The sequence below is a fragment of the Arthrobacter sp. S41 genome (assembly GCF_004320535.1).
GTDB lineage: Bacteria > Actinomycetota > Actinomycetes > Actinomycetales > Micrococcaceae > Glutamicibacter.
This window is the reverse complement of sequence record NZ_SIHY01000001.1, coordinates 1,206,122-1,321,464: the sequence shown is the minus strand read 5'-3', so window position 1 is coordinate 1,321,464 and position 115,343 is coordinate 1,206,122. Positions and strand designations below refer to the sequence as shown.

The 115,343-nt window shown below is 54.5% G+C and carries 97 protein-coding genes and 1 pseudogene (1 of these 98 cut by a window edge); 67 read left to right on the top strand and 31 right to left on the bottom strand.

Annotated elements, in window-relative coordinates; all coding sequences use genetic code 11:
* The 20 genes and pseudogenes from EYR88_RS06050 to rplQ all read left to right on the top strand — a co-directional run.
* A protein-coding gene (locus EYR88_RS06050; protein ID WP_131088782.1) for a VOC family protein crosses the window boundary here: on the top strand, positions 1-391 show its 3' portion. It extends 131 nt beyond the left edge of the window; 391 of the gene's 522 nt are visible here — the last part of the coding sequence; its start codon lies beyond the left edge, outside the window; it ends in the stop codon at positions 389-391.
* Positions 392-426: 35 nt separating this feature from the next.
* On the top strand, positions 427-1,386 hold the full coding sequence (locus EYR88_RS06045; protein WP_131088781.1) for an endonuclease/exonuclease/phosphatase family protein: 960 nt from the start codon (positions 427-429) through the stop codon (positions 1,384-1,386).
* A 479-nt stretch (positions 1,387-1,865) separates the two neighbouring features.
* Positions 1,866-2,234 (top strand): 50S ribosomal protein L14, encoded by a 369-nt coding sequence (gene rplN, locus EYR88_RS06040; protein ID WP_058254887.1) that lies wholly within the window; start codon positions 1,866-1,868, stop codon positions 2,232-2,234.
* A 2-nt stretch (positions 2,235-2,236) separates the two neighbouring features.
* Positions 2,237-2,581 (top strand): 50S ribosomal protein L24, encoded by a 345-nt coding sequence (rplX, locus tag EYR88_RS06035; RefSeq protein ID WP_131088780.1) that lies wholly within the window; start codon positions 2,237-2,239, stop codon positions 2,579-2,581.
* Positions 2,581-3,150 carry a 50S ribosomal protein L5 gene (gene rplE, locus EYR88_RS06030; protein WP_131088779.1) on the top strand — a complete coding sequence of 190 codons (570 nt, stop codon included), beginning with the start codon at positions 2,581-2,583 and terminating at the stop codon, positions 3,148-3,150. The genes rplX and rplE overlap by 1 nt, the downstream gene beginning before the upstream one ends.
* Positions 3,151-3,207: 57 nt before the next feature.
* Positions 3,208-3,606 carry a 30S ribosomal protein S8 gene (rpsH, locus tag EYR88_RS06025; RefSeq protein ID WP_013349671.1) on the top strand — a complete coding sequence of 133 codons (399 nt, stop codon included), beginning with the start codon at positions 3,208-3,210 and terminating at the stop codon, positions 3,604-3,606.
* A 20-nt stretch (positions 3,607-3,626) separates the two neighbouring features.
* Entirely contained in the window at positions 3,627-4,163 is a 537-nt protein-coding gene (gene rplF / locus EYR88_RS06020; RefSeq protein WP_131088778.1) for a 50S ribosomal protein L6, read from the top strand.
* A 2-nt stretch (positions 4,164-4,165) separates the two neighbouring features.
* A complete protein-coding gene (gene rplR, locus EYR88_RS06015) occupies positions 4,166-4,537 on the top strand; it encodes a 50S ribosomal protein L18 (RefSeq protein WP_131088777.1) in 372 nt (123 codons plus the stop codon).
* A 29-nt stretch (positions 4,538-4,566) separates the two neighbouring features.
* Positions 4,567-5,244, top strand: a complete 678-nt coding sequence (rpsE, locus tag EYR88_RS06010) for a 30S ribosomal protein S5 (RefSeq protein ID WP_207306507.1) — start codon at positions 4,567-4,569, stop codon at positions 5,242-5,244.
* A 3-nt stretch (positions 5,245-5,247) separates the two neighbouring features.
* Positions 5,248-5,454 carry a 50S ribosomal protein L30 gene (gene rpmD, locus EYR88_RS06005; protein WP_131088775.1) on the top strand — a complete coding sequence of 69 codons (207 nt, stop codon included), beginning with the start codon at positions 5,248-5,250 and terminating at the stop codon, positions 5,452-5,454.
* A gap of 2 nt (positions 5,455-5,456) precedes the next feature.
* Complete coding sequence (gene rplO, locus EYR88_RS06000) at positions 5,457-5,909, top strand: 50S ribosomal protein L15 (protein WP_131088774.1); 453 nt, start codon at positions 5,457-5,459, stop codon at positions 5,907-5,909.
* Between the two features lie 254 nt (positions 5,910-6,163).
* Complete coding sequence (gene secY, locus EYR88_RS05995) at positions 6,164-7,468, top strand: preprotein translocase subunit SecY (RefSeq protein ID WP_131088773.1); 1,305 nt, start codon at positions 6,164-6,166, stop codon at positions 7,466-7,468.
* Positions 7,465-8,037 carry an adenylate kinase gene (locus EYR88_RS05990; protein ID WP_131088772.1) on the top strand — a complete coding sequence of 191 codons (573 nt, stop codon included), beginning with the start codon at positions 7,465-7,467 and terminating at the stop codon, positions 8,035-8,037. The genes secY and EYR88_RS05990 overlap by 4 nt, the downstream gene beginning before the upstream one ends.
* Before the next feature lie 120 nt (positions 8,038-8,157).
* Positions 8,158-8,991 carry a type I methionyl aminopeptidase gene (gene map, locus EYR88_RS05985; RefSeq protein ID WP_131088771.1) on the top strand — a complete coding sequence of 278 codons (834 nt, stop codon included), beginning with the start codon at positions 8,158-8,160 and terminating at the stop codon, positions 8,989-8,991.
* Positions 8,992-9,230: 239 nt separating this feature from the next.
* Positions 9,231-9,452, top strand: coding sequence for a translation initiation factor IF-1 (infA, locus tag EYR88_RS05980; RefSeq protein ID WP_013349662.1), 222 nt, complete (start codon positions 9,231-9,233; stop codon positions 9,450-9,452).
* A 99-nt stretch (positions 9,453-9,551) separates the two neighbouring features.
* The gene (gene rpmJ / locus EYR88_RS05975) at positions 9,552-9,665 is read left to right on the top strand and encodes a 50S ribosomal protein L36 (RefSeq protein ID WP_013349661.1); all 114 of its coding nucleotides are present in this window, start codon (positions 9,552-9,554) and stop codon (positions 9,663-9,665) included.
* Positions 9,666-9,813: 148 nt separating this feature from the next.
* The gene (gene rpsM, locus EYR88_RS05970; RefSeq protein ID WP_022874115.1) at positions 9,814-10,188 is read left to right on the top strand and encodes a 30S ribosomal protein S13; all 375 of its coding nucleotides are present in this window, start codon (positions 9,814-9,816) and stop codon (positions 10,186-10,188) included.
* A gap of 43 nt (positions 10,189-10,231) precedes the next feature.
* Positions 10,232-10,633 carry a 30S ribosomal protein S11 gene (gene rpsK / locus EYR88_RS05965; RefSeq protein WP_131088770.1) on the top strand — a complete coding sequence of 134 codons (402 nt, stop codon included), beginning with the start codon at positions 10,232-10,234 and terminating at the stop codon, positions 10,631-10,633.
* A gap of 165 nt (positions 10,634-10,798) precedes the next feature.
* Positions 10,799-11,800, top strand: coding sequence for a DNA-directed RNA polymerase subunit alpha (locus EYR88_RS05960; protein WP_131088769.1), 1,002 nt, complete (start codon positions 10,799-10,801; stop codon positions 11,798-11,800).
* An 83-nt stretch (positions 11,801-11,883) separates the two neighbouring features.
* Positions 11,884-12,324 (top strand): annotated as a pseudogene (gene rplQ, locus EYR88_RS05955) (50S ribosomal protein L17); the annotation flags it as partial.
* A 122-nt stretch (positions 12,325-12,446) separates the two neighbouring features.
* Here the strand turns inward: rplQ and EYR88_RS05950 are convergent.
* Together EYR88_RS05950 and EYR88_RS05945 are read right to left on the bottom strand one after the other, a co-directional pair.
* The gene (locus tag EYR88_RS05950; protein WP_131088767.1) at positions 12,447-12,887 is read right to left on the bottom strand and encodes a hypothetical protein; all 441 of its coding nucleotides are present in this window, start codon (positions 12,885-12,887) and stop codon (positions 12,447-12,449) included.
* A gap of 175 nt (positions 12,888-13,062) precedes the next feature.
* Entirely contained in the window at positions 13,063-13,506 is a 444-nt protein-coding gene (locus EYR88_RS05945; protein ID WP_131088766.1) for a hypothetical protein, read from the bottom strand.
* Between the two features lie 182 nt (positions 13,507-13,688).
* On the opposite strand from EYR88_RS05945, the gene truA reads away from it, so the two are divergent.
* From truA to EYR88_RS05920, 5 genes are all read left to right on the top strand, one after another.
* Positions 13,689-14,624: a tRNA pseudouridine(38-40) synthase TruA gene (gene truA / locus EYR88_RS05940; protein WP_131088765.1), complete on the top strand. Its 936-nt coding sequence runs from the start codon at positions 13,689-13,691 to the stop codon at positions 14,622-14,624.
* 329 nt (positions 14,625-14,953) lie between these two features.
* On the top strand, positions 14,954-15,397 hold the full coding sequence (gene rplM, locus EYR88_RS05935) for a 50S ribosomal protein L13 (protein ID WP_131088764.1): 444 nt from the start codon (positions 14,954-14,956) through the stop codon (positions 15,395-15,397).
* Between the two features lie 38 nt (positions 15,398-15,435).
* On the top strand, positions 15,436-15,936 hold the full coding sequence (rpsI, locus tag EYR88_RS05930; protein WP_131088763.1) for a 30S ribosomal protein S9: 501 nt from the start codon (positions 15,436-15,438) through the stop codon (positions 15,934-15,936).
* 170 nt (positions 15,937-16,106) lie between these two features.
* Positions 16,107-17,453, top strand: coding sequence for a phosphoglucosamine mutase (glmM, locus tag EYR88_RS05925; RefSeq protein ID WP_131088762.1), 1,347 nt, complete (start codon positions 16,107-16,109; stop codon positions 17,451-17,453).
* Positions 17,454-17,599: 146 nt separating this feature from the next.
* Positions 17,600-18,946: a UDP-glucose/GDP-mannose dehydrogenase family protein gene (locus EYR88_RS05920; protein ID WP_131088761.1), complete on the top strand. Its 1,347-nt coding sequence runs from the start codon at positions 17,600-17,602 to the stop codon at positions 18,944-18,946.
* A gap of 358 nt (positions 18,947-19,304) precedes the next feature.
* On the opposite strand, the gene EYR88_RS05915 is transcribed toward EYR88_RS05920, so the two are convergent.
* The 6 genes from EYR88_RS05915 to EYR88_RS05890 form a co-directional block, all read right to left on the bottom strand.
* The gene (locus tag EYR88_RS05915; RefSeq protein ID WP_131088760.1) at positions 19,305-20,525 is read right to left on the bottom strand and encodes a CBS domain-containing protein; all 1,221 of its coding nucleotides are present in this window, start codon (positions 20,523-20,525) and stop codon (positions 19,305-19,307) included.
* 136 nt (positions 20,526-20,661) lie between these two features.
* Positions 20,662-22,188: an NAD(P)H-hydrate dehydratase gene (locus tag EYR88_RS05910; protein ID WP_131088759.1), complete on the bottom strand. Its 1,527-nt coding sequence runs from the start codon at positions 22,186-22,188 to the stop codon at positions 20,662-20,664.
* Positions 22,189-22,267: 79 nt separating this feature from the next.
* Complete coding sequence (locus EYR88_RS05905; protein ID WP_131088758.1) at positions 22,268-22,618, bottom strand: holo-ACP synthase; 351 nt, start codon at positions 22,616-22,618, stop codon at positions 22,268-22,270.
* A gap of 127 nt (positions 22,619-22,745) precedes the next feature.
* Positions 22,746-23,885 (bottom strand): mannitol-1-phosphate 5-dehydrogenase, encoded by a 1,140-nt coding sequence (locus tag EYR88_RS05900; protein WP_131088757.1) that lies wholly within the window; start codon positions 23,883-23,885, stop codon positions 22,746-22,748.
* Positions 23,882-25,861 (bottom strand): PTS mannitol transporter subunit IICBA, encoded by a 1,980-nt coding sequence (locus EYR88_RS05895; protein WP_131088756.1) that lies wholly within the window; start codon positions 25,859-25,861, stop codon positions 23,882-23,884. Before EYR88_RS05895 ends, EYR88_RS05900 begins: the two co-directional genes overlap by 4 nt.
* Positions 25,862-25,932: 71 nt before the next feature.
* A complete protein-coding gene (locus EYR88_RS05890) occupies positions 25,933-26,655 on the bottom strand; it encodes a TetR/AcrR family transcriptional regulator (RefSeq protein WP_131088755.1) in 723 nt (240 codons plus the stop codon).
* Between the two features lie 129 nt (positions 26,656-26,784).
* On the opposite strand from EYR88_RS05890, the gene EYR88_RS05885 reads away from it, so the two are divergent.
* Positions 26,785-27,063, top strand: coding sequence for an HPr family phosphocarrier protein (locus tag EYR88_RS05885; protein WP_131088754.1), 279 nt, complete (start codon positions 26,785-26,787; stop codon positions 27,061-27,063).
* 84 nt (positions 27,064-27,147) lie between these two features.
* Here the strand turns inward: EYR88_RS05885 and glmS are convergent, their stop codons facing one another.
* Complete coding sequence (gene glmS / locus EYR88_RS05880) at positions 27,148-29,019, bottom strand: glutamine--fructose-6-phosphate transaminase (isomerizing) (RefSeq protein WP_131088753.1); 1,872 nt, start codon at positions 29,017-29,019, stop codon at positions 27,148-27,150.
* Positions 29,020-29,186: 167 nt separating this feature from the next.
* Here glmS and coaA point away from each other — a divergent pair, with 167 nt between their 5' ends.
* The 7 genes from coaA (at position 29,187) to tsaD (ending at position 34,805) form a co-directional block, all read left to right on the top strand.
* Complete coding sequence (gene coaA / locus EYR88_RS05875) at positions 29,187-30,146, top strand: type I pantothenate kinase (protein WP_131089805.1); 960 nt, start codon at positions 29,187-29,189, stop codon at positions 30,144-30,146.
* Positions 30,147-30,268: 122 nt separating this feature from the next.
* Complete coding sequence (mscL, locus tag EYR88_RS05870) at positions 30,269-30,667, top strand: large conductance mechanosensitive channel protein MscL (protein ID WP_131088752.1); 399 nt, start codon at positions 30,269-30,271, stop codon at positions 30,665-30,667.
* A gap of 175 nt (positions 30,668-30,842) precedes the next feature.
* The gene (gene alr / locus EYR88_RS05865; RefSeq protein WP_242632470.1) at positions 30,843-32,012 is read left to right on the top strand and encodes an alanine racemase; all 1,170 of its coding nucleotides are present in this window, start codon (positions 30,843-30,845) and stop codon (positions 32,010-32,012) included.
* Positions 32,005-32,583 (top strand): tRNA (adenosine(37)-N6)-threonylcarbamoyltransferase complex ATPase subunit type 1 TsaE, encoded by a 579-nt coding sequence (tsaE, locus tag EYR88_RS05860; protein ID WP_242632469.1) that lies wholly within the window; start codon positions 32,005-32,007, stop codon positions 32,581-32,583. The genes alr and tsaE overlap by 8 nt, the downstream gene beginning before the upstream one ends.
* A complete protein-coding gene (gene tsaB, locus EYR88_RS05855) occupies positions 32,576-33,253 on the top strand; it encodes a tRNA (adenosine(37)-N6)-threonylcarbamoyltransferase complex dimerization subunit type 1 TsaB (protein WP_131088749.1) in 678 nt (225 codons plus the stop codon). The genes tsaE and tsaB overlap by 8 nt, the downstream gene beginning before the upstream one ends.
* Entirely contained in the window at positions 33,250-33,729 is a 480-nt protein-coding gene (gene rimI, locus EYR88_RS05850) for a ribosomal protein S18-alanine N-acetyltransferase (protein WP_131088748.1), read from the top strand. Before tsaB ends, rimI begins: the two co-directional genes overlap by 4 nt.
* On the top strand, positions 33,726-34,805 hold the full coding sequence (tsaD, locus tag EYR88_RS05845; RefSeq protein WP_131088747.1) for a tRNA (adenosine(37)-N6)-threonylcarbamoyltransferase complex transferase subunit TsaD: 1,080 nt from the start codon (positions 33,726-33,728) through the stop codon (positions 34,803-34,805). Before rimI ends, tsaD begins: the two co-directional genes overlap by 4 nt.
* Before the next feature lie 336 nt (positions 34,806-35,141).
* On the opposite strand, the gene EYR88_RS05840 is transcribed toward tsaD, so the two are convergent.
* The 7 genes from EYR88_RS05840 to EYR88_RS05810 all read right to left on the bottom strand — a co-directional run bounded on the left by EYR88_RS05840 (position 35,142) and on the right by EYR88_RS05810 (position 54,124).
* Positions 35,142-35,864: a hypothetical protein gene (locus EYR88_RS05840; protein ID WP_131088746.1), complete on the bottom strand. Its 723-nt coding sequence runs from the start codon at positions 35,862-35,864 to the stop codon at positions 35,142-35,144.
* A gap of 726 nt (positions 35,865-36,590) precedes the next feature.
* Positions 36,591-37,823 (bottom strand): restriction endonuclease, encoded by a 1,233-nt coding sequence (locus EYR88_RS05835; protein WP_131088745.1) that lies wholly within the window; start codon positions 37,821-37,823, stop codon positions 36,591-36,593.
* Positions 37,823-40,762, bottom strand: a complete 2,940-nt coding sequence (locus EYR88_RS05830) for an AAA family ATPase (protein ID WP_131088744.1) — start codon at positions 40,760-40,762, stop codon at positions 37,823-37,825. Before EYR88_RS05830 ends, EYR88_RS05835 begins: the two co-directional genes overlap by 1 nt.
* Positions 40,762-44,391 carry an N-6 DNA methylase gene (locus EYR88_RS05825; RefSeq protein WP_207306466.1) on the bottom strand — a complete coding sequence of 1,210 codons (3,630 nt, stop codon included), beginning with the start codon at positions 44,389-44,391 and terminating at the stop codon, positions 40,762-40,764. Before EYR88_RS05825 ends, EYR88_RS05830 begins: the two co-directional genes overlap by 1 nt.
* A 410-nt stretch (positions 44,392-44,801) precedes the next feature.
* On the bottom strand, positions 44,802-47,681 hold the full coding sequence (locus tag EYR88_RS05820; RefSeq protein ID WP_131088743.1) for a helicase-related protein: 2,880 nt from the start codon (positions 47,679-47,681) through the stop codon (positions 44,802-44,804).
* Positions 47,678-52,882, bottom strand: a complete 5,205-nt coding sequence (locus tag EYR88_RS05815; protein WP_131088742.1) for a DEAD/DEAH box helicase — start codon at positions 52,880-52,882, stop codon at positions 47,678-47,680. The genes EYR88_RS05820 and EYR88_RS05815 overlap by 4 nt, the downstream gene beginning before the upstream one ends.
* A 657-nt stretch (positions 52,883-53,539) precedes the next feature.
* Positions 53,540-54,124, bottom strand: a complete 585-nt coding sequence (locus EYR88_RS05810) for a hypothetical protein (RefSeq protein WP_131088741.1) — start codon at positions 54,122-54,124, stop codon at positions 53,540-53,542.
* A gap of 284 nt (positions 54,125-54,408) precedes the next feature.
* Here EYR88_RS05810 and EYR88_RS05805 point away from each other — a divergent pair, with 284 nt between their 5' ends.
* The 3 genes from EYR88_RS05805 to EYR88_RS05795 all read left to right on the top strand — a co-directional run bounded on the left by EYR88_RS05805 (position 54,409) and on the right by EYR88_RS05795 (position 57,946).
* Positions 54,409-55,248 carry a hypothetical protein gene (locus EYR88_RS05805; RefSeq protein ID WP_131088740.1) on the top strand — a complete coding sequence of 280 codons (840 nt, stop codon included), beginning with the start codon at positions 54,409-54,411 and terminating at the stop codon, positions 55,246-55,248.
* A gap of 881 nt (positions 55,249-56,129) precedes the next feature.
* Complete coding sequence (locus EYR88_RS05800) at positions 56,130-57,302, top strand: hypothetical protein (protein WP_131088739.1); 1,173 nt, start codon at positions 56,130-56,132, stop codon at positions 57,300-57,302.
* Positions 57,303-57,349: 47 nt separating this feature from the next.
* Positions 57,350-57,946: a hypothetical protein gene (locus EYR88_RS05795; RefSeq protein ID WP_131088738.1), complete on the top strand. Its 597-nt coding sequence runs from the start codon at positions 57,350-57,352 to the stop codon at positions 57,944-57,946.
* A 258-nt stretch (positions 57,947-58,204) separates the two neighbouring features.
* Here EYR88_RS05795 and EYR88_RS05790 read toward each other — a convergent pair whose 3' ends face one another.
* The 3 genes from EYR88_RS05790 to EYR88_RS05780 are packed head-to-tail and all read right to left on the bottom strand — an operon-like array spanning position 58,205 to position 61,913.
* On the bottom strand, positions 58,205-59,500 hold the full coding sequence (locus EYR88_RS05790) for an MFS transporter (protein ID WP_131088737.1): 1,296 nt from the start codon (positions 59,498-59,500) through the stop codon (positions 58,205-58,207).
* A 38-nt stretch (positions 59,501-59,538) separates the two neighbouring features.
* Complete coding sequence (locus tag EYR88_RS05785; RefSeq protein WP_131088736.1) at positions 59,539-60,444, bottom strand: carbohydrate kinase; 906 nt, start codon at positions 60,442-60,444, stop codon at positions 59,539-59,541.
* Positions 60,441-61,913 (bottom strand): glycoside hydrolase family 32 protein, encoded by a 1,473-nt coding sequence (locus EYR88_RS05780; RefSeq protein ID WP_242632467.1) that lies wholly within the window; start codon positions 61,911-61,913, stop codon positions 60,441-60,443. The genes EYR88_RS05785 and EYR88_RS05780 overlap by 4 nt, the downstream gene beginning before the upstream one ends.
* A gap of 122 nt (positions 61,914-62,035) precedes the next feature.
* Between EYR88_RS05780 and EYR88_RS05775 the strand changes: the two genes are divergently transcribed.
* From EYR88_RS05775 to EYR88_RS05740, 8 genes are all read left to right on the top strand, one after another.
* Positions 62,036-63,064, top strand: coding sequence for a LacI family DNA-binding transcriptional regulator (locus EYR88_RS05775; RefSeq protein WP_131088734.1), 1,029 nt, complete (start codon positions 62,036-62,038; stop codon positions 63,062-63,064).
* A gap of 392 nt (positions 63,065-63,456) precedes the next feature.
* On the top strand, positions 63,457-64,482 hold the full coding sequence (locus EYR88_RS05770; RefSeq protein WP_131088733.1) for a LacI family DNA-binding transcriptional regulator: 1,026 nt from the start codon (positions 63,457-63,459) through the stop codon (positions 64,480-64,482).
* A 44-nt stretch (positions 64,483-64,526) separates the two neighbouring features.
* Entirely contained in the window at positions 64,527-66,203 is a 1,677-nt protein-coding gene (locus EYR88_RS05765) for an ABC transporter substrate-binding protein (RefSeq protein WP_131088732.1), read from the top strand.
* Positions 66,204-66,276: 73 nt separating this feature from the next.
* The gene (locus EYR88_RS05760) at positions 66,277-67,254 is read left to right on the top strand and encodes an ABC transporter permease (protein ID WP_022874071.1); all 978 of its coding nucleotides are present in this window, start codon (positions 66,277-66,279) and stop codon (positions 67,252-67,254) included.
* A 5-nt stretch (positions 67,255-67,259) separates the two neighbouring features.
* Positions 67,260-68,234, top strand: coding sequence for an ABC transporter permease (locus tag EYR88_RS05755; RefSeq protein WP_131088731.1), 975 nt, complete (start codon positions 67,260-67,262; stop codon positions 68,232-68,234).
* Positions 68,231-69,148 carry an ABC transporter ATP-binding protein gene (locus EYR88_RS05750; RefSeq protein ID WP_131088730.1) on the top strand — a complete coding sequence of 306 codons (918 nt, stop codon included), beginning with the start codon at positions 68,231-68,233 and terminating at the stop codon, positions 69,146-69,148. Before EYR88_RS05755 ends, EYR88_RS05750 begins: the two co-directional genes overlap by 4 nt.
* Positions 69,145-70,095: an ATP-binding cassette domain-containing protein gene (locus EYR88_RS05745; RefSeq protein ID WP_131088729.1), complete on the top strand. Its 951-nt coding sequence runs from the start codon at positions 69,145-69,147 to the stop codon at positions 70,093-70,095. Before EYR88_RS05750 ends, EYR88_RS05745 begins: the two co-directional genes overlap by 4 nt.
* Entirely contained in the window at positions 70,092-71,690 is a 1,599-nt protein-coding gene (locus tag EYR88_RS05740) for a glycoside hydrolase family 32 protein (protein WP_242632466.1), read from the top strand. The genes EYR88_RS05745 and EYR88_RS05740 overlap by 4 nt, the downstream gene beginning before the upstream one ends.
* Positions 71,691-71,810: 120 nt before the next feature.
* Here the strand turns inward: EYR88_RS05740 and EYR88_RS05735 are convergent, their stop codons facing one another.
* Positions 71,811-72,641 carry a fumarylacetoacetate hydrolase family protein gene (locus tag EYR88_RS05735; protein ID WP_131088728.1) on the bottom strand — a complete coding sequence of 277 codons (831 nt, stop codon included), beginning with the start codon at positions 72,639-72,641 and terminating at the stop codon, positions 71,811-71,813.
* A gap of 419 nt (positions 72,642-73,060) precedes the next feature.
* Here EYR88_RS05735 and EYR88_RS05730 point away from each other — a divergent pair, with 419 nt between their 5' ends.
* Complete coding sequence (locus tag EYR88_RS05730; RefSeq protein ID WP_131088727.1) at positions 73,061-75,376, top strand: MFS transporter; 2,316 nt, start codon at positions 73,061-73,063, stop codon at positions 75,374-75,376.
* Between the two features lie 5 nt (positions 75,377-75,381).
* Positions 75,382-75,849, top strand: a complete 468-nt coding sequence (locus EYR88_RS05725) for a MarR family transcriptional regulator (RefSeq protein ID WP_242632543.1) — start codon at positions 75,382-75,384, stop codon at positions 75,847-75,849.
* Between the two features lie 89 nt (positions 75,850-75,938).
* On the opposite strand, the gene EYR88_RS05720 is transcribed toward EYR88_RS05725, so the two are convergent.
* The 3 genes from EYR88_RS05720 to EYR88_RS05710 all read right to left on the bottom strand — a co-directional run bounded on the left by EYR88_RS05720 (position 75,939) and on the right by EYR88_RS05710 (position 81,113).
* On the bottom strand, positions 75,939-78,356 hold the full coding sequence (locus tag EYR88_RS05720) for a DUF262 domain-containing protein (protein ID WP_131088725.1): 2,418 nt from the start codon (positions 78,354-78,356) through the stop codon (positions 75,939-75,941).
* 218 nt (positions 78,357-78,574) lie between these two features.
* Complete coding sequence (locus EYR88_RS05715) at positions 78,575-79,717, bottom strand: glutamate--cysteine ligase (RefSeq protein ID WP_131088724.1); 1,143 nt, start codon at positions 79,715-79,717, stop codon at positions 78,575-78,577.
* Positions 79,718-79,871: 154 nt separating this feature from the next.
* The gene (locus tag EYR88_RS05710) at positions 79,872-81,113 is read right to left on the bottom strand and encodes a class I SAM-dependent methyltransferase (protein WP_131088723.1); all 1,242 of its coding nucleotides are present in this window, start codon (positions 81,111-81,113) and stop codon (positions 79,872-79,874) included.
* Between the two features lie 548 nt (positions 81,114-81,661).
* Here EYR88_RS05710 and EYR88_RS05705 point away from each other — a divergent pair.
* The 3 genes from EYR88_RS05705 (at position 81,662) to groL (ending at position 85,248) form a co-directional block, all read left to right on the top strand.
* Entirely contained in the window at positions 81,662-83,119 is a 1,458-nt protein-coding gene (locus EYR88_RS05705; protein ID WP_242632542.1) for an amino acid permease, read from the top strand.
* A 194-nt stretch (positions 83,120-83,313) separates the two neighbouring features.
* Positions 83,314-83,610, top strand: a complete 297-nt coding sequence (gene groES / locus EYR88_RS05700) for a co-chaperone GroES (protein ID WP_022874060.1) — start codon at positions 83,314-83,316, stop codon at positions 83,608-83,610.
* Between the two features lie 33 nt (positions 83,611-83,643).
* Positions 83,644-85,248 carry a chaperonin GroEL gene (groL, locus tag EYR88_RS05695; RefSeq protein ID WP_131088722.1) on the top strand — a complete coding sequence of 535 codons (1,605 nt, stop codon included), beginning with the start codon at positions 83,644-83,646 and terminating at the stop codon, positions 85,246-85,248.
* Between the two features lie 235 nt (positions 85,249-85,483).
* Here groL and EYR88_RS05690 read toward each other — a convergent pair whose 3' ends face one another.
* Positions 85,484-85,933: a hypothetical protein gene (locus EYR88_RS05690; protein WP_131088721.1), complete on the bottom strand. Its 450-nt coding sequence runs from the start codon at positions 85,931-85,933 to the stop codon at positions 85,484-85,486.
* A gap of 268 nt (positions 85,934-86,201) precedes the next feature.
* On the opposite strand from EYR88_RS05690, the gene EYR88_RS05685 reads away from it, so the two are divergent.
* Positions 86,202-88,295: an acyltransferase family protein gene (locus tag EYR88_RS05685; protein WP_131088720.1), complete on the top strand. Its 2,094-nt coding sequence runs from the start codon at positions 86,202-86,204 to the stop codon at positions 88,293-88,295.
* 121 nt (positions 88,296-88,416) lie between these two features.
* On the top strand, positions 88,417-89,922 hold the full coding sequence (guaB, locus tag EYR88_RS05680) for an IMP dehydrogenase (RefSeq protein WP_131088719.1): 1,506 nt from the start codon (positions 88,417-88,419) through the stop codon (positions 89,920-89,922).
* 153 nt (positions 89,923-90,075) lie between these two features.
* Here guaB and EYR88_RS05675 read toward each other — a convergent pair whose 3' ends face one another.
* Both EYR88_RS05675 and EYR88_RS16355 read right to left on the bottom strand, forming a co-directional pair.
* Positions 90,076-90,636, bottom strand: coding sequence for a hypothetical protein (locus EYR88_RS05675; RefSeq protein ID WP_131088718.1), 561 nt, complete (start codon positions 90,634-90,636; stop codon positions 90,076-90,078).
* Between the two features lie 395 nt (positions 90,637-91,031).
* Positions 91,032-91,163 carry a hypothetical protein gene (locus EYR88_RS16355; protein ID WP_278184783.1) on the bottom strand — a complete coding sequence of 44 codons (132 nt, stop codon included), beginning with the start codon at positions 91,161-91,163 and terminating at the stop codon, positions 91,032-91,034.
* A gap of 321 nt (positions 91,164-91,484) precedes the next feature.
* On the opposite strand from EYR88_RS16355, the gene EYR88_RS05670 reads away from it, so the two are divergent.
* The 4 genes from EYR88_RS05670 to EYR88_RS05655 all read left to right on the top strand — a co-directional run bounded on the left by EYR88_RS05670 (position 91,485) and on the right by EYR88_RS05655 (position 95,701).
* Positions 91,485-92,528 carry a LacI family DNA-binding transcriptional regulator gene (locus tag EYR88_RS05670; protein ID WP_242632465.1) on the top strand — a complete coding sequence of 348 codons (1,044 nt, stop codon included), beginning with the start codon at positions 91,485-91,487 and terminating at the stop codon, positions 92,526-92,528.
* Between the two features lie 92 nt (positions 92,529-92,620).
* Positions 92,621-93,943 carry an MFS transporter gene (locus tag EYR88_RS05665; protein WP_242632464.1) on the top strand — a complete coding sequence of 441 codons (1,323 nt, stop codon included), beginning with the start codon at positions 92,621-92,623 and terminating at the stop codon, positions 93,941-93,943.
* 28 nt (positions 93,944-93,971) lie between these two features.
* A complete protein-coding gene (locus tag EYR88_RS05660) occupies positions 93,972-94,757 on the top strand; it encodes an SDR family oxidoreductase (RefSeq protein ID WP_131088716.1) in 786 nt (261 codons plus the stop codon).
* Positions 94,758-94,768: 11 nt separating this feature from the next.
* Positions 94,769-95,701, top strand: coding sequence for a 3-keto-5-aminohexanoate cleavage protein (locus tag EYR88_RS05655; RefSeq protein WP_207306465.1), 933 nt, complete (start codon positions 94,769-94,771; stop codon positions 95,699-95,701).
* A gap of 141 nt (positions 95,702-95,842) precedes the next feature.
* On the opposite strand, the gene EYR88_RS05650 is transcribed toward EYR88_RS05655, so the two are convergent.
* Complete coding sequence (locus EYR88_RS05650) at positions 95,843-96,280, bottom strand: VanZ family protein (RefSeq protein ID WP_131088714.1); 438 nt, start codon at positions 96,278-96,280, stop codon at positions 95,843-95,845.
* A gap of 110 nt (positions 96,281-96,390) precedes the next feature.
* The gene (locus EYR88_RS05645; protein ID WP_131088713.1) at positions 96,391-97,605 is read right to left on the bottom strand and encodes an MFS transporter; all 1,215 of its coding nucleotides are present in this window, start codon (positions 97,603-97,605) and stop codon (positions 96,391-96,393) included.
* Positions 97,606-97,716: 111 nt separating this feature from the next.
* On the opposite strand from EYR88_RS05645, the gene EYR88_RS05640 reads away from it, so the two are divergent.
* The 6 genes from EYR88_RS05640 to EYR88_RS05620 all read left to right on the top strand — a co-directional run bounded on the left by EYR88_RS05640 (position 97,717) and on the right by EYR88_RS05620 (position 104,374).
* On the top strand, positions 97,717-98,301 hold the full coding sequence (locus EYR88_RS05640; protein ID WP_131088712.1) for a sugar O-acetyltransferase: 585 nt from the start codon (positions 97,717-97,719) through the stop codon (positions 98,299-98,301).
* Positions 98,302-98,305: 4 nt separating this feature from the next.
* Positions 98,306-98,902, top strand: coding sequence for a TetR family transcriptional regulator (locus tag EYR88_RS05635; RefSeq protein WP_131088711.1), 597 nt, complete (start codon positions 98,306-98,308; stop codon positions 98,900-98,902).
* Positions 98,903-99,055: 153 nt separating this feature from the next.
* Positions 99,056-99,496, top strand: a complete 441-nt coding sequence (locus tag EYR88_RS16225) for a hypothetical protein (RefSeq protein ID WP_242632463.1) — start codon at positions 99,056-99,058, stop codon at positions 99,494-99,496.
* A 66-nt stretch (positions 99,497-99,562) separates the two neighbouring features.
* Positions 99,563-100,372: a DUF4872 domain-containing protein gene (locus tag EYR88_RS16220; protein ID WP_242632462.1), complete on the top strand. Its 810-nt coding sequence runs from the start codon at positions 99,563-99,565 to the stop codon at positions 100,370-100,372.
* A 155-nt stretch (positions 100,373-100,527) separates the two neighbouring features.
* The gene (locus EYR88_RS05625) at positions 100,528-101,679 is read left to right on the top strand and encodes a GuaB3 family IMP dehydrogenase-related protein (RefSeq protein WP_131088710.1); all 1,152 of its coding nucleotides are present in this window, start codon (positions 100,528-100,530) and stop codon (positions 101,677-101,679) included.
* Positions 101,680-102,424: 745 nt separating this feature from the next.
* A complete protein-coding gene (locus EYR88_RS05620) occupies positions 102,425-104,374 on the top strand; it encodes a hypothetical protein (RefSeq protein WP_131088709.1) in 1,950 nt (649 codons plus the stop codon).
* A 250-nt stretch (positions 104,375-104,624) separates the two neighbouring features.
* On the opposite strand, the gene EYR88_RS15995 is transcribed toward EYR88_RS05620, so the two are convergent.
* A complete protein-coding gene (locus EYR88_RS15995; protein WP_165477286.1) occupies positions 104,625-104,801 on the bottom strand; it encodes a hypothetical protein in 177 nt (58 codons plus the stop codon).
* Positions 104,802-105,360: 559 nt separating this feature from the next.
* Between EYR88_RS15995 and EYR88_RS05615 the strand changes: the two genes are divergently transcribed.
* From EYR88_RS05615 to EYR88_RS05595, 5 genes are all read left to right on the top strand, one after another.
* Positions 105,361-106,149: an SURF1 family cytochrome oxidase biogenesis protein gene (locus tag EYR88_RS05615; RefSeq protein WP_131088708.1), complete on the top strand. Its 789-nt coding sequence runs from the start codon at positions 105,361-105,363 to the stop codon at positions 106,147-106,149.
* A gap of 42 nt (positions 106,150-106,191) precedes the next feature.
* Positions 106,192-106,656 (top strand): DUF3817 domain-containing protein, encoded by a 465-nt coding sequence (locus tag EYR88_RS05610; RefSeq protein ID WP_131088707.1) that lies wholly within the window; start codon positions 106,192-106,194, stop codon positions 106,654-106,656.
* 148 nt (positions 106,657-106,804) lie between these two features.
* Entirely contained in the window at positions 106,805-108,391 is a 1,587-nt protein-coding gene (guaA, locus tag EYR88_RS05605) for a glutamine-hydrolyzing GMP synthase (protein ID WP_131088706.1), read from the top strand.
* A gap of 222 nt (positions 108,392-108,613) precedes the next feature.
* Positions 108,614-112,858: a DUF4011 domain-containing protein gene (locus tag EYR88_RS05600; RefSeq protein WP_242632541.1), complete on the top strand. Its 4,245-nt coding sequence runs from the start codon at positions 108,614-108,616 to the stop codon at positions 112,856-112,858.
* Complete coding sequence (locus tag EYR88_RS05595) at positions 112,858-113,175, top strand: hypothetical protein (RefSeq protein WP_131088705.1); 318 nt, start codon at positions 112,858-112,860, stop codon at positions 113,173-113,175. The genes EYR88_RS05600 and EYR88_RS05595 overlap by 1 nt, the downstream gene beginning before the upstream one ends.
* 7 nt (positions 113,176-113,182) lie before the next feature.
* Here EYR88_RS05595 and EYR88_RS05590 read toward each other — a convergent pair whose 3' ends face one another.
* Complete coding sequence (locus tag EYR88_RS05590; RefSeq protein ID WP_165477285.1) at positions 113,183-113,824, bottom strand: RcpC/CpaB family pilus assembly protein; 642 nt, start codon at positions 113,822-113,824, stop codon at positions 113,183-113,185.
* Positions 113,825-113,977: 153 nt separating this feature from the next.
* On the bottom strand, positions 113,978-114,592 hold the full coding sequence (locus tag EYR88_RS05585) for a 5-formyltetrahydrofolate cyclo-ligase (protein WP_131088703.1): 615 nt from the start codon (positions 114,590-114,592) through the stop codon (positions 113,978-113,980).
* Positions 114,593-114,678: 86 nt separating this feature from the next.
* On the opposite strand from EYR88_RS05585, the gene EYR88_RS05580 reads away from it, so the two are divergent.
* The gene (locus EYR88_RS05580; protein WP_131088702.1) at positions 114,679-115,299 is read left to right on the top strand and encodes a GNAT family protein; all 621 of its coding nucleotides are present in this window, start codon (positions 114,679-114,681) and stop codon (positions 115,297-115,299) included.
* Positions 115,300-115,343 lie beyond the last annotated feature (44 nt).

Below are 115,343 nucleotides of genomic sequence, written 5' to 3'. Positions count from 1 at the left end.
AGATGTTTTCGGAGCGCGGATCATCGATGCCACAAGCATGGGCGGTGTTGTCGTGCATGCTGAAATAGATTTTGGCCAGGGACACCTACAGATTGGTGAGCCCAATCCGGCATACGGTCTGGTGCCACCGCCGGAGGCTCCGAACGCCTCCTACTCCTTGGGTCTGTACTGCGAAGAAGTGGATGCCGTGCTGGCTAGAGCGATTGAAGCGGGAGCTACGGTGAGGGAACCGGTGACTAATTTTGTTTCCGGCGACAGATTCGCTTCCATCATCGATCCATTCGGTGTGCGGTGGTCGATCATGAGCCGGGTTGAAGATCTGAGCGAAGAGGAAAGCGCGCAACGCGTGGCGGAATGGGCTGCTCAGCAGTCGGGTAGCGCTTCGTCGTAAACGCTTTCGCGTTGGTGGTCAACTAAGCTGAGCACATGTCAAAATATCGCCCACATCCACGTTGGCCGTGGAAGTGGGCGATATTGCTGATGACCTGTTTCAGCACTGGAGCCCTGCCGTACGTTCCGTGGCTTGCCGGCGGTTGGTTACCCCGACTTCAAGCATTCCAACCATGGACGTTACTTGCAGTGGCGGTCATCGTCTTGTTCACGCTCATGAGGCGGCGTTGGCTAGTTGCTTCGCTCACTGTGGTGCTATTGGTGATGGGGATGGCTCCCAATGTAGTTTGGCCTAGCGATCAGGCAACGCTGGAGGGCGCTAGTGCCGATGTCACCGTGTTCTCTTTCAATGCGCTCAAAGCCGGTGCGGACGCAAAGCAACTCGCAACGAGTATCCAGCAGGTAGATCCTGATGTCGTGGTGCTTGTTGAAACGAGTGAAGCGCTGCACGACCGGCTGCGCGCGGAAGGCGCTTTAGGCTCGTTGAAATACCGCAGCGCACCGGTACCCACAGGAGGCGAACGGGATACCGTGATCTTTTCGCGGTATCCGCTAAAGGACCTCGGCGGTAGTCTGGGCCCGGGGGTCACCGGCTGGTATGGGATGCCCGTTGTGGAAGTCGAATTACCGGGTAGGACTCTCACCGTAGTGGGCGTTCACGTATATCCGCCTTTGGGCAGCGCGAAGCGGTGGGCCCAAGGCTTGTCCGCGTTACAACATTGGATAGGCGAGGAAGGCAACAAGCCGTTGATCCTAGCAGGGGACTTCAACTCGGCGAGGAGCCATCCGCAGTTTCGGAAACTGGCTTCGATTATGGACGACGAGTCAACGTTGTTTCCGCTGTCAACCTGGCCGGCTAATAGAAACGTGCCACCACTGCTGGGCATAGACCATGTTCTGTCGAGAGGATTCATTCCATTGGAACAAGAGACACTGCAGATTCATGGCTCGGATCATCTGGCGATCAAGGCTACGTTTGGCCTCATAGGCAGGTAGCGCCCTGTGCTTCATTTGAGCGGCATCGTCTATAGCAAATATTTTCTGAAAATCATTCAGGAAGCCATGGGCAGTCAGAAGAATTACCTGCAGTGTTGGTGTTAGTCGACCACATCAGAAAATTTGGCCGCGGTCATGAACGTTGATATGCCGGGGGAGTACGTGGTGTCTGATGTGACGAACGACGCCTATTTTCCGCATACCACACCATTTCGGTTTTGTGCCACTCTGCGCTAGACTTGTAACCCTGTGCGCATTGTGTTCGGGGACTATCCACCTTCGGCACGATGCAGTGCGGTCTAAATCAGTTTAGATGCACAAGTACAGCCTCGGTATTTTACGCCTCGGCCCTGCCGCCAATTGAGATCAGCATTCGGTGCGCTCGCGACGGTGGGGGTAAGCGATACGTGCCGTGGAGACCATATCCGTTCCGCAAGGCTCGATTTATAAGAGAACCAGCGAGACGACAGGAGTAAGAAGTGATTCAGCAGGAGTCGCGACTCAAGGTTGCCGACAACACCGGTGCTAAGGAAATCCTTACCATCCGTGTTCTTGGTGGCTCGAAGCGTCGCTACGCAAGCATTGGCGACACTATTGTCGCTACCGTCAAGGATGCAATTCCTGGCGGCAACGTAAAGAAGGGCGACGTCGTCAAGGCAGTCGTCGTTCGCACTAAGAAGGAAATCCGTCGTGCAGACGGTTCCTACATCAAGTTCGACGAGAACGCAGCTGTGATCTTGAAGAACGAAGGTGAACCACGCGGTACCCGTATTTTCGGCCCAGTGGGTCGTGAACTTCGTGACAAGAAGTTCATGAAGATCGTTTCGCTGGCTCCGGAGGTGCTGTAACCATGGGCGCAAAGATCAAAAAGGGTGACCTGGTTCAGATCATCTCAGGCAAGGATCGTGGCTTGCAGGGCAAAGTCCTGAAGGTCATCACCGATACCAACCGCGTACTTGTTGAAGGCGTTAACCGCGTCACCAAGCACACCAAGGCAGGTCAGACCGAATCAGGTTCGACCACCGGCGGCATCACGGTTGTTGAGGCTCCAGTGCACGTTTCTAACGTTGCAGTGGTTGACCCAGAAACCAAGAAGCCAACCCGCGTCGGTTTCCGCGAGGAAACCGTAGAAAAGAACGGCGTGTCCAAGACTGTACGCGTCCGTTTCGCCAAGGCTTCCGGAAAGGATCTGTAATGACTGAAGCAGCCACCAAGATCCAGCCACGTCTGAAGGCTAAGTACAACGCAGAGATCCGCCCTGCTTTGCAGGAGCAGTTCAACTACGTCAACACCATGCAGGTCCCAGGCCTGACCAAGGTTGTAGTGAACATGGGTGTCGGCGAAGCTGCCAAGGACTCGAAGCTCATTGAAGGTGCCGTCAAGGACCTGACCGCAATTACCGGTCAGAAGCCAGTGGTAACCAAGGCTCGCAAGTCCATCGCACAGTTCAAGCTGCGCGAAGGCATGCCAATTGGTACGCACACCACCCTGCGTAACGATCGCATGTGGGAATTCATTGATCGCTTGATCACCCTGGCACTGCCTCGTATCCGCGACTTCCGCGGTTTGAGCGACCGTCAGTTCGATGGCAATGGTAACTACACTTTCGGTCTGACCGAACAGTCGATGTTCCATGAAATCGATCAGGACAAGATCGATCGCGTGCGCGGTATGGACATCACTGTGGTGACCACCGCCAAGACTGATGACGAAGGCCGTGCCTTGCTAAAGGCTCTGGGCTTCCCATTCAAGACCAACAACTAATCTCACTACGTTACAGGTCCGCTAAGGAAACCGTAACGAGGAAGGGCTGAAGCCCACATGTCTATGACAGATCCAGTCGCAGATATGCTGACTCGTCTGCGTAACGCTAACTCGGCATACCACGACACTGTGTCGATGCCGTCGAGCAAGCTAAAAGTACGCATTGCTAACATCCTCAAGGAACAGGGCTACATTGCCTCGTTCGAGGAAGTTGCTGCAGAAGTCGGCAAGACTCTGACCATCACCTTGAAGTACGGCCCATCGCGTGAGCGTTCAATCGCTGGCGTACGTCGTATCTCCAAGCCAGGTCTTCGCGTATACGCAAAGTCCACCAACTTGCCTCACGTGCTCGGTGGTCTTGGTATCGCAATCCTGTCCACCTCCTCCGGTCTGCTTACTGACCGTCAGGCTGCAAAGAAGGGCGTGGGTGGGGAAGTCCTCGCCTACGTCTGGTAACGGAAAGGGAGAAACATACAATGTCACGTATTGGACGTCTTCCGATCACCGTTCCTGCAAACGTTGAGCTAAATGTCGATGGCCAGCAGGTCGCCGTCAAGGGCCCGAAGGGTGAACTTTCGATCACCGTCAAGGCTCCTATCACCGTTGCCAAGGACGAGAACACTGTTACCGTCAACCGCCCCAACGACGGCCGCGAGGCTCGTTCGTTGCACGGTCTGACTCGCACCCTGATCAACAACATGATCATCGGTGTCACCGAGGGTTACGAGAAGAAGCTCGAAATCCACGGAACCGGTTACCGCGTACTGGCCAAGGGCGCTGACCTGGAGCTTGCTCTGGGTTACTCGCACCCAGTAAAGGTTGCAGCCGTTGAGGGTGTCACCTACTCGGTAGAGGGCAACAACAAAATCACCGTCGCTGGTATTGATAAGCAGCACGTCGGTGAAGTTGCCGCCAACATCCGCAAGCTGCGTAAGACCGAGCCTTACAAGGGCAAGGGTATTCGTTACGCTGGCGAGATCATCCGCCGCAAGGTCGGAAAGGCTGGTAAGTAATTATGGCTATCGGAATCAAGGGCAAGAGCAAGTCCGCTCAGCGCGGTCGTCGTCACCAGCGTGTGCGCAAGCACATCGTTGGTACCACTGCTCGTCCACGCTTGGTTATCAACCGCTCGGCTCGTCACATGTTCGTTCAGATCGTGGACGACTCGCAGGGTCTGACCCTGGCCAGCGCTTCGACCATGGAAGCAGATCTTCGCAACAGCGATGCTGACAAGTCCGCAAAGTCCAAGCGCGTTGGTGAGCTCGTTGCAGAGCGCGCCAAGGCTGCTGGCATCGAAGCAGTTGTCTTCGACCGCGGTGGCAACAAGTACCACGGTCGCGTGGCTGCTGTTGCTGACGGCGCACGTGAAGGTGGGCTGGCACTGTGAGCGAAGCAACTAACAAGAAGGAAACTCAGGTGTCTGAAGCTACTGAAGCAGTCGAGACTGCATCGGCTCCCGCTACCGAGAACGCTGGATCCCGTCGTGGCGAAGGCCGCGGTCGTGGTGAAGGTCGTGGACGTGGCGAAGGCCGCGGCCGTGGCCGTGACCAGAAGGACAGCCGCAACGAAGACAAGGACAAGTTCCTTGAGCGCGTTGTAGCTATCAACCGCGTATCCAAGGTCGTCAAGGGTGGTCGTCGCTTTAGCTTCACCGCACTTGTCGTTGTTGGTGACGGTAACGGTATGGTCGGCGTTGGCTACGGTAAGGCCAAGGAAGTTCCTGCAGCTATCGCTAAGGGCGTTGAAGTGGCTAAGAAGTCATTCTTCCGCGTTCCACGTGTTGGCACCACCATTCCACACCTGGTCAAGGGTGAGGCCGCCGCTGGCGTTGTCTTGCTTCGTCCAGCTGCTCCTGGTACCGGTGTTATCGCCGGTGGTCCAGTGCGCGCCGTGTTGGAATGCGCAGGCATCCATGACGTTCTGTCGAAGTCGATGGGTTCAAGCAACCAGATCAACATCGTTCAGGGAACCATTGCTGCACTGAAGGCTCTTGAAGAGCCTGCAGCTGTTGCAGCTCGCCGCGGTCTTCCGCTGGACGAAGTTGCACCAGCAGCAATGCTGCGTCACATCCAGTCCCAGAAGGCAGGTGCTTAATCAATGGCTAAGAACATTGTTGTAAGCGACGCCAACCTGGAAATCACCCAGATCAAGTCCATCATCGGTGGTAGCCAGTCCCAGCGCGACGTTGTTCGCTCGTTGGGCCTGAAGCGCATCGGACACACCGTTGTCCGCTCCGCTGACCCTGTGACTGTTGGTATGGTCAACAAGGTCCCACACCTGTTGAAGGTTGAGGAGGCGAAGTAGAGATGGCTGAAGAAAAAGCACTAAAGATTCACCACCTGCGCCCAGCTGAGGGTGCAAAGACTGCCAAGACCCGCGTTGGTCGCGGTGAAGGTTCAAAGGGTAAGACCGCTGGTCGCGGTACCAAGGGTACCAAGGCTCGTTACCAGGTGAAGGCAGGATTCGCAGGTGGACAGCTTCCACTGCACATGCGTCTGCCTAAGCTGCGTGGCTTCAAGAACCCATTCCGCGTCGAGTTCCAGGTTGTAAACCTGGACAAGATCTCGGAATTGTTCCCAGAAGGCGGCGAAGTTACCGTAGAGGCACTTGTTGCCAAGGGCGCTGTTCGCAAGAACCAGCCTGTAAAGGTCCTGGGCACTGGCGATATCACGGTTAAGGTTGACGTGAAGGTTGACGCCTTCTCGACTTCTGCTTCCGAGAAGATCGCTGCTGCTGGCGGCTCGGCAGAAACCCTCTAAATCAGGGTTAGCCTTTGAGTGGTCCCGGTTCACGTTGAGTAATCAACGTGAACCGGGACCATTCTGCTATCGGCGAGAAAGTTTCAAAGATAACTATTAATGCTTGCCTGATCTGGTCTTTAACATTTCTATCGATTCACAGTTGCGACTCATTCGTGTGGCGTATTTGGCAGGATAGTACTGTTCACGGCTAGAATCGTTAGGTCATAGGAAGTATCTCTTCCTAGGCTCAAGCACTTACTTCAGGAGGACGCTTGTTCAGCGCCATAGCCCGAGTTTTTCGGACGCCTGATCTGCGCAACAAGTTGCTGTTCACGCTTGGGATCATCGCGATCTATCGTGTCGGTGTATTCATTCCCTCTCCGGGAATCGATTACAGCAACGTTCAGCAGTGTCTGGCAATGGGTGAAACCACCGGTGGACTTTATTCGTTCGTGAACCTGTTCAGTGGCGGCGCCCTGTTGCAGGTCTCCATTTTTGCAATGGGAATCATGCCGTACATTACGGCGTCCATCATTACCCAGTTGCTGCGTGTGGTGATCCCGCACTTCGAAACCTTGCATAAGGAAGGCCAAGCCGGGCAAGCCAAGCTAACGCAGTACACGCGTTACCTCACCATCGCCCTCGCCTTGTTGCAGGGAACCACTCTGGTGACCCTTGCCCGTACCGGTAGCCTGTTCCCAAGCTGCTCGCTACCGCTGGTTCCAGATGACTCACTGATCGTGATTCTTCTGATGATCATGACCCTCACTGCAGGCACCAGCCTGATCATGTGGATGGGTGAGCTGATCACCGAACGCGGTATCGGCAACGGCATGTCCATCCTGATCTTCATCTCTATTGCTTCGGGCTTCCCATCCTCGATGGGTTCGATCCTTCAGGCACAGGGCGTGATGGCATTTATTGGTGTGCTGCTTGTTGGTTTGCTCATCGTGGCCCTTGTGGTCTTCGTGGAGCAGTCCCAGCGTCGCATCCCGGTTCAGTACGCTAAACGCACCGTAGGCCGACGCACCGTGGGTGGCACCTCCACCTACATCCCGCTGAAGCTGAACATGGCCAACGTGATCCCAGTGATCTTCGCCAGCTCCATCTTGGCTCTGCCACAGATGCTGGTGCAGTTCAACCAGAACGATGACGGAACCTTGCCAGGCTGGGCAATGTGGCTGCAAGAGCACTCCTCAACCTCGTCACCTTGGTACATGCTGGTCTACACGCTGATGATCATCGGCTTTGCCTATTTCTACGTTGCGATTACCTTCAACCCGGTTGAGGTCTCCGACAACATGAAGCAGTACGGCGGATTCATTCCAGGCATTCGCGCCGGTAAGCCTACCGCCGAATACCTGCAGTACGTGATTTCTCGAATTACCTTGCCGGGCGCGCTGTACCTCGCGTTCGTCGCGTTGATCCCACTGATCGCCTTCGTGCTGTTCAACGCAGATCAGAGCTTCCCATTTGGCGGAACATCGATCCTCATTATGGTTGGTGTGGGATTGGAAACCGTCAAACAAATCAATGCTCAAATGCAGCAACGAAACTATGAAGGGCTACTGCGATGAGTCGACTGCTAATTATTGGACCTCCAGGTGCCGGTAAAGGTACCCAGGCCGTAAAGATTTCCGAGCGTTTGGATATTGTTGCCATCTCCACCGGCGACATCTTCCGTGCCAACGTCAAGGGCGGCACCCCGCTAGGGATCGAAGCCAGTAAGTACATTGACAACGGTGACTTTGTACCTGATTCGGTAACCAACAATATGGTTGACGATCGCCTGAACCAAGAGGACGTAGCCAAGGGCTTCCTGCTCGACGGTTACCCACGCACCAGCGCACAGGTCGACGCACTGGACGCCATGTTGGCAGCCAAGGGCATCGCACTGGACGCTGTACTGCAGCTAACTGCCGATGATGATGAACTGGTAGCTCGTCTGCTCAAGCGTGCAGAAATCGAAGGCCGCGCAGATGACACCGAAGAAGTCATCCGCCACCGCCTGAGCCTGTACAACGAAGAGACCCGCGTTGTTGTAGATCGCTATGAAGAGCGTGGCATCGTGCGCAAGGTCGATGGCCTCGGTGCGATCGAAGAAGTTACCGAGCGTGTACTGGCAGCGTTGAACGTCAACGCCTAAGGCAGCTCGAAATACACGGCGCAGGGATCGTGCAGCAACAATTGAACGTTGCAGCGCGGTCCCTGCGCAGTTTTTAGCAAGATCCACAAAGCAGCAACATATCCAGCTAGGGGAATGATATTGGCTTTCGGACAGCCTCGTATCGAGTACAAATCCAACTCTGAAATCCTGAAGATGCGTCAGGCCGGACTGGTTCTGGCAGAAGCGTTGGACGAAGCCGTTGCGATGGCTCGCCCCGGTGTCACCACCGAAGCGATCAACCAACTCTTCGGCAAGGTGCTGGAACGCAACAACGCCACCAGCAACTTCTTGGGCTACCACGGCTTCCCAGCGAACATCTGCGCCTCGGTCAACCACGAAGTGGTCCACGGCTTCCCATCAAACTATGAACTCAAAGATGGTGACGTGCTCAAGATTGATGGCGGCGCCATTGTTGATGGCTGGCATTCGGACTCGGCTCGCACCGTGCTCGTCGGCAAGAACATTGACCCAGCCGATCGGCGCCTGAGCGACATCACCGAGCAGGCCATGTGGGCCGGCATCGCGGCCGCTGCCAACGCACGCTTCATCGGACAGATCGGTGAAGCCATTGATGACTTTGTGACCAGCCAGCCAGGGGCCGAGCTAGGCATCCTGGAAGACTACTGCGGTCACGGCATCGGCTCAGCCATGCACATGGCCCCGGATGTGCTGAACTACAACTCCGGCCACCGTGGTTCACGCATCAAGCCAGGTATGGCACTGGCCATTGAACCAATGCTGGTTCGTGGCAAGATCGAAACCTCGATCCTAGAAGATGACTGGACCGTGGTCACCAACGACAAGTCCAACGCTTCGCAGTGGGAGCACACCGTAGCCTTCCACATGGGTGGCATCTGGGTGCTCTCGGCTCATGATGGGGGAGAAGCTGGACTGGCTCCCTTCGGTGTGACCCCATCGCCTATCAAGGGCTAATGAAGCACTAAGAACCATCAGCATTAATAGATCCAGCACGTGACCCAGCGGTCACGTGCTGGATCTAACATTTTTTAAGTCAGAGAACGATTGGCACTCATCGGCACAATAGCGTATCGTTGACTGTTGGTTCGTGATTTAAGTGTGCCCAAAATTCTTTGTTTGGGAATCACCGATCAGGAGCCAGAACCAATTACTTGTTGGCGAAAAATCACCAACAAAAAAAGTTAGCGGGGAAAATGGGCAAGAAGGAAGGCGTCATCCAGGTAGAGGGCACCGTCTCAGAGGCACTGCCGAACGCGATGTTCCGCGTGGAGCTGCCGAATGGACACGTAGTGCTCGCCACTATCTCGGGTAAGATGCGTCAGCACTACATTCGAATCCTCCCAGAGGACCGAGTGCAGGTTGAAATGAGCCCATACGATCTCAACCGAGGTCGTATCGTTTACCGCTACAAGTAAACCGCAGACCAAAAACTTTCTCAGTGAAAACTGAATGATTGTTCTTGGACAAGCTTTTTACTGCTCCACATTTAACTGCAACCGCAAAAGGACAAAGCCTTGAAGGTTAACCCTAGCGTGAAGCCGATCTGCGACAAGTGCAAGGTGATCCGTCGTAACGGCGTGGTCATGGTGATCTGCGAGAACCCACGCCACAAGCAGCGTCAGGGCTAATTCCGTTTTTACGGGATTCCCACGCGTAGTCAATTAGGCAGTATCAGCTAGGACTTATGTCCTGGTGTACCCCCGGGTTCGGAGGCCGGGGCCACGAGTAATCGTGGATGGTACTGCTCCAGACCTCCGTTCGTTGAAAGGTAGCCACTTGGCTCGTTTAGCAGGCGTGGACATTCCACGCGAGAAGCGCGTAATTATCGCGCTGACTTACATCTACGGCGTGGGCAAGACCCGTGCAGAAGAGACCATCGCGGCGACCGGGATCAACCCGGACACTCGCGTTAAGGATCTCACCGATGACCAGCTCGTGCAGCTGCGCGACTTCGTCGAAGGCACTTACAAGGTTGAAGGTGACCTGCGCCGTGAGGTTCAGGCTGACATTCGCCGTAAGGTTGAGATCGGATCCTACGAAGGTATTCGTCACCGTAAGGGCCTGCCGGTCCGCGGCCAGCGCACCAAGACCAACGCACGTACCCGTAAGGGCCCGAAGCGTACCGTCGCAGGTAAGAAGAAGACTCGCTAAATCTTAGCGATCTAACTCAAATACTTTTTTCGTAGGAGAAGAAATGCCCCCAAAGACTCGTGGAGCGGTACGTAAGCCGCGTCGCAAGGACAAAAAGAATATTGCGCAGGGACAGGCGCATATCAAGAGCACCTTCAACAACACCATCGTATCGATTACCGATCCGTCCGGTGCTGTTATCTCGTGGGCTTCGGCCGGCGAGGTAGGCATGAAGGGTTCGCGTAAGTCGACCCCATACGCTGCCCAGATGGCTGCTGAAGCTGCTGCAAAGCGCGCTCAGGAGCACGGCATGCGCAAGGTTGACGTTTTCGTCAAGGGCCCAGGCTCGGGACGCGAAACCGCGATCCGTTCGCTGCAGGCTGCTGGCCTTGAGGTTGGATCCATCCAGGATGTTTCCCCAAGCGCTCACAACGGTTGCCGCCCATCAAAGCGTCGCCGCGTCTAATTGATTCGCTAGGCTAGGCCTAAGAAGTCACCGAAGCATTTTCAAGTGCTCCGGTGACTATCTTGGACTCATATGCCTGCAAAAGACGAACGGCCACCTTTGGCTACCGTCGTTTCCACCCCCGTGAGGCGTCATATAGCGGACGCTCGCTGAAAGGAAATGTAAGTGCTCATTACGCAGCGCCCAACCCTGACCGAAGAAGTAGTTGCCGATAATCGCTCCCGGTTCGTCATTGAACCACTGGAGCCAGGCTTTGGTTACACCCTTGGTAACTCGCTTCGCCGTACCCTGCTCTCCTCGATCCCTGGTGCTTCTGTTACCAGTGTTCGTATTGACGGAGTACTGCACGAGTTCACCACCGTAGCCGGTGTCAAAGAAGATGTCACCGAACTGATCTTGAACATCAAGAACCTCTCGGTCTCTTCTGAGCACGACGAGCCAGTCGTTGCCTACCTGCGCAAGCAGGGCCCAGGCATCGTTACTGCAGCGGACATCACCCCACCAGCTGGTGTGGAGTTCCACAACCCTGATCTGCACATCGCAACCTTGAATGCCAATGGCAAGTTCGATATGGAACTGACCATTGAGCGTGGCCGTGGCTATGTGTCAGCAGCTCAGAACAAGAACATTGACGGCGAGATTGGCCGAATCCCTGTGGATTCGATCTACTCCCCAGTTCTAAAGGTAACTTTCCGCGTGGAAGCTACCCGTGTTGAGCAGCGCACCGACTTCGATCGTTTGATCGTTGACGTTGAGACCAAGGAATCGATCACCCCGCGCGATGCAGTTGCATCCGCAGGTACCACCCTGGTTGAACTGTTCGGTTTGTTCCGCGAACTGAACACTGCAGCTGAAGGTATCGAAATCGGCCCATCGCCTACGGACGCAGCTATGGCTGCTGACATGGCACTGCCGATCGAGGATCTGGAACTGACCGTTCGTTCGTACAACTGCTTGAAGCGTGAGGGCATCCACTCTGTGGGTGAACTCGTAACTCGCTCCGAGGCAGACTTGATGGACATCCGTAACTTCGGTGCGAAGTCCATTGACGAAGTCAAGGCCAAGCTGGTTGAACTGGGTCTGGCCCTGAAGGATTCCCCTCCAGGCTTTGATCTGGCCGCTCGTAGCGCCATCGAAGATGGCGACGATTACGACGAAGGTCTGTAAGACTTCCGTCTAGCGACACACTACTTCATCCGCTTACACGATAAGTTTCGTGCAGGACGGGTTATTCATCTAGGAGAACCACAATGCCTACCCCTACAAAGGGTCCGCGTCTCGGCGGCAGTGCAGCACATGAGCGATTGATTTTCGCTAACATGTCGGCACAGCTCTTCGAGAACAAGAAGATCACCACCACCCTTACCCGTGCCAAGCGTCTGCGTCCACACGCAGAGCGTTTGATCACCTTCGCAAAGCGCGGAGACCTGGCATCGCGTCGCCGCGTCCAGGGCGTCATCGCTTCGCGTTCGCGCACCAACAAGTCGATCGTTCACGAGCTTTTCGAGAACATCGCACCAGCAATGGCAAACCGCGAGGGTGGCTACACCCGCATCACCAAGATTGGTAACCGCAAGGGCGACAACGCTCCTATGGCAGTTATCGAGCTAGTGATGGAGCCAGTTTCGCCAAAGCAGGCCGTCGTCAAGGAAGCCACCAAGGCTACCGAGAAGGCTGCACCTGAGGCAGAGGCAACCGAAGAGGCATAAGTCTTCTTCGAGCTAAAGCTCATTCACCCCTAGGGATGATAAAGAAAATTCCCGTTGAATCCGCAAGGATCCAACGGGAATTTTCTAGTTTAACGAGAATTTGCTTAGCTGAAGGATTCAAGTTCAGGGCACTTGATGCCCAAGTATTCTGTTTCCTCGCTGGCGGCCTGATCTTCTAAGGCCGTGAGCTTTTGATCGGTCTGCGCCACATTGCTACTGGTGCCTTCAGCCATTACTGCCGAGACCTGATTGCTCTGTTCAGCTGTGGCGTGCAGTGCCTTAGCAAGCTTCTTGTCTTTGGTCTTTTCGGCCGCGTCATTGAGGATGCCTGAATACTCATCGATGACCAAGGAGTAGCCCTTCATATCACCAGCTATGAGATCTTCACTGACGTCCTCAGACTTTTGCAGCAGTTGCTTGATCGCAACCTGTTCATTGACGTAGTCACACGTATCTTGGGTATTCAGCTTTCCCGAAGCGCAACCAACCAAAACGGTGGCAGTCAGGCTTAGGACTGCGGTCGCTGCAGCAACCTTCTTGATCATGTATTTCCTTGTGTAGTGATGATGTGCCGGCCAGTGCTTTAAACAAGGACTACCGACAATGCTTTAAGCCTACACAAGCGAAGTATTCCAAGGTTTCTTTGGCTCGGGATTATGGCCTGGTGCGCAGTCTGGATTACGGCTCAAAGCCATAGGCAGTAAGTGGCTAGGGGACGAACTAGTCCGGATCCACAATCGATCCAGGGCAGGCACGGCGGATATATTCGACATGCCCGTCATCCATCTCGTCGGTCAATTCCCCAACTTCTGCATCAAATGTTGGTTCGTTGGGGGAGCGGTCCTTGATGATTTCAATGAACTTTTGATAGTTCTCAACGCTCGTATTTAGCGCAGTACGCAAACCCCTATCGCCAGTCTGCTCAGAAACCTCCCGATAGACGATACTGGCGGCTTCGAGGGCGTCCACTACAGGTTCTGTATTTTCTGCCAGTATGGCGATGTAGGCCATCTCCCACTTTTCTTTGATGGAATGTTCAACCGCCAATTCATCGATCAGTGCACAAGATTCGACGGTTGATAACTTTGTCGAACTGCACGCGGTCAGAACGAGCGTGGACGTTACGGCTAACGCGGTCATAGTAATAGCGGCTTTGTTGAACATGCTCAGTCCTTCGGTTGTGACGGTGCAATGGATATCTTGATGATGGATACTTCTATGTCCGGGCCGCGGAATGCACTCAGGCTACAACTGAAGAAAGATTTCGTTTTGCCAGCTGTGGATAACAGCGTGAAGCGGGGCACTTGATTCGCCGGTTGCACCGATCTTTACGCATAATGGAAATCATGAGCACGCAGTCTGACATCATTGATCCGCTGGGAACTACCGCACTAGGAACTACGCAAGCACCAGCATGGATTCGCATGCAGATGGAGCTCAGCTATGACGGTGCCGCCTATAACGGTTGGGCACGACAGCCCAACGTGACCGGTGTCCAGCAGCTGGTTGAAGAAGCGTTGGAAATGATGATTCGGCGTCGCATCCGTGTGGTTGTTGCCGGACGGACCGACGCCGGGGTCCATGCGCGACGTCAGGTAGTGCACTTCGACTTAACTCAAGAAGAGTATGACGGGTTGCCACGCGCTTCCGAACTGGCACCTGAGCCCGCGCTGCTGCGTCGGGTCAACGGTATTCTTGGCCGCCAAGACGGTGCCGTGTGGGTCCACAAAGCTACGCGAGCACCCGAGGGTTTTGACGCACGCTTCTCAGCTCTGGCTCGCCGCTACTCCTACCGGATTGCTGATGGGCAGGACCGCTGGGATCCACTGACCCGTCACCTGACCACCTGGCACCGCGAAAAGCTAGACATTGATTTGATGAACCGCGAAGCTCAATCGGTACTGGGCCGCCATGACTTCTTGACGTTCTGTAAGCCACGTCCGCATGCGACAACCATTCGTACATTGCAGGAGTTCACCTTTACCCGTGGTGAAGACGGATTGATCCTTGCCCACCTGAAGGCAGACGCTTTCTGCCACAACATGGTGCGCGCGCTGATTGGCGCAGCCATGATGGTGGGGGACGGTCGCGAGCAGCCAGGGTTCCTGGCCGCTAGGTTGGAGATGATGGTTCGCGACTCCAGAACCAGACTCTCCCACCCGCGCGCATTGGTCCTTGAAGAGGTCTACTACCCAGAAGCGGAAGAGCTGGCAGCGCGGGCATTACTAACGCGTGCTCGGCGCACCGCAGAAGAACTGGGCAACGCCGCTAAAGATGACTGAGCGGGCGCTAAACCCCGAGAACTTAAGGGTGTTGTTGCTCACGACCGAGATGCTTTTTTGGTCGAAGACACTTTAATCCGCTAAACTTTTATGAGTTGTGTATGTCCACGTTCGACACTACACGCCCAAGCGTGACGGCTTAGTTGCATAGTCGCTGGTCTGCTGGGTGTGCGAACACTATATGGACGGCCGGTTATCATCAGTCCTCACCTGGCGTACTGGTCTAAACACAAGAACAACACGACAGTGCCTGTCACTGGGGGGATCTCACCGCCTTCAGCCAACAAGCGACTGTTTGACCAGAAACGAATCAACGTAAGGCAATTACTGTGCGTACGTACACCCCAAAGCCGGCTGACCAGACTCGTCAGTGGTTTGTCATTGACGCCACCGATGTAGTACTTGGCCGTCTCGCCGTCCAGGCCGCAACCTTGCTGCGCGGCAAGCACAAGCCAACCTATGCTGCACACATGGACATGGGCGACCATGTCATCATCATCAATGCAGAAAAGGTTGCACTGACCGGTAAGAAGCTTGAGAACAAGCGCGCTTACCGCCACTCCGGTTTCCCAGGTGGCTTGAAGAGCATCAACTATGCAGATCTGCTGGAGAAGAACCCAGTTCTGGCTGTTGAGAAGGCCATCAAGGGCATGATCCCTAAGAACAAGCTTGCTGACGTTCAGATGTCCAAGCTCAAGGTCTACCGTGGCGCCGAGCACCCACACGCTGCTCAGTCGCCAAAGGCCCTGGAAATCACCCAGGTCGCTCAGTAGTCCTGGCCCCGAGAAGAAATACTTAATAGGAGATTATCGTGGCTCAGAACACTGAAGAAACCACTGAATTTGAAGGCGAAACCCCTTCGACCTACACCACTGAGACCTCTGCTTCCGCAGCAGTTGCTGACACCGAGCGTGCTCCATTGACCGTTCCAGGTGCAGCAGTTGGCCGTCGCAAGCAGGCTATTGCTCGCGTTCGCCTGGTACCAGGTTCCGGCAAGTGGACCGTAAACGGTCGCACCCTGGAGAACTTCTTCCCTAACAAGCTGCACCAGCAGGACGTCAACGAGCCTTTCAAGATCCTTGGTCTTGAGGGTGCTTACGACGTTATCGCTCGTATCAACGGTGGCGGAATTTCCGGCCAGGCCGGTGCACTGCGTTTGGGTATCGCTCGCTCGTTGAACGAGATCGATCGCGATGCAAACCGCGCAACCCTGAAGAAGGCTGGCTACTTGACTCGTGACGCACGCGTCATCGAGCGTAAGAAGGCTGGTCTTAAGAAGGCACGTAAGGCTTCGCAGTTCTCGAAGCGCTAAACCTTACTTCAAGGTCTTTTCCAAAGGCTCCAATATCCTGCAAAGGATGTTGGGGCCTTTGGCCTTTAACCGATGTAATCCACTAAGTGATCATAAATTTTCCTCACCGCTGCGTCTTGCCGTAGTGACAACAAGGTTAAATCGAAGTAGAGGGCTTATGATTAGAAACGATGGCAAGGTTATTTGGGACCGATGGGGTCCGAGGAAAAGCAAACGAACTGTTAACTCCCGAGTTAGCGCTGGAATTGGCGCAGGCAGCCTCCGTGGTGCTGGGCTTGAGTCAGTCAGAGGACGGGCGTAAGCCTGTTGCTGTGGTTGCCAAGGACCCACGTATCAGCGGTGACTTCCTGTCCGCAGCTATTGAGGCCGGCTTGGCCGCCTCAGGCGTGGACGTGATGGACGCAGGCACTCTGCCGACGCCAGCTGCGGCTTTCTTGGTGGGAGATCTAGACGCTGATTTTGGTGTCATGATTTCTGCCTCGCACAACGCGGCTCCGGATAACGGTATTAAGTTCTTGGCTCGTGGCGGCAAGAAGCTCGATGACTCTCTAGAAGATGCCATTGAAGCTTGCTTGAAGATGCCTAAGCCTCGCCCAACGGCTGGGGAAGTAGGACGTGTTGCACGTTTTGCTGACGCTGAAGATCGTTACATCATGCACCTGTTGCAGGCCCTGCCAAACCGCTTAGACGGCTTGAAGGTTGTCCTAGACTGCGCCCACGGTGCAGCATCAGGTTGCTCCCCAGAAGTCTTCAAGGCCGCTGGCGCTGAAGTTATTGTTATTGGTGCGGATCCAGATGGCATCAACATTAATGATGGTTACGGCTCCACTCACCTGGAGAAGCTACAGGCTGCTGTGCTGGAAAACGGTGCAGACCTCGGCATTGCCCATGATGGGGATGCTGACCGTTGCTTGGCCGTGGACCATGAAGGTACCGTCGTTGACGGGGATCAGATCATGGCAGTCATGGCACTGGACATGAAGGACCGCGGCGAGCTCAAGGACAACACCCTTGTAGCTACCGTGATGAGCAACCTCGGTTTGAAGTTGGCTATGGAAGCTGCGGGGATCACCCTGAAGCAGACCGGCGTCGGAGACCGTTACGTTCTTGAAGGAATGCACGAAGGAAACTACTCGCTTGGTGGCGAGCAGTCAGGCCACGTGATTTTCTCCAAGCACGCAACCACCGGTGACGGTGTGCTCACCGGCCTGATGATTGCAGCACGTGTGAAAGCTACCGGTAAGTCCCTGAAGGAACTTGCTTCGGTACTCACCGTTCTGCCACAGGTGCTGATCAACGTCCGTGGCGTGGATAAGGCTGCCGCTCCAGAATGCGAGCCGCTGCTACGAGACATCGCTGCTACCGAAGCTCGTCTGGGCTCCACCGGACGAGTGCTGCTTCGCCCGTCGGGTACCGAACCAGTGGTTCGCGTGATGGTTGAAGCTGCCACCCATGATCAGGCACAGGCTGAAGCCGAGACCCTGGCCTCCTCGGTGAAGGAACATCTTTCGCTTTAGGTAGTAGCCACTGGGCAACTTACCCGTAAATATCAAGAAAACTCACACCCCCGTACTGCGTTCCAAGTAAGAACACGCTACGGGGGTGTGGCATGCTAACTAGTAGAAACTGACATCGGTTTGTGTTCTCGGAGAGAAGGACTTTCGTGACTCTACGCATCAGCGTGATCGGCACCGGCTACCTCGGTGCAACCCATGCCGCCTGCATGGCTGAATTGGGCTATGAAGTCATTGGCGTCGATGTAGACAAAGCAAAGCTACAGGCCTTGGCCGCTGGCATCCTGCCGTTCCACGAACCTGGCCTGCCTGAGCTATTGCGCAAGCACGTAGCCTCCGGTCGCCTGCGCTTCACTGACGACTACGCTGACGTAGCCGCCAATGCAGATATTCATTTCATTACCGTGGGAACCCCACAGCGCAAAGACTCGCAGTCTGCCGATATGTCTTATGTTGACGGAGCTGTCGACTCCTTGCTCAAACACATCACCGGTGATGCATTGATTGTTGGCAAGTCCACCGTGCCTGTGGGCACGGCTCGCCGGTTGAGCGAAAAGATTGCACAGAACGCCAAGGCGGGTAGTTCCATTGCCCTTGCATGGAACCCAGAATTCTTGCGTGAAGGCTTTGCAGTTAATGACACTCTGCATCCAGACCGTTTGGTCTATGGCCTAGTAGAAGAACGCGGTTTTGAGCTACTGCGTGAAGTCTATGCACCGGTCTTGGCATTGGATGTTCCAGAGATTGTCACTGATCTTGAGACCGCTGAGCTGGTCAAGGTCGCGGCTAATGCTTTCTTGGCGACCAAGATTTCGTTTATCAATGCTTTCGCTGAGGTAACTGAAACTGTTGGCGGTGATATCATGACGCTGGCTGACGCTATTGGCCATGACAAGCGCATTGGGCGCCGTTTCCTGAACGCCGGAGTGGGCTTTGGCGGTGGATGTCTACCGAAGGACATTCGGGCCCTTCAGGCGCGCGTGAGCGAGCTGGGTCTGAATCAGACCATGGGATTCTTGTCTGAAGTTGATCAGATCAACTTACGCCGTAGAGATCGTGTTGTTTCGTTGGCTTCGCACATGCTGGGCAACAATGTGGCGGGCAAGCACATATGTGTGCTGGGCGTGACGTTCAAACCCAACAGTGATGACGTACGTGACTCACCAGCATTGGATATTGCCGTACGCCTGTACAACGCTGGCGCAGAAGTCTCAGTTTATGACCCAGAGGGCAATGCCAACGCAGCTGGTCGCTTCCCGCGTCTGAAATACGTTGACTCTCACCATGAAGCAGCACACAACGCTGATCTGACTCTGGTGCTGACCGAGTGGCAGGAATTCCGCGACTTGGATCCAAATGAGCTTGGGGAAGTAGTAGCTTCCAAGATGCTCATTGATGGGCGCAACGTCTTGGACCGGCAGGCCTGGCGTGAACAGGGCTGGGTTATGACCGGCCCTGGTGAGTACTTTGAGCTGGAGAGCGTTGCCACACAGTAACAAACCGTTGGACACAAGTCGTCATGAGATAGGCGAGAATGGGTGATTAGCGGAGAACGGCTAATCACCCATTCTCGAGTTGACTTGCAAGAAGTTCAACTCATCGGAATTAGAGCATTGGACTGGTGATTACTTGAAAACAGGATTTGCTTCAGACGAGCGGCTTAAGAATGAGGCTACTGAACATCATATTTTGTTCCGTAGATGGAACGCAGCATCTTGCGCTTAAACGTCGTACATGCACAACATTCCCAATTCTTTTGTTGTTGACTTGGGAGTTTGTTTTATGTTGCTTCCGAGTATCAAGAATTATTTTCGCAACGAATCGCAAAACCTCCTAGTTTGGCGGATTCTTGGGTTAGCGTGTAACGACTTTCCGGAGCCAAACAGCTAGCGCTTCGAACGAGGGAATTAGGTTCTCAAGTGCCTCGCTTCGAGTAAAATGCATAACTTTGTTGCGAGCAAGGCGGGCATCGTTTAGGCTGCGGATGCACTGCTCTTTCTCGAATCCTGCTTGTGACGCAATAGCGAACTCTTCTGACCAAATACCTGGATGCGCTACACATTTCATGTAATCGGCGAACGTCAGCTTGTCTAGGGAGGTTGAGTCGTCCTCGGTTGACCCGTTCGCGGAGATTTCTTCCCTAGTAAAGGTAACTGTTCCCGAGTGATCTAACGGGATGTCGGTTAGGCGTTTGTATGATCCCACTGCTTCATCAAGTGCTAAGTCTGTCACGGACGAAAGTGATTCGCGTAGCAGTTCTTCGATTTCGTTGGCTCGCAAGAACATCGCGGTGATGGTGTTCAAATGCATGGCGACGTCGAAAGTCGTATAAATCTGAACGATTTCACCTTTAGAATTCTTGCCGTAAACAAATCCGTGTGTGAGGATCGACGGGATCCAATCGAAGAGTTTTTCATTTGTGCCTACCACTGGAACGTGTGTATTGGCCTTCTCGATGAGCTTGGAATTTGAGTTCGTCTTTTCGAAAGTCAGATCGCTCAAGGTTACGGTCCCAATAAGCGTTGACTTATCAGATTTTGAAAAGAAGACTGGAAGTTTAGTCCTTTTCCTTTCATCCATTAGTTTCATGGCATCTTCAACAGAGTCCCCATACTGGAGGCTATCCAGTTCTTCGGCATCTTCCTTGAGTGCTGACAAGACCCATCCGGTCATGCCCGCGTTTGACTCTGGTTCTTCAGAAGGTCGGGAAGTGGACTGTTTCGAGTTCTCCGAATTATCGATCGAGTCGTGACGTCTTTGAATTCGTACATTTCCATAATAATCAGCGTCTGCAATTGGCGGAATCATTTCCAATTTCTTTTTATCGAGCCAATTAGCTATATGCGAATTTATAATGGCGCCCCTGCGCGCGCGACCGAATTTTTGCAAAACGCTGATTGTGCTCACTTCGGCAATCACACCATCAGTCGACACATCTTCGAGCAGACTTTCCCACGAATCCCAGTCACTCTTAGTTTCGTTGGAAGTCGAGCCGGTTTGCTCTGGAGCTCGTTCTGCGTCGGGAACGATTCCGTCGGTGCCGCCCCCATAGCATTGTTCGTTTGACTCGTCCACAATTTATCCTTTGTCAGAACTTACAGTATAGGCATCGTATCAGCCACGAATGACTTCGTGATCTGTTATGACGAGAAACTTTGTTTTCTGAACCAAAAAGATGGCCGATTCCGCGTTGATCCTCGGAATGGGTCCGTTAGAACCCGAAGCTCTTCATGACCTTTGGTAAGTTTTCAATCAGGCGAGAAGCGCTGACCGTTCCATCCTGAGCTGTGACTCGTCCAAGGTTTCCATGGATGACGGCTGCGCAGGCTGCCAGTTCCATGATGCGACGGTTAGGCACGGTGCGCGCGCCCTGTGTACCGGTCAGCGAGCTGTCCGAAAGCAGGTAGCCGAGGATGCCGGTAAGAACATCGCCGCTGCCCGCAGTGGCAAGCTCAGGTGCTGAATTGGAAACGACCAAGCTGGAACCGTTAGGAGCCACGATGTAGGTGGTTGGACCCTTGAGTAGCACCACAGCGTTGTAGGACAAAGCTGCCCAGCGCGTCCAGCGAACGGGATCTTGAGAAATCTCGTCCGGAGTCACCTTTACACCAGCGCGGCCAAGCAGCATCTGTAGTTCTTTAGCGTGCGGGGTCAGTACACGAGGCTGTTCACTTGGCCCGGTAGGAACAACTTCCAAACCGGATGCGTCAATGACGGCCGGCTGACGGCTCGCAAAGACTTCAGCAATCGCACCCGTTGGGGGAGTACGTCCATCTAGACCAGGGCCAATGGCCCAAGCAGAAATCTTGGCACCCTTGCCGTGAAGGTGACGGCGTGAAGAGGACAAAGCTTCTTTGATCTGATCATCATCCAGTGGCACAGATTCTGGGACAGAAACAGCAATCAATGACTGAACTGCTTCAGGTACGTGGGTGCGAAGCATGCCGACGCCACAGGAAACTGCAGCCTTGGCGGTGAGCTGGGCGGCGCCCGGGTAAAGCTCAGAACCAGCAATGAGGCCCAAGACTCCACGCTGGTACTTGTGCCGTCCAGCGTCTCGCCACGAGCGGTGCTGATCTAGCAGTTCACGGGCTGCTGCTTCATCAACCAAGCTCGTTGCCGGGGCGATGGAGGAAAAATCGAAGTCAAGGTCAGCCACGGAGATCTCTCCGGTGACCAATGGAGCGTCAAGGGTCAATAGACCCGACTTCAATCCACCAAAGGTTACGGTGCGTTCGGCACGTAGTACGTTGTCTTCTGCTTCACCGGTTTCTGGGTTCAGACCGGAAGGTACATCGCAGGCCAGTACGCGTGCGCGTGCTGGGAGCGTTGGCAGTGGGGAACCGGTGCGGTATCCCAGCCCGTAGATTGCATCGATGACTAGCGAGGCATTGGCCAGTTCGCTTTGTCCGTCAGCGAAGTCAGTCAGCGTTCCGCCAGCCTGAGTGTAGGCGGCAACGGCTTCAGCATGTACTTGCTCGCCGTACTGTAGCGCGAGTGTGGAGATGTTCTGCTGCTGTAGTTCAGCTAATGCGTAAAGGCCATCTCCACCGTTATTGCCAGGACCAATGAGTCCTACGACAAAGTCGGGTTCGGTACCCGGGGTTTCAGCCAACATTTTGGTGGCTGAAGAAGCCAATTCCGAGGCAGCTTGCTTCATTAAGGTAGCTTCACCGCGTTTGGAAATCTCTTGGGCCTCAACCCCACGAATTTGCGCAACACTGTAGACAGAGATCATAAGACAAACAATACTCAAATCAGCTGTGCGAAGCCTTATTTAGTGTCTAACGTGTCGTTATTCTTTGGGTAGAGAATACTCAGCGCTCAGCAACAACCATCGCGATAGCCATATCGCCATCGTGAGACATGGTCAGATGCCATGAAGTAATTCCTCGCAACTCGCTGGCCGCAGCCACGGAACCGGTGATGTGCACCTGGGGATCTCCGGCTTCATCCTTGCGGATCGTGCAGTCTTGCCAGTTCATTCCCACTGGTGCGCCCAGTGCCTTGGCAATGGCTTCCTTGGCAGCAAAACGGGCTGCAAGAGAACGCAGGGGAAGGACTCGTTCTTCCTCGGTAAACAGACGCTCCTTGAGGCGTGGAGTCTTTTCGAGCTGTCGGCCAAACCGTGGCACGTCAACAATGTCCACTCCGATACCTGCAATCATGCTTTCCAGTATATCGGCCGGCACTAGGGCAAATTCATTGTCATGCTGCCCCGCTTAACGACCGAGGAGTCTCGCGTTGCCCTATGGCAACGCGAGACCCCTCGGATCTGATCAATCCAGAGTGTTGTTAGGCGCTCTGGGCGATCAAAGAACTAACTTGTGCAAACAGCGGATGCTCTGGCTCCAGCCCCGTGATCGAGGAGGTGGCCTCATCCGGGCTCTGGGAAGCCAAGATCTCATGCAGGGTCACGGCCTCAGCATCATCTGGTGCGTTGAACTGCAGCGCCGCAACGATAGCTTCCGACAAGGCGGCAACCGGCATGCCACGCTCTGCTAGGTCAGCGGCTGGGCCGATGAACCGTTCGTGGCGGCTGAGCTTACGCATCGGTGCACGACCAACGCGACCCACGGTGTCCGGAAGGTGCGGGTTGGTGAAGCGGGTCAGGATCTTCTGTACATAAGCTTCCTGAACTTCCGGATCCAGACCATGCTTGGCGACCAGTAGCGCTTTGGTCTCCTGCAGTACCGCGTTGACCTTGGCAGCGATCTGTTCATTGGCCATGACGTCAGCGATTTTCTCAATGCCGGCCACGGAACCGAAGTACGCCGCACTGGCGTGTCCGGTGTTCACGGTGAACAGCTTGCGCTCAATGTACGGACCAAGATCATCAACAAAAGTGGCGCCGGGAATGACCGGCTCATTTCCATTGAATGGTGTGCGGTCAATAACCCACTCGTAGAAGGTTTCCACGGTGACATCCAGATGTGCACCGGCAGCCTGGGCCGGGACAATGCGGTCTACTGCGGTGTTGGCAAAGATCGCGCGGGTAACCAGATCTTCTTCCGAGCCTTCCCAAGCAGAAGTAATTTCCTGCTGCAGGATGTCGGTGGCGTTGATTGCGTTTTCGCAAGCCATCACGTGCAGTGGGCCAAGATCAGCCGAACGCTGAGCCAGTGCATGTGCGATGGTCGGGGCAACAAACTTCAAGATGTGGGGGCCAACCGCGGTGGTCACTAGGTCAGCGGTGGCGATTGCTTCGATGACCTCTGCTTGCTGCGAGCCAGAATTCAGGGCGCTAAAGCCGGTGACGACCTTGTCCTGTCCTTCTTGGCCTACTTCATGCACGGTGTAGCTGTCGGCAGCTGCGAGGCTGTCGATTAGTTCCGCTGCGACGTCGGCAAAAACGATCTCGTAGCCGGCTTCGTGCAGCAATAGCCCGACGAAGCCTCGACCGATGTTTCCGGCTCCAAAATGTACGGCTTTCACTTGGTGTTGACCTTTCCGAATAGATCAAGGATCTCCTGTACGGAGGTGGCCTGCTCCAACTGGGCGACCTGTTCCTTGTTGGTGAAAATCTTGGCAATAGACGAGAGGATCTTCAGGTGCTCGTTGTTGAGGCCTGCGATGCCCACAACAAACTTCACGTCCTTGCCACCCCAGTCGATACCCTGCGAGTAACGGATCACGGCGACGGCCGAGTGGTTGATGTGCTCCTTGGCCTCGTTGGTGCCGTGCGGGATGGCCAGGAAGTTACCCATGTAGGTGGAGACCGAGGTCTCGCGCTCATGCATGGCTGCAACGTAGTCTGCATCCACTGCACCACGGGCCAGCAGTAGCTGTCCTACCTCGTTGATGGCACCATCGCGTTCGGTGGCTGAACCTTCAAGAACCACACCATCGGAGTCAATGACGTTGTTGGCGCCTTGTGCCTCGGAGTCCTGAACTTCGGTAGCCTCCGGTTCGGTGTTTGCAGCAGCAACTGGAGCCGCCGCAGCCGCCGGAGCCGCCGAGGTAGCCGAATCATCCGGCGCGGTATTGCTGGTGCGAACCAGCTCTACAATCTCGTCATAGCGTGGGCTATTCATGAAGTTGTCCACCGATACGTGCGTGGCACTTTGCGTCTTGGGCTTAGCCCGGTCAGTCAGATCCTGGTGGGTCACCACAATGTCGTAGGTGTCGCTCAGGTTAGCGATGGCCGAGTTGGTGACCTTGACATCACCAAAGCCGGCTTCCTTGATCTTGTTACGCAATACCGAGGCGCCCATGGCACTTGAACCCATACCGGCGTCACAAGCGAAGACTACTGAACGGATTGGACCGGAGATTGCACCAGCGGTCACTAATGCAGAAGCAACAGAAGACTTCTTGCCCTTCATGGCTTCCATCTTGGAGGTTGCTTCGCCTAGCTCATCCCCTTCGGACTGCTTAGCAAACTTCAAGATCACGGCGGCAACAACGAAGGAAACGATCGCTGCAAACAGTACCGAAAGGGTGACCCCAAGGTAACTATCGGAGGCAGTGGCAGCGTAGATAGCCAAGATACTGCCAGGAGCAGCAGGGGAGCGTAGCCCCGCACCGGTGATGACCAAGGTGAAGACACCGGTCATGCCACCGAGGATTGGAGCCAATACGATGACTGGCTTCATCAGAACGTATGGGAAGTAAATTTCATGGATACCGCCGACAAACTGAATCAGCGCAGCACCTGGGGCTGAAGCGCGAGCCATGCCACGGCCAAAGATTGTGTAGGCAAGCAGCAGACCGAGGCCTGGGCCAGGGTTGGATTCAAGCATGAACAGCAGTGACTTGCCAGTCTGCAGTGATTCCTCGGTACCCAGCGGGGTCAAGATGCCGTGGTTGATGGCGTTGTTCAGGAACAGGATCTTGGCTGGTTCAATCAAGATGCTGGTCAGTGGCAAAAGACCATGCTGAACCAAGAAATCAACGGCAGCTGCCGCGCCCTGGCTGAAAGCCTTGACTGCTGGTCCAACCAACAGCATGCCGAAGATCGCCATGATGGCTGCGACAATACCGGCGGAGAAGTTGTTGACCAGCATCTCAAAGCCAGGCTTGATGCGGCCTTCCCAGAGTGTGTCCAACTTCTTCATGACCCAAGCGGCCAACGGGCCCATGATCATTGCGCCAATGAACATAGGGATATCGGTACCCACGATGACACCCATGGTTGCTGCGGCGCCAACAACGCCACCGCGCAAACCATGAATCGCATGTCCACCGGTGTAGCCGATGAGCAACGGCAACAAGAAGGTGATCATTGGACTTACCAGCAGCGCCAGTTTCTCGTTTGGCAGGAAGCCATCCGGGATGAACAGGGCCGTAATGAGGCCCCAAGCGATGAACGCACCGATGTTGGGCATGATCATGCCTGAGAGGAAGGTGCCAAACTTTTGGACACCGACTCTCAAGCCGGCGCGTGGTTTTTCAACCGTTTCTGTTTCCATGACTAATCCTAAGAATGTGCCCGTAGGCGGTAGTAGGTCTGGAGATGATGGGTGGTCGTGGGACTTCGAGGCTATCTGGAGGCCGAGATCCTGTGAAGCCATTCCAAGAACAGCTCAAGTTCTGAGCTGGATAACTCACTAGAGCTAGAGGACTGCAGCGCCGCATTCAAAGCAATGGCGGCAACCACGACGGAAGATTGATTGGTGGGTTCGGAGAACTGGGCGTGGGCTTCTTCATTGAACACTGCCTGAATCATGGAGTCCCGCGTCATCGTGGACAACTCCAAATTTCTTCGTTCGGCTGACTCGGCGATCAGCATTAAAGTCACACCAACGTTGGCGGCCATGATGCTGCGTGCGGCCTCTCGCGGTGGGACTTTCAACTCTCCTGCTATGGCTGCACGGTTCAACCGGTCTGCCACCAGCTGTTCAGCTTCCGCCACGATTGCCGGACGGCTCTCTGGGCGAATATTGCCAAACATCACTAAATAAAGATTTGTTTTATCAAGGCCAAACTGGACGTGGCCGTCCCAGAGGCGACGGATGTCTTCGATGGGATTGGAACCAATATCGAGGGCTCTCTCGCCTGCAAGGTACTCTTCGAATCCGGCGGTGACTACTGCATCAAATAGTCCTTCCTTGTCTTTGAAGTGGTGGTAAAGCGTTGGTGCGGTTACACCGGCGAGTTTGGTGATTTGCCGAGTCGACACCGGCTCGCTGCCTGCGTTGGCGAGCAACTCGGTAGCAGCTTGCAGCAGGCGAGTTTTTGGTGGCAACTGGTCATTGGAACCCATACGCGTTACCCTACCACTTATAGCGCTGTTATATGAAGTGAATCACATGAGCGCTCACGTGCTAAATAGCCACCGGTTGATTCAAGGCTGAGATGTCTTTGAAAATCAACTAACGATCAAAGGAAAAAGATGATTGAACGTACCGCCACCATCGGCAGTCGAGTCGGTTTGCACGCACGCCCTGCCGCGATCTTCGCAGAGGCCGCCAGCGACTATGATTTCGAAATCACCATTGCCCGCGAAGGCGAACCAGCTGAAGACGCCGGGGATGCCAGCAGCATTCTGACGCTGATGGGATTGGGCGCTGAGCACGGGGAAGTAGTGGTGCTACGCAGCGAAGATGCCGGTGCCGCAGAAGCTCTCGAAACGTTGGCCTCAGTTCTCGAAACTGACCACGACGCCAGCTAGAAGTATCGCTTCGAGAATTGTGAGTTAACAGCGAAAAGTCCACACCAAGATGGTGTGGACCTTTCGCGTGGGATGGTGCGTGGATTACTCCACGGTTACCGACTTAGCCAAGTTACGTGGCTGATCAACGTCGTAGCCCTTTGCCGAAGCTAGCTCGCAAGCGAACAGCTGCAGTGGAACGGTGGTCAACAGTGGCATCAGCAGGGTTGGGGTCTCCGGTACGTAGAAGACGAACTCTGCATATGCGCGTACGTCCTCATCGCCGGACTCCGCGATAACCAAGGTGTTAGCGCCACGGGCGCGAACTTCCTGGATGTTGGAGACAACCTTGGAGTGCAGGGAGTCGCGGCCACGTGGGGAAGGAACCACCACGAAGACCGGCTGGTCCTGCTCGATCAGGGCGATCGGTCCGTGCTTCAGCTCGCCGGCGGCGAAACCTTCAGCGTGGATGTAGGCGATTTCCTTGAGCTTCAAGGCGCCTTCCATTGCTACTGGGTAGCCAACGTGGCGACCCAGGAACAATACCGATGGAACCTGTGCCATCTTGCGTGCAACAGACTTGATCTCTTCGCCGCGGTCCAGGATGTCCTGGATCTTGGCAGGGATCTTGCCGAGGTCAGCAAGGATGTCCTTGATCTGACCCTGGAACAGGTTGCCGCGCAACTGTGCCAAGTACAGGCCCAGCAGGTAGGTTGCGGTGATCTGAGCCAAGAATGCCTTGGTGGAAGCCACTGCGATTTCCGGACCAGCGTGGGTGTACAGCGCTGCATCGGATTCACGTGGGATGGTGGACCCGTTGGTGTTACAGATGGACAGGGTCTTAGCGCCCTGTTCCTTGGCGTAACGAACAGCCATCAGAGTATCCATGGTCTCGCCGGACTGGGAGATGGAAACAATCAGGGTGTTCTCGTCAACGATTGGTTCGCGGTAGCGGAACTCGTGGGAGAGCTCTACCTCAACTGGGATTCGGCACCAAGACTCAATTGCGTACTTAGCTACAGAACCGGCGTAAGCGCTGGTACCGCAGGCAAGAACAACAATCTTGGAAATCTTAGCCAGTTCCTCTGGAGAGATACGCAACTCATCAAGGGTTAGACGGCCATTAGCGTCTGAACGTCCCAAGAGGGTATCTGCCACAGCGGCAGGCTGGTCATAGATTTCTTTTTCCATGAAAGAGGCGAAGCCGCCCTTTTCAGCGCTGGCTGCATCCCAGTCAACGGTGAATTCTTTACCTTCAGCAGGGTTGCCCTGGAAGTCTGTAATGGTGTGAGTATCTGGGGTAATGGTGACAATCTGGTCCTGGCCCAGTTCCACAGCACGACGGGTGAAGTCGATGAAGCCGGAAACGTCTGAACCGAGGAAGTTCTCCCCGTCGCCCAAGCCAAGAACCAATGGCGAGTTACGGCGCGCAGCCACAACAACACCTGGGTGGTCCTCGTGGACTGCCAACAAGGTGAAGGCACCTTCAAGGCGGGCTACTGCAAGCTGCATGGCAAGGGTCAAGTCGCCTGCTGCTTCAGTGGTGTAGAGCTTACCCAGCAGGGCAGCTGCTACTTCGGTGTCGGTTTCAGAAAGGAACGTGGCGCCTTCGGCAACCAGTTCAGCCTTGATTCCGGCGAAGTTCTCAATAATTCCGTTGTGGATCATGGCGAGCTTGCCACCATCGGCTAGGTGTGGGTGGGCGTTGCCATCACTCGGCCCACCGTGGGTTGCCCAACGCGTGTGTCCAATGCCAGTCATTGACTTAGGCAATGGAGCTTCAGCAATTTCATTTTCGAGGTTAGCCAGCTTGCCGGCCTTCTTCCGAGAATGAATAGCGCCATCGGCAACAACTGCGACACCAGCCGAGTCGTAACCGCGGTATTCCAATCGACGCAAACCTTCAATTAGAACGTCGAGGGCGTCGTGGTCGACAACTCGGCTCGAGGTTCCTGCATATCCAACAATTCCGCACATGAGCAAAATCTTACCGGGTCAAACCCTTTCGATGGGAATATTCGTGTTTGAGCACTCAATAATTGCTATGGGATCTGCCACTAGCAGTAAGAAATACAGGTCCAGCAAGTTGGTAGTGCGACCCCTTAATTGGGATGTAGAGCATATTCTTGGCAGAATTTGACCTCGTGGAACCACACGGAACACTTGAAACACCCATCTCGCCTTTTGTTGATCTTGAGCGCGAGACCTGGGCGCGGCTGTCTGACCAGATGGAACAGCCACTAAACATTGCTGACATTGAACGGCTTCGTGGCCTTGGTGATGAACTGGACCTCCAAGAGGTCCGGGACGTCTACCTGCCCCTGAGCCGCCTGTTGTATCTCTACGTCGAAGGCGCCGGAGCGACTCATCAGGCAACAACTACATTCCTTGGTGAACAGACCACGCGCACTCCATTTGTTATTGGTGTGGCTGGCTCTGTAGCTGTAGGTAAATCAACCACCGCTCGCGTGTTGCAGGAAATGCTGCGCCGCTGGCCACAGACTCCTGACGTTCAATTGATTACCACTGACGGATTCCTGTACCCCAACGCAGAGCTTGAACGCCGTGGGATCATGCACCGCAAGGGTTTCCCTGAGTCTTATGACCGTCGCGCGTTGCTGAGGTTTGTCTCAGCCGTGAAGTCGGGTGTGCCTGAAGTTAGTACGCCGGTGTATTCACACCTGACTTATGACATCATCCCGGGGGAGCGCAACGTAGTTCGCCGCCCGCAGGTTTTGATTGTTGAAGGCCTGAACGTGTTGCAGCCGGCACGTACCCGTTCCGATGGAACGGTGGGTCTAGCGCTGAGTGACTTCTTTGATTTCTCCGTTTACGTTGATGCCCGCACCAGCAACATTGAAGAGTGGTACATCAACCGCTTCATGCGTCTGCGTTCCGGTGCCTTCGCGGATCCGGCCAGCTACTTCCACAAGTACTCGCTGCTGACCGACGACGAGGCGCGTGAGACAGCTCATGGAATCTGGAAACGGATCAATGAGCCAAATTTGAAAGAAAATGTCTTGCCTACTCGCGGGCGCGCCCAGCTAGTTCTGCGCAAATCCGCGGATCACTCGGTGCGACGTATGCTTTTGCGCAAAATTTAGCCTGAAATTATTCGGATGGAGAATATACGCGCGGGAAGCGTAACCTGAGAGTTTGCCGAATTAATCGATTTCATCTGGAGATTTGCACTTGATCCTGTGCTACTCCTGTGTATGCTCTAAACATGCTTAAAGGTTTCCGCGATTTTATTATGAAGGGCAACGTTGTCGATCTGGCCGTTGCTGTTGTGATCGGCGCTGCCTTCGGCGCCGTAGTTACCGCCCTTGTTGACAACATTCTGATGCCGCTTATCGCTGCATTGGTGGGCTCCCCAAACTTCGACAGCTTCCTGCTGCTGAACATCAACGGTGTTGACATCAAGTTTGGTGTCTTCCTGACCGCACTTGTTAACTTCCTGCTGATCGCTGCTGCTGTTTACTTCGCATTGGTACTGCCAATGCAGAAGGTCAATGAAAAGCTCGCAGCTCGTCGAGGCCTGACCGAAGAAGAGGTCGAGGAAGAGCCAGACCCACAGCTGGCTATCCTGGAGCAGATTCGCGACGAACTGAAGAACCTGCGCTAAACGATCCACGCAACCGTTTCCTAAGGGACGGATTGAAGCATCAACAGATGCTTCAATCCGTCCCTTCTAGCTTTAACTCATCAATGTGCTGTACTGCGCAAGAGACATCACAGCAACCCAGAGGGAAAAGTGGGAAGATATATACGTGAACTCTGAAGCGCTTGAAGAAAGCAACGTGACAACTAGTACCGAGAATGCGCAGAGCAACGGATTTGAACGCCGAGCAATTATTGACTTGTCGGCTATCCGTAACAACGTCAAGCAAATCTCTGACGTAGTAGCTCCAGCAGCAGTGATGGCCGTTGTTAAAGCAGACGCCTACGGCCACGGCGCTATCCCAGTAGCCAAAGCAGCAGTCGACGGTGGGGCAAGCTGGCTTGGCTGTGCCCACGTCACTGAGGCCCTGGTTTTACGCGAAGCGGGACTCGAAGCGCCAATCCTTGCTTGGCTCCACACCGAAGACACACCATTTAAAGCCGCCATTGCTGCCGGTCTTGATCTTGGTGTCTCCGGCTGGGAACTAGAACGCGTCGCTGTCGCTGCACGCTGCGTACAAACCCCAGCACGTATTCATCTGAAGATTGACACCGGACTGGGACGTAACGGATCCACTATGGACGCGTTCCCGGATCTGCTCAATCGCGCCAACGCTTTCCAGGAAGAAGGATTGCTTCGCGTCGTTGGACTGTTCTCTCACCTCGCGGTGGCAGATGAACCAGAGCGCCCAGAAACCGATGAACAGCTAGCCCTGTTTAGCAAAGCTATTGAGATGGTCGAAGCAGCCGGATTTGATCTAGAAGTCCGCCACATTGCCAATACTCCTGCCATCCTCTCGCGCCCAGATGCACACCACGACATGGTGCGCTTAGGCCTTGGACTGTATGGCCTGAGTCCTTTTGAGAGTGATTCACCCGAGAGTTTGGGACTGCGACCAGCAATGAAGGTGGTCACCCGCGTAGCCAACGTGAAAAAGGTACACGCCGGTCAAGGAGTCTCCTACGGATTGAATTATAAGACCGAAGGTGAGACCTACCTCGGTCTAATTCCCATGGGCTATGCGGATGGCTTGCCACGCATTGCTACCGGAGCACCCGTCACCGTCAAAGGTCGTAGCTATCCAGTACGGGGGCGTATTGCCATGGATCAGTGCGTTATCGATCTCGGAGCAGACATTGATCCAGACGATTTCTTGGGGGCAGAAGCCATTATCTTCGGCGAGGGCGGACAATCGGTGAACACCTGGGCACACGCAGCTAACACCATTAATTATGAAGTTGTCACTCGGGTCTCCCCACGCGTACCTCGCTACTACGTTGAAGGTAGCTGGGGTGAAGCTGGTGAGTAAGGCCAATCAGGAATTTACCTGCCAGCTGACTGACCTGGCTCACACTGAAGCTCTGGGACAGGCACTGGGGGAGCAGCTGATCGCTGGTGACCTTGTGATCCTTACTGGCGCTTTAGGTGCAGGGAAGACCACACTCACCCAGTCGTTGGGTATCGGGCTAAATGTTCGCGAAGGAATCATCTCTCCGACTTTTGTCTTGGCTCGTCAGCACCCGTCGTTGGGTGAGGGACCGACGCTGATTCATGTTGATGCCTATCGACTGAAGGACCAGAATGACGTGGACACCCTAGACTTAGAATCCACCTTGGCTGAATCAGTCACCGTTGTTGAATGGGGTCTTGGCAAAGTGGAGCACCTAACTGACTCTCGGTTAGAAATCACCCTGGACCGTGAGGTCAATACCGCAGCCGTAGAGAATCCGTGGGAAGAATCCGAAGAAGAAGTGGATGAACCTAGAGAGTTCACGCTCAAAGCCATCGGCCCACGCTGGGACTCAGAAAACTTTGCTCAGCTGAAAGACAACCTGCGCTCTGCTATCAACGCGCAGCGCACCGGAGAGAAGCATGCCTAACTATCTGTCCATCGATACCTCTGCGCATACCTCGGTAGCACTGGTCGATTCCACTACTGGTTCAGTTATCGCCCAGAAAACGTCACCCAAGGGCAATGACCAAACTGAAACACTGGCTGTCTACGTGCGAGAACTACTGACTGACAACAATGACGAAGGCAAGAATCTCGCCGGAATCTTCGTTGGCGTTGGCCCCGGTCCATATACTGGACTTCGTGCGGGACTTGTTGCGGCGCGGACCTTCGGATTTGTATGGAACGTCCCGGTGCATGGCGTAATGTCCCTCCATGCGCTCGCCGAACACGTGAAGCAAGAGGCAAACGTACCTGAGGAATTTATCGTTGCTTCGGACGCGCGGCGCAAGGAAGTCTACTGGGCCCGGTACAAACAGAACGGTGACATCCTTGACGGACCACGTGTTGCTGCGGCCTCAACACTTCCCTCGCTGCCGGTCTACGGCGTAGGCGCGGGTCTGTACCAAGAGCAGCTTCAAGAAGCCGGCGCTAAAGCACAAGAGCAGTCCTTTGACTGGATTGCAGATGCCGCCAATCTGGCCCAGCGGGGAATCGCAGATCTGTCCGCGGGCAAAGACCTGTCCAATACTGCGCCGCAGTATTTGCGTGAGTCTGACGCGCAGGTCCCAGCATTCATGAAGCAGGCAAAAGCATGAGCCTGACCCTTCGCGAGATGACTGTCAGTGATATCCCTGAAGTCCACAAGCTAGAAACTGAACTGTTCCCAGAAGATGCATGGCCACTAGCTGCCTTTGAGTCAGAACTGGCACAAAGCGAAACTCGCAATTACTGGGTTTACGTGAGCGAAGGCAAAGTTGTTGGCTACGCCGGGCTGTGCACCGTCTTGCCTATCAGCGACGTCCAGACCATTGCCATTAGTCCGCAATTCCAAGGGCAGGGCCTTGGCCGTAAACTTCTAACGCTGCTGGTTGAGACGGCTAAGGAACGAAACGCATTAGATGTCATGCTGGAAGTACGTTTTGATAATCCAACAGCTATTGCACTGTATGAATCAATGGGATTCGTAACCATTCATCGACGTGTGGGCTACTACAAAGGTGGCGTTGACGCATTGATCATGAGACTGCAATTGGATGCCCTGCAGGGACAAGAGGAAGACAACAAAGCATGAGCACCACCGAACCAATTGTTTTAGGCATTGAATCTTCATGTGATGAAACCGGTGTGGGCATTGTGCGTGGTAATCGCCTCTTGGCCAATGCGGTATCTAGCTCCATGGATGAGCACGTACGTTTTGGCGGAGTGATTCCTGAGATTGCTGCCCGTGCACACCTTGAGGCCTTCGTTCCAACTCTGCAGTCTGCTCTTGATACCGCAGAGCTGACTCTTGATGACATTGACGCTATTGCCGTAACCAGTGGCCCAGGGCTAGCTGGAGCGCTGATGGTGGGTGTCTCGGCTGCCAAGGCCTTAGCACTGGCTACCGGCAAGCCACTGTATGGAATTAACCACTTGGTGGCGCATGTTGGTGTGGGTGTTCTTGAAGGGACCATTCTTCCGCCAACCTTCGGTGCCTTGCTGGTCTCGGGTGGGCATACTGAAATCTTGAAGGTCACCTCGTTGACCAATGATGTGCAGCTACTTGGCTCTACCATTGATGACGCTGCCGGCGAAGCTTACGACAAGACCGCACGACTGCTAGGTCTGGGCTACCCGGGTGGACCTGCCATCGATAAGGCAGCCAAGGATGGTGACCGCAAGGCATTCCGATTCCCGCGTGGATTGACCCTGCCCAAGTTTGTAGGCAGCGAAGAGAACCCAGGCAAGCACCGCCATAACTTCTCATTCTCTGGATTGAAGACTGCAGTGGCTCGCTGTGTAGAACACTTCGAAGCCAACGGTGAAGATATCCCTGTGGCTGACATTGCCGCTTCCTTCCAAGAAGCAGTTGTTGACGTAATTACGTCTAAGGCTGTCCGGGCAATGCAGGAGCACGGTTTGAAGACTGTACTTCTGGGCGGGGGAGTCGCAGCGAACACTCGACTGCGAGAATTACTTGCTGCTCGCTGCGCTTCTGCGGGCTTCACCTTGGTCGTGCCACCATTTAGCCTTTGCACTGACAACGGTGGAATGGTTGCTGCGCTCGGAGCTCAGCTGGTTGCTGACGGTGTTGCTCCTTCGGGACTGGACTTTGCTACCGATTCTTCGCAGCCGGTGACGCAGATTGTTCTGTCTGCCAATAAGTAGGTTCTTCCGGAGCTTAGGGCAGCGGTAGTTTCTGAGAGGGTGGCTAGCCGTGCGTTCGGAAGCAACCGCTGTCATGTACCTGCTGCGAGACTGTTGACTGTGTCCACCAATGCTTTCGCCCATAAACTGGCAATCGAATTGTCCCGGTGCAATGCGGTGAACTGTAGCCTATGGTGATGTCGCGAGCTGAGTCAGTCGGGTTGGGACGATAAGGAGCAATAATCGGAAAACTGCAAACAAAAGTTCGACGTGATGCAATTATCGAGATCACACCGAGTAAACGGACAAGAGTTACGACCTTGCTATATCTGACAAAGAGTCACCGTACGCTTCGACCTAACTCTGAGATTGTTTCCCCGGATCCGCTGCAAATTCAAAGGCCCAACGTTCAACTTCATCGAGTGCGATCGGACGATTAGGAGAAGACGCAGCCTCACTCATACGAGTCAATTCTTCGAGCACGGCGCTGTAGCGTTTTACACCGTATTTGAACGCACGGGGCTTCATTTGGAACCAGTCGTCTCCGGTCACCGCATATAACGTTGCCAATACTCGACTATCTACGATTGCAGCCGGATGTGCCGGGGCACCGCCACCAGCGGCATACAGGAATTTTGTGGTGAAATTAGGGCCAAGATATGGGATCGCGTTCCTATTCCGCGGATGGAGAATTTCAAAAGCTTTCAGCGGATCGGATTGAGCTAAAGCAGCGGCTTCGTTCAATACGCGCTTCGCATTCGGGAGATCAGCTTGCACACTCATGATTCGACGGCGGTTATTTCTATTGCTCGCGCCAGTTCCCCAAGCCAGAGTATGCCACAGCAATCTCAGTGCCGAATCACCTGTCGAATCTTCGCGTGCATCAGCTGCCAGTTCGAAGAGTGTTCCCCTCGTAATTGAAATACTGTTGCCGGTAACCGACTGTCCGATAAGTGGCATTCCTGGCAAATCGGAAAAACCTTCCCAAAAGCGCAAAGGCACGGAAACATTGTGATCGTGAATGATTTCTTTTCTGCTTCTAGTGCCAACCCAAGCAGTAATAAGCGACGTCGTATCCATGTTCACAGAGTAATGCACGGCTAGGACACTTTGGATTCGAATACCTCGAGTCCTTGCAAATAGGTAAAGTTTTCTCGACTATCGAGAAAGTTCATCGAGAGTCACTCGAAAATTGCGTATTCTTGTTTGGAAGGATTTGAGGAATTCTTGAACCGTTTGTAGTTCGTATTGCTGCTCTGAGGTCATTATCGATTCGTACTCGTCAGACCAATCGGCCTAATGGTACCAAGACTCGTCATTAATTATTTTGTCTCCCAAGCTAAGCATCTGATCCAGAAAATTTGCGGTCCAGCTAGCAATAGGATGTATGCCTTGCGCATCGAGAAGTCCTAAGCCTCCTACTATGGAGTCGGAAGATTCCGTGATGATATTCAGTCCCCACAGAGATTGCAAGCAGTCCCAGATGCGATTCCATTCACCGCGGCTGAGCAAAGTTTCGTCACCAATCTTGATCATGACACTCATATTATCGAGGTCAACCGACAGATAGTGCTGACATTTAGTCACTTTTCAAGTTCTAGCGTGATGCAGGATGCTCAGCACGGACGAAGCCTGCCGTGCATAACAATATCCTGGCCCGGTAATGGCCTAAATCCTTGAACTGTAAAGTGACTTTAGGGGTGCACTTAACTTGCAGTGACGACGTTGTACGGACCGTTTCCGCTGGCCGTGTGCCGGTGGTATGCGACCACTTTGAATTTTCTTCGTTTTCGGTGCGCCGCCAATCTATCTTGAGCTCGGAGCTTCACCGGACACTGATTCGAATGAAAGCTTCGAGATGGACTCAACCCGGGCGATTACGTCTGATGGAGTTCCGGAAAGATCAAGGGGGTATTCGTGCACAGAGACCTCAGAATTTCGAACACGACGCTGAGCGGGCATCCCCGAACCGGCATAGACAAGCCATGCGTCGGTTCTACCGATCGCCGTGGCGTAGGCCAGCATCTGATAGTGGTCCGCGTTCGGATATTGCCCGTTGGCCGATGCCGCCTTGTACTTGGCGTCAAATATCAAAGTTGGTTGCTTGTCGATGAAATGGACGATGTCCGGCTTTAGGATAATGCGCCGTTTACCGTCGGAACGGGACTCATCCATGTGCGTCTTGTACTGAGCAACCGTGTGCCCCGGGTATTTCCGCAATGCCTCGGTCAACGCCACCGTTACGAAGTCCTCGAAAACCTTCGCCATGTTCACAACGAACGAGGCCACGTGAAGCTTCCCAACAGCAGCCTCGGCCACCATATTCTGCAACACAACCTCGGCAATGCGTAATGCAGGAACGTAAGCAGCGTTCAATCGTGAGGGGGTCCATCGCGGGAGTCTGTCGCCCCGAACTAACTCAGATACGTCCGAGAGTTTCCTGTCAACGTGCAACAGCCTTCGGCGGACTTCCGCTTTTATTCTGGGAACGGCCAACATGCGGCGAACCGCAGCTCGCAGAATCCGATTCTCTGGAATGTCGATCGTGTATTCATCGTGGGTTACTTCGATCGGGAACATGAAACCGGGGCGGCGCGTTACCTGATCTGACAAGCGGATCCGGCCCCGAATGGTTCGCGAGGCTTCATCACGAGAAACGTAGCCCTGGAGAACTCCTCTAGCGGTCGCCCGCTCTCCAAGCCGCGCCAAGGTCTCGCCCAGCGCCGCCCACAGGTCGTCTGAGGCTTCCGCTTCGACGTTCTGCGGGCGGAATCCGGGGTCCTTCGCATAGCTGAGAAGGAACAGAATCTGGGAGATGCCTACTTTTTCCTTGGGCTTCACCTCGACGAGGAGATTATCGATCTGGACAGCCCCGACGAAACCGTTCGGCAAAAGCTTCCACTTACCGCGCCCAACGCCTCGGACGACGACGAGCTTGGTACTTTCGAGCGCCAAACGTATATCCTCATCAAGTACCAAGGGAACAGAATCAGAATCCAGCTCACCGAGAGTGATGTGTCGGGTCGAAGCCTTCAGCATTAGTCGGCGTCCACTTCATCCAGAAACTGCAGCTCGTCGAGGGAACGGTTCAGCCCGAGGAGCAGTGCATCTAGAGAGAAACGCTCGTGGACTTGTGCTCGGTCGAGTTCACCAAAGTGGTACTCCTCTAGCAAGGGCAGCAATTCATACTTCCACACGCGCCGCAAGCCTTCGGCGTCCAAGGCATCGTCTTTCATGAAGTACGACGGCCCAACGGCCAAATCACGTTTGTCTGAACCAAGTTCACCATTGAGAGCGTTAAGGAGATCAGCTGCGAGGGGCGATCGTTTCTTGAAAGTCAGGAAACTGCCGAGGACATCTTTGATAATCCCATCTTGGGGATGAAGCTCAATGAAGGCAAAACGACGGCGGATGGCCGCATCCACCATTGCGATAGAACGGTCCGCAGTATTCATCGTGCCGATAATGAACAGGTTTTGAGGCAGCGTGAAGTCCTCATCCGGGCTGTACTGAAGACGGATACTGTCCTTGCGGTACTCCAGCAGGAAATACAGCTCGCCGAACACCTTGGCCAAATTTCCACGGTTCATCTCATCGATAAGCAAGAAGAATGGCTTGTCTTCATTGCCTGGCTGGCTGGCCAGTTTGGCAATTCGACGCAGGGGACCAGGTTGTAGTTCAAACCCAACTTGCCCGTTAGTCGATGCACTTGGTCGGAAGCCTTCGAAAAAGTCCTCGTAGGAGTATGACGGATGAAACTGTACGATCTGGACGTGCTCAGCGTGCTCGGTTCCAGCCAAGTAGCGGGCCAGATGTTTTCCGATGAAAGTTTTGCCCGTCCCCGGAGGGCCGTACAGAACAATCTGCTGACGAGTACGGAGAAGATCAACTATTTCCTGCAGATCTTCTCGCTTGACATGCAGTTTAGCTGCCAATTCATCGCTGGCATTCTTCAATTGAGGAACAACGTCGATGCGTGGTTTAAGTGTTGCCCCTCCTGGAGCGCCCGGATCCTCTCCATTATTCGTGGTGGGACGTTTTCGCCACGACTCGATGGCAAGCACGGCCTCTGATACGTCAACGATTCCGCCAGGTTCACCGAGAAGGCGAGGCAGCGGATCCGGGAGATCGGCGTTGGGAACGGCATTTGGATGCCAATCAACGGTGCGGCACAGCTTGTTGCCGTGAAAATCTCCCACGTAGGCTTTGCTGTCGACCGTTCCGACAAGCAGCACTTCTTCCCAAGCGGCGATGACCAAATCACCCTCATTCATTTGGGTGGCGAAACGGTGCAGCTCCTTCGCCTTGTCCTTCTGGTCGGCAAAATTAATGTGGCCATATACGTCCTTGACTGAGGACAGCACGGACTCGAAGTCCTGTCCGATGATTTCCTCTCCCAGCGTCTGAGCCGGCAAGGTCACGATTCCTTCCGCTTGCCAAGTCTCAGCCATGGGATTACCCGCTTGAGCTTGTCGGACAAGCCACGCTTTTCGCTCTGTTCCTGTCGTCTTCTGCCACTGCGATTTGTAGGGTTCGGCATACCATTCAGCGTAAGTTTCCGATTCCCCATTTTGGATCTGGAGGATGTCATGCAAATCCTGCGCGATGTCGACCTCTGAGTTGCCACGGGCTCCTCCAAGAAGGTGCGCAAAAGTATCGCGAATCTTCTTGCGGTCTTCTTTGGAGACAACAGGCTGGAGGTAATTCGGCCATACTAGGTAATCAATGGTGTAGCGGATGGCGGGAACGTCGTCCGGTACGGCCGCTGTAAAGGCCATCCAGCCCCACGGGCTTGAGAGCGCAACGTCCAATTCCGTCTGTGAAACGCTTCGGAGGTGTTTCACAAACCGCAACAGCCACCCATGGTGCGCAGCAATATGCATGTTGAATCCCATGCCCCCATTGAAGGATCCGCGTGCTTTTAGTGCCTCTTCAAGTTCAGGTGGGAGATTTGATGGACCTTCCGGAGACCAACTTAACACCGTGTTGATCCGTTCGGACTTCGTCTCCGACCGGATGTTTGAAAGCGCAATGCACTGCAGATAAATCAATTCTGCGGCGAGAAGATAGACGTCGTTGGATGACTCTGTCAACTGGGGTTCAAGACGCTCTAGGAACTTTCCGCTTTCTATGTCCTGGCTCTTACGTGTCTCTAAGAGGCTGTTTGACGCGGATTGCGTCCATGTCTGCGTCTTGCCGTCGATGGGTGAGGGAGCGCCTAACAGACCTGGCTCTAAGATCTTCCAGGCGGCCTCTTCGGCAGTGGGCGACTTGCCCGAGCCTCTGACATAGGACGGAGATGAAGAAGTCTTATCTCCGCGCCAAGAACGGAAGGCATCGGCCTCGGCTCTGGGCCAGCTGGAATCGGGGTCCGTGTTAGACAACGTCCACATAAGCCCCTGAGCGTCGAGACGATCCCGTATGGGCAGTCCCGTTGACTGGGCATGTTCGACCAGCTCATCAATCGTTTCGAGGACCTGATCGTAACGGGCGGTAGGAGAAGCACTAGATTTGAGCGGCTCTCGTCCTACAAGTCGGATGAATTCGGCGGTCTGACGCGCGCGAAACGGAGGGTATTGGGTTGGTGATACCGCCATGAGTAGCAAGGCTCCGAAAGCAATGGCTCCGCCGGCCGCCAGTCGTTCTGGATTCAGAGCTCTGAGGTCTTGTTCCAGCTTGTCGAGCTTGTCCGGAGAAACGGGATCAACCCAGAATTCGAGAATTGCGGCACGCAATTCATCCGGTTTTTCAGCGAAAGCTTTGATGAGCGCCATCATGAAGTACTGATTGACTAGATTGGTTTTGGTGATTTCGCGACGCAGCGTTTCGAACCACTGCTGCTGGCCTTCCATCAGTTGTTGACGTGCAACCTTGGCACCTCGGGCAAATGCGATCTTGTAGTCGCGTTCCTCAGCATTCAGGTCTACTTGTTCGAGAAAGTTCTGCGAGAATTGAACGACAGAGTTCCAAACAGACATCAGATGAGCTCCTTTAAGCTATGGCGTTCTCCGTGGCCGGGCAGAGGCGAAATAGGCGATTCGTAGGATTTTCCACTATCGATCGCCCCCTGCATTGCATCGAACATCTCGAGCACGAGTCTTTTGGTCAAGTATTCCCCGTGCTTGGATTCATCATGTCGGCGGACGATAGGAAAAGTGTCCATGATGTAGCCCGCCGTTTCTTTGTCAATTCCGTAAATGATAAACATCAAGGCATCGATTTCGGCTCGGAGGAACTGACGGCGATCTGTCTTCCATATAAACGGCGGTCTGTCGTCGCCCATCTCGATTGCGAAGTCTCGCATATCGTTCGAAGTGAATGTAAGCTCAACAAATCGGGTTCTCAGCCATGAAGAAAGTACTTCTTGCCCCCAAGGCACTGATTGGTCGAACAAGTCTGGGTTTGGAACAGCAAATTGTCGCAAGAGATTATACGTGAGATTTACAGAAGGCACTTTCTGCCGTGCAACATAGTCCAGAACGAACGAGTTCAAGACTCCGAGTAGGAGTTCTTTTCTCTTAGCGAAAACGAGCGGGAATTTGTGATTCACTCCCACAATGGGCAATGCTGCTGAAATGGTCGTGCGTTCGTTGGTAGCACTGGTGATGTCTGAGAAACCGGCGAGCCACGTGGTCGGGAGAGTGGGAAGGTGACTTTCGCTAACCCAGTTTGATGGGATGGCACATCGGTTCGGATCTTTCTTTTCCTGTTCCGACAAATAGCTCGGCTGATTTTGACGTTGAAGTGCTGTCAAACTCTTAACGACGTCAGCTTTTCGATGATCGAACTGTCCCAGCATCTTGCCTTCATAGAGTGGAAGCATCTTTTCCGTCTCCCCGGTGCGGGTCCGCCGTACAAAGATGTTTCCTTGGAGCGCCCACCCATCTTGCTCAAGCTGCTCGCGGGTATGGAAAAGGTGTGAGTCGCTGGTCATATTGAAGAGGCCCTGCATAAACGAGACGCCCCAGGGATTGCCGTTATCTGGATCGTTTTCATCGACAAGTACAGGAATTCGCTTGTATATGCCGAGTGTAATTTCGGCATCGCGACGGGTGCGGAAGATAGGCAGCGTCCCTGTATTTGGGTTGAGCAGCTTGATTTCGGCTGGGGCCAAGTTAAACGAGGACAGGGCTATGAGCGCCGGATCATGGAGGAAGAAAGCGAACAGCGCCGCCTCAGAAATTTTCGAATGCCCACTCAAGGTCAGCAAACAGAACTTATAGCGGGAATCTACATCTTGAAAAAGTTTTGACCGGTTTTCAAAGTCGAAAAGAGCCGAGATCGTTTTAGTCTCAACAAGATCCTTGAAGAAGTACTGAGTAGTATGGTCGGTTGCGATTCCCGTAGGAACAATCACTCCGACGCGGCCCGTCGGAGCACAAAGACTACGGAAAAGCTCGGCGAAAACAGAATCTGTCTTGATCCGCCCGCGGCCAGTCAGAGGGTATCGCCCCGAGAGACTGTAGAAATGCCGTTGTCCATCGATGATTCGTTTGTCGCGTCCGAATTTCTCGGCAAGAAGAGGATCAGTTAGAGGTAGCTCCTTGATCAGTTTTTTGCGTTTTGCACCCGTTGAGTGAGCGATTTCTGGCGCATGCGATGCAAAGTACTCCTGTTCTTTAAGCTCGACATGCTCCCATGGTGGATTGCCCAGCATACAGCTGAAGCCACCAGGCCAGCCGTCGGATCCCTTTGCGTTGGAGACATCAGGATCACCGAAGATTTCTGGAAATTCCAGATGCCAGTGGAAGAAGCGGTACTCGTCGCGCAGACGTGCAACTTCGTCGATGGTTTCCATCAGAGATCCCGCTGTTTGCGCTGCGCCAATATTGCGGAATACCGAATTGGTTGGTGGTTTGGGATGCTGGCCATCTAATGGCCATACGAAGCTAGAGCACCACGTGTCGGCTTCAAGCCGGCGCAGACGAAGATCATCGGACTCGTCGAAGGTAGCAAATTCGCGTGCCAGACGACGTGCATCAGCCGCCGAAGTAACAGGCCGGTTCATGCGCTCTCGATCTGCGATTAGCTGTTCAAATGAGGTTTCTTGCCCACCTAGGTTGAAAGCGTCTTGCCCGAGATGCTGAATATATTGGCCACCCTTGGACTTCGCTTCTGCCTTATTGGCCTTTCGAACCTCGGACGCATAGGTCTTCACATCGCCATCTAGAGGCTTGAACGCGTCGTCAGGGATTCCGGCTGCCAAGAGTGCCGGCGTCGCCCCAATGAGACTGTTTCCAATCTTGATACGAGAATCCAAGAAGGTCAGTGGTTTGCCCGGTTCCATGGCTTCGAGCCAGAGAGAAACCTTCGCCAATTCTGCGGCAAGGTCGTTCATGTCAACGCCGTATATACAGCGGTCCACCACATCGTGCAGGGCGTGGCGAATTTCTATCGGCGTCGGCTCGTCCTCACCAGCGCGTACCTCCGCCAGTCTGCGTGCCATGCGACGGGCCGCGGCGACGAGGAAACCGCCTGATCCGGAGGCCGGGTCACAGACTGTCAGGGCTAGCAGGCGCCGTTCGGCGTCCTCGGGGTCAGAGGCTTCACGAACCGTTTCATCAAGTAGTGGATCAAGTGCAGTATTCAATAGCGCTGAAACTAAGCTGGGCGGGGTGTAGTAGGACCCGGTTACTTTGCGTTCATTCCCGGCGACGTTGTCTAGCTCAAACGTCTTTGATTCGAGGTCCAGACGCGGAACGAGTTCCAGCAAAGATTCGTAAACCGAACCAAGTTCCTCTGCACCCAGATGGCGGTAGTCCACGGGTTCGATACGACCCGCCGGGTTCTTCACCCATGCCAGAGACCTTACGGCCCGCAGCAAGTCGCGGTTTGCGAGCTCACATCCGAGTACCATGTCGGAGCACGGCTGTGTCGAGGGCACTGAAGCACGCGGATCCGGGTCGAAGAGTCCGCCCAAAGCAGGCAATCCCAGTGCTTCCAGACCGTCGCCGCCCAGCGCGCGCAGAACTAGCTTCTGCGTTTGCCATAGATCGGGGTGTGGACCACCGTCGTGTTTCCGGGAAAGATCACGCAAACGGCGCGTTGAGAAGAAGTCCGAGTACCTGCGCCGTGTCTGGGTTGAAGCCTCAGGAGTGTGCAAGGCATCGCGGTCCTCGACGACGAAACAGAATAGCAAACGGTAGGCCGTGCGCAGCAGGGCCTTATGGAAGTCGTGGCGGGACAGAGCATCTGTCCGAAGCGCATCAACCAGCCACGCATTGTCCGGGTGGCGCAGTAGCCCGGTGCCCAGCTGCTCTAGCGCATGCTGGACTCCGACGCCGAGGCGGTCAAGTGCGCGGCTGCCGGACTCCACGGCTTCCGAACGCCATGACTCAAGCCAGCAACTTTCCGGACCAGAATCTGTGTCGCGTGGGGCAAGGCGTGATTGGTGGCATAACTGCCACAGCAGTTGGAACTCGGGGTAGAGCTCCGAGGTAAAGATCGTTTCGAGGTCAAATTCAATGTACGCGGAACCTGCAAGGGCTGTTGAGTCGCGGAGAAGGCGTAGTTGCAGACCATTGCTCAGAACGCCCCACAGATAGTCTGAACTGTGGTTTAGAAGATCTTGCAGCATTTTCTGTGGAGCTTTGGCCGCGCCGTCCACGCCTGGGTTCCGCTTGTCCAGTTGGACGCGGGGGCCGAGCAAATGGATGGGCACACTGCCCCACAGATGGGATACGGGATACGTCGTTCGGTCTTCGATCTCGGATCCGGCAGTAGATACCTGGCCATATCCGAGTTCACGGAGCAAGATCAGTAGCCAGCGTTGCCTTGCGTCACCGGTGCCCGGTCCGGAAGCGCCCTTGCGGGTATCGATGTCCTGCCAGTCCTGCCACACACCCTTGAGGTAGGACCAAGAGCGTGACGCAGCATCGCCGATAGTTTCGCGTCCTGAGAGGAAATAGGATGCGGGGGCCAGCCCGGTTCGGTCTTGCAAATTGCCGGTCTGGATGCGACCGAGCATGGCGGGAGGCAACACGCCTCCGACAACTGTGATTGCCTGGAATGAGGTGCTCACTGCTGGCCTCCTGCGGGTGCGTAGATGTAGACGCCGAGGATGTCGGCGGGAAGATTTGGTTCAACTGCTAGACCTCGGATGCCGAGTCGGCCGGCAGACGAGTCACCGCGAGCAGCCAGGCGGACTTCGGTGTGGTCCCGCTGGATCTGTTCAGCGACGGCTGATGCCTTTTCAGTCAAATCCGATGCCAGTAATGGCACACCTCTGAGAATCGCGGCGGCCATGTTCCTGGTCGTTTGTTCACCGACATTGGCCGAAGGTTTGGAAGCGATAAGCCGATCAACCTCTTCATCTGTCAACCATTGGTGTTGTCCCGGCACGCCGCGGAAAGCGACAATTCGGGCTTCCTCAGCCAGATCCTGCTGGGCGTGGTTCTCCCGATTGATACGAGCCGGAAGCAAAAGTTTGGTACGGAACCGCACCAGTAGAGCTACCGTCACAGAATCGACTTCGGACGTAGCGACGTAGCCGCAGCGCGCGGCAGGTCGGTCTTTGCCCTTAAGTTCTTCGTCCAATGCGGTATTAAGTACGTACTGGGCGATCCTGGCAACGACCGGATCAGTTCTGGTCAGAACGTGGGCCCCAGGAGGAGCCGGATGGTCCAAGACAAACCGAGCATCGTTCTCTGAAACGAAAATATCCCGGATGCCCGGTGCCGCTGCGTTGATATTGGCTGTGAATCCGTCGCTGGCAACTTGGACATGCGCGCCGGTTTCTTCAAGGGCCTGACGGACAAAGCGCGACACATCTTCAGCTGTGCCGAGGCTATTGCGTGCGGCATCCAACGCTGCTTGTACGCGGTCCGGATGAACCGCGCCCTGGGCGAAACGGGTGCGACTGGACTTTTCCGATTCGGCGCTGGAACGCCATTCGTCATCCAACTTAACGGCTTCCGGGGTCAGACCGAGATCAAACTCAAGCTGGTCAGAATCCTGGCCACGCATCAATACGCCTTCGAGCAGAGCAGCCAAAACCTGGTCGCTCTGCGGAGGGACTGGAACGCTGATTCCGAGGTCCTTACGAATTCTCTCGTGTTTGCGGAGCAAGATATCCAGTACGATGCCGTCAATGCCGTTGTCCTCGCCGTACATCAGCAAGGCGCGAACTGTTTCGGCAGTCTGGCCGAAACGGTCCACGCGGCCCTCGCGTTGTTCGTGCCGGGTAGGGTTCCAGGCAAGGTCATAGTGGACTACAGCCTGGAAGTTGTCCTGCAGATTGACACCTTCGGACAGGCAGTCGGTAGCGACGAGTACCTTCTGCCCGCCGTCGGCTTGTTCCGCGAGTCCTTCTATGCGGGCTGCGCGTTCCTCGGCCGGCAGTTCGCCGGTGACAACCTCGATGGAAACCTTCTTGAGATTCTGGCGTAGGTAGTCAGCCACATATTGGGCAGTCGGGATATACCTGCAGAATACGATCGGATGGAAGCCGTCCTTCAACAGGGCCTTGACGTGCTTGGCGAGAGCCTGGACCTTCGCGTCGAGCGAAGGGTCTTCGTGGAGTTCCTTGGCCCGACGGGCGAGAGCCTGTAATTGACGGCCCGTCGATGGTGCACTTGCGTCCGCTTCAGTGGATCCGGCGGGAGCGATGTCGATGCCTTCGCCTCCATCATCCTCCATCTGGTCCATGACAGCGGCGATGCCGCGGCTGTCTGCCGTGGTCGGCGATTCACCTTCATTGTGTGCTGCACGTGTGGACAGAGTGGCTGACGCCGCGGCTGGCGAAGAGGCCATGGATCGAAGCAGAGACAGGGCGGACCACCAGCGGATGCGCTGCTCCAACTTAGTGCCGGACTTGTCCTGAACGCGGCCCCGAACGTAGGCGATCACGTCATCAAAAAACTCCCGGTGCTCTGAAGAGAGCTTGAACGGTTGCTCGCTGGTCTTTCGGTCCGAGGGGAATTTGGTGTCTTCTTCGAGGTACCGGCGGATGTCTGCTCGGCGGCGCTGGACCATGTGTTCGGCGAGCAAACGACGACCTGCTTCGTTTTCAAGGGGTACAGTCTTGAGCTCAGGATTTAGAAGTCCGATTAAGTTCCGGAAGGCTCCGTCATTGCCAGAATGCGGGGTGGCAGTGACGAGAATAAGGTGCCGTTCAGCATCGTCGGCAAGCGCACTCACCAGCTGAAAACGCTGTGTCCGTCCAGCGCCACCTCGTCCCGAGTCATCGGCAGCGACACCGTGCGCCTCATCGACGATCACCAGGTCTGGTGCATGCTGGAGAAAATTGTCCCGGCGCGAAGAATTCTTAATGAAGTCAGTCGAAACAATGGTTGCATCGAAATGCTCGAAGACCGACCGACCGTAGCCGGCTTCGGCCTCCAACCGACGGATGGTGCCCGGAAGCACCAGCGCGGCTTGGATGCCAAATTTTTCGTCGAGTTCGCGTCGCCATTGTTCGGCGAGGCTGGGAGGGCAGAGTACGGCAAGCTTTCGGGCGCTTCCCTGCGCGAGCAACTCGGCCGCGACCAGTCCTGCCTCTACCGTCTTACCGATACCAACGTCATCAGCGACAAGCAGACGGACAACATCTTGGCGCAAGGCCAAGAGAAGTGGCACCAGCTGATATGGGCGCGGGGTGACGTTCAATCCAGCGAGGGAACGGAAGGGGCCGCCACTGGAACGGAAACCGATACGAAGGGCATCTCGCAATAAGCGTGAGCTCCGGTCATCACCGAGATCGTCGGGTGAAGGCAGACCGAATGTTGCTGCTTCAATCTCTTCGATATCGCGTAAAACACCGGCGATTTCTTCGTCGGTACCGCCGAGCGGACGCAGGACCAGCATGGCATCGTTTGATTCGGGGAGCACCACCCACTCACGACCGCGGGCACGTACGAGTGATCCGACGGCGAAGGTCTCTTTGGTGGTTGAAGTCATTTCTTTTCTCCGAATGTTTCGCTGTTCTGTTGCACGAAGTCCTCGATGCTCTGTCCATCATCCAGTAACAGGACTTGCCAGTTCTGGAAGGCCAAGTCCATCGCGCTTAAGATCCCTTGTCCATCATCGTCGACAATGATGGCAGTTGGTTGGAAGCCGTGCTGCTCAATGGTGCCGTGTAGTAGGTGACCTGCAACCTCGATATTGATCCGGTCAAGTCCGCGCAGTCCATGGGTCTTTAAGAAGTTACCGAGCTCTGTAATCCTGCGGTGGGCGTCGACCGCGGCCCCGTCGATCTCGTCACCTATACCTCCCATGGCCGCAGAAGAATCTGGTTTCTTCTCTGGCTTATCCTGAGGTGTCGGTGGCGTGGTTACAGAACGGCATAGTCCCCATAACAGCTCACGGACTGTTCGCCTGTCGATCTTCTCGTGGACGCGTTGGTTTCCATAAGAAAGCAGGCAACGATAACAGCCACGGATACAGGCATCGTCGAGGTCCTGACCGGTGGCAGGATCGATGTGCAGAATATCCAGGGCTTTGGCAGCCACTTTCGCCAAGGCATCCGGCTCTGATTGAAGCCGGCGTAGGACTCCCGCTCCACCTTCGGCAGCTTCGACGAGCAAGATGCGTCCACGTTCATCTGCATCCGGCAACAATTCAGATGTCAGTTCTGAATCTTCAAGCTGGAAAACGGCCTCGATGCCGCGCTCGACGGCATACTGAGCAGTTGTCGACTGAGTCTCGTCTAGGTGATCAGCCCAACGGAGAATAGCAATGTTCCGATGATCCTCAACGTAGGGGATCACAATGTCTTTGCGCTTAGATTGGTCTAACGGAACTGCTTCTGGATCTACTTCTTCATCATCAGCCGCATTTGCCTTGGCTTCGCTTAACCATTGACCACTGACGAGATCCAACCAGAAGCCGTGCTCGCTTTTATTCTTGCGATTGGCGCGACCGACGTTGGTTACTCTCACGGTAGCTCCGTCGCCGTACACCACGTCGGCAACAACTGTGCCGTCTACTGAGACGGCTGCCTCCGCATTACGTGGCTGGCTGGTGGAACCGGCGAAACGATAGTTCGTCATGAGCTCGAATCCCTGCCGGTTGCGCTCCTCTTCATCGGCGCTGATGCGTTCGCGTCGAACGGTGATTACGGATTGGAGCTGCATCAAGTTCTTCCAACTCCCGCCGAGGTCCGCTCCGCAGTGTTCGCACACCTCCAACCCGACGTTCCGCTCATGCAGATAGCCACAGGCATCGCAGATTCGTGCCTCGGACATCGCGACATCACCGGCCTCGTCGCCTCCACGAGGGAGACTGACCTTGGTCACTTGGTAGCGCGATCCTTCGTGGTAGATAAACGACTGCGGACCAAACTCACTAATGGCTAAGAAGCGGGAACGCTGCAGCCAGGTACTGCTTTCGTCGCGGCGCGATGACTGGCCCGGAATGAACGCAGCGAGCGGCAAGCGGGGGAATGAATATCCTGGGAGGAAGCCCTCAGAAGCTAAGTACCGGTATGTATAGAAGTCCGATTGGCCGTATCCGTTGGTGTCATTGAGTAGGATTTGGATGCGCTGGTAGGCCTCGTTTGACCGTCGGTTAGCGGCATCACGGTCCTTCTTGGTCGCAGAAGCGTCGTTGGCTGCACGGAATGCTTGCTCGCGCTCCACCGTGGCGTTACGGTATAGATCGCGCCAGCGTGCGCATGCACGATCAAAGTTCGTAAAGGCATGATAGATGACACGGTCAACCCAGCTTTCGTCCCACCAGATTGTGGTCTTGAGTTCATCGGAGATCGCTGCAACCAGACTGGTCGCGCGGATCTTCGCGGCTTGGGCGGCAGATCCGTCACGAAGAACATCAGCCATCGCTTGCTTGACAGGATAGCCCGCAACTCCAAGATCGAGTACGTTAGACATTTTGGAACCTAGGCCAGCGCCAGAGAGCGAAAGTGCCTCCGCGAGCCAAACAGCGTGCACATGGGACTTAACCAAGTCTTCGTTTGCGAAGTCCAGCCGTGGAGGCTGAACTTGTCCTGACACCATTAGATTCGACCGATCAAAGTAGTACGAATCGTGGGCATTTCCGGATGCGCAGTAAGTTACCACCAGGGCAGGTTGTCCAGAGCGCCCAGCACGGCCACTGCGCTGAGCGTAGTTGGCGGGGGTTGGCGGAACATTGCGCATCGCGACGGCGTTCAGTGACTTAATATCGACGCCGAGCTCCATAGTCGGCGAACAGAAAAGGAGGGGGAGGTCCGCAGTTCCAAATTCCTTCTCCCGAGCTTCACGTACCGGACCGGGAACCTGGGCGGTATGTTCGGCTGCGTGCAGCCCAGCGAGTCCGGCCGCTTGTTCCCCGTAGAGGTCGCGGAAGAACTTGACGACGCGTGGTTTGCGGTCGGCATGGTAGCTACGTCGAATGGGATCGGCTGCACCAGCAGTTCCATCGCCAGCGCGCAGAACCATTGCTGAAAGCTTTAGCTGGTACCCCTGCTGTTTCTTACCAGGGATGTAGCTGATGAGTCCGTGCTTCGCGAGGAGATGAACGAGGTCTTCAATTACTTCGTTGGCCTCGCTTGGAGTCAAAGGGATTCCAAATCGTTCGGGGCGGCGAAGCCACCGACCAAATCCGCTCTTGCCGGTAATCATGAGAAGATTCCGGCCCTTCTGCCCTTCGCGTACCGATTCGGGCACCGCCAGACCCGTCTCCGGCGCACGCTCTCGATCGTTAACTGACCAGACACCTTTCAAATGCTCGGTACTTTGTGACCGCAACTTATCGAGCCACTCCTGCGTGAACTCCTCGGCCTCGACAGCGAGGACACGTCTAAACTCGTCAAGCAGTACGCGGATAATCTCTTCGCGCTGTGCTGGTTCTGCATCGCGAAGCAGGTAGTGGGAATCCGCCCAACGGTGTTCTTGTTCCGCGAGTAGTTTGGCATGAGGGTAGTCGACCACCATCAACCCGGTTTGTTCCAAGTTGGGCAGGGTAATCCGCCAGCCCCTCTGGAGATCTCGCAATGCACGATAGGTGAGCACCTGGTGCAGGGCGCGCTTGGAAGGTCGGGGATCCAACGGATCCTCTACCTTGCTGTATTCACTTAACGAAAGATTCAAACAAGTTAATAGCGCATCTCCGAGCTCGGTGGCGGGGAGTCCTTCATCAGGTGCCTGTTGAAGCGCTTGTACTAACGATGCCCTGAGCTGGGCAACCTGGACGAAGTCATTGAGGTGGCCGGATTGGAGTGCGGCATCCTGCCGGTTGTCCACGAAGGTCAACAATTTCTTGGCATCAGGATCCAGATCTTTGCCGGCGTCCGACTTGAGCAACTGGACTAGTCGCGTGGCGATCACGGTGATCGCACTGGAACGGCCCTCCTGATCCAGCGTCACGAGCTTGCTGTACTCGCCGCTGCGGATTGCCTCGTATGTTACGCGGCAGCCAAGGCAGAATCCGAGTGAACCCGGGATCCAAGCAGCTAGTTGTCCACTATCTGATGGCTGTGATTCTTCAGCGAAGGCAGTGCCGTCGGGATGAATTATGTACCGTTCGGGAACTCTATTCCTCTTCGTCTCGGCTACACGAGGGCCACTTGGAGATTCCGTCCTCCACGAACTGGGGAGACGATCCTCCGCCAGGGGGTCCCTCGGCCACTCGGCATCGGACGAGATGAACAGGTAGCCATCTTGCCCGTCTGGATTGTCCTTTTGGATACGCAGCTCATGTCTGGCAAGGAAGGTGGTACCCGATGCCGCTTCCGATTTCGTCGCCATGAGGTATTCTTGCCCGCATTCGCGACAGAACGCGAGGGGATAAAGCCGACGTTCGTTATCGAGCGTTACCTGGAAGTTTGTTTCGATAGCGCGTGATTTCTCAGCCTCGGCGGAGACGAAAACGGAACCGCCCTTGGAAACGAACTGGTGGAGCCGGAAAGCGAATAATGGTCGGTTTGTCTCTGGATGCCTCGATTGCGAGCCAGCGAGCAGTGTTGCGCGGATCGCACGTGAGCAGTCTGAAGAGTCCTGGTTAATCTGACTTGCAAGCTTCTCAGCAGCTTTGTCTACGGTCTGGGGCACAGCGCGGATGAGTCTGTCGGTTTCGTCTTCAACATGGAGGCCGAACTCATCCTCGATCCATGAAGCTAGGGGATCGTTTTGCAATCCCGAATAGTTTGCCGCGAGCGATACGATAGAGAATTCCGTATCTGACCGTTCACTCACCGCGGAGGCCAGAGCCGAGTCTATCGGGGCGCGGTCATTGGTGACACGCATCAGCGACTCCATGATTACGTTTTCACCCGGTACGGAAGTACCAAAAATGCGTGAGGCGACTCGACCGACGTCGTTCCTTTGGTCTTCGGATGTTCCTTCTGAAGACATTGTTGCGGATGTGCCAATGCACTGAAGCGTGTCTTGGGCGTCGCAGGCATCACGAAGCCGTCGAACCAGCATAGCGACGTCTGCGCCTTGTCGTCCGCGGTACGTGTGCAACTCGTCGAGGACAAGGAAACGAAGGCCTTTGGCTGCACTAATTAGGGAACTACGTTCATCCGGACGAGTCAGGACGTATTCAAGCATGACGTAGTTGGTCAATAAGATATCCGGAGGATTTTTGAGGATCTCCTGCCGAGTTTCTGCATCTTCCTGTCCCGTGTACCTCTGGAAGGTCACCGGGGGACGGCCGTCATAGCCATTAAGGAGGAATTTCTCGAGTTCTTCACGTTGGCTGTTTGCCAACGCATTCATCGGGTAAACGATGATCGCCTGTACACCTTTACCGCTGCCGTGGCGGAGTACATGATCAACGATAGGAAGAATGTATGCGAGTGACTTGCCTGAACCTGTGCCAGTGGTGAGGACATAAGACTGACGCGAACTGGCAATATTTACTGCGTCCGCCTGGTGCTGGTGCAGGGTAAGCTCGCGAGCCCCCTGATCATCAGGGGAGTTCTTTACCCGGAAGACACGGCGGCACTCCTCGTGGAGCAACCCTCGGCTGACGAGTTCGCTGATGGAACCGCCTGATTTAAACGAGGGATTGAGCGAGAGCCATGGGTCTGGCCACTGGCGGCCTTTGCTGCTTTGCTCCCCGACAACCTTTGCGATATTCGGATCTTGGATGTCAACGAAACCCTCGCTGAACGATCGGTAACCGTCGATCATTTTATTGCGGATGCCGAACGCGTCCATGGATCCCCCAAATCACGACATATGCGGTGATATATTCCGCATTCATTCCACTACATTAGTACAAAGTCCGCTGTGACCACCGGCGGATTACCGCAAGCTAATGCGATCATCTTAACGTCTATGGATGACCGACTGCTGAAATACACGAAAAAAGTGTTAGCGTGCGCAAGGAGTGACTTGCAGGGCCAGATGAGGCTGGTTTGGAACCTGAATGTCACGCGTGGAACAACGCCCGGGCACTGCCGGCGAGAAGTGAGCATTGTAGCTGCTGGCCGCGCTGAATCGTTTCGAGTAAACACACCATCTCCGAAGGCCCGTACCAGTTTGATTTGTTGGTGGCTGCTGGATCTGACAGCGAATCGTTCGGTAGTAATCCAAGTCTTCAGATCGCTTGTCCACGAAGCGAAGAGAATCGTTATGTACTTCCGGGCAGTGCTGAATACGGTTAGTAGATACCAGCAGCTCGTACAGTTGGAAAACTAATGAACCGAACCTGCTTATTGTCGCCATCTTACTGAACATCAATGCCTGAACGACCTATGACAACCAGTCAGGGAAACAGTCAATTCGAAACCTATAAAGCTTGATCGTTCATGGTTCAGATGTAGGCAAGTCGACGTCGAAATTAGATATCTCAAGAGGTCAAATGGGACTTTATCAAGATCTCAATTCAACTTTTTCGATTTCAGCGATCGTTAACTTGATGGACTCAATCATTGAATCAATCGCGTTGACGCACTCGTTCTTACTTCCACAACTACCATCTGTGAAAGTTTGTCCAACGCTTTCGACTTCCTCACCTAACGTGACAATGTTCGCTAAGTATTCCTTGATAGATGAAGGAGGTTCACCGATGTAGTCCGGGTGACTTGATTTCGTGAGTCCCTTAGTTGCGTGCGCAGTAATTGATCCTTGAGTCTTGAGGCTAAGAACGTGAAGGTGACAGACAATATCTTCTCGATACATGATTGAAATACCAGAGCATTCATTATCCTCCCACTCGGTCAATTGATCCTCTAGATCGTTCTTGACGCCTTGGAGCGCAATAGCAAAATCTTCGATTTGTTCTTCTTCTAAATCACTGCTCGGTGTCGTGGATATCGATGTTGAGGCAGTCGGTGCGGTGGGAGAAGTAAGAATTGGTGAGGTGTCCGTGCTTGCAGCGCATCCCGTAAGGAAAAAGGCCCCAAAAAGTAAAAGTAACGTCCGGCGCATTTCCATCCCCCAATGAAGTACAGCCACTCATCTTGTTGACTGATTTCATGAGAGTAAGGCCACGAATCGAGGTTGGCAACGTAGTAGTTCAGGGGATTAGTACGCAGGGCCTACTTTCGGTGAGCAAACCTAAAAGCGTCCATGTGACCAACTAGGCTTGGGGTATGGGGATTCTTGATAACGACACCAATTCAAAAGTACTTCAAAGAAGCCGGGCTCGGGATTTCATTGATGCAGGCTCCGGGTTACTTTCGACGAGAAATGCAGCCGATGCGATGACGCGTTCAGTGGTCGATTCTATGACTTCAACGATGTCGTCGATCACGAATGGTTCTGCTTCTCGGCTGATGAACCACGCGCGCGCTGCATCACGGCTAGACACCGTTGGTATCGTAGGCCTGATTGACGCTGCCAATCCCTTGAAGGACCAGCTCAACAACATGAAGTCACTTGTCGCCGATTCATTAAAGGTCGTCCACTGGTCGCCCTACGAGAATGTCCTAAACACGAGGCCCTCGTCGTTGCAAGTGCTTGGCCAAGGTCTGGGAATGGTTGCAGCTGAGGAAATCCTAAGCGAAACAATGAGCAGCCAGTCAATAATTGCTACTCCGAAGCTAAGAACCATCGGCACTGGCCTAAGCTCCTGGCAGTCAGTGCGATTATCCAGTGTTGTAGATGAAATCTCTGCCTTCGCCTCCCAAACTAACGCTGATCCGCTGGGACTCGGCAAATTGGTGAATGTTGAAACGAATGGTGCTAGCAGCGCGGTTCTCGCCGGACAGAGAGATGTCCTCAAAGACATCATCGAAAACGCTGAAGAGTTTGATCGGCAATGCCGTGGAACGGAAATTGAGGCGACGGCAAATGATTTTCTGGACAGTCACGCACATGTCGCTGTTCAGCTCGCCAATTCCTCATACCTAGTAACGCTCACCTTCAAACAAAGGCGACAAATTGCCCGATACCTCGCAGTCGTTGTGTACCTCTCGTTTGTGAGCATTGCCGTATATGGAGTGGTCGCATCTCCAATCCTTCTGCAGGTCCTTGCTCTTTTCGGAGTCACGCTTGGACACAAGACGGCGGCTACTACAACCTACAAGTACTCGATGAAAGTTCTGGACAGCTACTTGGCAGACCCCGAGGAGGGCTGAACCAGCGTCGTTGGCTACTGCCCAGGGACTTACGTATATAGTCACCAAGTCAGTCGCAGGCTGCTGCGGTCCGTCGCAAGTAGGTTGGTAGCATCTCGCATCCTTGATTATGCAACCTGATTTTAGGCGGAGGATGTTCTTCCTGCGCGCCGTAAGAACGGATCCAAATCAACTTGCTGTTCATCTCTCTTCAGCGCAAAGAATCCGTAACATCAGCGAACAGTACGACGGTCGAAATGGTGTTGAAGGTCTTCCGGGAATCCGTGCGGTCATGAACTGCATCTTAGGGGAGTGGATGGGAAGTCGTTGCCAATCTGTGCCGCTACCAGGAAGACAACCATGTACGGGGTTGCCGACAGCGCTGGGTTGAATTGAAGGGTGAAGTAACAGAACACCGAAAGGACGAACAGCCGCGTTTAACTGGCGCGAAGCATGGTGACTGCCGTGACTCAGATTGGATGATCTGCCGACATGCAGTCGAGGACACCGATGAGCATGGCTGGACTCGGAAAATCAGCCCTTGGGAACAGCATCTTCACGCGTGTCGGCCCTAGCTGGAGACTCTGTTTTCCGGACGCATCAGCGGAAAGCAATTGCGCAGCCGATCGCTGAGAAAGAACGATTCCAAACCACGAAACGAATCGCCGGTGTCATCGTACGGTGCGTTTAGGCGATCGACGGCTATCTTGTCCGCCCGCGCGCTTAAGCTGTCATCAATGAAGCGCACGGTCACTACGGTGAGTGAAGTAGTCGTTCGGAGAAAACGGCTCCAACGGTCGTAGCGTGTTCTTCCTGTTGCACTGACCGAAGCAAACAGAGCTTTAGCGTCGCCACCGGATTGTGACGAAATGCTTGAGGGTCACTAGGTAGAAGGAGATTCGATGCTTGAAAGAACAAGGCGGTTGCATGGATACGACCCCGTGCTGGATCGAATGGACCGCAAACAGATCATTGGCCACTATCTGAGTCTTTTGCCGAACACGAGTCAGAGTTCTTTGGAATTCAAGACCCGAAGTGAATTGATCGAGGACTTGCTTGATCTTCAGGATCTGCAACAGCAATCGCAATCTGCCTCACGGAAGGACTATCCGCTTCGCCGGCCGTTCGCGTCGTCCTCGCCTAATGACTTCAACAGACATGCGGGCAAGCCAATCCTTTGGTGTTGGGAGAAGGACGTTTGTGCGACAGCGAATTCATTGGCAACTGCCGAGCAAACCTACGAATTGGACCTTCCCCAAACTTTGGAACCGGATACCCTCGTTCTGACCGCTGCTAATTCCGCTCCACCGTTAATCTTGGGCCTGGAAGTGGTCAGTGGAGTGGTCGACGGAGCTGCCGAGATAGAACTCTTAGAAATGTTCTCGAATCCGATCTCTGTGCTGGAAGTCGAACAAAGATTGGGCGCGAAACTTCCTCGACGCACTCAAAACCTCAGGCCATCCATCGTGGACCAAGTTATGGGCGTTATTTCGGAACTTGTGGTCTCACCGGCCCCAATTATTCTGGCCGCAGGCGATTGCGATGCAGGAGTATCGAATGCCGCAGATGACGCGATCTTGGCTATTTCAATGCTTCAGGCTGACTTTTGTGAAGAAGCAGAATGCCAATCTTGTGGACGCCGGGGGATCTCCAATTTGGAGGCTCACATATCGCGGCCAGGGTCCGATAATCTTGTGCTGGAGATTCAAGATCATGTTGATGATACGAAGCTAGTCTGCGTCGATTGCCACGTATTGATACACCAAACTGATTTTGTCAAGGTCAGCGCCTTTTCTAAACCGGCGTGCCCTGAATGCGGGGAACGTAACCCTCGAACTATGTTGTGGGGCGAACCTGCCGGCCTTCCCAGTGATGACGTCGTTATCGCCGGATGTGTTTTACCGTCGGAACCGTTGCCTGAATGGCAATGCCGTTCTTGCGAGACTGAATATTTTGTTCAGAAATATGAATACGAACCTTACAAGTTAGAGATTGATGCATTGGCAAGGCTCACATCTTGGCAGCTGGCTAACCTCATAATGAGAAAGCACAAGGAAGAAAACAACATCACCTAGTCGCACTCTGGTGATCGAATTATTTGTCGAAAGGCGAGGGTGGGGAGATGAAATCTTCGAAGCAGCCGGTCTGGGCTTTGGTTATGGGAGTACTCGTAATTCTGTTAGCTGTGGGCGTAGTGGTCCTGCTCCTGCTTTGGCTTGCGGATGTGGTCAAGACATTGGATGCCCCCAAAGCGGCTATCTTTGTCTCTCTTGTCGGAGTCTTGGGTATTTTTTTAACCCAATCCTTGACCGGGTACTGGAACCGGAAGCTAGAAAAGGAACGCGCTCAGCTTGCCCGCCGTACGGAAGTGTATGAAAGCCTCGTTCGCTCACTCACCGGCATGCTGACGGCTAAGGGTGACGCAGGGAAGAGGGACGAACACTTTCAAAAGATGCTCGATTTTAGCCCGCAGGTGATCGTGTGGGGATCGGGCCCTGTCCTGAACGCTTGGAACCATTTCCGATACAGGCTTATGAGCGTTAGCGAGAAACCGTTTCGGGAAAATGAGTTCCTCAAAATCACAGCCGATCTGCTCAAAGCAATTAGAGAAGACTTAGGCCATAAGGACAGAAACAAAGTTTTCGACTCAGATCTTCTGCGCCCGTTTATCAACGATGCAGAGGCGGGCCAGAACTACTCCATAGCGCCCTCGGAGTGAATCAGGCGTGAGGGGTCGCGGGTGCAATTCATCTTGTATCGCGGTGATGGGTTGGAGAAGTCCATTGGGTACCTCTACGTTTAGAACGTTTCGGATGGTGCCGCAAAAGGGGAACAGACGTTGCGCGGGGATTTCCACCCTGGCTTGACCTGCTCCTCAGGCCGATCCTTTGTAGCAAACGGTCGCGTTGTACAAACGAAGCGGGGTGGGTTGTTGTCGAATCCGACAACAACCCACCCCGCATGGAGTTACTTTCAGTTACGCATCAACCGCAGTCTTTGAGTGACGCAGGAACGGGTCACCATCAACTTGTTGATCATCCTTCTTTAGTGCAAAGAATCCGTAGACGCCGGCTAGCAGCACCACAATGGCAATGGTGATGAAAGTCTGCTCGTTGCCTACGCGGTCGTGCAGTGCGCCCAGTGGGGTGGACAGAACGACGTTACCAATCTGTGCCGAGACCTGGAAGCCAACCATGTACAGGGTGGCTGACAGTGCTGGGTTGAAGTGCAAGGTGAAGTAACGGAACACCGGCAGGATGAACAGCGGAGTTTCGATTGCGTGCAACATCTTGATGGCCGAGACCAACAGCGGATCATCCACCAGGGCACAGCCCAAGATACGAACGAACATAATGGCGACACCCATGAGCAGGGAAGCACGTACACCTACGCGGCGCATGATGATTGGGACGATACCCAGCATGGCAGCTTCAAAGAAGACCTGCACTGAGTTCAAGATTCCGTAAACGCGCTGACCGGTAGCAGGATCATCAAAGAGTCCGGTGTAGAACTCTGGGAACATCTGCTGATCAAAGACGGTGTAGAAAGTCCATGAGAGCATCACGAAGATGATGATCAGCCACAAGCTAGGCAAACGGAACAGGCCAAGCATTTCACGGAATGAAGGCGTGGAAGCAGGGGACATGATTCCCTCAACCGGACGCTTAGGTACCGGCTCACCCTTGGCACGCGAAAACAGCAACAATGCTAGGTGTACCAGTCCAAGTACGGAACCAATCCAGAAGTTCAGCATTGGGTTGATGGTGAACAGGAAGCCGGCGGCCAAGGCAACTACGGCGTAACCGAAGGAACCCCACATACGCGCCTGTCCGTATTCAAAACCGAAACGACGGCTGTAGCGTTCGGTCAAAGCTTCAAACAGACCCACACCAGCAAGGAAGCCAATGGAGAGCACAATGGCGCCGAGGATGACACCGGTCATGAAGTTGCTCTGCAACAGTGGCTGGTAGACCCATGTAACGAATGGGCCAACCAGCGCGGTCACTGCAGCCAGCACGACGGCCAGATGTTTCTTAACACCCAGGCGGTCTTGGATAGCTCCATAAGCAAACATGAGGACCAAAGTGGCCAGCGAGTTCACCGAGTAGACGGTACCGACCTGTGCACCGGTCAGTGCTAGGCCGGTCGTTTCACTGGTGAGCCAGATTTGGAAGAAGGACCACCAGATACCCCAGGATGCAAAGAACAACAGCATCGAGAAGGAACTTTGGAGGTATGTCGGATTTCGTAGAGAAGTTGTAAAGCCAGCCATCTTTGCCCTGGTTTCTTTCGTGTGCATGTAAAGCGAAATTAGTGAGTGAGTGCGTTAGTGAAGTCTTCAAGCCATGGAGGATTTGCTCCGGCCTGTGCCACTGTCAGTGCAGCAGAAGTAAGTGCACCACGCAAAGCTTGTTCAATGTCTTCGGATTTCAGTTCGGTTCCGTCACGAAGTGCCGTGACAGGATCTGGAAGTGAAAGGACTCCATAGAGTAGTCCGGACATAAAAGCATCTCCGGCACCGATGGTGTCCTTGAGATTGGTGGGGCAGGCCTCCACGTCGTAACGCTTGCCAGCAGCAAGTGCCAGGCACCCGTCGCCACCCTGCGTCATGACAGCTAGTGCTGGACCAAGGCTAGCTACGTGTTCTAGTACTTCCCACGCTTCTAAGTCTGGGTAAAGCCACTGGCCATCCACGTCACTGAGCTTCACTACGTGGCTGAGGCTGATGAGCAGCTCAATACGCTCTAGTGCAGCTTCGCGGTCTTCTACAAGATCCGGACGTAGGTTCGGGTCATAGCTGCGCAAGGAATCTGCAGATGCATTTTCAAATGCGTCCACAATGCACTGCCCGGATGGTTCAATCCATGCGGCGATGGAGCCGGTGTGCAGCAAGGTGGTCTGTGTATCCGCGTCCACCGCAGGAATCTGCTGGTGGATATCAAAAGTGTAATGAGCGTTGGAGTGCTCATCCATCTCTACCTGAGCTACCGAGGTGGAACGTTCCGTGACTGAACCCGGTGCAACCTGGACACCTGAATTGCTCAGATGTTCAGCAATTTGCTCACCATAGGTGTCCTGACCAAATTCGGTGTGGAACTGAACCTTGCGCCCAAGACGGGACAGGCCAACAGCAACGTTGAGTGGAGATCCACCTGGATGTGCAGTTTCGCCAACAACATCAACAAGTGATTCACCAAGAACGGTAATCAGGCTCATGCGTTGGTACCTGCTTCAATTTCTTCCAGCGGCAGTACGGCAACCGAGGCATTGGTTCCGCCGGCTAATTTCAGTACGCCATAGGCTGGTGCAGCTTCACCGGTGAGCTGATCGGTCAGCGAGCGAAGTCCATCTGCAGCAAGGATTTCAATGGAACCGTGATCTAGCAGAACCTGGACCGTGATTTCAGCCAGCCCTGCTGGCAGTGGCATGCGCTGCGTTGATGCGTAGAGTTCATGATCAACTAGGCCCGCGGTACGATCATGGGTCAGCACGGCAGACTCGACAGTAATTTCACTGATCAGGCTCTCGTCAGTCCGGTAGAGCGACAACTTTGCTGATTCACTGACGTTGCCTGCAAGGTGCAGTTCAAGCAGAGCCGGGGAACCCAACTCAATGCGAGTCTCTGCGCCGGTTACTGACTGAGAAACAACATCGGTGACTGGCAGTCCAAGGATCTGCTGACGGATCTCGAAGTTACCTTCAGCGTCCTTGACCAAGTCCAGGGTGCGAGCGGTACTCATCGAACCGCGCCATCCATCATTAGGAAGATCACGGGCATAATCCCAGTTGCTCATCCAAGCAATCAGAGTCTGCTGATCAACTGGCAGTCCGTGGAAGCTGACGCCGGCGTAGAAGTCACGGCCGAAGTCCAACCATTTGGCGGCGCTTAGTGCTTCAAAGTCCAGTCCCTCTACAGCGGCTACGTCTTGATCCGGGGTGAAGGTAGTGCCGTCAAATTCGCCAACAAAGTATTGGGTACCTGAACCGCCAGCAATGCCGCCTGGGTTCAGTGAAACAATAAGGACCCACTTGAGCTGGTCAGTTCCCGAAACTGGAAGCTGGAACAAATCCGGGCATTCCCAGATACCAGTGACTGCTGCCTTTGGCCCGAAGCTGGAGAGCTCAGTCCAATCAATCAGATTCTCGGAACGGTAGATCACTACGCGACGTTCAATCGCTTCTACAGCAACTAAGACCCAGTAGGAGCCTTCAGCGGATTCGTAGCGGGAGACCTTAGGGTCGCGGAAGTCTTTGGAACCGCGGTCAATGACTGGGTTCTGTGCGTACTTGGTGAAAGTCGCGCCACCATCCAGCGAGTAGGCAATGGCTTGAGACTGATTGGTCTCGTCCTTGGCTGCTGCGGTGTAGATGGCAATAACCGGCGGAATGGTTCCGTCGCCGAAGCCACTGGTGTTGTCATGGTCCACCACGATGGAGCCGGAGAAGATGTCAGCAACGTCGCCATGCAGGATGGCAATGGGGAGTTCTTCCCAGTTCACTAGGTCAGTGCTTACGGCATGTCCCCAGGACATGTAGCCGTGGCCAACACCATTGGGGTTGTGCTGGAAGTACAGGTGATATTGCTTTCCATCAAAGAACAAACCGTTGGGATCATTGATCCAGTTTTTCTTTGCTGTGAAGTGTAGCTGTGGTCGCTTCACCGCGACCTGCTGGGTTTCGGGCAACGCTGCCATCCTTCAATAAGAGAGTGCTAAATGCATTTAGCACAAAACTCTAGCAGTGTGATGTGATCCCTGCAATAGGCTAGGCTCGAATAATTGCATGTCAACGGTGGCAAGAAGGAAACGTGGAAACGCACAAAGTAAAGCGGGTAACACTAGCTGACGTGGCAGAAGCCTCGGGAATGTCCAAGGCAGCGGTCAGCATGATCCTGAATAAAAAACCAGGAACACGACTGTCAGCCGAAGCCACCGAACGGGTCCGCGCTGTCGCAACAGAGTTGGGTTACCGCCCTAACGCTGCCGCTCAATCCCTGCGAAGCGGCAAGACACGCACGCTGGGATTCATTTCTGATCAAGTTACCGTCACCCGCTTCGCCTCAGAAATGATCACGGGCATCCTGCGTGAAGCCGAAAGCCGCGACCACACAGTGCTCATCGCTGAGACCTTTGGCAAGCCCGAGCAAATGGCTGAGGCTATAACGCAGATGACTCACCGAGATGTTGACGGACTGATTCTTGGATTCATGGATTCTCGTCAACGTGATCTGAAGATTCCTCGGACTGAACTTCCCACCGTTCTGGTAAACGGAATAGACGAGAGTCCATGTACCTCGGTGCTTCCCAATGAGAGAGAGTCCGGGGCCAAGGCCGTGCAACGAGTCATTGAATCCGGAGCTCAAAGCGTCGCCGTGATCGGTGAACTGAAAAATGCCGAAAAAAATCCACGGATCTATCCCAGCATCACTCGGCGTTTCGGGTCCATGCGTCAGGCCTTGGTGGAATCAGAACTAGAGGTTCTAGGCCACTGGGTGCTGGAAGACTGGAACCCCACGGATGGGTACGAAGCCACCACGCGAATGCTGGCCGAGGGCTATAAGCCAGACGCCATTATCTGCGCCAACGACCGTGTGGCCATGGGCGTCTTTCAAGCGCTCGCCGAAAAGGGCCTGGCACCGGGAACGGACCTCTCTGTACTTTCCTTTGATGATGAGATCATCGCTACCTATCTGCGCCCGCAGCTGAGCTCAATCCGTCTTCCGTATGAAGAAATGGGAGCGATGGCTGTTGGACTGCTTCTCGACGGGAAGCTGGAACCCGTTGAGCATGAAATTGATATGCCGCTCATCGAGCGCGACTCAATGAAGAGCAACTGACGCAAGTATCTCAACGCCACTTGCGAGTGAATCAAGAAATTTTCTTACGATTCCGCAATTTCTGACTAGTGCCTTTGGCGCCTTCGCGCGACGCTCAGTCCGTGCAGCGACGTACCTTCAGGTCCTAGGCCAGCTGCCCCTAGCTGTCACTAGTTGGCTTTGACCTGCGCTGGCTTCACAAAGCGGCGCATTTTCCAGCAGTGATGTCCTGACTTTGTGCGCCCAAATCCGCAGGAATCAAGGAAAAGCCGACCATTCGAACTTTCCGCCTTGACACTCATAAGTGATGTGGGTTACCTTATTTCTCAGCGTAGTAACGCGCGTTACTGAATCGTGTTAGCAAATCGTTTACATGGCAGAAAACGCACTGATCTCAAAGGGGAGGAGGGGACATGTCTCAGCAATCCGTCACCATGGCCGATGTCGCCAAAGCGGCCGGAGTCAGCCGAACAACGGTGTCATTTGTACTCAATGGTCGGATGGAATCGAGCATCCCCGAATCCACAAGAGAAAGAATCAACCAGGCGGCACGCGACCTGGGCTACCGCCCCAACGCAGCCGCACGGACCCTGGCCAGCAAACGCAGCTCATGGTTCGGTCTGGTTACCGAAATCGCCACCTCTCCCTTTGCTACTGACGTGATCAAAGGAGCACAGCAGGCAGCATGGGAAGACGGCAATTTTCTCCTCGTTGCACCAAGCGACGCGGAACCGGGAATGGATCACCGTGCGGTGGAGAAGCTACTTGAACAACAAGTCGGCGGACTGATCATTGCAACCACCTGGCACCGAGAAATAACAGTGCCGGCCAACGCAAGAGCAGTTCCGTGTGTTCTGGTTAATTGCTTTGACGCTGATGGAGAATTTCCGTCAGTTGTCCCGGATGAAATCGGAGGCGGTTATGTCGCCGCTGAAATTCTCGCTAACGCCGGACACACCAACATTGGGCACATCACCGTTGCCACAGGAATCCCTGCACAAATCGGGCGCCAAACCGGTATGAAGCAGGCTCTGCGTGAACATGGGATAGAACAAGACGATTCAAAAATCGTCCCCGGTGACGGTACGGCAGACAGCGGATATCACGGGACACAAACGTTACTAAGCCAACCTGATCCGCCCTCCGCTATTTTCTGCGGAAATGACCGGATCGCCATGGGCGCCTATGACGCAATCAAAGAACTCGGTTTGCGTGTGGGAGAAGACATTTCAATCGTCGGCTTTGATGATCAAGAAATTCTGGCTCCGCATATGCGACCAAAACTGACAACCATCGCTTTGCCCTTTGAAGAAATGGGCTTGGCTGGAGTATCACTACTAAACCAAATGGTAGAGGGCTCACCGATTGAGAATCGCCAAATTACCATCGGCTGCCCTCCACGCATTCGTTCATCTGTGGCCTTGCACGGCCAAAGATGAGCTTCCCCTCCGCTACACATCACATGAATGGATGAGGAACTTCAATGATAATCAAATACCTACGCCGGGCGCACCTCGCCGCGGCAGCGACCGCCGTAGTCGGTGCACTCGCCTTGAGCGGATGCGTCGCATCTAATCCTGGCGGGACTGAAGGAAGCAACGGATCAGCAAGCGCTGCGTTCCTCACCATTCCGCGTGAAGATATGGGAACTTTCTCCCGAAACTTCAACCCATTCTCACCAAATGCTGCGCCAATGACCGGTCAGTCCATCTATGAATCCATGCTGGTTTACAACCCAGCAGGCGGCGACACTGTGCCTTGGCTAGCCACAGATTGGGTAGTTGGTAAAGACGGAAAGTCACTGACCTTCAACCTTCGAGATGACGTTAAGTTCTCTGATGGCACCAAGCTGACTTCTAAGGACGTCAAGCTTTCGGTAGAACTGCAGAAGAAGATTCTTGGCGGATATGACTACCTGAAGTCAATCAAGACTCCGGATGATTCCACCGTAGAATTCATCTTCAGCAAGGCGTACACCCCGGCCCTCTATGAACTGGGCCAGCAGGTTATTGTCCCGGCCCATATCTGGTCCAAGTTTAAGAAGCCAGGCAATGAAGAGAACCCGAAGCCTGTAGGCACCGGTCCTTACACCGAGGTGGCCAACTTCCAGGCACAGTCCTTCGAGTTGGGCAAGAACCCGAACTACTGGCAAGCAGACAAGCAGAAGCTTGGTGGCATCCGCATGCTGGCCTTCGCCGGAAACGATGGTGCCAACTTGGCCGCTATCTCCGGTGACGTTGACTGGACCCAGACCTACATGCCAGATATCCAGTCCACTTACGTGGATAAGGATCCTGAGCACCGTCACTTCTGGTTCCCAACCACCGGTTCAGAAATCAACTGGCAGCTGAACACCACCAAGGAAGATTTCTCGGATGTTCGTGTGCGTAAAGCACTGAGCATGGCTGTTGACCGCGACCAGGTTACCAAGGTCGGTATGTCCGGCTACGCCAAGCCTGCCGACTGCACCGGTCTGTCCGGCAACTACGACAAGTGGCGTGATGCCTCGGTAGTGGAGAAGTGCGACTGGACCAAGCGCGATGTTGAAGGTGCCAAGAAGCTTCTTGATGAAGCTGGCTACAAGGAAAACGCTAAGGGTCAGCGCACCACCCCAGATGGCAAGCCATTCGCTTTTGATATCTCGGTGGGCTCAAGCTCAACCGACTGGCTGTCAGTAGCAAACATCATTGCGCAGAACCTCCAGGACGTGGGCGTCAAGGCCACCGTTGATTCTCCTGACTGGGCTTCGGTCACGGCAGGATATGAGACCGGTGAATTTGATACCGGCATCGTGTGGACCGCCAACGCACCGACCCCGTACCAGTACTACCTGAACCTCATGGGTAGCCAGAACGTGAAGCCTGTAGGCAAGCAGACCTTTGATAACTACCACCGCTTCAGCGACAAGAAGGCAGATGAGCTGCTGAACAACTTTGTTGCTACCAGCGATGAAGGTGAACAGAAGCAGATTGTTAATGACCTGCAGGCACGCTACAGCGAACTGGCACCAGTAGTACCGCTATTTGCCGGCCCAGAGTGGGGCGCCTACACCACCGAGAACTTCGTTGGTTGGCCAACCGAAGAAAACCCTTACGCAACCCTGAGCAATCGCGCACCAACCACTGTTTTGGTGCTCACCAGCCTAGAGCCAGCGAACTAGCAACAATTCCCTTCCGTAGTGGGCGGATTCTATCCGCCCACTACGTTGCGATCCTTAGTCAAGGACACACACCATGAGTTTCCTCTTACGACGCCTAGGCTTTTATCTTTTAGCCTTCTGGGCGTCAATCACCCTAAACTTTCTGCTGCCACGACTGATGCCAGGTGACCCCGTCACCCGCATGCTTTCTCGTTCGCAGCAACGACTCGAACCTCAACAGGTCGAAGCACTACGCACCTTGATGGGCGTAGATGGCGGACCAATCATCCCTGAATACTTTGCCTACCTTGGCCGTATCCTCACCGGTGATTTTGGGATGTCGATTTCCCGTTTCCCCACTCCGGTCTCTGAGGTTATCGCCTCGCAGCTGCCATGGACCTTGTTGCTTGGGTTGACGTCTTTGATTATCGCGGTGATCCTTGGCAACCTGCTGGGCATCCTTGCAGCCTGGCGTCGTGGCGGATTCTTGGACTCGGTGGCTCCACCGCTGTTGGTTTTCATCGGCTCATTCCCGTACTTCTGGCTAGCCATGGGTGCGCTGTACATCTTTGGCATCAATATGGGCGTAGCTCCGATGCGCCACGCCTTCTCCGTAGGATTGGTCCCCGGCTTCAACCTTGTATTCATCTTGGACGTGGCAGCCCACCTGATCTTGCCAGCGCTGACCATCGTGTTGGTTTCGCTAGGCGGTTGGATGTTGGGAATGCGCAACACCATGATTGCCACCAACTCTGAAGATTACATTTTGATGGCTGAGGCTAAGGGCCTTCGTCCACACCGCATCATGCTGAACTACGCAGCACGCAACGCGATGCTGCCTTCGGTGACCAGCATGGGCATGAGTATTGGATTTATTGTCGGTGGCGCACTGCTCACGGAAGTGGTGTTTGCCTACCCAGGTGTTGGCTACCAGCTACTTGGTGCAGTTCAAGGCCTTGACTACCCACTGATGCAGGGCATGTTCTTGACCATTACCGCCGCAGTGCTGATTGCAAACTTCCTCGTAGACCTGGTCTACGTCCGACTAGACCCTCGCGTGCGGAAGGGCTGAACATCATGAGTCAGAATGTCACAGATCCCCAAACCCTGATAGCTGAAGAGCCCACGGACGAAAGCGCAGCCAACAGAGCGCGTGTGAGCGCTACCCGCCTGTTGCGCACCTTGCTACGCAACGGCAAAGCAGTCGCCGGGCTGAGCATCATCGTTGTCTTCATCGTCTTGGCGCTGCTAGCCCCGGTGCTATTCCCGGGTGACCCAGCACGTATTACCTCTGCCGGTGCAAGCACCCCAAGTCTGCAGCACTGGTTGGGTACCACCACCAAGGGACAGGATGTTTTGGGGCTGACGCTGTGGGGCGCACGTTCCTCACTCTTTGTCGGTTTTGCCGCAGGCATCTTCTCTACCGTGGTTGGCGTCCTAGTTGGTTTGAGCGGTGCCTACTTTGGGCGCGGCCTAGACGAAGTACTGTCCTTGGTTACCAACGTGTTCCTGTTGGTTCCTGGCCTTCCTTTGCTAGTGATCCTGGCAGCCTTCATGCCGCCAGGTCTTGGAACGGTCATTGTTGTATTGGTGATTACCGGCTGGGCAGGCAGTGCACGTGTGATGCGCTCACAAGCCATGTCCATCCGAGGCAAAGACTACGTCGCCGCAGCGCTGGTCTCGGGCGAACGCCCACTGCGCATTATGGTGCGCGAAATTCTTCCGAATATGGCATCGGTGGTTATGACCACCTTGCTGGGCTGCATCATCGGTTCCATCGGTGCCCAGGCTGGCCTTGAATTCCTGGGTCTAGGGGACGTGAACACAATTTCGTGGGGTACCAACCTGTTCTGGGCCACCAGTGATGGCTCGCTGATGCTGGGTCAATGGTGGATCTTTGTACCGTCGGGTCTGGCCATCGCATTGGTTGCCTTCGCCTTGGCCCTGTGCAACTACGCAGTTGATGAAATCACCAACCCACGCCTGCGCCGACCAAAGCATGCAACAAAGAGCACCGCGGCAACCACCGTGGTGCGAAAGGAAGAAAAATGAGCGTCCCGGTATTGGAAGTCCAGGACCTGACCGTTGAATACGTGAGTGATGAACGCGCTGTACGTGGAGCGGACCGAGTCAGCTTCACCATCAACTCAGGTGAAATCTTTGGTTTGGCTGGCGAGTCCGGCTGTGGCAAGTCCACTATCGCCAACTCGATCATGAGACTACTCAAGGATCCGGCACGCATCACCAACGGCAAGATTCTCTTTGATGGCAAAGACGTGCTGGGCATGGACGAAGCATCCTTGCGAGCATGGCGTTGGAACAACGTAGCTATGGTGTTCCAATCCGCCATGAACTCGCTCAACCCGGTCACTCGCATTGGTGAGCAGTTTGTTGACGTGATTCGTACACATCGCGGTGGCAGTCGTGCCGAGGCACTGAGTCGCGCCAAAGAACTGTTGCAGATGGTGCGCATTGATCCGGCACGTTTGCGTGCTTACCCACATCAGCTTTCTGGCGGACAACGTCAACGCATTGTCATTGCTATGGCTTGTGCGTTGAACCCACGGTTGTTAATCCTTGATGAACCAACCACGGCACTAGATGTGGTGGTTCAGCAGGAAATCTTGGAGCAGATTCGTGAACTGCAAACCGAGCTCGGATTTGCCATTCTCTTCATCACCCATGACATGTCATTGATGCTTGAGCTCTCCAACCGTATCGGCATCATGTATGGCGGTCGCATTGTTGAAATGGCTCCATCAGAAGTTCTGCGCGACGACTCAAGCCACCCCTACACCCAAGCGTTGCTCGGAGCATTCCCTCCACTTCATGGGCCACGGGTGAAACTTACCGGCCTGGCAGAGGGAACAAAATTTACTGACATTCAGGACCTTGAAGAAATCAGTCAGGGACATTGGGTGGCTCCGACTAATCAGCCAGCGCTGTCGCAAGGAGAACTGTCATGACTTCAACTGCAACGCCTCAGACCTCCACCACAGGTCCGGCCGTTTTTATTCGCTCAATGAGCAAGTCCTACAGCAGCTCTTCACTGCTCAAGCGCAAGAGGATTCCTGCGCTCAGGGATATTGATCTTGAGATTCAGCGCGGAGAAATTGTTGCGCTGGTAGGGGAGTCTGGCTCAGGAAAATCCACGCTAGCCCGTTGCTTGGCGCTACTTGAGACTCCTGATTCCGGTGAGGTCCTGGTTAACGGCAAAGAAATTGCCGGCCTGAAAGGAGCTGCAGCACGTAAGTACCGCAGCGATGTCCAGATGGTCTTCCAAGATCCCTTTGGGTCGCTGAACCCAACCTTCCGAGTTGAGCACATCCTTGAACGCGCGTTGGCTTTGCACCAACCCGAGATCAGATCCAAGCGCAATGAAATGGCCAGGTTGGTGAGCACTGTGGGTTTGAACCCTGAGGTGCTTTCTTCCTTCCCCCATGAGCTGTCCGGTGGGCAACGTCAGCGTATTGCCATCGCACGTGTGTTGGCAGCTAAGCCAAGTGTCATCTTGGCTGATGAGCCAACATCGATGTTGGACGTTTCGGTACGCATTGGTGTTCTGAACCTGCTCCATAAGCTGCGCGATGAGCATGGAATCAGCATCCTCTACGTCACCCACGACCTGGCGTCTGCACGTTATCTTTCGGACCGTATCGCGGTACTGAATGAAGGACGCATTGTTGAGTCGGGGGAGTCAGTGCAACTGCTCGATAACCCACGACATCCGTACACTCAGCTACTCGTTGGTGCCGTGCCGAACCCAGACCGTAACAGCACCCAGGACGCAACTAAGCGTGCTGCCCTGCGTGAAAAAATTCAGCGCTGGTCAACCGGTGCCAACCTCAAAAAACACATGATCGATGAAGCTAACCAGCACTGGGTGCTGGCCGAGGAAAGCGAGATGAATTGACCTCTAAAACCACAGACGCGAGCAATGATGGTCCGTCCCGGCGAAGTATTGTCGCCACACTTGCCTCGGCCACCGCATTGGGCCTGACCGGACTCGGCACAGGCGTAGCCAACGCTGCACCGGCAGCACCACGGGCAGAAACTAAAGCGAAAGCCACCACAGCCATGAGCTACCGCCCCAGCTTCCACTTCAGCGTTCCTGATAACTGGAAGAACGATCCGCAACGTCCCATCTATTTGGACGGTGAGTATCTCTATTACTACCTGTACAACGAGGATTACATCCTTGGTGGAACGGGTACCAGCTGGCGATTGACGACTACCAAAGACCACGTAAATTTCGCTGACCAAGGTGTCGCAATCAGCAAGCACGCCAGCAAGAACGGTGACTGCTGGTCAGGCTCAATCGTCATTGATAAGAACAACACTGCTGGTTATGGGAAGAATGCGCTCATTGCCTTGGTTACTCAGGCACCTAATAGCAAGCAAGCACAATACCTCTGGTACTCCACCGATAAAGGCCGAACCTTCCAGCCGAGTGGAACCGAACCAGTACTAGCAAATCCGGGCAAGGAAGCTTTCCGCGATCCCAAGGTTATTTGGCATGAAGAGTCTTCCCGGTGGGTCATGCTCAATGCTGAAGGTGACCGACTGGGAATCTATGTGTCTGAAAATCTGAAGCAGTGGAAACGCACCAGCGAATTTGTGCGCACAACTTTGGGCATCCTTGAATGCCCAGACTTGTTCCAAATCCAGGCCTCTGATGGAACCAAGCATTGGGTGCTAGGTACCAGCGCCAATGGAAAGCCGCGAGACTTGCCTGCTACCTATGCCTACTGGCTCGGTAAGTTTGATGGAACAAGCTTCACCACAACAGAAGATGACCCGCAATGGTTGGACTGGGGCTTCGACTTCTATGGAGCGGTGACCTATCCAGATCACCACGCTGGCGGCAGCGAGAACCCTGAACTGCGTCGTGCTATTGGCTGGAACAACTTCTGGGATTACCCGCACAACGCACCAAGCATGGCCACCGATGGTTACAACGGGGACGACATGATTGTCCGCGAGCTAAGGATGATCGCAGGCACGAGCGGGTATTACCTCGCGTCGGTTCCGGTGGCAGAACTGGATCAGTTGGCGGGCCCTACGGTCAGCCTCGGTAGCCCAAAAGTATCTGGCGAAAAGGTTCTGGAATTCTCCAGCAGCGCCTACGAACTGACCTGTGAATTGAACTGGGACCCAGCCAATCCACCGGAAAACGTTGGCTTTGAATTGTGTCGGGCAAAGACCGGGACTCGTCACGTTGCCACTGGGCTCTACTTGGCTGGTGGATTCGCTTATGTGAATCGCAAGCCGAGCTTCCACCCAGGGGATAGGAGCGAAACCAAGAGTCCGCTCAAGGTGTCCAACGGACGCGTAAAGGTACGAATCTTGGTAGACCGTTCCAGCGTTGAAGTCTTCCTCGGTGATGGACGGATTGTTCATTCACACCGGGTGTTCCCGCTAGCGTCAGATTCAGGGATCAAACTCTTTGTTTCTGGCGGCAAGGCAACCTACAAGAACCTCAAAGTGCGCAACCTGAGCTTCGCGTAGCCAATGATCTTTGAATTCATCTCGTGGGAAGTATGACGAGACGAAGACTGGGAACAGAAAGGGATGCCTCCAAGAATCTTTTGATTCTTGGAGGCATCCCTTCTCAGTGTTCAAAGACAATTAGACCGCAATGACCGGATTGGTCAGTTCGCCAATTCCCTGAATCTTGCAGGTGACTTCATCGCCAGCCGCGATCCGTCGGCTCGTGGCAGGGAAGCCCGTCAAGATGACATCACCAGGCTGTAGGGTCAAGAATTCACTGTGATAAACCAAGATCTCTTCGACGCCCCAACCGAGGTTCTGCGTAGTCGAGGTTTCTAGTGCTTCGCCGTTGTGTACGATTCCTATTTCTAGGTCTTGGTCCTCTAGACCAACAACAATCCATGGACCCAGTGGTGTGAACGTATCTGGGCTCTTGGCACTGATCCATAGTTCATCAGCTTTCTGAGCATCACGGTCCGTGACGTCATTGCCGATAGTTACACCAAGAACAACCTCGCGAGCATTGTCCAGTGTTAGATTCTTTGCTGGTTTGCCAATGACAATCGTCAGTTCGGCTTCAGGCTCGACGCGAGCGTCGGAGCTCATTAGCTCAATTGCTTGGTTCGGTCCGATGACTGAACTGGCAGCCTTGTGGAATGACTGCGGTGGAATGGCGCGGCCTGGTGCACCGGTGTTATGGGCCATGCCAAAGATGTTGGTCGGGGCGCAGGGTGCAAGTAGATCAAACTGGTCTTGTGAGACGACATCGTTGATTTCCCAACCTTCGCGTGAAGCGCTGTTTTGGTTTGCTCGTGATGTCGGGAATGGCGAATCGATGATCGTCCACTTTTGACCCTCGGGGGAGTCGTAGTCCTCCGCGTCATTTCGTACAAAGAATTGCTCTGGAATTGGTGAGTCTTTTGCGTCCTTGGGATGGACGCGGGCAATGCGATATGAAGCTTCAGGCATGAGGACATCGTATCTTCCAGAGCAGGCCCATTTAGCTTTGGGTCGCATTGCTACGAGAACTGATGAAGGAGTCATCAACAACCTGATCGCTCGCTCATCCGTGGCGCAAAGACCACTACTGTGCTGTTCAACGAAAGTATCGAAGCGTGGACTCACATCATGCTTGAAGCGAAGAGCCGTGTGTCCTAGGGGTGTGCGGCACCCACGATCCTGATTCCAGCAAGCTGTTGAATCGGGACAGCTGGAATCGCTGTGATCTTGCCAACAAAGCCAACATACTTACTGGTCAGTAACGAGGTTGGTTGTGAGGCGTAACCCCGGAATCACGCTGAAGTATAGTCTTGCAATGTAAATTTCGAGCCGTGAACGGGTCAAGTAAATAGGTTGACAGTTCTCAACCTTTTTTAGATAGTTGAGTAATGTCAACTTCTGCACCACCTATAGAACCGAGCGTGAAATCATCGGCACCGATGAAGCCCGCTCAGGTCATGCTTTCCATCTCCGGCCTCATGGCCGCCATCTTTACCGTTCTGGTTTCGTCCACCGTGGTGGCAACACCAATGCCAGAAATCGTTGCGGATCTTCGCGGTACTAACACCGAGTACACCTGGGTACTGGTTGCGGCCTTCCTGTCCATGACAGTGACCACCCCAATCTGGGGCAAACTCTCCGATATCTTCAACCGCAAGCTGCTGCTACAAATCGGCTTGATCATCTTCGTTGTTGGTACCGTTGCAGCCGGCTTCTCCAGCCAAATCGGTGGCGACTCGCACGAAGGCGCTATGAAGTGGCTTATCGGCTGGCGTCTGATTCAGTCCATCGGTACCGGTGGCCTGATGGCGCTGGTTCAGGTGGTTATGGCTGACATCATCTCGCCTCGCGAGCGCGGTAAGTACATGGGCATCATGGGTGCCGTCATGGCCGTCGGACAGATTGGTGGTCCACTGCTTGGTGGCGTTATCGCCGATAGCTGGGGCTGGGAATGGTGCTTCTACGTTTGTGTGCCATTTGCTGTTGTTGCATTCTTGCTGATCCAGGGAACCCTGCACATCAACCAGGTCAAGCGCGAGACCAAATTCGACTTCCTCGGTGCTGCACTGATCATTAGCGGCATCAGCCTCTTGCTGATCTGGATCAGCTTGGGCGGTAAGACTGCAGACTCAGGTGGATTCGCTTGGGATTCCTCGGAGAGCATCATCATGGTCTCCGCCGCAGCAATACTAATTGCTGCCACCGTTTTCTGGGAACTGCGCATCAAGGAACCAATCATCCCGTTGCGTCTGTTTGCACAGCGCACCTTTGCACTGTCCTCCGTTGCATCGATTGCCGTTGGTGTGACCATGTTTGGTACCGCCGTGTTCCTCAGTCAGTACCTGCAGCTCTCACGCGGCTTCACCCCAACCCACTCCGGTCTGCAGACTTTGCCAATGGTTCTTGGCTCCATGTTTGGTGCCATTGTTGTAGGTCAGTTGATCTCCCGTACCGGTTACTGGAAGAAGTACGTAGTAGGCGGCGGCGTAGTACTGACCGTTGGTCTTTACCTGATGTCGCGTATCGACTACGACACTCCATTGTGGTTTGTGGATCTTGGCATGTTCTTGCTTGGTCTTGGTTCCGGTGTGCTCATGCAGAACCTAGTTCTGGTTACACAGAACTCACTGCCTCCACGAATGATCGGTTCCGGTTCCGGCGCCATTGCCTTCTTCCGTAGCCTCGGCGGCACCATCGGTGTTTCCGTTCTTGGAACCGTGCTTGGTACCCAGGTATCCGACAAAATGAAGTCCGGTATGGACAAGATTCTTGAAGAAATCAACAAGGCTGCCGGTGCTCCGCAGATGTTTGTTGATCACCCTGACTGTGCAGATAGCTTGAAGTCCCTGACCAGCGGCACCGTTCCAGCCGTCAACGACCTATGTGAACCAGTGCGTACCGTCGTGGAAAGCGCCTATGGCCAGTCCATTGCCTTCTTGTTCCTGCTGGTTGTCCCATTGGCAATCGTCACCCTGATCTGTGCAATTTTCCTGCCTAATAAGCCACTGTCCAAGAAGACTGCTTCCGAGCAGATTGAGGAAGAGCTTGGCGGAGAACTTGCTGCCCTTGAGCCAGCCGAACGTGGCGGCCGCGGATACGAAGAACTCATCGCTACCGGTGCGATAACGCTGCCAACTGAAGAAGAGCTGGCCGAAGCGCGTAAGCAGTTGCACGTGGCCCGTCGGATGGATGAGCGCGACCTAGTTGATCAGGTCATGCGTAACCGAAACGCACTTCCTGGTGAAGGCGTTGGGACCACGGGGTCTGAGCAAAACGTCGAACCAAGCGTTGCCCAGAAGCTTCAGAACGCAGAGAGCGAAGTGCACCATGAAGCTGCCCGCGCAGAATTCATGGTTGAGGAACTGCAGGGAGCGCTAGAGCGTGCCCGCGCAGCTCACGCACAAATCGAAGAGCAGGTAGGTAATGCTGTTCACACTCTGAAGTCCTATGATCAGAAGCTAAATGCTCTAGGCGAGCGTGTGGATGACACTGAACGTGCACAGCACGAACTGCGTCTCCAAGCGCAGGCCGAACGCCGTGCGGTTAGCCGGATGCAAGGACGCCACGCAGCACAGAGCGAAGCTACCGCTCCTGCTGAACCACAGCCGGTCGCTGATGCTGGTACTCAGCCTTCGGCACCTGCAAAGCCAGCTGGCGAGCAGCCAAGCGGTACCGATGAAGATTCTCGGAGCGCAGGGTTGTGAGCCGAATGAATGGCCCGGCGCTTGATGACATTGAGGCTGCCTTTGCAAGGCTCGCTCCAATAGTCAAAGGACGCATGGCTAATGCGGCCACGCAGTTTCATCCTGAACTGCGTGGCGCCGGGTTCGCCGTACTTCGCATGGTCTTACTGCGCACGCTGCGTGGGCCCAAGGGAGACGTGACAGTCTCTGAAGTCGTCTCAGACTGCCACATGGACAAGTCCGTTGTTTCTCGTCAGCTCAAGGACTTGAAACAGTGGGGTCTGATTCAGGTGGAACGCTCAGAGCAAGATGCACGCGTGTATCTAGTCAGTCCTACTGACTTTGCGATGAAGCGTTTTGCGGAAATTAAACAGGCTACGCGTTCTGAGTATTCAGACATGTTTAGTGAATGGGATCCTCGGGACTTGTCCGATCTAGCGAAACTGTTGTCGCGCTATTCGGAACAAATGGAACTAAGCAGCCACGTCTCCTAGGCGACGGCGCAGAAGACATAACCCGTGGGTGGTAACTGATCATTGATCAGTTACCACCCACGGGTTTCCTTTTGGCTCAATTCGCCGGTTTACAACGTCTTGAGTCGCTGGAACCATCGCATCAGAGAGCCATCCAAGATGATATCGTGAAGGGCTTCACCGTCGAATTCTGCTTCCTCGAAGAGCTTTGCGCTGCAAAGCGCAAAAATCTGATCGGCGCTTGCCGCGCCGATATTCTCGTCGTTTTTGGCGAACGTGGCTGGCTTGGTCCCGAGCAATTTGTTCCACTCGCTGACACGGAACTTCTCGAGAGCCTCACGAATTTCATGACGGAGGTCAGCGGTATCTTCAATTGAAGACTCAGTGTCAGTCAGAGGCTCAAGCTGATCAATGAATTTTGTGATTTCCGAAAATTCGCTCTCAAGCTCGACTTCCTCTTGGGCATGAGCAGCATCGTTTTTCGTTGACCGTAGGGTAATGAAGAGCTCTTCAGGATCTAAGTCCATGAAGTCGAAAATCTTCCGTAGCAAGGCTACCTTGACGCCTGTTGAGGAGTGAGTACTAACTTTTAGCCCAGGTACAATTTCGCGGAGGCTAGTTGGATCCGTTGGGCTAGCCGCCGCCTCTACGAATGCGTCATTCGTCCTAGCGAACGAAAACATCTTTTCGCGATCTTTTTCGACTAGTGCCTTCAGAACGTATAGAAGTAAGTCACGCCAGTTTGCGACAGTCGCTTTTGTACCTTCAAACTCAAATCCGATGACATTCTGGTTGGTGAAGTCTGTGTCGGTGCCCATGGGCTCCACCGGTACCGGGACATGCGGTGGCTCGAATTTAGAGAATGGGTAGCTCCAATATTCCAACGCTGTCTTCGTCAAAATCTCACTGCGGGCATTGAGCTGATCCAAGCCCCAAGTATCGCTCTCCTTGAGCAACGAGTTCAGGCGATACGGTGAAAAGTTAAATCCGTTAGGTCGGGTTTTCTTGACGGCGAAATTGCTGTTCGAGTACTCAGAGTTGTAGCCAGTAACCGTTAGGTTGGCGATTCGATGGGCCCATTCGTCGTGGATAGCATCGGCTTCTTCACCTAGGTCCGATCGCCAGTCTTCAGTCAACGTTTGGGGCATGATGTGTTCAATACTCAGTTTGCCGCTCTCGATCCCGGCAGCTATGTCACGCGTATCATTTGAGTCTTGGTTCTCCAGACATTCAAAGATGTACTTTCTGCGTTCAGATTGTACTCGGTACATGTCTCGAGTCCGGAAATCGGCCTGAAAATCTTCATCAGTGGGGAACCAACCACTACCCGATCGGCGTGTAAGTAAATAGGCAAGGACGTCTGAGAACTTATCGTTTGGCTTCCTCAATTTACGGACGTCTTTGTAGAGAAGAGCAAAAATCTTATTTAGCGCGTTCGTTGCCAGTCCGTAAACCCAACGGCGGAAAAGGTAAGACTCAACGATTCTGACCGAGTCTGCGAAGTCAGCTTCTGTGACAGTTCCGTTCTGGTACTCGGCCATCAGTGGCATGAAGAAGGGCAAGGTAACGTCTTGGCGCAGTAAAGCGAGGCGGCGCAGTCGTTCGTCAACCATTGCCGAGCCGGTTTTTGCGCTGAGTATCCGCTTATAGTAGTCAGAATAATCGCGGATCTCCGACATGATTGCTTGGATGTCGCGTTCATCATTGACTATGAACTTTTTGAAACTGTCGAAGACTTGGTCCAGTTTGGGTGTCTTGGAAGTCTTGGTGATTAGATACCAACGAAGGAAAGCGTCGGTATCGTAATTCACGTTCTTTTCCATGCGGTTCCAGTAATCTTCGTACAGCAAGTTTTGTGTTGCTGAAGGAAGCCCCATCAACACGAGATTCCTAATCTTGTCGGCTTCCGAAAGTTCCAAGCCGGTGGAATTGAGGCTCTCGAAAATTCTCTGAGGGTCATCATGCTCTTCCAAATCGAGATGCATGACTTCGAGCTTGTTGATTGATGCCCAGACTTGATCAGCCGTCAATCCGAGTTGAGGTATCCGGGATAAAAAGTACCTGTAATTGGCGGTCACATTTGAGGACTCGATGTATTCGGACGCTGGACCGAAAAGCCTGCGATATGCGTCAGCGTCGTCTTTGACCGGCTTTAGCTTCACCCTTGGTTGCTGAGAAGCCGCGTCGTTCAAGAGATAGCTGTTTCTGATCTTTGTACCCAGTGACGGATCGGACGATTCGATGGATCCAGCGGTGATGAGGTCTGCAAGTGCCAACATTAGCAAGCTAACCGTCGTAAGACGCTGCTGTCCATCGATAACCACCCATCGCCAAGAACCTTCAGTCTTCCCGACGACTGCGCCGAAGAAGTGCTTTGGTCTACCTGACTGCGCGAGATCGATCAGATCTCGAAGTAATTGCTCACAGTGTTTAGATTTCCAATCGTAATTTCGCTGGTAGACCGGAATTAGCAGTTCTTTATTCTGCGCATCGTAAATTCTGAAAACTTCAGTAACTTGACCTCTCATGCCTGAATCTTAGCAATATTGTGGTTCCGGCCGAACCAGCGCATAAAATCGCTTGAAATTCCACAGGGCTAATGTTTTAGAGATGGTAGAGGAGGCCAATTCTGCATTAGCTACCGGATGTCGGCGCCGCTTCGGATAGAAACAAACAGTGCCTCATGAAATCTCGAAATTTCGAAATCTCATGAGGCACCGTTCTAGATGTTTTCTATCGAAGGTTCTTAGACCGACTTCATTCGTGCAACGTTGTCGCGCACAACAGCCTTGAAATCCCCACCGGAAGCGGCAAAGACTTTACGCTGACGCTGGTACTCGGCACCAGCCTCGATGAGACGAATGATGCCTTGAAGTTCCTCTGAACAGCCCAGCTGTTCGGCCACGGGAGCAAGGCGCTTGACTTCTGCACGCAAGTGGTCAGTCACCAACATTTCATCACCCTGAGCATTCAGGATGATGATGGCGTCCAAACCATAGCGGGCTGCGCGCCACTTGTTCTCAACGCGGAACCACGCAGGCATGATTGGGATCTTGTAGCCAGCTTCAATTGACATTGACATGTCGTGAACCAGGCACTGGGTCAAAGCGGTAATTGCCGCAATGTCATCTAGTGAGCTCAAGCCGTCGCAGATGCGCATTTCAACGGTGCCAAAGCGAGGCACTGGGCGTACGTCCCAGCGGATTTCTGAGACATCATCAATCACGCCGGTATGCAGCATGTCTGCGATATGTGCTTCGTATTCAGACCATGAATTGAAGTGGAAAGGGATGCCGGCGGCCGGAAGCTGCTGGAACATTAGTGAACGCTGGGAGGCGTAGCCGGTGTCTTCTCCACCCCAGTATGGGCTGGAAGCACTCAGCGCCTGGAAATGTGGCTGGTAATTGATCAAGCCATCGGTGATAGGCAAGGCCTTATCTCGGCTATCCAAACCAACGTGAACGTGTACACCGTAGATCACCATTTGGCGGCCCCACCACTGGGTGCGGTCAATCAGCTTGGCGTAGCGGTCTTTGTCGGTGACCGGCTGCAACGTTGGTGCTGCGAACGGGTGGGAGCCTGCGCAGTACAGATCTACTCCGTGGTCTCCGGCAACGTCATTGAGCATTCGCACGTTGGTGCGAAGTTCCTCAGCAGCACTGGCCACTGTCTTGTGCACACCGGTGACTACCTCAACGGTATTCATCAGCAACTCTGGCTTGACCGTTGGGTGCTCATCTTCATGGCTCAGACCAGCATCTTTCTTGAGCTGGTCAAGGACATCTTCAGCTACCGAGCACAAGTCCGCGTCTTCGCGATCGACTAGAGCAATTTCCCATTCAACACCAATGGTGGATTGGGCGGATTTGGCGAACTCGATTTTCTGCACGGTGCTCCTTGTGATGACTACTCGGGCGGATCACTCCGGAGCCGAACAAACAGGACAGGAGATTCACCGAAAATCGTTGTTTCTCCATACCCATTCTATATATTGCAACTCGTCGGTTGGGATAGCGAACCGATGGGAGGTGCATCACCTCAGATTAGTGAGGTGATACTTCGAAAGCTACACGCTTATCTCCAATACGTGCCAGCATCAGCGTTGCTCGGTTCTTCGCGCCCTTGGGTGCGCCGGCCAGAAGAATCTTGCGTAGCTCTTCTGGCGTTGCATCAACTCCGCGCTTTTTGATGTCCAAGGTGCCAATGCCATTGGCCTTGACCCAGCTACGCAGTTTCTTCACGTTGTAGTCGTGAACTGCTAGCACTTCATAACCACGAGCAAAGGGAGTGGAGATCTTATCTTCATGCGTGAAGTAGGCAATGTGCTCATCAAGCAGATGCCCTCCGGTGCTTTCCAAAAGCTTTGAAATCAGATGAGAACGGATCACCGCACCATCGGGTTCATAGATGTGCGCAGCCAGTTCACCAACTTCAGCTAACTTGTCATCTTTGTCCGCCACAGGGCTCGTCAATTCATGAGCGCCATCTTTGTCGATGACCAGAGCAGCGCGAGCCACGTTCTCACGCTTGAGTTTGCCAAACCAGAGGCACGCTTCAATGACTGATCCGTGATCAGAAATCCACACAGATTCTGCATTCGCAGGAATGGCATCGTGGGGCAGGCCTGGGCCAAGCTTCACGCCAACATCTAGTCCGGAATCAACCAGTTTCTCAACAAAAGACAGGGGAGGGGAGAAGGCCTCTGGGTCAAAGAGTCTGCGGGTACTACCGGCGACATCGGTTCGGCGTGCCGGATCAAGCCAGACTCCGTCAATTCCAGTCAGGTCTGTTTCCTCAGCTCCACCGTGCACAACCTTGGCATTCTCAAATGGCATCAGGTTCAACGTGGTTGCTGCCGCGGTGGTTTCATCTTTTTCTACCGCGGTGACCTGCAGTCCGGCACTTGCCAGTGCAATCGAGTCAGTACCAATACCGCAGCCGAGGTCAGCCACGTGGGTTGCGCCAGCCTTGGTGAAGCGTTGGGCATGTAGCCCGGCGATGGTCAGCCGGGTGGCCTGTTCCAGACCGGCCGGAGTGAAAATCAACGAGTCAGCAAAAGGGCCAAACTTGACGCGGGCTTTGTAACGAAGCTCGGACTGGGCAATGACCGCACGAACCACTTCTGGTGCGTGCCCGTCCTTGCGCAGTTTTTCATTCAGGGTCCACGCTGCATCCTTGGAAGAGACCATGGATGGATCAATGGTGGAAAGCAATTGCCAGCCTTCTGCAGAAAGCAGAGCGGCGAATTGTTCGTTGAGCGTTGAGTCGTTAGAAGCCTGAGCCATGTCTCAAGCCTAGCGTTGATAGTTTGCTTGTTTTGTCTAGAAGCCTGTTGCCTCCAGTTGGGCGATGTGACCTATGTGACACTACGGCGTCATATTCAGATTCTCTTGATGGTCTTGAAGGTCGGTGCAATCGGGTGCTGCCCACGCCTCGGGAGAGATCGGAGTCAGGGCATTTGGGTTCAAACTGTGAAGCGTGATTCTTGGCTGGCTAAGCGAAGCTGTTTCATGGAGTGCCATTTGTTTAGAAAGCGTAATGCTTTGTTGCATCCTTCAAATGTTTCTGGCGGGTAGAGCTTTGGCTGATTTAGAGTCAGTCGTTCGAGTTAGCGAGCTGCGAAGCCAGATTGCTCGTGTTGCGCGATAAAGGCGAAGTGCATAGAGGAAAACTGAAGTGACTCAGGTCGCATTCGGTCATGGTTTGGTGTTCCATGGCACCTGTGAAGAAATCTATGCAGCGAACGACAACGACGTCGAGCAATCAATTGCCAACAAGTGTCGGGGACCTGAACGACCCTGCGCCACTGGCTCAAAACCAACTCAAGCGCGGCATGAGTAGTCGCCACCTACAGATGATTGCCATCGGTGGGTCTATCGGTACCGGCTTGTTTGTCGCCTCGGGTGGAACCATCGCGGAGGCTGGACCTGGCGGCGCTTTGGTGGCCTATGCGGCAGTCGGCCTGATGGTCTACCTGTTGATGCAATCACTGGGGGAGATGACTGCCAAGCTCCCGGTGGCTGGTTCCTTTCAAACCTTCGCTACCCGATTTGTTTCACCCTCGTTCGGCTTCGCCATTGGCTGGAACTACTGGTTCAACTGGGCCATCACCGTTGCTGCTGAACTTGTAGCCGCCGGCATCGTCATGAGCTTCTGGTTGCCCGATGTTCCGGGCTGGATTTGGGCTGCAGTATTCCTCGTGGCGCTAACGGCACTAAACGCGCTCTCGGCCAAAGCTTTCGGCGAAGGTGAGTTCTGGTTGGCCATGATCAAAGTTGCCACCGTGGTAGCTTTCTTGGCTGCTGGCGTGTTGATGATCTTCGGAGTGCTCGGAACGCAAAGTGACCCACTGGCCAACTGGAGGGAAGGCAAAGAAGTCTTCCATGGTGGTTGGCTGTCCATTCTTTCAGTATTCATGATTGCCGGTTTCTCTTTCCAAGGCACCGAGCTGGTGGGTGTTGCTGCCGGTGAAGCTAAGGACCCCCGCCGAGAAGTTCCCAAAGCAATCCGCCGAGTCTTCTGGCGCATCATGCTCTTCTACATCGGTGCCATCTTCATCATCGGTTGCCTCATTCCTTTTGCTGACCCCAGCCTGTTGGCCAGCGGTGAAGCGGATGTTGCTTCCTCACCTTTTACTTTGGTCTTTGAACGCGCAGGCATTGCCTTTGCTGCGGCAGCAATGAACGCAGTGATTCTTACAGCGATTCTCTCTGCCGGGAACTCCGGTCTTTATGCCTCTACCCGCATGCTCTACTCCATGGCCCATGACGGAAAGGCTCCCAAGATTTTTGGACGCACCAATTCCCGCGGTGTTCCGATTATCGCTCTGATGGCTACGGCAGCGGTGGGTCTGTTTGGGTTCCTGACCGCACTGGTAGGGCAGGGTGCCGCCTACACCTGGTTGCTCAACGTCTCCGGACTATGCGGATTTATTGTCTGGGTAGGCATCGCCGCATCACACTACCGCTTCCGGCGCGGCTATTTGGCGCAGGGCTATAGCGTCAAAGATCTTCCGTACCGTGCACCATTGTTCCCCTTGGGTCCTATCGTGGCGTTCATAATGCTTATTGCCGTGATTGTTGGACAGAACTATCAGGCGGTATTAGCCGGTCATGGCCTGGAAGTACTGTCCGCCTACATTGGTCTGCCACTATTCCTCGGGCTGTGGTTGGGGCACCGGTTGGTCACTAAGTCAAAGATGGTCACCCTTGAACAGATCGATCTTTCGGCTCCGGAGGACATCGAAGAGTCGGCTGCTGTGCGCTCTGCGCGAACCGGTGTGACGAACTAAGGGCATTCGTTAGCACTCGCCTTGACCGAGTGCTAAAGCACGTCCTAAAGTCAGTGTTGGAAGTTCTGCACACTTTATTGGGTGTGGAACCACCGCCTGACTGGATACCACCAACTGGCACCGCGACGACGGTTGGTCCAATGCCATAGGGCGCACCCCTACCACCATTGGTTCGTACACGAAAAGGAGAGACCATGTCTGTCTCCATCAAGCCGCTCGAAGACCGCATTGTCATCAAGCAGGTCGAAGCCGTAACCACCACCGCTTCGGGCCTTGTTATCCCTGATTCCGCTAAGGAAAAGCCACAGGAAGGCACCGTTGTTGCAGTAGGCCCCGGCCGCATTGACGACAAGGGTAACCGCGTTCCTGTAGACGTTGCTGAAGGCGACGTAGTTCTGTACTCGAAGTACGGCGGAACCGAGGTCAAGGTCGGCAACGAAGAGTACCTCGTACTCTCGGCTCGCGACGTACTGGCAGTTGTCGTAAAGTAACGCCACCCTCTCTAAAGTTTCAGGAGAAAATGCATGGCTAAGCAGCTAGCATTCAACGAGGAAGCGCGACGCGCACTCGAAGCGGGCATTGATAAGCTCGCGAACACGGTGAAGGTTACCCTCGGCCCACGCGGTCGTAACGTGGTGCTTGCCAAGACCTGGGGCGCCCCGACCATCACCAATGACGGTGTCACCATTGCGCGTGAGATCGATCTTGAAGATCCATATGAAAACCTTGGCGCACAGCTGGCCAAGGAAGTAGCCACCAAGACCAATGACGTAGCAGGCGACGGTACCACCACCGCCACCGTGCTCGCTCAGGCACTGGTTAAGGAAGGCCTGAAGAACGTAGCTGCAGGTGCTGCACCAGGTGATGTCCGTAAGGGCATCGAGCTGGCCACCGAGGTTGTTTCGCAGGCACTGGCTGCTAACGCAGTAGAGGTAGCGGATAAGGTTGCCAACGTTGCTTCCATCTCCGCTCAGTCCGATGAAATCGGCGAACTGCTTGCTGAGGCTTTTAAGACTGTTGGCACCGATGGTGTCATCACCATTGAAGAGTCCTCCACCACCGCTACCGAATTGGTAGTGACCGAGGGTATGCAGTTCGACAAGGGCTACCTCTCGCCACAGTTCATCACCGACCAGGAGCGCCAGGAAGTTGTTCTGGAAGACGCCCTGATCTTGATCAACCCTGCCAAGATCTCCACCGTGGCTGAATTCCTGCCACTGCTGGAAAAGGTTCTGGAAACCAAGAAGCCACTGCTGATCATCGCCGAGGACGTTGAGGGCGAAGCCCTTTCCACCCTGGTGGTCAACAAGCTGCGTGGCCTGCTGAACGTGGTAGCCGTCAAGGCTCCAGGCTTCGGCGACCGCCGCAAGGCAATGATGCAGGACCTGGCTATCCTTACCGGTTCCCAGGTTGTCTCCCCAGAACTGGGCTTGTCCCTGGATCAGGTAGGCACCGAGGTTCTTGGTTCCGCACGCCGCGTGACCATCACCAAGGATTCCACCACCATCGTTGATGGTGCCGGAACCGATGAAGATGTTGCTGAGCGTGTAGCCCAGCTGAAGGCTGAGCTGAACCGCACCGATTCGGAGTGGGACCGCGAAAAGCTTTCCGAGCGTCTGGCCAAGTTGGCTGGCGGCATCGGCGTCATCAAGGTGGGCGCATCCACCGAGGTTGAGCTCAAGGAACGCAAGCACCGCATCGAGGACGCAGTGTCCTCTACCCGTGCCGCCCTTGAAGAAGGCATCGTTGCCGGTGGCGGTACCGCCCTGGTTGACGCTCTGACTGCTCTTGATACCGATAGCTCCATTGTTGGCCTTGAAGGTGACGTTGCAGCTGGTGTGGCCATCGTGCGCCGTGCACTGGTTCAGCCAATGTTCTGGATCGCTACCAATGCCGGCTTCGACGGTTCAGTAGTTGTTTCCAAGGTGGCAGAGTCTCCAGCTAATGAGGGCTTCAACGCCAAGACCGGTGTTTATGAGAACCTGATCAACGCAGGTGTCATTGACCCAGTCAAGGTCACCCGTTCGGCACTGCGCAACGCAGCATCGATCGCAGCACTCGTGCTGACCACCGAAACCCTGGTAGCCGAGAAGGCCACTGAGGTTGCGGAAGACGCACACAGCCACTAAGTCATTGACTAGGCTTTGAAGCCGCCGTCGGATCAAGTTCTTACTTGAGCCGGCGGCGGCTTCTTTTCATTAGTAGTTCGATATTCAACTACGAGGATTGGCTGTTAGCATCAGGTTTTGGAGTTGCATAATGAATTCGCGTCGGTTGTCTGGTGCAAGGTGACTTCGGCGGGATGCTCGATCAAGTCATTCTCGTGGTCGTTCCGCAAACTCGGCAAACCGCCAATCGGAAAATCTATTTCTTCAGTATGTGCGTTTTCTCGTGCTTGGTAAACAGCACGATAATGAGTATGGCTATTCCTAGCTCGCTACAGATCAGGCCAAAGCCATAGGCAATTTCCGCCAGATTTCTGGAAGTTTCATCCATGTCCTCCGGGTTATCGAATCCCGCCGTGATGACCCATTGCGAGGTGAACAACAGAAACGCCAAAGTCAACAAGATCTTCGCGAACATGCTAAGCCAATCTAAAAGGCGACGTGGTCGTGACTGGCGTTCGATCTTGTCAGCCAAAATTGCTAACGTCGAATCTATTGATCTTTGTGTGCTGCTGCCCTCGGGCAGGTTTGTTCGCGCTTCCGCCAAAGTTGAAAATTTCTTGCTCAGCGACCGTTCATCAAATCCCTGGTAGACGACAAACAAAACTGCAATTGTCGTCGATATCGGTCCCATCCACTGAAGGCTCATTAGGCAATCATAAAATGACGATTCTTTGGCATGGGGGTGACGCACGTCAAATCCTCAAGTTCACAGGGAATTTGTCGGTTCCAAGGCTCAGTTAATCTTGCGCAAGTCAGCTCAATACAAGCTCTGCATTTATTGCTTGAGGAGCGCTGTAGGGCGTGCCAACCTGTGTGGGGATCACAGTGTCGATTGATAGGCTCAATAGTTGTCTGACGTGTCAAGAAGATTAAACACCGAAGTCATGCCCGAGTCCCCGACGGAAGCATAGCTTGTGACTACCGCCCTCAAACAGCCCCGGAAAAGCACCAAAGGTGCTGACTTTCGGGTCGACTTACAGGGTCTTCGAGCCTTAGCCGTATTGCTGGTGATGTGCTATCACATATGGTTCTCCAAGGTCTCCGGGGGAGTCGACATCTTCTTGATGCTCTCCGCTTTTTTCCTCACCTCATCCACCGCTCGCAGAATTTCTCGCGGTGAACGCACGCCACTCATTACTGGATGGCTGCACCGGTTCTCCAGACTAATCCCGCAAGCTGCGACGGTGATCATCAGCGTTATCGTTGCCGCCTGGATCATCTTGCCCAGTAGCCGCTGGGTGGAGCTCATCGATCAGTCCAGAGCATCAATGCTCTACAAACAGAACTGGTATCTGGCTAATCATCAGGTCGATTACTACGCGTTCAACACAGACTCAGCCTCACCGCTACAGCACTTCTGGTCCTTATCCGTTCAGGGACAAATCTTCATTCTCTGGCCCATAGTCTTGGCCTTCAGTGCACTGATCTGGAAGCTGTTCTCCAAGCGTTTCAACTTCGCGTGGGTTGCCGGAACGCTCTTCGGATTGATCTTCATTGGATCTCTCGCGTTTTCCATCAACATCACTGCCACTAACCAGCAGGTTGCCTACTTCCACACCGGCGCACGCCTTTGGGAATTTGCTCTCGGTTCCTTGTTCGCCCTGACCTTGCCCTGGCTGAACACCCTGCCAGAGAAGATCCGCCGAGTTGCCGGCTGGGTAGGAATGCTCACCATCATTGGCAGCGGAGCCGTGCTGGATGTCCAAGGTCAGTTCCCGGGCTTCATGGCTTTGGTCCCAACGCTAGGCGCCGCGATGATTATCGCTGCCCCTGCACCTCGCAACTGGGCCAACCCATCAGGGTTCTTGTCCATGAAGCCATTGGTGAAGCTCGGCGACCTGTCCTACGGCATGTACCTGTGGCACTGGCCAATGCTGGTCTTCTACCTAGAAGCCTCCGGCAAGGAGCACGCTTCCTTCCTTGACGGAACGGTACTGATCATTTCTGCCATCGCGGCTTCATGGGTCACCACCAACTTTGTTGAGAAGCCGGCGGTCAATTGGCAAAACAACTTCAGCTTCCCGCACTGGGTACCGCAGACAGGTATCAGGGTCCTCGGCCAGGTGGCAGTGGTGGCCATTGGCCTGGGCATCGTCAACCTCTCGGTGACCGCGTGGACCAACAATGTGGCTCACCGAAGTGCCGTCGCCGCCACCCAAAGCGTTGCCGATAACCCCGGAGCCACCGCAACCGAGGACTGGGATCCTTCACCTGCCGCATTGACGTTGCCTTTGGCCACCGAGTTGGAAGATGAATGGCAGTCTCCAGGGAGCTCCTGCGCCGGGTCCAACAGCCCTAACGACGAGCGCATCATGTTCTGCGAACAGGGTGGAAACTTTGATGGTTCTCCAGATGTGGTGTTGCTGGGGGATTCGCACATGCAGCACTGGTCCGAGGCCGCCGCTTCCGCAATTGAAGAATCCGGCGGAAGCTGGGTACTGGTCTTCCACCCCGGATGCCGCTACGGCTCCGATGCTGACCGCTCAGAACCTGAATGCGCTGACTTCCAAGATGCAGCCAAAAAGTATGTCGCTGATCTGAAACCCAAAATGGTGATGACCACGGCCACCAAGACCGTGGCCGACACAGCCGATGATGGCCGCACGCCGGGGCAGCAGGAAACCATGGTGGACCACTACGCCGAAGCTATCCAGCCATTCCTCAATGTAGGCAGCAAGGTCATCGCCATGCGCGATACCCCGCGCTACACCTACTCCATAGCCGAATGCGTTGATAATCATGCCAAGCACCCTGAAGCCTGTGACGGATCAGCCGCAGAGACATTAGCCCAAGACAATCCGGTTCAAGATTTCTTGGCGAAGCATGATTATGGCGAGCAAGTTGTCTCATTAGATATGACCGGCTTGCTCTGCCCTGATGGGGTCTGCAAAGCTGTGATCGGTAATGTTTCAACGTACTTAGATGATTCACACCTATCCAAGACTTTTGTGGTTAGTGCCAAGCGCCAATTTGCTGATGCCTTCACCAAGGCCACCGGCTGGCAATAAGTCCTATCGGAGACCTGTTAACGCATGAGCTTGGACACAGAGTCCCGTACGGGAATAACGCTAGCGCCAAAAGGGCTCTACCATTTAACCAACCTCCGCATCCGCTCCGAAAGGTTCCTACGTGACTGAGTTCAACCCCTTTGCCTTTGAAGGACTCACCTACGACGACGTATTGCTGTTGCCTGGCCCGACGGATGTAATCCCTTCGGACGCTGACACCACCACTCGCTTCACCAAGCGCATCAACATTGCAGTGCCAATCAGCTCCGCTGCAATGGACACCGTCACCGAAGCCCCAATGGCTATCGCACTGGCACGCCAGGGCGGCATCGGCGTGATCCACCGCAACCTCTCCATTGAGGCCCAGGCCAAGCAGGTTGACCAGGTAAAGCGTAGCGAGTCGGGCATGATCACCGACCCAGTCACCGTGCACCCGGGCGCCACCTTGGCTGAATGGGATGAGCTGTGCGCACAGTACCGCGTCTCCGGTCTGCCAGTAGTTGATGAGAACCGTAGGCTGCTGGGCATCATCACCAACCGCGACACCCGCTTTGTTCCTCGCGAACAGTTCATGACCACCAAGGTCTACGAAGTCATGACCGGCATGCCACTGGTGACCGCTCAGGAAGGCGTAGCCCCTGAAAAGGTTATCGAGCTGCTTTCCAAGAACCGTATCGAGAAGCTTCCGCTGATTGATGATGATGGCAAGCTGACCGGTTTGATCACCGTCAAGGACTTCGACAAGGCCGAGCAGTACCCACTGGCCACCAAGGACGACGAAGGTCGTTTGCGCGTAGCAGCAGCCGTTGGCTTCTTCGGTGAAGGCTACGAGCGCGCCATGACCTTGATTGACGCTGGCGTTGACGCCCTGGTGGTTGACACCGCTAATGGTCACTCCCAGGGTGTGCTGGAAATGATTGCTCGCCTGAAGAAGGATCCTGCTGCTGCCCACGTAGATGTGATCGGTGGACAGGCCGCAACCCGCGAGGGTGCTCAGGCAATTATCGATGCCGGCGCTGACGCCATCAAGGTTGGCGTGGGCCCAGGCTCGATCTGCACCACCCGTATTGTTGCCGGTGTTGGCGTACCGCAGGTTACCGCGATCTACGAAGCAGCTAAGGCTGCTATCCCAGCTGGTGTGCCACTGATCGCTGATGGCGGTTTGCAGCACTCGGGCGATATCGGCAAGGCACTGGTTGCCGGCGCTGACTCGGTGATGCTCGGCTCGCTGCTGGCAGGTACCGCAGAGTCGCCTGGTGACCTCGTCTTCATGAGCGGCAAGCAGTTCAAGGCTTACCGTGGCATGGGCTCGCTGGGCGCCATGGAAACCCGAGGCAAGAACACCTCGTACTCCAAGGACCGTTACTTCCAGGCCGATGCACCTTCCAACGAGAAGCTGATCCCTGAGGGCATTGAAGGTCAGGTTCCTTACCGCGGCCCACTGTCCGCAGTGGTTCACCAGCTCACCGGTGGCCTGCGCCAGACCATGTTCTACGTCGGTGGCCGAACCATTCCAGCACTGAAGGAGCGCGGCAAGTTTGTTCGCATCACCTCCGCTGGTCTGAAGGAGTCGCACCCGCACGACATCATGATGACCGTTGAAGCCCCGAACTACCGTTCACGCTAAACTCATCTGAAAATTTCCCGTCCGGGATGACGCTCAAGCGTTGTTCTGGGCGGGATTTTTCGTTTCAGGATTGAGGGATTTCCACAGAGGACTTGTTGCATTGTCCGTACCGCGGCTCTCCTAATTCCTTGGATGATTAGCCTTGTTCACTGGTCAGTTCCAGCTGTCTCCTCGTTCCTTCTTTTCAAAGTATTTCTTCTTTGTGTTCTCACGAGCTTGCGACGTGATTCGGTCTATGTCGTCAGAGAAATGTTCTTTGGGCATCGTCTTGAAATCATCAAACATCCTCTGTTCTTCTTCTGGAGACAAACCAGGAATCCAACTCTTTGTGAGGAGAATTTCTGCTGCATTGAGAACTGCAACAAGCGCCAGGAGTAGTGTTGCGGCTGCTATGTCATTGGTGATTCCGAAGGTCGCAACAAAAGTAATGAGCAAGGCGGCTGAGAACGGCAAGAGAACATACGCGAGTCCTCCCGGTTGGGTCCGGTTTCGCTGTTTGACTATCGGCCGTTCAATGACAGCGCTCATGAATTCTGCGATGAGGTAGGAGCAGAATAGGGCAACTGCCAATTGCCCGAGCGCGGTATCAAGTTTGAAAACTAGAGTGCATAACCAGGCGAGCAAGAATGCCAGCACGGCTTTGACGGCCCCTGTCATGAGATGGCCACTGATTGATTGGCTGAGTGAGGGGAATCTAGTCTGTTCTGTTGGCACACTTCACCTTATCTTTTCGCATGGTTTCCTAGAAGCAGGCCGCGACAACTCCATTGAGTCCAAGGGCCGCCTTTACCAGTTCCGCAGCTGCTGGACCCATCTGTGCCGCGAACTGTCCGCTTCGAATGGCCGACCATATGCCGGATACGCTCTTGAAGATTGCTTTGGCCTCTTTGAACCAGCCGATGATTTTTCCAATTGAAATGCCGTCCTTCGCACCCTGGAATATGATCCACAATTCCCTAGCGCGCTAAATACTTAAGTGGGAGAATAAAAGAGCACTCCAGAAATGGGGCGTCGTGGGATTAGGTGGCACCAAGTCCCTCGTAGCCACCTCTCAGAGGTGCGGAGCCCAGTGCGGTTACACCGAGCTCAGCGGCCGTATGGCGAACCACTTAGAGGACCTCAATAATGAGCCTCAAGAGGGCCACGATAAGTCTTGAAACACTGGTGAGCGTTGGACTTTCGTGGCCTTCAGCTTGCAATGGCAAGGCCTGAGGCACTTCTTCTGCTTCTTCATGGGTCATCACTCAAATCAATGGATCCTTTTCAGAACCACCAGTCGGGTACGCGAGCTGAACTTACCCGCGTTTGAAATTGAGCTGATTAGTTACCGGACCACCCCAACGACGTGCTGAATTAGTCTTCTACTAGCGCTCACTAGCTTAAGTAGTCTTAAGTGCCTCACGCTTGGTTGCAATCAACGGTGAACAATGCGCGCGCAACAGCGTCTTAGGCCGGCGGAAGGCGTTTAGAACTACTTAAGGTTGCTTAACGCATTTTCATGAATTGTAATGGTGATCACAGGAAGTATTGAGAACCACTTAATTCACCAATGGAGGTGCGCGTTGACTATTCAGTCGCAGTTGTCGCTTCGGCCTTCGCGCGTCTCCGCTGCCGCCGTCGCTCGTACCGCTGGCGTTTCTGCTGCCACGGTCAGTTACATCATGAATGGACGGCCCGGTGCTTCTGCAGAAACGCGAAGGCACGTACTGAAGGTGGCCGGTGAATTGGGCTACCGCCCACACAACACCGGCGAAGGCCACGATCCGTTGCTTACCAGGGTTGTCGGGTTGGTTCTGCCCAACATCGTGAACCAGATGTATACGTACTGGTCTCAGCACATCATCAATGCGACCACGGCTGCGGGCTTTGATGTCTTTGTTGCAACAACTGGTGATGATCCGGAAGCGCTTGCGCAAGTTGCAGAGACACTGGCCGCTCGAAACGTGGACGGCGTGATCATTGCGGCGGCAATACGGGAAGACTCTCGCTCGTTGAGAACTTTTCGCCAGAAAAGGATTCCATACGTTTGCCTGTCCCGCAGTTCTGAGCATCTACCCGGCGATTTTGTCGGCATAGATGATGACAGTGCTGCGGAGGAGCTGATGACTCACGTGCTAGATCATGGCTACACCGAAGTAGCTACGATCATTGGTCCGCGAACTTCGACCGCTTCGCAAACCCGCGAGCACGCCTTCGTTAGAGTCGCTGGTTCTCGGGGAGTCCGAATAACGGGGGAGCGCCGAATTAGCACCAAACTTAGTTCGGAAGGCGGGCAGGTCGCCGCGAAACGATTATTCGATTCAGGCAACCCGCCACGCGCTATCGTTTGCGGCTCAGATGAAATTGCCCTGGGCGTCATGGAACATGCGCTTTCTCGCGGATTGAAAATACCGCAGGACGTCGCTGTTGTGGGCTCGGATGGGCTTAAGCGAAGCCGATCAAAACTCATCGGACTGACAACGATTGTTCAACCAGTTCAAGAGATGGCGGAAAAGTCCTTCGAGCTCCTGTTGGAGCAGATCGTCGAACCTCGAAAGACCTATAAACAAATCATTTGTGGTCACGGCCTGCACATTGGCGTGACTTGTGGCTGTACCAGCGAATAGCATCCGCCAGCCAGATCCATTCATCGCGTCAAATTCATTGAATAGGCCCACGGGCCATTAATTGTCATGCTCTCATGCAGAAGGAATGTCTCATGCAGACTACAAAATCCACTTCGAACATGCGCTCACCAGAGGTGCTCAACAAGGTAATTTTCCGGCGCATCATGCCGTTGCTCATCGCCGCGTATGTCATCGCATTCATCGATCGAACCAACATTGGTATGGCTAAAGATCGCATGGAAATTGACCTTGGAATATCCGCTACCGCCTATGGAATCGGTGCCGGTCTGTTCTTCCTGACCTACGCACTTTCCGAGATCCCTTCAAACCTGATCATGCATAAGGTCGGCGCCCGTTTTTGGATCATGAGAATCATGATCACCTGGGGCATACTCTCCGCATGCATGTCGCTTGTCCAAGGCGAATGGACCTTCTACATCTTGCGCATGCTACTTGGCATCGCTGAGGCAGGACTTTTCCCGGGCGTCATTTACTTCATCACCCAGTGGTTCATGGTCAAGGACCGTGCTCGCGCTAATGGGCTGTTCTTGCTTGGCGTGGCACTTGCAAATGTTATCGGTGCTCCGCTGGGCGGGCTGCTGCTGACTCTAGATGGCCTTGGCGGTCTGCACGGTTGGCAGTGGATGTTTATTATCGAGGGAATCCCTGCTTGCTTCTTGGCTATCGCGGTCTGGAAACTTCTTCCAAACAAACCAACCGAGGCAAAATTCCTGAGCAGGGCTGAGGCCGAAGATCTTGAAGCCCGTATTGCGGCTGAAGAGACCGCAGGCGCGAAGGCAGCCGGTAATTCCAAACTGATTCACGTACTCAAGGACAAGCAGATCCTCCTAGTCGTAGCGATCTACTTTGCCCATCAAATCGCGGTCTATGCCTTGAGCTTCTTCCTGCCTTCAATCATTGGCACCTACGGCGAACTATCTTCTATTCAGATCGGTCTGCTGACTGCCATCCCTTGGTTCTTCTCAGCAATCGGCGCACTACTGATACCTCGTCTAGCAACCAATGGATCACGCTCACGAGCCATAGCCGGTGCAAGCATGGTCGGCATCGTTGCAGGTTTCACCCTCGGTGCACTAGGTGGTCCTGTTCTGGGATTGATCGGATTCTCCCTGGCAGCGTTCAACTTCTTTGCACTTCAGCCGATCCTCTTCACGTACCCCGCTACGCGACTGACTGGTGCGGCTCTTGCGGGAGGCATTGCATTTGTGAACACCATCGGTCTCTTCGGCGGATTCCTCGGCCCTTACGTCATGGGACTCCTAGAGGAAATCACAGGCAACAAGATGTCCGGGCTGTGGTTCATTGTCGCCATGTGCGTCATGGGAGCGTTGCTGACTTTGAAATTACGCAGAGGCACAGAAGACCCTTCCGCAGCCAACGGTTCCGGCCACTAAAACGACAATTTTCAGGAGCAACGGAATTATGAGTAATTCAAGCAACAAATTAGACCTTGATGGTTTACGAGTCCTTGTCACCGCAGGCGCCGCCGGCATCGGTCTGGCAATTGCGACAGAATTCAAGAACCTCGGCGCAACCGTCTTCGTTACGGACATTAGCGCCGATGCGGTTCGCGCCGCTCAAGCTTCTGGATTTGAAGCTGCCGTGAGCGACGTATCGGACGAGAAACAAGTCCGCAGTTTGGCCACGCAGGTAAAGGATTCCCTCGGCGGACTTGATGTCTTAGTTAATAACGCCGGAATTGCCGGACCGACTGGTCCCATCGAGACGATTGACTCTCAAGGATGGACAAGCACTTTTGATGTGAATGTCCACGGACAGTTCTTCTGCATCAAGCACTTGCTGACGCTTCTACGAGAATCTGACCGAGCATCGATTATTAACCTGTCGTCTGCCGCAGGCCGTCTCGGTATGGCCGGACGCAGCCCATACTCCGCTTCAAAATGGGCTGTTATCGGCTTGACCAAAACACTGGCGATCGAGCTTGGGGCAGAAGGAATTCGCGTGAACGCTATTTGTCCAGGCGCGGTCAACGGTCCACGGATTCAGTCCGTGATCGAGGCCAAGGCAACGATGCTGCAACGCCCTGTCGACGAAGTCTCCAATCTTTACCACGCACAGTCTTCACTGAACGAGCTGGTCGAAGCATCAGACATTGCAAACATGGCGGTGTTCCTTGCTAGCCCCATGGCACTACGCATCAACGGCCAGGCCATGGCTGTAGACGGAAACACCGAGAAGCTTTACTAGAAAGGGACATCGTGAAAAACAAACGCAAAGTAATCATCACCAGTGCTGTAACCGGGGCAATCCATACTCCCTCGATGTCCGAGCATCTGCCCGTCACCGCAGATGAAATTGCTGAGGCCGCTATTGGCGCGGCAAAGGCCGGTGCTGCAATAGTTCATATGCATGCGCGAGACCCGAAGGACGGGCGTCCATCCCAAGACCCCAAGCACTTCGAACCCATCTTAGAAAAACTGAAAAACGGCACTGACGCGGTCATCAATATTACGACTGGCGGATCTCCACATATGAGCGTTGAAGAACGCATGATTCCAGTGGCGACCTTTGAGCCGGAGCTTGCTTCACTCAATATGGGATCAATGAATTTTGGGCTCTTCCCGATGCTCGATCGGTTCAAAGAATTTGAGCATGAATGGGAACGTGAAGCCCTAGAAAAGTCACGCGATCTTGTCTTCAAGAATACTTTCGCTGACATTGAGAAGATCCTCGAAATTGGCAATGCCAACGACACGAGGTTTGAGTTCGAATGTTACGACATTTCCCACTTGAATAACCTGAGCCACTTCCACCAACGTGGATTGGCACGCGGGCCACTGTTTGTACAGTCAGTCTTTGGCCTGTTGGGCGGAATTGGCGGACACCCAGAGGACCTGATGCATATGCGTCGTACCGCGGACCGGCTCTTGGGCGATAACTACAAATGGTCGATTCTCGGTGCTGGCAAGAACCAGATGCCTCTGGCAACCATTGGTGCAGCTATGGGGTCTCACGTACGTGTTGGTCTCGAAGACTCTTTGTGGATCGGTCCGGGTCAGCTTGCCGCATCTAATGCTGAGCAAGTTACCCGAATCCGCACGATTCTCGAAGCTTTGAACTTTGAAGTTGCCAGCCCGGATGAAGCGCGCGAGATGCTTTCGTTGAAGGGCCGGGACAAGGTCGGTTTCTAGACACACATCTCGGCAAAAAATGATGGAAGTCCGCGAAGATCACGGACTTCCATCTTTCTTAGCTCCGAAAGCCTGATAAAAAGTAGCCAAATCGGTTCCAACCGCCGCGCAAATTGGCGAGGGCTGGTAGGTTTCATTTCTTCAGTTGGAAGGCTTGCTTGCCTTCTGATTCCAATAACCTTTAGAAACAGCAAGCCAAATTGCCGCGCCAAGTACGCACCCTAAAGAGTTAGCCACGACATCAGTAAGTGTGGCGAAGCGGTTGGGGAGGAACAGTAGCTGGCCTAGTTCTATCAAGCCGGAGACAACGAAGCCTGCGAGGGCTGCCGTCCAGAACCGGCGAAGTCCTACGCCTAGAATGATGCCCAGCGGAACGAAGAAGATCACGTTGGCTGAAAATTCGACGAACTCGTAGTTCACAAAAGCTGGAGCGCCGTGAGCATGCAACCAGTGCAAGGTCTGTGTTAGTTCTGGTCCTGCGGATGAATCGACGGGGACAGGCCAAAACGCGATCACCATCATTGCGAGCAAGTACAGCAATGGCAAAGCCCAGCGTCGGAGCATATGGCGGCTAAGCAAAGTTCTCAGTGGGCTCCTTGACGCTGTTCATGAATTCGGGTGTTAATGCACTACCCAAGATACTCGAAGATCAGTTTTTGGCTCCGCTGCCCGAGGTGATGAATCGACTGTTACTTAGCATCCACCATGCGGTTCAGGCGTTCTGAGAACAGCATCCCCATAGCCGCTAGCAGTAGAAGGAAGAGCGGGAAAAGCCACAGTCCCACCCAGGAGGACAAGACACCGAAGAGCGGTGGCATCAGTGTCGAACCGAGGTAGGCCGCCGCCATTTGGATTCCAATGATGGCGTGTGAATTATGGCGCCCGAAATTTGCCGGTGTGGAGTGGATGATGGCGGGGTAAATCGGTGCAGATCCCAGACCAGCGATGGCTAGCCCGACTAAAGCAACTCCATTGGCTTCCAGCGGGATGAGCAGCATAAGACCACCGAGTCCCACCATGATGAAGCCACCACGAATCAGGTTGCGGTCTCCGATTCGATCAGCAAAGAATCCAGCAAGGAAGCGTCCACCAGTGATGCCCAAAAGGAAGAACGACGCAAAGGCGGCAGCCGTTGCCGGGGCCACACCGCGGTCGCCTGCAAGGTAAGTCGTAGCCCAGAGAATCGAAGTGTTTTCCAACGCGCAGTAAGCAAAGAATGCCGCAAGGACCAGGAGGACGCCCGGAATTTTCAAAACCTGCGACAGCGGAATGTGAGAGGATCCGGCCTGAGGCGCTTCACTGCTCTCGGCACTATCTTCCACCTCAGCGCGGCTGCGCATTTTCGGGGTCATGGTGTTCACCTTGCCCCAGAGGGGGAGCATGAGCACCAGAACAATAGTGAGCACGACTTGAATAAGCGCAACAACCTTGTAAGCCCCAGACCATCCCATCCCTGAGGTCAGCGCATGACTCATGATCAACGGGCTAATCGAGGCTCCCACACCCCAAAAGCTATGGAGCCAGTTCATGTGCCGTGCCGCGTAGTGCAGGGCAATGTAATTGTTCAGGGCTGCATCCACTGCTCCTGCGCCCAATCCATACGGGATGGCCCACAGACACAACATCCAAAACGAGTCAGAGAACGTAAAGCCGAATAACGCCGTTGCGGTCATTCCAACGCTGATCGCCGTTACAACTCCGGCACCAAACTTACGGGTAAGTCGTTCCGAGGCAAGGCTAGAAAAGATGGTTCCCACGGCAATGACCATGGTGAGAATACCAGCGAAGGATTGCGGGACATCAAGTTCTCTATGCATCACTGGCCAACCGGCGCCCACCAGAGAGTCGGGAAGCCCGAGGCTGATGAAGGCGATGTAGATAATAGCCAAAAGGATTGAATACATAAGGTGTTGATATCTTTCGCTGTGCCCGCGGGATGAACGCATCGCCACTGACAGGACGACCACTCAAAGTATATGTACGAGTGTACTCAAATGTCGTGTATATTCGCTGCCATGGATCAGAGTTATTTTGAATCAGACTCCCGTAGTAACCGTGAGCGCATGCTTGCCGGAGACCTCTATATCGCGGATGACCCTGAAAACGAACGCCTTCATCGACGTGGTGTCCAGCTTGCTGATGCGTACCGTCGCGCTGATCTCGCCGCAGATCCACTTGCTCGCGAGATCCTCGTAGACCTCGTTGGCACCTTGGGCGAAGGCGCCCACGTGAACTCGCCGTTATTTGTGGACTACGGCGAGAACATACACATCGGTGCCCGAACCTTTATCAACTACAACCTCACCGCGTTGGACGTCGCCACCATCACCATCGGTGAAGACTGCCAGATTGGGCCCAACGTTCAACTGCTGACGCCCACCCATCCGATTGACCCGCAACCTCGACGCGGCAAGCTCGAAGCAGCCCAGCCAATTAGCCTTGGTGACAATGTCTGGCTAGGAGGCGGAGTGATCGTGTGCCCAGGAGTGAGTATCGGAGAAAACTCGGTGATCGGTGCTGGAGCGGTAGTCACCAAGGACATCCCGGCCAACGTAGTGGCCGTGGGTAATCCTGCACGCGTGATCCGAAGCATTGGATAATTTGATGTCCTCCCGACAGTCTTCCGCCGGTTCACGCTTAGGTCGGCGCAATGATCCTGAACGCCGTGAAAAGATCATTGACGCATGCCAGAAAGTCATTGTGGAATCCGGGGTCACCGGAACGTCACACCGAAAAGTTGCGACTCAAGCCGGTGTGCCATTGGGTGCCATGACCTACTACTTTGATGGCATGCAGGATTTGCTGCACAGCACATTTTCCCGATTTGCCACCAGCATTAGTGACGATTTTGAACGTCATATGGCAACGGCAACCGATAAGGAATCGGCGTGTGAAAGGGTCTTCGAAAGAATTCTGCAAGCTAGTAGTGGCGATGATGATGAGCTGATCTTGTCTCATGAGCTCTACACCTTGGCCACCCGCGATGCTTCGTTCCGTTCGATTACTACGCAATGGATGCAGCGCAGCCGTGTGGCTCTGGAGCTTCACTTTGACCCGCTGACAGCTCGCTTGCTTGACGCGATGATTGAGGGCCTAACCATTCACCGAGCCCTGGATTCCGAAGCACGGGAGCCGAGCGAAATCAAAACTGCCATTGCTCGCATCACGAAAGATTCGCGCGAGGGTTCACTTAGTACTTAGTAATCAATCTCAAGTGCTGCTGAAGAAGTAGTTGTCCAAGTCCTTTGGTTCTGCACCAGCAAAAGATCTTGCACGCGTAGAATTATGGGCAGACAGCACCAATCGGCGTGGGATCTCACTGACTGTGCGCGACCGCGAATAAAGGACATTACTTTGGGCCAGCCAGCCAATCTGAAGAAGCAAGCACGCGAACGAATGGAACGTACGGGGGAGAGCTATACCACCGCGCGTAAGAACATTCTTACCGGTAAGCCAGAGAGCCCAAAGGCGGCTCGTGCAGCGCAGGCTCGTGACTACGCCAAAGAAGCTCGCGATGCCAAAGCTGGAATTAAGCCCAAGGCACCAAAGCCCGCTGCGGCTCCAGCGCCACAAGATGAGTTGCCTGAATACCCGGCACCAGAAGACGTCATTCAATACGATGCCGCACTGTGGCACCGAGTCCTCGTACAGGCTGGCGTCACCAACCCAGTTACCGAAGCGCCACTGAGCCAAGCACTGCTGGCAGGCCTGGCCGGTGGTATTGGCTTTATGGTCTTCACCTTCGAATACGAAGAGACCACCACCGCCACCTTAGTGACCCGCGCCCACCCATAGCCATACACGCAGAACCTGCTGGCCCGTTGCGGTGCCAAGGTCACCGAACGCACCACCGGTTCAGCCGTGCGAGCTGTTGAATACATGGACGCTGCGCTGGATGCCGGTCGCACCGTAGCTGTACGTGTTGCTATCAACGCATTGCCTTGGATCGATGGCAATGAAGTGGATGAAGCCGAGACCATTGATCTTGTTGTTGTCGGAGATCATGAAGATGATCTGCTGGTAGATGACGGTTCAGGCGTACTGAACGTCATCAGCCAAGAAGACCTAGCTTTCGCCCGCGCCAAGCGCAAAAAGGAAAAGCACTGGCTGGCTTGGGTACCTTCATCGCGCTCGCCGAAGGCTGAAACCCTGGCAACCAACGCGCTGATTGCTATCGAAGAAACCACTTCTCGTCTTCTGGGAACCCGCGAACTTTCCGGAATTCCAGATCACTTCGCGAAGAACTTCGGCATTACCGGTATGCGTACCTTTGCTGCTCGTTTGCGCGATACCACCACCAAGACCGGCTGGAGCCAGATGTTTGCTGATCAGGAGCGTCTTGCTGGCGGCATGACCCAGCTTTCGGGCTTCCTGAGTGATACCCGTTTTGGTGGCGAAGGTGCACTGCGTGGACTGTACGCAGACTTCCTTGATGAGGCCGCGGGACTTCCCGGTCTTTCGGCTCTGGGGGAGCACAGTGCAGATTACCTGCAGCTGGCACAGCTGTGGGATGAGTTCGCTGAGCTAGTGGATCCAGAAGTTACCGTTGAAAACCGCAGTGCAATGTTCTCGCAGATGGCAGATGCCATGGAGCGTATCGCTGAGGTTGAAGAGCAGGCAGCAACTGCGCTGGCAGCTACCGCGAAGTCACTGGCTTCCCAAGCTTCATAGTCCAAAAGCTTTTTTGCTTCTAACCCTGCCTCACGGTGTATGAATACACCGTGAGGCAGGGTTTCTTGCTTACTGGCGGGTTGAAACACGTCATGACCGCTCGCACTAAGACCATGAAAAGCAAGAATTCGGCCGAGACTTGGTAACCTAGTTAGGTGAGTAACGAGATTGAGATCGGCCGCGGCAAGCGGGCGCATAAGGCATTTTCCCTGGACGACGTAGCGATCGTACCGAATCGCCGCACCCGTGATCCGAAGGACGTTTCGGTATCCTGGCAGATCGACGCTTTCCAGTTCGACACCCCAATTATGGGCGCACCTATGGACTCGGTAACTTCACCGGCCACCGCCATTGCCCTCGGCAAGCTCGGCGGCTTGGGTGTACTGAACCTTGAAGGTCTGTGGACCCGTTACGAAAACCCAGAATCTGTACTGGCAGAAATCACCGGTCTGAAGTCTGAATCCGCAACGCGCAATGATCCAAAGATCACCGCTAAGTTGCAGGAACTGTACTCGGCTCCGATTCAGCCAGAGCTGATCACTACGCGCATCTCCGAGATCCGTGACTCCGGCGTAGTTGTCGCTGGCTCATTGACCCCACAGCGCACCCAAGAACACTACAAGACCGTAGTGGCTGCCGGCGTGGACATCTTTGTCATCCGTGGCACCACCGTGTCGGCCGAGCACGTCTCGAAGACCACCGAACCACTGAACCTCAAGCAGTTCATCTATGAACTCGACGTCCCAGTGATCGTTGGCGGCGCAGCTGGCTACACCCCAGCTATGCACCTGATGCGTACCGGCGCTGCCGGTGTCCTCGTAGGTTTTGGTGGCGGCGCGTCCTCCACCACCCGTCGTACCCTGGGCATTCACGCACCAATGGCTACCGCTATTGCCGATGTTGCTTCAGCTCGCCGTGACTACATCGAAGAGTCCGGTGGACGCTACGTACACGTCATTGCCGATGGTGGCATGGGCAACTCCGGTGACATCGTCAAGGCCATCGCTATGGGCGCCGACGCAGTGATGCTCGGTACCGCTTTGGCTCGTGCCGAAGAAGCACCAGGCGCCGGTTACCACTGGGGCATGGAAGCAGTGCACGAGGCCAGCCCACGTGGCGACCGTGCAAAGATCGGTACCGTCGGTTCCCTTGAAAAGGTTCTGTACGGTCCATCGCATGAAACCGATGGCACCTCCAACTTGGTTGGTGCGCTGCGTCGTTCGATGGCCACCACCGGCTACTCGACCTTGAAGGAATTCCAGCGTGTAGACGTGGTACTTTCGCCATATGAGTCTGACCGCTACTAAGACACATCACTTGGGTTGCTTCGGCCGCCGAGGGAACAACTGAACAGCCACTACTTTGATCATTCTTGATCAATGTAGTGGCTGTTTTTTCGCAAATTGAACCCGCAGAACCAAACGGATGGGTGCAAGGGTCTATTTGTTCAACTCTGGCCTAGGTCGACAGGCTGTTTATTTGCTGACTGTGAGCAGTACTGAGGTACCTGCATTCTTCACTCAGGAGAGGAGAGTTCGCAGCAATGCATTCCATCGAACCCTTTTCTATTGTTCACGTAGTGGGCATTGTCATCAGCAAACACACGGATAGCGGGATTGCACTTTAGAAAATTCAGAGAAGTCCTCGATGTAACGGGTTATCTAGGCTGTGGGTGGTTGTCAGGTGAAGCCCAAATTTTCGAAACCGGTTCTTGAGGTTCGGTATCAGCGACCTGCGCGATCAGGCCTCAAATCCTGACCGCAGAGCTGCTGTCCTCGTCGGCTCAATACACCGGCCAACCAATCCATGTACAGGGATCTTGATTCAAGGTCAGTGTTCTTGAAAGTACAGCTCTATCCATGAATTCAAATGTCGGTCTTTTCGAAGATAACATTTAAGGATAAAGTTTCTCCCTCGTTAGAAGTATGAGATGCTTTCAAATAGTTGAACGATAACTTTTTTGGTTCATTGTATCGCTCTGAACCAATCGCGATACTAATTTCGCTCGCACTTTTCGCCTGGAATCTTCGTCAGGCATTCTTTGGGGGATCAATGTCTCAAATTGGAAATGAGTCTTCCATTAAAAGACTCAAGTCAACCGGCGCTTGTGCCATAGCAGTCGCACTGACCGCCTCGCTGTTCGCAGGCGCATCACCATCGCTGGCTGCTTCGGGGACGGCAGCCACGGGTGCTTCGGTAGCTGCCGTTGTATTTTCGGTTTCGGATACTTCGGCTCCGGTGTTGGTTACTTCTTCGGTTTCGCCGTTGAATCACAACTTGGCTGATGGACCTGCCGAGATCACTATCCGAGCTACTGTTACGGATGCGACGGAAGCTAATGCTCCGGTTGTGAGCGTTTCGCATGATTCCGGTCAAAGCTATGGCTTTGGCGAAATGACCCTCGTGTCAGGTACCGCAAAGAACGGCGTTTGGGAACGTAAGGTTTCGATTCCTGAGGGTTCTGCACCTGGTGCTTGGGAAGTGTCGTTGTACCCATTGAATGATTCGTTGGGTAACAGAGGCAGCGGTTTTAGAACTTTGGGAACCGTGAACATCGAATCTTCGGTTTCGGATACTTCGGCTCCGGTGTTGGTTACTTCTTCGGTTTCGCCGTTGAATCACAACTTGGCTGATGGACCTGCCGAGATCACTATCCGAGCTACTGTTACGGATGCGACGGAAGCTAATGCTCCGGTTGTGAGCGTTTCGCATGATTCCGGTCAAAGCTATGGCTTTGGCGAAATGACCCTCGTGTCAGGTACCGCAAAGAACGGCGTTTGGGAACGTAAGGTTTCGATTCCTGAGGGTTCTGCACCTGGTGCTTGGGAAGTGTCGTTGTACCCATTGAATGATTCGTTGGGTAACAGAGGCAGCGGTTTTAGAACTTTGGGAACTGTGAATTTGTCCGACCAGGTGGAACCGAAGGACCTAGTTGCCCCTGTTCCGACGATTTCTGGTACTGCTGCGGTGGGTTCGAGTTTGTCTGCGAATGCCGGTGCATGGACCCCTTCGGGCGTATCACTGAAGTATCAGTGGAACCGTAATGGTGAGTCGATTCAGGGTGCGACTGGTGTTTCGTATCAGTTGGTTTCTGCTGATGCTGGTCAGAAGATTTCGGTGACGGTCACTGGTTCCAAGTCCGGTTTTGAGTCGGTTTCGAAGACGAGTGATTCGAAGTCGGTGGCGTTGCAGAGTTTGTCGTCGACTCCTGTTCCGAAGATTTCTGGTACTGCTGCGGTGGGTTCGAGTTTGTCTGCGAATGCCGGTGCATGGACCCCTTCGGGCGTATCACTGAAGTATCAGTGGAACCGTAATGGTGAGTCGATTCAGGGTGCGACTGGTGTTTCGTATCAGTTGGTTTCTGCTGATGCTGGTCAGAAGATTTCGGTGACGGTCACTGGTTCCAAGTCCGGTTTTGAGTCGGTTTCGAAGACGAGTGATTCGAAGTCGGTGGCGTTGCAGAGTTTGTCGTCGACTCCTGTTCCGAAGATTACCGGAACTGGGAAAGTCGGTAAGACTTTGAAGGTTTCTGCTGGTAAGTGGTCGCCTTCGGGCGTATCGCTGAAGTATCAGTGGAAGCGTAACGGCGATTCGATCAAGGGCGCAACGAAGTCAACTTACAAGCTGGCTAAGTCTGATGCCGGGCGGAAGATTTCGGTGACGGTCACCGGTTCGAAGTCGGGTTATAAGTCGGTTTCGAAAACGAGTGATTCGAAGTCGGTGGCGTTGCAGAGTTTGTCGTCGACTCCTGTTCCGAAGATTTCCGGAACTGGGAAAGTCGGTAAGACTTTGAAGGTTTCTGCTGGTAAGTGGTCGCCTTCGGGCGTATCGCTGAAGTATCAGTGGAAGCGTAACGGCGATTCGATCAAGGGCGCAACGAAGTCAACTTACAAGCTGGCTAAGTCTGATGCCGGGCGGAAGATTTCGGTGACGGTCACCGGTTCGAAGTCGGGTTATAAGTCGGTTTCGAAAACGAGTACATCGAAGAAAATCAAGAAGTAGGCGAACACCAAAGATAGATAGCAGCGATTCACCAAGCGCCTGCTAGACATGTGGAGGCCCGTTCAGTGTCCGACCAATTCAGACATTGAACGGGCCTTCTATGCATGTGTAAGAGTCGTGCACGAATTGAGCGCATTGAGCTTGGAATTCGTTCACTTTTCTATCGACTTTTTCATCGAGCTTTATGGGCTGAGGCTGGCAAATCAGCATCTTGCGAATCAGCGGGAAGTCGTAGTTTGCCCCAAAATAATTACTTGCTCTTTCGTTTTTGAGCTTGTCTCAGAGCGACTATTGCCCAGACGACTGCGAGCACGATGAAAGCAAGGCCTCGCCATTGACCGTCGGTTGTCAACTGCCAGATGCCGATAAGCAAAAGAAGCGCGGACACTACCCAAGCGATGACTGGTGAAACAAGAGTCTTGTTCATCCAATGCCCTCCTCGCCACAGCTCCAGAGAGCTACGAAACCATCTAATACGGTAATCCTAGAGGACCGTCAACCACGACTCTGGATTTGGTCACTTCAAATCCGCTCGCGCTTTCTTGCGATCACGAGTTTACTGCGCCGCGGTGAGCATGAAGTCCGAACATTTGGATTCGGTTACTTGACTCGTTGCGCCTCAACTGGCTTGTGAAGCAGTGTCCAGTTGTGCGCCGCATGCCTGGCCCGAAAACGTTAACTGTTGCCAGCGCGGAGCTTAGTTCGAGGTACGCTCACGTATTTCTGAGCGTTGGATCCCTTGGCACAATTGAATCCACAGCTGGTCAATATGGAAGCTCGAATTCCAAGAATGGAGACATGCAGGTCTGGGAAGGCACCTTCTAAATAATTGCTAGGCGTCAGCGCCAGCCACGACAGCTTTGTGCTGCATGTTCCTTAACGAACGACGTGCCTGATTCGTTCCAATGAACGAAAACTACGGTTTCTGGGCGAATCTCACCCCCACTTATTTCGAGTTCTACGGCAAATAGAAGTACGGTTAAGGGGTGTTTAAAACCGCTCTGAAACTCAAGTGGATCGGCGCCCTCATTGCTGCGCTGGCCATCGCTACCGGATTTGTTGCCCTCTCGGGGTGGCAGTTCGGCTCCTCAGAGAGCGAACCGCTGGTCAAGGTTGATAAGACCGAGAATCCAGTTCAACTGACAAAACACACGGATATTGGAATTGAACTGCTTGGCACCAAAGCTGACCAGATCGTAAAATTCACCGGCGAATTTGTTCCCGGCACAGATCAGCTCATTGATGACCGCATTGAAGACGGCAAAAAAGGTGTCTGGGTCATCACCGAGTTCAAAGTTGATGGCGCCAAACAAGACGCTGGCATCGCAGTGGTGCGCGGCTGGCAGCCAGAGGCCACCGCACCGTCAGCGGCACCTAAGGGTGAACTGGAAGTCACCGGTCGACTGTTGCCTAACGAGGGTCCAGAGAACGAGCATGACCTACGCAGCAAGACCCTGCCGTCCATCACCTCAGCGCAGTTAGCCAACACATGGGATTCGGTGCTGTATAACGGTTTCATCTCCGGGCACAAGATCACCACGGTTAAAGGCGAAAGTGTTGATCAGCCAGGCATCGACATGATCTATGTTGGACCTCAGCCGCAGGAAGCTCAGGTTAACTGGCTCAACGTCTTCTACGGAATTGAATGGGTTGTCTTTGCAGGCTTCGCCATCTTCCTCTGGTACCGCATGGTTCGTGATGACTACCAGCGCGACTTGGACGAGATCGCTGAACGCGCGGCGGACGCTCGCGACAACGGCACCAGCAGCAACTAAACAAACACAAACTTTTTTCTGATTCGGAAGGAATCATCAGCCATGTCCAGCACCAGCCCAGCACCGAAGCCCCGGAAGTTCGGCGGCACCCCAGCGCAGATTCGCAGCGCCGCCAAGTTCTATAAGGTCTTCGCCTACATCACCGGTGTGATGCTGTTGCTGCTCGTGGTCGAGATGATCTTCAAGTACTTCTGGTCCCTGGAACTCTTTGTTGGTGGCAGTTTGGCTGATGGCACCGCCAACTCGGTGGGTCTGTTCAACCGAGCAGAAGTCACTGGGGGAGTGAACCTGTCCTTGGGTATCTTGATTGCCCATGGTTGGCTGTACGTGGTCTACCTCTTTGCTGACTTCCGTCTCTGGTCACTGATGCGCTGGCCATTTATGCGCTTCATTACCATCGCACTCGGTGGCGTAGTTCCGTTCCTGTCCTTCATCACCGAGGCCAAGGTACACGCTGAAGTGGATCGTGAACTGGCAGCTCATCCAAAGGCTGCTAAGCGGTACTAGAGCCGAGCTAGATTATTTATCAACGGGCGAACCAGATCATCTGGTTCGCCCGTTGTTTTATTGTGGGTTTTATTGTGTGACGCCCTAGGTGACGCTGATGACAGTGCTCGTGCTGTTTCGCGCGCGGGGAACCGCGTAGACTGTAACGGTGACTACTGCTCCCCTCAATCCAGAACATAAGCCGGTTCTGGTCGTCGACTACGGGGCCCAATACGCGCAGCTTATCGCTCGCCGCGTACGTGAGGCCCGTGTGTACTCGGAGATCGTTCCGCACACCCTTTCTACTGAAGCCATTTTGGCCAAGAACCCTGCAGCGATCATCCTTTCCGGTGGTCCCTCCAGCGTTTACGCCGATGGTGCCCCCTCTGTAGGGGCCGACCTGTTTGAAGCCGGCGTACCGGTCTTGGGCATTTGTTATGGCTTCCAGGCCATGGCCAACGCTCTGGGCGGAACCGTGGCGGAAACCGGCCTGCGTGAGTACGGCCGTACCCCCACCAACTTTGAGGGCGAAGCACGCTCCATCCTGGCAGGCGCCGCACAGGCCCCTACCGTATGGATGAGCCACGGTGACGCTGTCTCGGTAGCTCCAGAAGGCTTCGAAGTACTGGCCACCACCGCCGGTGCACCAGTTGCCGCTTTCGCCAACGAGGCCAAGCGCCTCTACGGTGTGCAGTGGCACCCAGAAGTTAAGCACTGCGAGTTCGGCCAAGATGTACTGGAAAACTTCCTGTACAACGGTGCCGGCCTGGCAGGGGACTGGACCGCGGATAACATCGCTGAAGAGCAGATCGAGCGCATCCGTGCTCAGGTCGGCACCGGCAAGGCCATCTGTGGTCTGTCCGGCGGCGTAGACTCCGCAGTTGCCGCAGCCCTGGTACAGCGTGCCATTGGTGACCAGCTCACCTGTGTATTCGTCAACCACGGTCTGTTGCGCGAAGGCGAAGCCGAGCAGGTGGAGAAGGACTTTGTTGCTTCCACCGGCGCCAAGCTGTACATCGCTGATGAGCGCGAACGCTTCTTGACCGCTTTGGAAGGTGTCTCTGATCCAGAGACCAAGCGCAAGATCATCGGCCGCGAATTCATCCGTGCCTTCGAAGCAGCTGAAGCAGCGATCATCGCTGAAGCAGCTTCCGAAGGTGAGCCGGTGAAGTTCCTGGTTCAGGGCACCCTGTACCCGGACATCGTGGAATCCGGTGGCGGCGAAGGTACCTCCAACATCAAGAGCCACCACAACGTGGGCGGCTTGCCAGAGGACCTGCAGTTTGAACTCGTTGAACCACTGCGCACCCTGTTCAAGGATGAAGTACGCGCCGTGGGCCGCGAGCTCGGCTTGCCAGAGGAAATTGTTGGCCGTCAGCCATTCCCTGGCCCAGGCTTGGGTATCCGCATCATTGGTTCGGTGAATGAAGAACGCCTGTCCATCCTGCGCAAGGCCGACGCGATTGCTCGCGCCGAACTGACCGCTGCAGGCTTGGACAACGAAGTATGGCAGATGCCAGTAGTACTGCTTGCCGATGTTCGCTCGGTAGGCGTACAGGGCGATCACCGTACCTACGGTCACCCAATCGTGCTGCGTCCGGTTTCCTCTGAGGATGCCATGACCGCCGACTGGTCGCACCTGCCTTATGATCTGCTCTCGAAGATCTCCAACCGCATCACCAATGAGGTCGATGGGGTTAACCGAGTGGTGCTGGACGTCACGTCCAAGCCACCTGGAACCATCGAGTGGGAGTAATCCTTAAGCACTGCTAATCCACACAAAATCACTGTTGTGGATCGGAAGCGGAACCTGCAAACAGGCGTGTAACCCCGAAAGGGCGTTGCTCACTAGTTTCGGTTCCGCTTCACGCAGTTAAAACGTGTTTCGCACCCCTGATCTGGGCGCTTGGTGCACTACGTTAGAAAGAGGCGTATTTGCACCGCAGTGCGCCCGAAAATGGTCGGTTCAGTGAAGGGAATGACTGTCGTGGCTAGTGGACAGAATGCTACCTCCGAGCGGGTAGCAACCTGGGTAAAATCCCTAGGACAAAGTGCTGGTGCGGATACCACCTTGCGGTTTGCTCCGTCGACGTCCAACAGCATCGATATCACCCACGCCAACCCCTCGGGGCTGGCGCAATTTCTTGCCGGACGGCGCACGCGCCTGTCCACCCTGCTGCATGATGCAGAACAGTACGCCACCGCACGCCGTACCGCGCGCGCCCTGGCCGCTAAGATCAATGAGCTATGGGAAGAGCGCGGCATCGATGTCGGCTACCTAGCCGCCGGTGTTGCCAACTGGCGCGCAGTCCACGACGGTAAGAGCGAACCAGTATCGGCGCCAATTATGCTCGGCCGCATCACGCTGACTAAGCACGTAGACGCTGATGACTATGACCTGCAGCTGGTGGGTCGCGCCACCGTTTCCCCTGCCTTTGTCCGTCAGTTTGAAGCTGACCACGAAGCCCGGGTAGATATCGACGCCGTTGATGCTGCTGCGTACTCCATCGCTCGTTTTGATCCAGCTCGTGGCATGGATGCACTGCGCCAGCAGATGTCTGAGGTTCCTGGCGTTGTTGTAGGCCACCGCCTGTTGCTCTCCACCTTCTCTGAACTGATGGACCCAGCTGATCCAGCAAAGCTTTCGGGCTCACACCCGGTCATCGAAGCACTGATCCGTTATGACGAATCCGAAAAGCAAGCTAAGAGCGCGTCGGATAACAAGACAGCTGAAGCTCTAGCCAAACTTGTTGCTGCCAAGCCAAACGTTGCTGGCACCATCAACAAGTCTGACACCGACAAGACTGCTGGCGACAGTGCTGCCGCTTCCACGCCGACTACTGCTGACGAGTCCAAGACTGAAGAAGCTGGCAACGGTGAAAAGTCCGGCTCCCGCTTTGGCCGAGTGCGCAATATCCTCAAGGACAGCACCCGCTCACGCAAGCAGCCAAGCTCAACCGAGGAAACCTCGGCCCGCAAGGTGCACACCGGCCACACCACGCTGGCCAAGTCTTCAGATGATCGTGATCCAGAAGATGAGTTGTACTTGCTGGACGCTGATGAGTCCCAAGCAAAAATGCTTGACTACATTTCCGCCGGAGAATCGGTAGCAATTAACGCTGCCGCCGGTACCGGTGCCACCCAGACCGCACTGAACGCTGCCGCACTATTGGCGGCTCAGGGCAAGCGAGTTCTGGTTGTTGCCGAACAGCGCTCCGCCGCCGAAGAATTTGTTCAGCTGTTTAATCAGAAGCTGGATGCCGGAAGCCTTTTGCTGGAACCTAATGAGGATCCAGATTCCCTGCGCACCTTGCTGACCAAGGCTATTTTGCGCAATGAGCAGGCTACCGAACCGCAGCTGGGCACGATGTTCAAGCGTCTGCGCGATTCCCGCCACACCTTGCACGAACACGTGAAGTCGTTGCATTCGGTGCGTAGCCGTTGGGGTTGCTCGCCATACCAGGCGATGCAGGAGCTGGCTCGACTAGCTGCTCTAGAACCTGCGCCTTCCACCACGGTGCGCCTGAAGCGTTCGGTGCTTGATTCCATGGGTCAGCGCGGCCACGTAGCTGCACAGCTTAAGCGTGCGGCACAGCTGGGCGCCTACTCCAAGGAACACACCACCAGCCCATGGCACGGTGCTCCACTGCGCAACGCTGAAGCCACAGAGCAGGCTTTGTCCCTGGCCAGCGGTTTGGGACGCGACCTGCCGATCCTTCATGAGCACATGGAGAAGATTGCTCAGCAGTCACAGATCCGTCTGGAAGACAGCTACGACAAGTGGGGCGACCAGCTGCAGTTGCTGGTGGCCGTACGTGGTTCGCTAGATAAGTTTGAATCAGACATTTTTGAAGGCGACATTGATGATTTGATCGCGGCTACCGCGACCAGCTCATGGCGTCGTGAGCACGGCGTGGAAATGGGCTCCATTGTCCGTTCCCGTCTGCGCAAGATTGCCAAGGAATACGTTCGTCCGGGCATGCACATCGCTGATCTGCAGTCCGCCTTGCAGGCAGTTTCTGTCCAGCGTGATGCATGGCGCGCCATCGCCACCAGCCAGCGCAACCCACAGGTCCCAGGTGGACTGTTGGACGTTGAAGCTGGCTACCACGACGCTGGTGCACGCATCGATAAGCTTGCGACCATGCTGCCTTCTTCCGTTGGATCGCGCCTGCGCGAAATGCCGATTGCCGAGTTGCTGGATCTTATTGCAGCATTGGTTGACCGCCGCGAAGACTTGGGCGAACTGCCAGAACGCACGTTGATCTCCGAACAGCTCACCGAAGCTGGTCTAGGTGATCTGCTGGATGACTTCGCCGAACGTGAAATCGATACGGACGCCGTAGACAGCGAACTGGAACTTGCCTGGTGGCAGTCCGTGCTGGATGCCATGATTTCCGGGGATGACTTCCTGGCCATGAACGATGGCTCCAAGCTGGAAAAGATCGAGGCAGATTACCGTCTGGCTGACGGTGCACATATTGCTTCCGGACCAGATCGTATTCGTTGGGCTCTGTCGCGTAACTGGAAGGCTGCCCTAGCTGACCACCGTGCCGGTTCCCGCGCACTGCGAAATATGCTCAAGGACGGAACCCCAACTATCGCTGGGCTGTTCCGACTCGGTGCTCCTCTTGCTAGCTCGTTGACTCCGGTCATCGTTTCGGCTCCACTGCTGCTAGGTAGCGCACTGCCAGAAAACGCAGAATTTGATGCAGTCATCCTGCTCGAAGCCAACTACCTGTCCTTGCGTGAAGTACTTGACGCCGTTCGCCGTTCCGGTCAGGTCATTGCCATTGGCGATGAAATGCTCGGTGCCCCGAAGCGCTTTGAAGTTTCCGTGGATCCAACCGCCCGCGTTGTTGAGCACAAGCAGGACGTCTCTGCACTCTCGGCATTGAACAAGGTTTTGGTTTCAGGCTCGTTGTCCACCGTTTACCGCGGGATCGACGAAGGTCTGGTGGAGCAGCTGTCCACGACCTACTACGACTCAACAATTTCACGTCTGCCAATGGCCGTGAACATCAGTGGTAATTCGCCACTGTTGCGTAGTGAGTATGTTCCGGACGCTACCGGCTCGCTGGTCAACAGCGAAGACGGTGTCCAGACCACGGCAGCTGAAGTGGCCCGCATTGTTGACTTGGTCTTTGAGCACTTCAAGAACCAGGGTGAAGAATCCTTGGCTGTTATTGCCTCAAACCGAAGCCATGCAGCAGCTATCGCTGAAGCAATTCGAGTGCAGCTACCAAACCACAAGTACGCAATGGATTACTTGCGTTCAAAGCAGGAACCATTCGTGGTGACCACCATGGATCGTTTGATCGGCTTGCGCCGTGACGCGGTAATCTTCGCTTGGGGTTACGGCCGTACCACCCACGGTAAGATCCTGCACGAATTTGGTGCACTCTCACGCGAAGGTGGAGAACAGCTCTTTGTTGCTGCGATGACTCGTTCGCGCAGCCGCATGACCTTGGTTTCCAGCTTGCTGCCCAACGACGTTGACCTGAACCGCGTGTACCGCGGCGCTCGTCAGTTCTTTGAACTGTTCGGTCGGGTACAGGCCGGGGACTCGGGCGTAAGCGCCATGCGTAACCCACGCTTTGATCCGCTGGTTTCTGACTTGGCTCGTCGTTTACGTGAACGCGGTGCGATTGTTGCCGAGGACTACCGCGGTGTCCTTGACCTTTCAGCTCACGTTTTTGACGCGGCAGAAAGCGGCATCCGTCCGCTTGCTGTGGTCTATGACGGCACCGAGCACTACGCGGAACTCACTGTTCGTGAGCGTAGCCGCTTGCGCCCAGAATTCTTCGAGAAGCACGGTTGGCGTTATGTCCCACTGTGGACCATCGACGTCTTCACCGATCCAGGATCAGTCACCGAACGTCTGGCTACCTACCTGCAGCTCAAGGCTCCTACGACTCCTGCAGTAGCCAAGGAATCTAGCTCGCGCAGTTCACTGACTGCCGCTCGTCCGGTCTCTGCCCGTGAGGTAACCACCGACGAAGCGCCGAAGGAAAAGAGCGGGCTGCTTAAGTCCGCTAAGTCCAAGTTGGAACCGAAGGCTGAAGCTAAGGTCGAGGCCAAGAGCGAAGACAAGAGTGAGAACAAGGCACAGGAAACTGATGCTAAGTCGCCAGCTGAGCAGGTGGCACCAGAAGCCGAGCCAACCACTCCGGCACCGGTTCCAGCCAGCGAGACTGCCGAACAGGTGGAGTCCAAGAAGTAATGACTTCTGAGCAAGAACCAACGCGCGGTCGCCGTAAGCGACCGCGCGTTGTCGCACCATCACAACATCTTGAACAGCGTGTTCAGCTCACCGGAAGTTACACACCGGTGCCGCGCTCAGCGTCCGTTGACCGTGCTCTAGCTACGGGTCAATCCGCTGACGGAACTTCCTCGCCAGCAACTTCGAATCGGTCCAAGCGCACCACCGATCCATTGGCAGATCTAGTTGCCAAAGATCAGGACCCGCGTAGCTGGGGAGATTCCAAAGAAGATCTTGCTGAACTCATGAAGCGCGAAAAGCCACCACACTGGGGCTAAACCTTAGCTAGTTGACTAAGACCGCTGAGACCTTGCCACGAGAGACCGCTCCGGAAAGATCATCAGAAAGACTGCTGGCGGCAGCGACCACAATAATTCCTTCGCCCGTTGCACTGGCGCCGTTGAGCATGCCAAATTCTGAACTTGTTGCACTTTGCGGAACCCAAAGAACGGGTACAGCTTTGGCTATGGTCCGTGACTGAATTTCCTGGTCAAAGCCATCCCCGGTAGTCAGTACAATGTCCACCATCTGACCGGGATGAAGCAACGAAACTGTCGCCGGATCACTGAGTCGTAAAGGTACCGCCACTGTGCCCTCGATGGACCCAGCAAGAAGCTGAGGCCCAACCAACGCATACTTGCGCACCACCGTTCCGGCATCCAAACCCACAGCGGCTCGCTGGCCAACTAATCGGTCAGCAGACTCGAAGACTTCGCTATCTTGTGGGTCTAATCGTGCTGTTTGCACTGTGAGCTGATTGGCCGAAATTTCACTGCCGGCAGCGATGTCGCTGGACACAACAACAACTTCACGTTGAGAGAGCTGTCCTGAAGAAAAGACATTGAGTGTGCCGGCCAACGCCAAGAGTGCAAACCCGATGGCTAAAGGTTTGCGGTAGCGACGCAAGAGTTCGCTACGAGTGCGCACCGGGCGGACTTTTGGTTTAGGTATGACCGGAGGACGTGGCGCCGTGACAGTTCTGGAGAAGTAACTCATACCCCAATGCAAGCGTGGAGTCTTTGATACCCAGATGCATTGGAAACGAACTGTGCGTAAATCTGTAATCCAGACCTGTTGCCTTTACGGGATCTGATGCACCTGCGTAGGAGTGAAAACTAGATCCACCGGCTGATCATGCTCAGCTACAGGGAAGGCATCTTCGTCAACAAATTCGCTGTCGTAAACCACAGCAGCCACACGCACCGGTGAATCCTCGATCAACGGCAGGAACCGGTCGTAGTAACCACCGCCCTGGCCAAGGCGACGTCCTTGAGCGTCAATGGCCAATGCCGGAATGATGATGGTGTTGATGTCATCAAAGATGTCATTGGCAAAGCGTGGCCCCACCGGTTCCAGAACAGGTGCTTGAGCGCTAGGTAGGAACTCGATGCCCGGGGAGTATGCAGCCCAAGATAACGCGAAGTCTGGTTCACAAATGGGCAGATAAACTTCAATGCCCTCATTGACCAAGGCATCTAATAAGACTGAAGTGTCCGGCTCACCGGGGGAGGAGCAGTAAGCTGCGACCTTTCGAACGATGCCGGTGCTCTGCGTGAGATAGCCGAGGACCGTAGCTGCCAACTGCTTGCCATGATCCTCCCGGGTCGCAGGATCCAAAGCTTGTCGAGCGGCCCGAATTTTGGTGCGGACAGCTTTCTTCTCTACGTCTCGGTTCTTCGAAGCATCGGCAGTCATATTTACAGCTTACGCAAAACGCAATGAATTGGAACCGGCCCGCAACGGTGCACGCCAAGTGAGCATTCGGGTATTACGATGTGCTCATGTTCTTCTCTCCTCGGGCCTCACGTCTGGTTCCTGAATTGACCTCGGACCGACTGCTGTTGCGCCAGCTGACTTTGCGCGACGAGAGAGAGTGGCTTAACTTGCGTTACACCAACTCGCGATGGCTCAAACCGTGGGACCCCACCAGTCCCTTGGGTGTGCCAGAACCCATGACCTATACGCAGATGATTCGCGCTAAGGACGAAGCTGCACGTGACGGCAGCGGCTATTCCTGGGCCATCGCTCTGCCGCAGCTTCGTCAATCACGGCCTCCGCTGATCGGTCAGGTCTCGCTTTCTTCAGTTCAGTACGGTGCGGCGCGCAGTGGGTCTATCGGTTATTGGATCGATGGCAGTCACGCGGGTTTCGGTCTGATGCCTGAAGCCTGCGCTTTGGTGATTGATCATTGTTTTCAGGATTTGGATCTGCATCGTCTGGAAATCAACATTCGCCCGGAGAACGCGGCAAGCCTTCGGGTGGTGGAAAAGCTGGGGTTTAGGGATGAAGGTCTGCGCCGGGCGTTCCTGCATATCAATGGTGCGTGGGCGGATCATCGTACCTTTGCGTTGAACCGTGAAGAGCTTTCCACCACGATGCTCGAACGCATCTACGAACGATGAAGCACAATTAGCATCACTACGCGCAGAGGTCTTCACTCAAGCGA

Bases quoted from the DNA above. Each gene is read 5' to 3' on its own strand.
- rplF (WP_131088778.1), top strand. From the start codon at position 3,627: ATGTCACGTATTGGACGTCTTCCGATCACCGTTCCTGCAAACGTTGAG.
- groES (WP_022874060.1), top strand. From the start codon at position 83,314: ATGTCTGTCTCCATCAAGCCGCTCGAAGACCGCATTGTCATCAAGCAG.
- EYR88_RS05640 (WP_131088712.1), top strand. From the start codon at position 97,717: ATGGATCAGAGTTATTTTGAATCAGACTCCCGTAGTAACCGTGAGCGC.
- EYR88_RS05750 (WP_131088730.1), top strand. From the start codon at position 68,231: ATGAGCGTCCCGGTATTGGAAGTCCAGGACCTGACCGTTGAATACGTG.
- EYR88_RS05910 (WP_131088759.1), bottom strand. From the start codon at position 22,188: ATGATCTCTGTCTACAGTGTTGCGCAAATTCGTGGGGTTGAGGCCCAA.
- EYR88_RS05765 (WP_131088732.1), top strand. From the start codon at position 64,527: ATGATAATCAAATACCTACGCCGGGCGCACCTCGCCGCGGCAGCGACC.
- tsaB (WP_131088749.1), top strand. From the start codon at position 32,576: ATGCCTAACTATCTGTCCATCGATACCTCTGCGCATACCTCGGTAGCA.
- EYR88_RS05585 (WP_131088703.1), bottom strand. From the start codon at position 114,592: ATGACTGCCGATGCTTCGAAGAACCGAGACGTAGAGAAGAAAGCTGTC.
- EYR88_RS05595 (WP_131088705.1), top strand. From the start codon at position 112,858: ATGACTTCTGAGCAAGAACCAACGCGCGGTCGCCGTAAGCGACCGCGC.
- EYR88_RS05990 (WP_131088772.1), top strand. From the start codon at position 7,465: ATGAGTCGACTGCTAATTATTGGACCTCCAGGTGCCGGTAAAGGTACC.
- EYR88_RS05730 (WP_131088727.1), top strand. From the start codon at position 73,061: ATGTCAACTTCTGCACCACCTATAGAACCGAGCGTGAAATCATCGGCA.
- EYR88_RS05840 (WP_131088746.1), bottom strand. From the start codon at position 35,864: ATGGATACGACGTCGCTTATTACTGCTTGGGTTGGCACTAGAAGCAGA.
- rpmD (WP_131088775.1), top strand. From the start codon at position 5,248: ATGGCTAAGAACATTGTTGTAAGCGACGCCAACCTGGAAATCACCCAG.
- rpsK (WP_131088770.1), top strand. From the start codon at position 10,232: ATGCCCCCAAAGACTCGTGGAGCGGTACGTAAGCCGCGTCGCAAGGAC.
- EYR88_RS05705 (WP_242632542.1), top strand. From the start codon at position 81,662: ATGAGTAGTCGCCACCTACAGATGATTGCCATCGGTGGGTCTATCGGT.
- groL (WP_131088722.1), top strand. From the start codon at position 83,644: ATGGCTAAGCAGCTAGCATTCAACGAGGAAGCGCGACGCGCACTCGAA.
- EYR88_RS05905 (WP_131088758.1), bottom strand. From the start codon at position 22,618: ATGATTGCAGGTATCGGAGTGGACATTGTTGACGTGCCACGGTTTGGC.
- EYR88_RS05635 (WP_131088711.1), top strand. From the start codon at position 98,306: ATGTCCTCCCGACAGTCTTCCGCCGGTTCACGCTTAGGTCGGCGCAAT.
- EYR88_RS15995 (WP_165477286.1), bottom strand. From the start codon at position 104,801: ATGAACAAGACTCTTGTTTCACCAGTCATCGCTTGGGTAGTGTCCGCG.
- EYR88_RS05795 (WP_131088738.1), top strand. From the start codon at position 57,350: ATGAAATCTTCGAAGCAGCCGGTCTGGGCTTTGGTTATGGGAGTACTC.
- EYR88_RS05785 (WP_131088736.1), bottom strand. From the start codon at position 60,444: ATGAGCCTGATTACCGTTCTTGGTGAATCACTTGTTGATGTTGTTGGC.
- rimI (WP_131088748.1), top strand. From the start codon at position 33,250: ATGAGCCTGACCCTTCGCGAGATGACTGTCAGTGATATCCCTGAAGTC.
- EYR88_RS05800 (WP_131088739.1), top strand. From the start codon at position 56,130: ATGCTTGAAAGAACAAGGCGGTTGCATGGATACGACCCCGTGCTGGAT.
- mscL (WP_131088752.1), top strand. From the start codon at position 30,269: ATGCTTAAAGGTTTCCGCGATTTTATTATGAAGGGCAACGTTGTCGAT.
- EYR88_RS16355 (WP_278184783.1), bottom strand. From the start codon at position 91,163: ATGACCCATGAAGAAGCAGAAGAAGTGCCTCAGGCCTTGCCATTGCAA.
- truA (WP_131088765.1), top strand. From the start codon at position 13,689: ATGAGCACGCAGTCTGACATCATTGATCCGCTGGGAACTACCGCACTA.
- glmM (WP_131088762.1), top strand. From the start codon at position 16,107: ATGGCAAGGTTATTTGGGACCGATGGGGTCCGAGGAAAAGCAAACGAA.
- rplX (WP_131088780.1), top strand. From the start codon at position 2,237: ATGGGCGCAAAGATCAAAAAGGGTGACCTGGTTCAGATCATCTCAGGC.
- EYR88_RS05950 (WP_131088767.1), bottom strand. From the start codon at position 12,887: ATGATCAAGAAGGTTGCTGCAGCGACCGCAGTCCTAAGCCTGACTGCC.
- EYR88_RS05660 (WP_131088716.1), top strand. From the start codon at position 93,972: ATGAGTAATTCAAGCAACAAATTAGACCTTGATGGTTTACGAGTCCTT.
- EYR88_RS05895 (WP_131088756.1), bottom strand. From the start codon at position 25,861: ATGGAAACAGAAACGGTTGAAAAACCACGCGCCGGCTTGAGAGTCGGT.
- rplO (WP_131088774.1), top strand. From the start codon at position 5,457: ATGGCTGAAGAAAAAGCACTAAAGATTCACCACCTGCGCCCAGCTGAG.
- rpsH (WP_013349671.1), top strand. From the start codon at position 3,208: ATGTCTATGACAGATCCAGTCGCAGATATGCTGACTCGTCTGCGTAAC.
- EYR88_RS05945 (WP_131088766.1), bottom strand. From the start codon at position 13,506: ATGTTCAACAAAGCCGCTATTACTATGACCGCGTTAGCCGTAACGTCC.
- infA (WP_013349662.1), top strand. From the start codon at position 9,231: ATGGGCAAGAAGGAAGGCGTCATCCAGGTAGAGGGCACCGTCTCAGAG.
- EYR88_RS05620 (WP_131088709.1), top strand. From the start codon at position 102,425: ATGTCTCAAATTGGAAATGAGTCTTCCATTAAAAGACTCAAGTCAACC.
- EYR88_RS05600 (WP_242632541.1), top strand. From the start codon at position 108,614: ATGACTGTCGTGGCTAGTGGACAGAATGCTACCTCCGAGCGGGTAGCA.
- EYR88_RS05720 (WP_131088725.1), bottom strand. From the start codon at position 78,356: ATGAGAGGTCAAGTTACTGAAGTTTTCAGAATTTACGATGCGCAGAAT.
- EYR88_RS05830 (WP_131088744.1), bottom strand. From the start codon at position 40,762: ATGTCTGTTTGGAACTCTGTCGTTCAATTCTCGCAGAACTTTCTCGAA.
- EYR88_RS05665 (WP_242632464.1), top strand. From the start codon at position 92,621: ATGCAGACTACAAAATCCACTTCGAACATGCGCTCACCAGAGGTGCTC.
- rplR (WP_131088777.1), top strand. From the start codon at position 4,166: ATGGCTATCGGAATCAAGGGCAAGAGCAAGTCCGCTCAGCGCGGTCGT.
- EYR88_RS05885 (WP_131088754.1), top strand. From the start codon at position 26,785: ATGATTGAACGTACCGCCACCATCGGCAGTCGAGTCGGTTTGCACGCA.
- glmS (WP_131088753.1), bottom strand. From the start codon at position 29,019: ATGTGCGGAATTGTTGGATATGCAGGAACCTCGAGCCGAGTTGTCGAC.
- EYR88_RS05890 (WP_131088755.1), bottom strand. From the start codon at position 26,655: ATGGGTTCCAATGACCAGTTGCCACCAAAAACTCGCCTGCTGCAAGCT.
- EYR88_RS05790 (WP_131088737.1), bottom strand. From the start codon at position 59,500: ATGGCTGGCTTTACAACTTCTCTACGAAATCCGACATACCTCCAAAGT.
- EYR88_RS05690 (WP_131088721.1), bottom strand. From the start codon at position 85,933: ATGAGCCTTCAGTGGATGGGACCGATATCGACGACAATTGCAGTTTTG.
- EYR88_RS05735 (WP_131088728.1), bottom strand. From the start codon at position 72,641: ATGCCTGAAGCTTCATATCGCATTGCCCGCGTCCATCCCAAGGACGCA.
- tsaD (WP_131088747.1), top strand. From the start codon at position 33,726: ATGAGCACCACCGAACCAATTGTTTTAGGCATTGAATCTTCATGTGAT.
- EYR88_RS05710 (WP_131088723.1), bottom strand. From the start codon at position 81,113: ATGGCTCAGGCTTCTAACGACTCAACGCTCAACGAACAATTCGCCGCT.
- EYR88_RS05580 (WP_131088702.1), top strand. From the start codon at position 114,679: ATGTTCTTCTCTCCTCGGGCCTCACGTCTGGTTCCTGAATTGACCTCG.
- EYR88_RS05815 (WP_131088742.1), bottom strand. From the start codon at position 52,882: ATGGACGCGTTCGGCATCCGCAATAAAATGATCGACGGTTACCGATCG.
- EYR88_RS05770 (WP_131088733.1), top strand. From the start codon at position 63,457: ATGTCTCAGCAATCCGTCACCATGGCCGATGTCGCCAAAGCGGCCGGA.
- EYR88_RS06045 (WP_131088781.1), top strand. From the start codon at position 427: ATGTCAAAATATCGCCCACATCCACGTTGGCCGTGGAAGTGGGCGATA.
- rplE (WP_131088779.1), top strand. From the start codon at position 2,581: ATGACTGAAGCAGCCACCAAGATCCAGCCACGTCTGAAGGCTAAGTAC.
- EYR88_RS05745 (WP_131088729.1), top strand. From the start codon at position 69,145: ATGACTTCAACTGCAACGCCTCAGACCTCCACCACAGGTCCGGCCGTT.
- EYR88_RS05835 (WP_131088745.1), bottom strand. From the start codon at position 37,823: ATGCTGAAGGCTTCGACCCGACACATCACTCTCGGTGAGCTGGATTCT.
- EYR88_RS05805 (WP_131088740.1), top strand. From the start codon at position 54,409: ATGTCGTCGATCACGAATGGTTCTGCTTCTCGGCTGATGAACCACGCG.
- EYR88_RS05645 (WP_131088713.1), bottom strand. From the start codon at position 97,605: ATGTATTCAATCCTTTTGGCTATTATCTACATCGCCTTCATCAGCCTC.
- EYR88_RS05725 (WP_242632543.1), top strand. From the start codon at position 75,382: ATGAATGGCCCGGCGCTTGATGACATTGAGGCTGCCTTTGCAAGGCTC.
- EYR88_RS05610 (WP_131088707.1), top strand. From the start codon at position 106,192: ATGTCCAGCACCAGCCCAGCACCGAAGCCCCGGAAGTTCGGCGGCACC.
- EYR88_RS05820 (WP_131088743.1), bottom strand. From the start codon at position 47,681: ATGACTTCAACCACCAAAGAGACCTTCGCCGTCGGATCACTCGTACGT.
- EYR88_RS05760 (WP_022874071.1), top strand. From the start codon at position 66,277: ATGAGTTTCCTCTTACGACGCCTAGGCTTTTATCTTTTAGCCTTCTGG.
- EYR88_RS05755 (WP_131088731.1), top strand. From the start codon at position 67,260: ATGAGTCAGAATGTCACAGATCCCCAAACCCTGATAGCTGAAGAGCCC.